At 37.7% G+C, this 115343-nt stretch carries 110 protein-coding genes and 7 tRNA genes (2 of these 117 running past the window's edge); 40 read left to right on the forward strand and 77 right to left on the reverse strand.

Annotated features, from left to right (window positions below; genetic code table 11):
- On the reverse strand, positions 1–17 hold the 5' portion of the coding sequence (locus tag FNN08_RS05820; protein WP_143583779.1) for a DEAD/DEAH box helicase. Its footprint begins 1327 nt before the window's first position; only the first 17 of its 1344 coding nucleotides appear in the window; its start codon is at positions 15–17; its stop codon lies off the left edge, out of view.
- 98 nt (positions 18–115) lie between these two features.
- Positions 116–1528: a glutamate--tRNA ligase gene (gene gltX, locus FNN08_RS05825; protein WP_143583780.1), complete on the reverse strand. Its 1413-nt coding sequence runs from the start codon at positions 1526–1528 to the stop codon at positions 116–118.
- A gap of 257 nt (positions 1529–1785) precedes the next feature.
- Here gltX and FNN08_RS05830 point away from each other — a divergent pair, with 257 nt between their 5' ends.
- Positions 1786–2769: a Gfo/Idh/MocA family protein gene (locus tag FNN08_RS05830; RefSeq protein ID WP_143583781.1), complete on the forward strand. Its 984-nt coding sequence runs from the start codon at positions 1786–1788 to the stop codon at positions 2767–2769.
- A gap of 59 nt (positions 2770–2828) precedes the next feature.
- Here FNN08_RS05830 and ggt read toward each other — a convergent pair whose 3' ends face one another.
- The 8 genes from ggt to FNN08_RS05870 form a co-directional block, all read right to left on the reverse strand.
- Complete coding sequence (gene ggt / locus FNN08_RS05835; RefSeq protein WP_260679295.1) at positions 2829–4460, reverse strand: gamma-glutamyltransferase; 1632 nt, start codon at positions 4458–4460, stop codon at positions 2829–2831.
- 94 nt (positions 4461–4554) lie between these two features.
- Positions 4555–4902 (reverse strand): hypothetical protein, encoded by a 348-nt coding sequence (locus FNN08_RS05840; protein ID WP_260679273.1) that lies wholly within the window; start codon positions 4900–4902, stop codon positions 4555–4557.
- 18 nt (positions 4903–4920) lie between these two features.
- On the reverse strand, positions 4921–5172 hold the full coding sequence (locus tag FNN08_RS05845) for a hypothetical protein (RefSeq protein ID WP_143583782.1): 252 nt from the start codon (positions 5170–5172) through the stop codon (positions 4921–4923).
- A 199-nt stretch (positions 5173–5371) separates the two neighbouring features.
- Positions 5372–5447, reverse strand: a tRNA-Val gene (locus FNN08_RS05850).
- Positions 5448–5531: 84 nt separating this feature from the next.
- Positions 5532–5607: transfer RNA gene (locus FNN08_RS05855), tRNA-Val, on the reverse strand.
- A 34-nt stretch (positions 5608–5641) separates the two neighbouring features.
- Positions 5642–5717, reverse strand: a tRNA-Val gene (locus FNN08_RS05860).
- 29 nt (positions 5718–5746) lie between these two features.
- Positions 5747–5822: transfer RNA gene (locus tag FNN08_RS05865), tRNA-Val, on the reverse strand.
- Positions 5823–5888: 66 nt separating this feature from the next.
- Positions 5889–5964: transfer RNA gene (locus FNN08_RS05870), tRNA-Val, on the reverse strand.
- Positions 5965–6376: 412 nt separating this feature from the next.
- On the opposite strand from FNN08_RS05870, the gene FNN08_RS05875 reads away from it, so the two are divergent.
- Positions 6377–6736 carry a DUF3718 domain-containing protein gene (locus tag FNN08_RS05875; protein WP_143583783.1) on the forward strand — a complete coding sequence of 120 codons (360 nt, stop codon included), beginning with the start codon at positions 6377–6379 and terminating at the stop codon, positions 6734–6736.
- A 164-nt stretch (positions 6737–6900) separates the two neighbouring features.
- Positions 6901–7356 (forward strand): RNA-binding S4 domain-containing protein, encoded by a 456-nt coding sequence (locus tag FNN08_RS05880; RefSeq protein ID WP_143583784.1) that lies wholly within the window; start codon positions 6901–6903, stop codon positions 7354–7356.
- Between the two features lie 69 nt (positions 7357–7425).
- Here FNN08_RS05880 and FNN08_RS05885 read toward each other — a convergent pair whose 3' ends face one another.
- Together FNN08_RS05885 and FNN08_RS05890 are read right to left on the reverse strand one after the other, a co-directional pair.
- On the reverse strand, positions 7426–7908 hold the full coding sequence (locus FNN08_RS05885) for a GNAT family N-acetyltransferase (protein WP_143583785.1): 483 nt from the start codon (positions 7906–7908) through the stop codon (positions 7426–7428).
- A gap of 126 nt (positions 7909–8034) precedes the next feature.
- Entirely contained in the window at positions 8035–9183 is a 1149-nt protein-coding gene (locus FNN08_RS05890; RefSeq protein ID WP_143583786.1) for an acyl-CoA dehydrogenase family protein, read from the reverse strand.
- A 390-nt stretch (positions 9184–9573) separates the two neighbouring features.
- Between FNN08_RS05890 and FNN08_RS05895 the strand changes: the two genes are divergently transcribed.
- The 4 genes from FNN08_RS05895 to FNN08_RS05910 all read left to right on the forward strand — a co-directional run bounded on the left by FNN08_RS05895 (position 9574) and on the right by FNN08_RS05910 (position 13420).
- The gene (locus tag FNN08_RS05895; RefSeq protein WP_143583787.1) at positions 9574–10275 is read left to right on the forward strand and encodes a CoA transferase subunit A; all 702 of its coding nucleotides are present in this window, start codon (positions 9574–9576) and stop codon (positions 10273–10275) included.
- A gap of 12 nt (positions 10276–10287) precedes the next feature.
- Positions 10288–10947: a 3-oxoacid CoA-transferase subunit B gene (locus tag FNN08_RS05900; RefSeq protein WP_143583788.1), complete on the forward strand. Its 660-nt coding sequence runs from the start codon at positions 10288–10290 to the stop codon at positions 10945–10947.
- Positions 10948–11077: 130 nt separating this feature from the next.
- Positions 11078–12262, forward strand: a complete 1185-nt coding sequence (locus FNN08_RS05905) for an acetyl-CoA C-acyltransferase family protein (protein ID WP_143583789.1) — start codon at positions 11078–11080, stop codon at positions 12260–12262.
- A gap of 168 nt (positions 12263–12430) precedes the next feature.
- Positions 12431–13420 carry an ion channel gene (locus tag FNN08_RS05910; RefSeq protein ID WP_143583790.1) on the forward strand — a complete coding sequence of 330 codons (990 nt, stop codon included), beginning with the start codon at positions 12431–12433 and terminating at the stop codon, positions 13418–13420.
- Between the two features lie 82 nt (positions 13421–13502).
- On the opposite strand, the gene FNN08_RS05915 is transcribed toward FNN08_RS05910, so the two are convergent.
- The 3 genes from FNN08_RS05915 to FNN08_RS05925 all read right to left on the reverse strand — a co-directional run bounded on the left by FNN08_RS05915 (position 13503) and on the right by FNN08_RS05925 (position 16064).
- Positions 13503–14537, reverse strand: a complete 1035-nt coding sequence (locus FNN08_RS05915) for a phospholipase A (protein WP_143583791.1) — start codon at positions 14535–14537, stop codon at positions 13503–13505.
- A 241-nt stretch (positions 14538–14778) separates the two neighbouring features.
- Positions 14779–15723: a glucosaminidase domain-containing protein gene (locus tag FNN08_RS05920; RefSeq protein WP_143583792.1), complete on the reverse strand. Its 945-nt coding sequence runs from the start codon at positions 15721–15723 to the stop codon at positions 14779–14781.
- Positions 15724–15782: 59 nt separating this feature from the next.
- On the reverse strand, positions 15783–16064 hold the full coding sequence (locus FNN08_RS05925; RefSeq protein WP_143583793.1) for a hypothetical protein: 282 nt from the start codon (positions 16062–16064) through the stop codon (positions 15783–15785).
- A gap of 263 nt (positions 16065–16327) precedes the next feature.
- Here FNN08_RS05925 and FNN08_RS05930 point away from each other — a divergent pair, with 263 nt between their 5' ends.
- From FNN08_RS05930 to FNN08_RS05950, 5 genes are all read left to right on the forward strand, one after another.
- The gene (locus FNN08_RS05930) at positions 16328–16651 is read left to right on the forward strand and encodes a VF530 family DNA-binding protein (protein WP_143583794.1); all 324 of its coding nucleotides are present in this window, start codon (positions 16328–16330) and stop codon (positions 16649–16651) included.
- A 149-nt stretch (positions 16652–16800) separates the two neighbouring features.
- The gene (locus FNN08_RS05935) at positions 16801–17937 is read left to right on the forward strand and encodes an efflux RND transporter periplasmic adaptor subunit (RefSeq protein ID WP_143583795.1); all 1137 of its coding nucleotides are present in this window, start codon (positions 16801–16803) and stop codon (positions 17935–17937) included.
- Positions 17938–17946: 9 nt separating this feature from the next.
- Positions 17947–18648, forward strand: a complete 702-nt coding sequence (locus tag FNN08_RS05940) for an ABC transporter ATP-binding protein (RefSeq protein WP_143583796.1) — start codon at positions 17947–17949, stop codon at positions 18646–18648.
- Positions 18632–19837: an ABC transporter permease gene (locus FNN08_RS05945; RefSeq protein WP_143583797.1), complete on the forward strand. Its 1206-nt coding sequence runs from the start codon at positions 18632–18634 to the stop codon at positions 19835–19837. The genes FNN08_RS05940 and FNN08_RS05945 overlap by 17 nt, the downstream gene beginning before the upstream one ends.
- Positions 19838–19839: 2 nt before the next feature.
- Positions 19840–21036 carry an ABC transporter permease gene (locus tag FNN08_RS05950; protein WP_143583798.1) on the forward strand — a complete coding sequence of 399 codons (1197 nt, stop codon included), beginning with the start codon at positions 19840–19842 and terminating at the stop codon, positions 21034–21036.
- A gap of 35 nt (positions 21037–21071) precedes the next feature.
- Here FNN08_RS05950 and FNN08_RS05955 read toward each other — a convergent pair whose 3' ends face one another.
- Positions 21072–21644 carry a tRNA-(ms[2]io[6]A)-hydroxylase gene (locus FNN08_RS05955; RefSeq protein ID WP_143583799.1) on the reverse strand — a complete coding sequence of 191 codons (573 nt, stop codon included), beginning with the start codon at positions 21642–21644 and terminating at the stop codon, positions 21072–21074.
- 122 nt (positions 21645–21766) lie between these two features.
- Here FNN08_RS05955 and FNN08_RS05960 point away from each other — a divergent pair, with 122 nt between their 5' ends.
- A complete protein-coding gene (locus tag FNN08_RS05960; protein WP_143583800.1) occupies positions 21767–22492 on the forward strand; it encodes an SIR2 family NAD-dependent protein deacylase in 726 nt (241 codons plus the stop codon).
- A gap of 105 nt (positions 22493–22597) precedes the next feature.
- Here the strand turns inward: FNN08_RS05960 and FNN08_RS05965 are convergent, their stop codons facing one another.
- Both FNN08_RS05965 and FNN08_RS05970 read right to left on the reverse strand, forming a co-directional pair.
- Complete coding sequence (locus FNN08_RS05965; protein ID WP_143583801.1) at positions 22598–23887, reverse strand: ammonium transporter; 1290 nt, start codon at positions 23885–23887, stop codon at positions 22598–22600.
- A 331-nt stretch (positions 23888–24218) separates the two neighbouring features.
- A complete protein-coding gene (locus FNN08_RS05970) occupies positions 24219–25442 on the reverse strand; it encodes a glycosyltransferase (protein ID WP_143583802.1) in 1224 nt (407 codons plus the stop codon).
- A 257-nt stretch (positions 25443–25699) separates the two neighbouring features.
- Between FNN08_RS05970 and FNN08_RS05975 the strand changes: the two genes are divergently transcribed.
- On the forward strand, positions 25700–26230 hold the full coding sequence (locus FNN08_RS05975; protein ID WP_143583803.1) for an LA_2272 family surface repeat-containing protein: 531 nt from the start codon (positions 25700–25702) through the stop codon (positions 26228–26230).
- A 51-nt stretch (positions 26231–26281) separates the two neighbouring features.
- On the opposite strand, the gene FNN08_RS05980 is transcribed toward FNN08_RS05975, so the two are convergent.
- The 4 genes from FNN08_RS05980 to FNN08_RS05995 are packed head-to-tail and all read right to left on the reverse strand — an operon-like array spanning position 26282 to position 32686.
- Positions 26282–27145, reverse strand: coding sequence for a hypothetical protein (locus tag FNN08_RS05980; protein WP_143583804.1), 864 nt, complete (start codon positions 27143–27145; stop codon positions 26282–26284).
- The gene (locus tag FNN08_RS05985; protein WP_143583805.1) at positions 27145–28362 is read right to left on the reverse strand and encodes a phosphoenolpyruvate carboxylase; all 1218 of its coding nucleotides are present in this window, start codon (positions 28360–28362) and stop codon (positions 27145–27147) included. Before FNN08_RS05985 ends, FNN08_RS05980 begins: the two co-directional genes overlap by 1 nt.
- On the reverse strand, positions 28359–28994 hold the full coding sequence (locus tag FNN08_RS05990; RefSeq protein WP_143583806.1) for a hypothetical protein: 636 nt from the start codon (positions 28992–28994) through the stop codon (positions 28359–28361). The genes FNN08_RS05985 and FNN08_RS05990 overlap by 4 nt, the downstream gene beginning before the upstream one ends.
- The gene (locus tag FNN08_RS05995; protein ID WP_143583807.1) at positions 28991–32686 is read right to left on the reverse strand and encodes an ATP-binding protein; all 3696 of its coding nucleotides are present in this window, start codon (positions 32684–32686) and stop codon (positions 28991–28993) included. Before FNN08_RS05995 ends, FNN08_RS05990 begins: the two co-directional genes overlap by 4 nt.
- 287 nt (positions 32687–32973) lie before the next feature.
- Between FNN08_RS05995 and FNN08_RS06000 the strand changes: the two genes are divergently transcribed.
- Entirely contained in the window at positions 32974–33621 is a 648-nt protein-coding gene (locus FNN08_RS06000) for an HAD-IA family hydrolase (protein WP_143583808.1), read from the forward strand.
- A 4-nt stretch (positions 33622–33625) separates the two neighbouring features.
- On the opposite strand, the gene FNN08_RS06005 is transcribed toward FNN08_RS06000, so the two are convergent.
- Genes FNN08_RS06005 through FNN08_RS06015 form a run of 3 tightly spaced genes read right to left on the reverse strand, consistent with a single transcriptional unit; the run spans position 33626 to position 38552 of the window.
- Positions 33626–34282 (reverse strand): PolC-type DNA polymerase III, encoded by a 657-nt coding sequence (locus FNN08_RS06005; protein ID WP_143583809.1) that lies wholly within the window; start codon positions 34280–34282, stop codon positions 33626–33628.
- A gap of 20 nt (positions 34283–34302) precedes the next feature.
- Positions 34303–37371, reverse strand: a complete 3069-nt coding sequence (locus tag FNN08_RS06010) for an AAA family ATPase (RefSeq protein WP_143583810.1) — start codon at positions 37369–37371, stop codon at positions 34303–34305.
- Positions 37371–38552: an exonuclease SbcCD subunit D gene (locus tag FNN08_RS06015; protein ID WP_143583811.1), complete on the reverse strand. Its 1182-nt coding sequence runs from the start codon at positions 38550–38552 to the stop codon at positions 37371–37373. The genes FNN08_RS06010 and FNN08_RS06015 overlap by 1 nt, the downstream gene beginning before the upstream one ends.
- Positions 38553–38888: 336 nt before the next feature.
- Between FNN08_RS06015 and nrdG the strand changes: the two genes are divergently transcribed.
- The 4 genes from nrdG (at position 38889) to FNN08_RS06035 (ending at position 42633) form a co-directional block, all read left to right on the forward strand.
- Positions 38889–39365 carry an anaerobic ribonucleoside-triphosphate reductase activating protein gene (gene nrdG / locus FNN08_RS06020; protein WP_143583812.1) on the forward strand — a complete coding sequence of 159 codons (477 nt, stop codon included), beginning with the start codon at positions 38889–38891 and terminating at the stop codon, positions 39363–39365.
- On the forward strand, positions 39352–41136 hold the full coding sequence (gene nrdD, locus FNN08_RS06025; RefSeq protein ID WP_143583813.1) for an anaerobic ribonucleoside-triphosphate reductase: 1785 nt from the start codon (positions 39352–39354) through the stop codon (positions 41134–41136). Before nrdG ends, nrdD begins: the two co-directional genes overlap by 14 nt.
- Positions 41137–41276: 140 nt before the next feature.
- Positions 41277–42092, forward strand: coding sequence for a hypothetical protein (locus tag FNN08_RS06030; RefSeq protein ID WP_143583814.1), 816 nt, complete (start codon positions 41277–41279; stop codon positions 42090–42092).
- An 85-nt stretch (positions 42093–42177) separates the two neighbouring features.
- A complete protein-coding gene (locus tag FNN08_RS06035; RefSeq protein ID WP_143583815.1) occupies positions 42178–42633 on the forward strand; it encodes a methylglyoxal synthase in 456 nt (151 codons plus the stop codon).
- Positions 42634–42731: 98 nt separating this feature from the next.
- On the opposite strand, the gene trmB is transcribed toward FNN08_RS06035, so the two are convergent.
- Positions 42732–43484 (reverse strand): tRNA (guanosine(46)-N7)-methyltransferase TrmB, encoded by a 753-nt coding sequence (gene trmB, locus FNN08_RS06040; RefSeq protein ID WP_143583816.1) that lies wholly within the window; start codon positions 43482–43484, stop codon positions 42732–42734.
- 196 nt (positions 43485–43680) lie between these two features.
- Entirely contained in the window at positions 43681–44025 is a 345-nt protein-coding gene (locus FNN08_RS06045; protein WP_143583817.1) for a YggL family protein, read from the reverse strand.
- 164 nt (positions 44026–44189) lie between these two features.
- Here FNN08_RS06045 and mutY point away from each other — a divergent pair, with 164 nt between their 5' ends.
- The 4 genes from mutY (at position 44190) to FNN08_RS06065 (ending at position 45995) form a co-directional block, all read left to right on the forward strand.
- Positions 44190–45233 carry an A/G-specific adenine glycosylase gene (gene mutY / locus FNN08_RS06050; RefSeq protein WP_143583818.1) on the forward strand — a complete coding sequence of 348 codons (1044 nt, stop codon included), beginning with the start codon at positions 44190–44192 and terminating at the stop codon, positions 45231–45233.
- A gap of 27 nt (positions 45234–45260) precedes the next feature.
- Positions 45261–45533: an oxidative damage protection protein gene (locus FNN08_RS06055; protein WP_143583819.1), complete on the forward strand. Its 273-nt coding sequence runs from the start codon at positions 45261–45263 to the stop codon at positions 45531–45533.
- Between the two features lie 217 nt (positions 45534–45750).
- Positions 45751–45826, forward strand: a tRNA-Phe gene (locus tag FNN08_RS06060).
- 93 nt (positions 45827–45919) lie between these two features.
- Positions 45920–45995, forward strand: a tRNA-Thr gene (locus FNN08_RS06065).
- A 214-nt stretch (positions 45996–46209) separates the two neighbouring features.
- On the opposite strand, the gene FNN08_RS06070 is transcribed toward FNN08_RS06065, so the two are convergent.
- The 4 genes from FNN08_RS06070 to FNN08_RS06085 form a co-directional block, all read right to left on the reverse strand.
- The gene (locus tag FNN08_RS06070) at positions 46210–46707 is read right to left on the reverse strand and encodes a hypothetical protein (RefSeq protein WP_143583820.1); all 498 of its coding nucleotides are present in this window, start codon (positions 46705–46707) and stop codon (positions 46210–46212) included.
- Positions 46708–47300: 593 nt separating this feature from the next.
- The gene (locus FNN08_RS06075; RefSeq protein WP_143583821.1) at positions 47301–47606 is read right to left on the reverse strand and encodes a DUF962 domain-containing protein; all 306 of its coding nucleotides are present in this window, start codon (positions 47604–47606) and stop codon (positions 47301–47303) included.
- Positions 47607–47620: 14 nt separating this feature from the next.
- Positions 47621–48259, reverse strand: a complete 639-nt coding sequence (locus FNN08_RS06080) for a GNAT family N-acetyltransferase (RefSeq protein WP_143583822.1) — start codon at positions 48257–48259, stop codon at positions 47621–47623.
- A gap of 275 nt (positions 48260–48534) precedes the next feature.
- Positions 48535–48903 (reverse strand): DUF3192 domain-containing protein, encoded by a 369-nt coding sequence (locus FNN08_RS06085; RefSeq protein WP_143583823.1) that lies wholly within the window; start codon positions 48901–48903, stop codon positions 48535–48537.
- Positions 48904–49097: 194 nt separating this feature from the next.
- On the opposite strand from FNN08_RS06085, the gene FNN08_RS06090 reads away from it, so the two are divergent.
- Positions 49098–49397 carry a hypothetical protein gene (locus tag FNN08_RS06090; RefSeq protein ID WP_143583824.1) on the forward strand — a complete coding sequence of 100 codons (300 nt, stop codon included), beginning with the start codon at positions 49098–49100 and terminating at the stop codon, positions 49395–49397.
- A 1-nt stretch (position 49398) separates the two neighbouring features.
- On the opposite strand, the gene syd is transcribed toward FNN08_RS06090, so the two are convergent.
- On the reverse strand, positions 49399–49965 hold the full coding sequence (syd, locus tag FNN08_RS06095) for a SecY-interacting protein (protein ID WP_143583825.1): 567 nt from the start codon (positions 49963–49965) through the stop codon (positions 49399–49401).
- Positions 49966–50039: 74 nt separating this feature from the next.
- Here syd and queF point away from each other — a divergent pair, with 74 nt between their 5' ends.
- From queF to FNN08_RS06120, 5 genes are all read left to right on the forward strand, one after another.
- Entirely contained in the window at positions 50040–50888 is an 849-nt protein-coding gene (gene queF / locus FNN08_RS06100) for an NADPH-dependent 7-cyano-7-deazaguanine reductase QueF (RefSeq protein ID WP_143583826.1), read from the forward strand.
- Between the two features lie 244 nt (positions 50889–51132).
- Positions 51133–52485: a nucleotide 5'-monophosphate nucleosidase PpnN gene (ppnN, locus tag FNN08_RS06105; RefSeq protein WP_143583827.1), complete on the forward strand. Its 1353-nt coding sequence runs from the start codon at positions 51133–51135 to the stop codon at positions 52483–52485.
- Positions 52486–52490: 5 nt separating this feature from the next.
- The gene (gene xni / locus FNN08_RS06110) at positions 52491–53309 is read left to right on the forward strand and encodes a flap endonuclease Xni (protein WP_143583828.1); all 819 of its coding nucleotides are present in this window, start codon (positions 52491–52493) and stop codon (positions 53307–53309) included.
- 10 nt (positions 53310–53319) lie between these two features.
- The gene (locus tag FNN08_RS06115) at positions 53320–53706 is read left to right on the forward strand and encodes a DUF3192 domain-containing protein (protein WP_143583829.1); all 387 of its coding nucleotides are present in this window, start codon (positions 53320–53322) and stop codon (positions 53704–53706) included.
- A 207-nt stretch (positions 53707–53913) separates the two neighbouring features.
- The gene (locus tag FNN08_RS06120; protein WP_143583830.1) at positions 53914–54921 is read left to right on the forward strand and encodes an isocitrate dehydrogenase; all 1008 of its coding nucleotides are present in this window, start codon (positions 53914–53916) and stop codon (positions 54919–54921) included.
- A gap of 46 nt (positions 54922–54967) precedes the next feature.
- On the opposite strand, the gene rlmM is transcribed toward FNN08_RS06120, so the two are convergent.
- From rlmM to FNN08_RS06140, 4 genes are read right to left on the reverse strand one after another with little or no spacing between them, the layout of a single operon-like run.
- On the reverse strand, positions 54968–56056 hold the full coding sequence (rlmM, locus tag FNN08_RS06125; protein ID WP_143583831.1) for a 23S rRNA (cytidine(2498)-2'-O)-methyltransferase RlmM: 1089 nt from the start codon (positions 56054–56056) through the stop codon (positions 54968–54970).
- A gap of 12 nt (positions 56057–56068) precedes the next feature.
- Complete coding sequence (locus FNN08_RS06130; protein ID WP_143583832.1) at positions 56069–56452, reverse strand: DUF423 domain-containing protein; 384 nt, start codon at positions 56450–56452, stop codon at positions 56069–56071.
- Entirely contained in the window at positions 56439–57077 is a 639-nt protein-coding gene (locus FNN08_RS06135; RefSeq protein WP_143583833.1) for an alpha/beta family hydrolase, read from the reverse strand. The genes FNN08_RS06130 and FNN08_RS06135 overlap by 14 nt, the downstream gene beginning before the upstream one ends.
- Positions 57078–57110: 33 nt before the next feature.
- Complete coding sequence (locus FNN08_RS06140) at positions 57111–58022, reverse strand: transcriptional regulator GcvA (RefSeq protein WP_143583834.1); 912 nt, start codon at positions 58020–58022, stop codon at positions 57111–57113.
- A gap of 230 nt (positions 58023–58252) precedes the next feature.
- Between FNN08_RS06140 and FNN08_RS06145 the strand changes: the two genes are divergently transcribed.
- Positions 58253–58537 carry a hypothetical protein gene (locus tag FNN08_RS06145; RefSeq protein WP_143583835.1) on the forward strand — a complete coding sequence of 95 codons (285 nt, stop codon included), beginning with the start codon at positions 58253–58255 and terminating at the stop codon, positions 58535–58537.
- Positions 58538–58671: 134 nt separating this feature from the next.
- Here the strand turns inward: FNN08_RS06145 and kdsA are convergent, their stop codons facing one another.
- The 23 genes from kdsA to rpsB form a co-directional block, all read right to left on the reverse strand.
- Positions 58672–59514 (reverse strand): 3-deoxy-8-phosphooctulonate synthase, encoded by an 843-nt coding sequence (kdsA, locus tag FNN08_RS06150; RefSeq protein WP_143583836.1) that lies wholly within the window; start codon positions 59512–59514, stop codon positions 58672–58674.
- Positions 59515–59526: 12 nt separating this feature from the next.
- Positions 59527–60771: a DUF819 domain-containing protein gene (locus tag FNN08_RS06155; protein WP_143583837.1), complete on the reverse strand. Its 1245-nt coding sequence runs from the start codon at positions 60769–60771 to the stop codon at positions 59527–59529.
- 50 nt (positions 60772–60821) lie between these two features.
- Positions 60822–61634: a tetratricopeptide repeat protein gene (locus tag FNN08_RS06160; protein ID WP_143583838.1), complete on the reverse strand. Its 813-nt coding sequence runs from the start codon at positions 61632–61634 to the stop codon at positions 60822–60824.
- An 83-nt stretch (positions 61635–61717) separates the two neighbouring features.
- Positions 61718–62080, reverse strand: coding sequence for a SirB2 family protein (locus FNN08_RS06165; RefSeq protein WP_143583839.1), 363 nt, complete (start codon positions 62078–62080; stop codon positions 61718–61720).
- Positions 62081–62510: 430 nt separating this feature from the next.
- Positions 62511–63734, reverse strand: coding sequence for a serine/threonine transporter SstT (sstT, locus tag FNN08_RS06170; RefSeq protein ID WP_185962571.1), 1224 nt, complete (start codon positions 63732–63734; stop codon positions 62511–62513).
- Between the two features lie 49 nt (positions 63735–63783).
- Positions 63784–65253, reverse strand: coding sequence for a tRNA lysidine(34) synthetase TilS (gene tilS / locus FNN08_RS06175; RefSeq protein WP_143583841.1), 1470 nt, complete (start codon positions 65251–65253; stop codon positions 63784–63786).
- A gap of 81 nt (positions 65254–65334) precedes the next feature.
- Positions 65335–66291, reverse strand: coding sequence for an acetyl-CoA carboxylase carboxyl transferase subunit alpha (accA, locus tag FNN08_RS06180; protein WP_143583842.1), 957 nt, complete (start codon positions 66289–66291; stop codon positions 65335–65337).
- Between the two features lie 164 nt (positions 66292–66455).
- Positions 66456–69941: a DNA polymerase III subunit alpha gene (dnaE, locus tag FNN08_RS06185; RefSeq protein WP_143583843.1), complete on the reverse strand. Its 3486-nt coding sequence runs from the start codon at positions 69939–69941 to the stop codon at positions 66456–66458.
- On the reverse strand, positions 69941–70546 hold the full coding sequence (rnhB, locus tag FNN08_RS06190) for a ribonuclease HII (protein WP_143583844.1): 606 nt from the start codon (positions 70544–70546) through the stop codon (positions 69941–69943). Before rnhB ends, dnaE begins: the two co-directional genes overlap by 1 nt.
- 114 nt (positions 70547–70660) lie before the next feature.
- Complete coding sequence (lpxB, locus tag FNN08_RS06195; RefSeq protein WP_143583845.1) at positions 70661–71812, reverse strand: lipid-A-disaccharide synthase; 1152 nt, start codon at positions 71810–71812, stop codon at positions 70661–70663.
- 2 nt (positions 71813–71814) lie between these two features.
- The gene (lpxA, locus tag FNN08_RS06200; protein WP_143583846.1) at positions 71815–72585 is read right to left on the reverse strand and encodes an acyl-ACP--UDP-N-acetylglucosamine O-acyltransferase; all 771 of its coding nucleotides are present in this window, start codon (positions 72583–72585) and stop codon (positions 71815–71817) included.
- A gap of 4 nt (positions 72586–72589) precedes the next feature.
- Entirely contained in the window at positions 72590–73036 is a 447-nt protein-coding gene (gene fabZ, locus FNN08_RS06205) for a 3-hydroxyacyl-ACP dehydratase FabZ (RefSeq protein WP_143583847.1), read from the reverse strand.
- Positions 73037–73089: 53 nt separating this feature from the next.
- Positions 73090–74118 (reverse strand): UDP-3-O-(3-hydroxymyristoyl)glucosamine N-acyltransferase, encoded by a 1029-nt coding sequence (gene lpxD / locus FNN08_RS06210; protein WP_143583848.1) that lies wholly within the window; start codon positions 74116–74118, stop codon positions 73090–73092.
- 8 nt (positions 74119–74126) lie between these two features.
- Positions 74127–74645 (reverse strand): OmpH family outer membrane protein, encoded by a 519-nt coding sequence (locus FNN08_RS06215; protein WP_260679274.1) that lies wholly within the window; start codon positions 74643–74645, stop codon positions 74127–74129.
- A gap of 112 nt (positions 74646–74757) precedes the next feature.
- Positions 74758–77220 carry an outer membrane protein assembly factor BamA gene (bamA, locus tag FNN08_RS06220; protein WP_143583849.1) on the reverse strand — a complete coding sequence of 821 codons (2463 nt, stop codon included), beginning with the start codon at positions 77218–77220 and terminating at the stop codon, positions 74758–74760.
- A 51-nt stretch (positions 77221–77271) separates the two neighbouring features.
- Entirely contained in the window at positions 77272–78633 is a 1362-nt protein-coding gene (gene rseP, locus FNN08_RS06225) for a sigma E protease regulator RseP (RefSeq protein WP_143583850.1), read from the reverse strand.
- Position 78634: 1 nt separating this feature from the next.
- Positions 78635–79837, reverse strand: a complete 1203-nt coding sequence (ispC, locus tag FNN08_RS06230; RefSeq protein WP_143583851.1) for a 1-deoxy-D-xylulose-5-phosphate reductoisomerase — start codon at positions 79835–79837, stop codon at positions 78635–78637.
- Positions 79838–79843: 6 nt separating this feature from the next.
- Positions 79844–80707, reverse strand: coding sequence for a phosphatidate cytidylyltransferase (locus FNN08_RS06235; protein ID WP_143583852.1), 864 nt, complete (start codon positions 80705–80707; stop codon positions 79844–79846).
- A gap of 3 nt (positions 80708–80710) precedes the next feature.
- A complete protein-coding gene (gene uppS, locus FNN08_RS06240; RefSeq protein ID WP_260679275.1) occupies positions 80711–81475 on the reverse strand; it encodes a polyprenyl diphosphate synthase in 765 nt (254 codons plus the stop codon).
- Between the two features lie 97 nt (positions 81476–81572).
- Positions 81573–82130 carry a ribosome recycling factor gene (frr, locus tag FNN08_RS06245; protein WP_143583853.1) on the reverse strand — a complete coding sequence of 186 codons (558 nt, stop codon included), beginning with the start codon at positions 82128–82130 and terminating at the stop codon, positions 81573–81575.
- Between the two features lie 91 nt (positions 82131–82221).
- Positions 82222–82962 carry a UMP kinase gene (gene pyrH, locus FNN08_RS06250; RefSeq protein ID WP_143583854.1) on the reverse strand — a complete coding sequence of 247 codons (741 nt, stop codon included), beginning with the start codon at positions 82960–82962 and terminating at the stop codon, positions 82222–82224.
- Positions 82963–83278: 316 nt separating this feature from the next.
- Entirely contained in the window at positions 83279–84127 is an 849-nt protein-coding gene (gene tsf, locus FNN08_RS06255; RefSeq protein WP_143583855.1) for a translation elongation factor Ts, read from the reverse strand.
- An 86-nt stretch (positions 84128–84213) separates the two neighbouring features.
- The gene (rpsB, locus tag FNN08_RS06260; RefSeq protein ID WP_143583856.1) at positions 84214–84942 is read right to left on the reverse strand and encodes a 30S ribosomal protein S2; all 729 of its coding nucleotides are present in this window, start codon (positions 84940–84942) and stop codon (positions 84214–84216) included.
- Between the two features lie 371 nt (positions 84943–85313).
- On the opposite strand from rpsB, the gene map reads away from it, so the two are divergent.
- The 3 genes from map to dapD all read left to right on the forward strand — a co-directional run bounded on the left by map (position 85314) and on the right by dapD (position 89847).
- Positions 85314–86159 (forward strand): type I methionyl aminopeptidase, encoded by an 846-nt coding sequence (gene map / locus FNN08_RS06265; protein ID WP_143583857.1) that lies wholly within the window; start codon positions 85314–85316, stop codon positions 86157–86159.
- Between the two features lie 186 nt (positions 86160–86345).
- Positions 86346–88985 (forward strand): [protein-PII] uridylyltransferase, encoded by a 2640-nt coding sequence (gene glnD, locus FNN08_RS06270; protein WP_260679276.1) that lies wholly within the window; start codon positions 86346–86348, stop codon positions 88983–88985.
- 37 nt (positions 88986–89022) lie between these two features.
- Complete coding sequence (dapD, locus tag FNN08_RS06275) at positions 89023–89847, forward strand: 2,3,4,5-tetrahydropyridine-2,6-dicarboxylate N-succinyltransferase (protein ID WP_143583858.1); 825 nt, start codon at positions 89023–89025, stop codon at positions 89845–89847.
- Between the two features lie 98 nt (positions 89848–89945).
- Here dapD and kdsB read toward each other — a convergent pair whose 3' ends face one another.
- The 5 genes from kdsB to FNN08_RS06300 form a co-directional block, all read right to left on the reverse strand.
- A complete protein-coding gene (gene kdsB, locus FNN08_RS06280) occupies positions 89946–90710 on the reverse strand; it encodes a 3-deoxy-manno-octulosonate cytidylyltransferase (protein WP_143583859.1) in 765 nt (254 codons plus the stop codon).
- Positions 90710–90895, reverse strand: a complete 186-nt coding sequence (locus FNN08_RS06285) for a Trm112 family protein (protein WP_143583860.1) — start codon at positions 90893–90895, stop codon at positions 90710–90712. The genes kdsB and FNN08_RS06285 overlap by 1 nt, the downstream gene beginning before the upstream one ends.
- Positions 90885–91892: a tetraacyldisaccharide 4'-kinase gene (gene lpxK / locus FNN08_RS06290; protein ID WP_143583861.1), complete on the reverse strand. Its 1008-nt coding sequence runs from the start codon at positions 91890–91892 to the stop codon at positions 90885–90887. The genes FNN08_RS06285 and lpxK overlap by 11 nt, the downstream gene beginning before the upstream one ends.
- A 54-nt stretch (positions 91893–91946) precedes the next feature.
- Entirely contained in the window at positions 91947–93695 is a 1749-nt protein-coding gene (gene msbA, locus FNN08_RS06295) for a lipid A export permease/ATP-binding protein MsbA (RefSeq protein WP_143583862.1), read from the reverse strand.
- A 102-nt stretch (positions 93696–93797) separates the two neighbouring features.
- A complete protein-coding gene (locus tag FNN08_RS06300; protein WP_143583863.1) occupies positions 93798–96110 on the reverse strand; it encodes a DNA internalization-related competence protein ComEC/Rec2 in 2313 nt (770 codons plus the stop codon).
- Positions 96111–96202: 92 nt separating this feature from the next.
- Between FNN08_RS06300 and FNN08_RS06305 the strand changes: the two genes are divergently transcribed.
- Both FNN08_RS06305 and FNN08_RS06310 read left to right on the forward strand, forming a co-directional pair.
- Entirely contained in the window at positions 96203–96712 is a 510-nt protein-coding gene (locus FNN08_RS06305) for a DUF2062 domain-containing protein (RefSeq protein ID WP_143583864.1), read from the forward strand.
- A 250-nt stretch (positions 96713–96962) separates the two neighbouring features.
- Positions 96963–97760, forward strand: a complete 798-nt coding sequence (locus tag FNN08_RS06310) for a hypothetical protein (protein ID WP_143583865.1) — start codon at positions 96963–96965, stop codon at positions 97758–97760.
- Between the two features lie 87 nt (positions 97761–97847).
- On the opposite strand, the gene lolE is transcribed toward FNN08_RS06310, so the two are convergent.
- The 3 genes from lolE to FNN08_RS06325 are packed head-to-tail and all read right to left on the reverse strand — an operon-like array spanning position 97848 to position 101015.
- Positions 97848–99095, reverse strand: coding sequence for a lipoprotein-releasing ABC transporter permease subunit LolE (gene lolE, locus FNN08_RS06315; RefSeq protein ID WP_143583866.1), 1248 nt, complete (start codon positions 99093–99095; stop codon positions 97848–97850).
- On the reverse strand, positions 99095–99784 hold the full coding sequence (gene lolD / locus FNN08_RS06320; protein ID WP_143583867.1) for a lipoprotein-releasing ABC transporter ATP-binding protein LolD: 690 nt from the start codon (positions 99782–99784) through the stop codon (positions 99095–99097). Before lolD ends, lolE begins: the two co-directional genes overlap by 1 nt.
- Positions 99777–101015: a lipoprotein-releasing ABC transporter permease subunit gene (locus tag FNN08_RS06325; RefSeq protein WP_143583868.1), complete on the reverse strand. Its 1239-nt coding sequence runs from the start codon at positions 101013–101015 to the stop codon at positions 99777–99779. Before FNN08_RS06325 ends, lolD begins: the two co-directional genes overlap by 8 nt.
- Before the next feature lie 203 nt (positions 101016–101218).
- Between FNN08_RS06325 and mfd the strand changes: the two genes are divergently transcribed.
- The 4 genes from mfd to FNN08_RS06345 all read left to right on the forward strand — a co-directional run bounded on the left by mfd (position 101219) and on the right by FNN08_RS06345 (position 107228).
- Entirely contained in the window at positions 101219–104701 is a 3483-nt protein-coding gene (mfd, locus tag FNN08_RS06330; RefSeq protein ID WP_143583869.1) for a transcription-repair coupling factor, read from the forward strand.
- Between the two features lie 123 nt (positions 104702–104824).
- Positions 104825–106180, forward strand: a complete 1356-nt coding sequence (locus FNN08_RS06335; protein WP_143583870.1) for a CsiV family protein — start codon at positions 104825–104827, stop codon at positions 106178–106180.
- A gap of 36 nt (positions 106181–106216) precedes the next feature.
- A complete protein-coding gene (locus FNN08_RS06340; protein WP_143583871.1) occupies positions 106217–106510 on the forward strand; it encodes a DUF1244 domain-containing protein in 294 nt (97 codons plus the stop codon).
- A 178-nt stretch (positions 106511–106688) separates the two neighbouring features.
- On the forward strand, positions 106689–107228 hold the full coding sequence (locus tag FNN08_RS06345) for a hydrolase (RefSeq protein WP_143583872.1): 540 nt from the start codon (positions 106689–106691) through the stop codon (positions 107226–107228).
- Between the two features lie 131 nt (positions 107229–107359).
- On the opposite strand, the gene rsuA is transcribed toward FNN08_RS06345, so the two are convergent.
- From rsuA to FNN08_RS06365, 4 genes are all read right to left on the reverse strand, one after another.
- On the reverse strand, positions 107360–108052 hold the full coding sequence (gene rsuA / locus FNN08_RS06350; RefSeq protein ID WP_143583873.1) for a 16S rRNA pseudouridine(516) synthase RsuA: 693 nt from the start codon (positions 108050–108052) through the stop codon (positions 107360–107362).
- 137 nt (positions 108053–108189) lie between these two features.
- Positions 108190–108552: a ribbon-helix-helix domain-containing protein gene (locus FNN08_RS06355; RefSeq protein WP_143583874.1), complete on the reverse strand. Its 363-nt coding sequence runs from the start codon at positions 108550–108552 to the stop codon at positions 108190–108192.
- Positions 108539–109207, reverse strand: a complete 669-nt coding sequence (locus tag FNN08_RS06360) for an AAA family ATPase (RefSeq protein WP_143583875.1) — start codon at positions 109205–109207, stop codon at positions 108539–108541. Before FNN08_RS06360 ends, FNN08_RS06355 begins: the two co-directional genes overlap by 14 nt.
- Before the next feature lie 52 nt (positions 109208–109259).
- Positions 109260–109562, reverse strand: a complete 303-nt coding sequence (locus FNN08_RS06365; RefSeq protein WP_143583876.1) for a PilZ domain-containing protein — start codon at positions 109560–109562, stop codon at positions 109260–109262.
- 86 nt (positions 109563–109648) lie between these two features.
- On the opposite strand from FNN08_RS06365, the gene FNN08_RS06370 reads away from it, so the two are divergent.
- Entirely contained in the window at positions 109649–110173 is a 525-nt protein-coding gene (locus FNN08_RS06370; protein ID WP_143583877.1) for a gamma carbonic anhydrase family protein, read from the forward strand.
- Here the strand turns inward: FNN08_RS06370 and FNN08_RS06375 are convergent.
- The 6 genes from FNN08_RS06375 to rnd all read right to left on the reverse strand — a co-directional run.
- The gene (locus FNN08_RS06375; RefSeq protein ID WP_143583878.1) at positions 110170–111081 is read right to left on the reverse strand and encodes a TolB family protein; all 912 of its coding nucleotides are present in this window, start codon (positions 111079–111081) and stop codon (positions 110170–110172) included. The two genes, FNN08_RS06370 and FNN08_RS06375, sit on opposite strands and share 4 nt — an antisense overlap.
- A 100-nt stretch (positions 111082–111181) precedes the next feature.
- The gene (locus FNN08_RS06380) at positions 111182–112006 is read right to left on the reverse strand and encodes a tRNA-uridine aminocarboxypropyltransferase (protein ID WP_143583879.1); all 825 of its coding nucleotides are present in this window, start codon (positions 112004–112006) and stop codon (positions 111182–111184) included.
- A 39-nt stretch (positions 112007–112045) separates the two neighbouring features.
- Entirely contained in the window at positions 112046–112546 is a 501-nt protein-coding gene (locus FNN08_RS06385; RefSeq protein WP_409574601.1) for a YcgN family cysteine cluster protein, read from the reverse strand.
- Positions 112547–112736: 190 nt separating this feature from the next.
- Positions 112737–113792, reverse strand: a complete 1056-nt coding sequence (locus tag FNN08_RS06390; RefSeq protein WP_409574596.1) for a lytic transglycosylase domain-containing protein — start codon at positions 113790–113792, stop codon at positions 112737–112739.
- Between the two features lie 172 nt (positions 113793–113964).
- Positions 113965–114246 (reverse strand): YcgL domain-containing protein, encoded by a 282-nt coding sequence (locus FNN08_RS06395; RefSeq protein WP_143583881.1) that lies wholly within the window; start codon positions 114244–114246, stop codon positions 113965–113967.
- 219 nt (positions 114247–114465) lie between these two features.
- Positions 114466–115343 carry the 3' portion of a ribonuclease D gene (gene rnd / locus FNN08_RS06400; RefSeq protein ID WP_143583882.1) on the reverse strand. 262 nt of this gene lie beyond the right edge of the window, so only the last 878 of its 1140 coding nucleotides appear in the window; the start codon falls outside the window, past its right edge; the stop codon is at positions 114466–114468.

The following is a 115343-nucleotide window of genomic DNA, read 5'->3' on the forward strand; positions in this document are numbered from 1 at the left end:
AACTGTGTAAATGCCAAAAATATTTCTCCAAATTCTTTAAATAAAAAGCTACACCGATAAGTGTAGCTTATTGTTGCTTTATATCATTGATTATAGTCAGTATTACAAACAAATATTAAGCGTTAGCTGTGCGTTCATCAATGAATGCAATCGCTTTATCAATACGAACAATAACTTGGTCTTGCTCTAATAACGCCAGTGTTTCATCTAGTGAAGGAGAGTTACCGCCACCGGTTGCAGCAACACGTAATGGCATACCAACTTTACCCATACCAACTTCTAACTCTTCTGCTGTCGCATTAATTACGTCATGAATTGCTGGAGCAGTCCAATCAGTTAGTGCCGCAAGTTTTGTTTGTACAAGTTCAAGTGGTGCTTTGGCTACGCCGCGTAAATGTTTCTTCGCTGCTTTCTCGTCAAACTCGGTATATTCTTGATAAAAGTAGCTAGAGATCTCAGCCATTTCTTTCAATGTTTTCACACGATCTGCTTGAATTTTAACAATCTCAGCAAGAGCTGGACCGTTTTCAGTATTAATGCCTTGATTCTCCATGTGCCAAGCTAAATGCTCTGCTACATATTCAGGATCAAGAGTTTTCATGTAATGTTGGTTTACCCAAATTAGCTTTTCGGTATTAAAAGCACTTGGCGCACGGTTACAACCAGATAAATCAAATAACTCGATCATTTCATCACGAGAGAAGATTTCTTGATCGCCGTGTGACCAGCCTAAACGAACTAAATAATTTAATAGCGCTTCAGGTAAATAACCGTCATCGCGATACTGCATAACACCAACTGCGCCATGGCGTTTAGATAAACGCTTGCCATCATCACCAAGGATCATTGGGATGTGTGCATACTTAGGTAATGGCGCACCTAGTGCTTTTAAAATATTGATTTGACGAGGTGTGTTATTAACGTGATCATCACCGCGAACAACGTGAGTTATTTTCATATCCCAATCATCAACAACAACTGTTAAATTGTAGGTAGGAGAACCATCAGAGCGGGCAATAATTAAATCATCTAACTCTTCGTTAGAGATCTCAATATCACCTTTAACCATATCTTCAATAACTACTGAGCCAGTAAGCGGATTTTTAAAACGAATAACGTATGGTTTATCTTCAGGGTAGTCAGTACGGTCACGCCATAAACCGTTATAACGAGGCTTTTCACCTTTTGCTTTAAGCTCTTCACGCATTGCGTCGACTTCTTCAGGAGTACAGTAACAACGGTAAGCATGGCCAGTATCAAGTAAGGTTTGAATCACTTCTTTGTAACGATCAAAACAATGTGTTTGAAAGAATGGACCACGGTTCCAATCAAGTTGTAGCCAATTCATACCATCCATAATGGCATCAACAGATTCTTGAGTTGAACGCTCTAAGTCAGTATCTTCGATACGTAAAACAAAATCGCCGCCATTTTTCTTGGCATATAACCAGCTGTAAAGGGCTGTACGTGCGCCACCTACGTGTAGGTAACCAGTTGGACTCGGTGCAAAACGGGTCGTTAAAGTCATAGTGTTCTCGCTATAAAATCCCCTGCTTTTACAGGAAATATAAACATATAAAAAATTGCCGACATTTTAACAGGCGTACAGCCTTAATGCTATACGTTTAACTGATGCTAATTGATTTAATCACGATGCAAGATCGCATAATTTACCTAAATAAAACTTTGAACATTAAATTTATTATTATTAATTATTTTATTGATAAATTAATCGGTTACTCTTATTAAATAAAATAATTAGTTAACATCTTTTGTGAGCAGTTGATGAATTCAATAAATAACCGAAGTATACGTTGGGGCATAATTGGCTTGGGTAATATCGCTAATAAATTTGCGAGTGATTTACTTAAGGTAGACGGTGGCGAGCTTTACGCTGTGGCATCAAGAAGTCAGCAAAAATCTGATGATTTTGCCAATAAATATTTAGCATCAATTGCCTATAACAATTACCAATCCATGGTGAAAGATCCTAACGTAGATGCTGTGTATATTGCGACACCTCACGCATTACATAAAGAACATACCCTATTATGTTTAGAGCATGATAAAGCGGTATTATGTGAAAAACCTTTCGCAATGAATAAATCCGAAGTAGATTTAATGACCACGACAGCAAAAGAAAAAAATGTATTGTTGATGGAAGCGTTATGGACATACTTTTTGCCCCATTATCGCTTTCTGTTAGATAAAATACAGAACCAAACTTATGGTGAGTTACTGAGCTTAGAAGCGGACTTTGGCTTTAGTAGAGCCTTTGATAATAACTCTCGTTTATTTAATAAATCACTTGGAGGTGGCAGCTTACTTGATATTGGTATTTACCCTATTTTCGCTGCCCTTTCGTCAATAGGGAAACCTGATGATATTAAAGCACAAGCGACATTTTTTGATAATGACGTTGACTCATCTTGTACGATGGAATTTAGCTATAAATATAAAGTTAAAGCAAAGCTTCGCAGTACACTATTAGAAAATACCCCAACGCAAGCGACATTTATTTGTGAACGAGCAACAATTAAGCTCAACGGCCCTTTTCATGCGCCAACAAATATTACTATCATTAGCGATGATAAATCAGAAGTGTTCGATTTTAACTATAAAACTCACGGTTATAATTATGAAATTGAGCATTTTAATGAGCTACTTAGGAAAGGGAAAAAAGAAAGTGACATCATGAGCTTTGAGTTCAGTAACGCCCTTATTAATACCTTAGATGATGTTCGTGAAGTTATTGGCTTAGATTATTAGCAAATCATTGAGTTTCCGCAAATATGCTTATTTGCGGAAACTAAAATATTAAAGAACTATTAATTTATTACTACCGACTTACCTCTTCCCGAACTTTGCGATGCAGCATCTAAGCCTTTATCATTTCGCAAAATCAAATGTAAATCACCAAAGTTTCTTTCCTTTAAATGATAGCCCATTGTTTCGAGTGCTTGTTTTTGCTGTTCAGTTAAGCCTTGATGATGCTTGATCTCATTAATAGGCAATAATTGATGATGAAAACGTGGACTATCAACAGCTTTCTGGGCTGGCATATTAAAAACTAAAGCATTTAAAATAGACTGATATACCGAGGTAATTATGGTTGTTCCACCAGGAGAGCCAGTTACAAAGGTAACCTTGCCATCTTTAAGAATAATCGTTGGTGACATAGACGAGAGCATGCGTTTCTTCGGTTGAATTTCGTTTGCTTGACCACCCACAGCACCAAACACATTAGGTACTCCAGGCTTAATGCTAAAATCATCCATTTCATCATTTAATAAAAAGCCAGCACCTTCAACAACCATACCACTGCCAAAGCCTAAATTGATGGTTGTGGTATTTGAAACCGCGTTGCCCCACTGATCAAGTATTGAAAAATGGGTTGTATCTTCACTTTCTTTTAAACCGGGTTTTATATTTTCTGTGCTAGAAATTTTATTTAATTTAATACCTTTAGAGCGTTTAACAAGATAATTGTTCGCAATTAACTCATTTACTGGAACTTTAATAAAATCGGGGTCACCTAAATACTCGGCTCTGTCAGCAAAAACTCGTTTGCCTATTTCTGATAATAAATGGATATATTCAACTGAGTTATGTTCAAGCTTAGGATCTGCTAGCAACTCATACATTGTTAACCACTGTAAAATAGCTATACCACCAGAGCTTGGCGGCGGCGCAGTAATAACTTGGTAACCTGACCACTTTTTTTGTATCGGTGTACGCCATTTAGCCTGATAGTCTGTTAGGTCTTTATGAGTGATTAACCCTTGATTTTCTTGCATAAAACCAACAATAATCTCGGCTGTTTTACCTTGATAAAACCCAGCTTTTCCTTGATCGCGAATACGCGTTAATGTTGCAGCTAATTCAGGCTGTTTAAATACTTTACCGGCCTTGGCCGCTAAAAAATAATCATCAAAATTAACCTTAATATTATTTTGTTTATAGTCATTAGAAACATATTTAATTTCATCAGCTAATTGCGGATGAACTATAAAACCATTTTTAGCTAAATCAACCGCCGGCTGTAATAGTGTCTTCCAAGGTAAAGTGCCGTATTTTTTGTGGGCTTGCCACATACCATCAACAGTTCCTGGTGTACCGGCAGCTAAAATGCCAAATAACGATAAGTTTTCAATTACCTCACCGTTTTTATCTAAATACATATCACGATGAGCGGCATAAGGAGCTAACTCTCGATAATCTAAGAAATCAGATTTTCCATCTTGGTAGATTGCCATAAAACCACCACCACCAAGGTTGCCAGCTTCAGGTAAAGTAACGGCCAACACAAATTGTGCAGCAATTGCAGCATCAACAGCATTACCACCAGAATTTAAAATATTAACGGCAACATCAGCACTATAGCTATCGGGCATAGCAACTGCCGCCTGCTCTTTGGCAAAGACAGGATTAATAAAAAGTATAATGCCAACTAAAGACAGTAATTGGGATTTTGTCACTAGAATTTCCTTATTATTTTTTGAAATTCCAATGTAGCAGATAATATCGAATAGAACTAATTCGAATAGAGGTAAGTTATAAAGAAGAATTGAGCATTTTTAGCATTTTATCTATATTAGCTTTACTGATTTCCCCCATCTGTTCAGGATTAGCCAACGCATAAACAAATCCTTCAATGGCTGTAAATTCAAGATCATCTCTACACTCAATAAAGTTAGCCCATTCTTCAAGGTCGTCTGCAGAGATAACGTCTGATAAATATTTAGTGAGCACTTCAGATAAGATTAAGTTTGAAACTTCTAGCGAACTGACATCATTACCATAACTAAATTTAACGAGTTGTGAAAAAGCGTGTTCACGTAACTCGCCAAAAGTAATTATTTGAGTTAACGCATCGATTCGGCTCATCTTAATCGCAGTCATAATAATGCTAATATTTTATCAATTATTTACAGCGCAAACTTCATAAGCATCACTACCATCATCTAACCAATAGTAGATAGTACAAATTTCATCAGTTTTAATAACGACACGTTTATCAATATCCATAGATTGTGTAGCCTCTTCTACAGATATAATTCCTGAGTTATCTCTGTCGATAACTTCAAACGGTAATGGTGACTGATAAATGGTGTAACCATAAAACAAAGCCATAAAAGCTAATAAGGTTAAACTCACTCTAAATTTTTTCATGGATATCCTACTTACTTGCAACTATGAATATTTGTTCAGTAAAAACTGCATTATAAAGAATATCAAAAATTAAAGAAGTGATTGATTGTAGTTTTAAATAATTAAAAAGAAGAAATAAATGGTGGACGCCAATCTGTGTTAACGGCTCGAACCAGTGACCTTCGTTTACTTATATTAGGGGTGATGCTTCTGAATTAAATGGTGGACGATACTGGGCTCGAACCAGTGACCCTCGCCTTGTAAGGGCGATGCTCTCCCAACTGAGCTAATCGTCCGGGGATATCTTGACTGATTATTTCACTTAAAGATAAGTACTAAACAGAGTTAGTAAATTACACTATTAAATATTTTAAGAGAAATGGTGGACGATACTGGGCTCGAACCAGTGACCCTCGCCTTGTAAGGGCGATGCTCTCCCAACTGAGCTAATCGTCCGGGGATCTTGATTTATAAATTTATTTTCACTTGATGGTGGACGATACTGGGCTCGAACCAGTGACCCTCGCCTTGTAAGGGCGATGCTCTCCCAACTGAGCTAATCGTCCAACAAGTAGAAAATAGATTAGAAATTGAATGGTGGACGATACTGGGCTCGAACCAGTGACCCTCGCCTTGTAAGGGCGATGCTCTCCCAACTGAGCTAATCGTCCAAACAATTTCAAATCAACAAAGACTAAATATTTTAAAGTTACTTACATAACTAATAAAACAAAGAATGGTGGACGATACTGGGCTCGAACCAGTGACCCTCGCCTTGTAAGGGCGATGCTCTCCCAACTGAGCTAATCGTCCAGTCTTTGTGGTTGCGTATTATAGGGATCATGGAAAAACTGTCAACACTAAGTTGGCATTATTTTGTGATTATTTGTTTGTATGCTGTTTTTTAATACAAATAGCCTATCTGTTCATCAATTTTTAAGAAAATCACACAAATATTTGCTTTATCTATTAATGAAATATGTATTTTTAAAGCCGAATGTAAACATTTATTCAGCAACATCATTAACCCGCACCTAATAAAACAAGGTTAACTTCATAAAATCAATAACTTAAAGAAAACCAAAAGTTAATTTTATGTTAACAACCGCAATACTTTGTTACATCCACGATTAAATAATTCCAACCTTTTAGGGCTATTCTTCATCTATACAGTTATACAAACAAATTTACTAAAACTTTATATTAATAAAACAGGAAGAAAACTATGAAAACTTTAACTCAAATCACTACAACTATGTTATTCGCTGGCGCTTCTCTTATTAGCTTTAATAGCAGCGCTGAAGGTATGAGCTCTTATATGGAAGGTGCATTAGTTGATACATGTAAAGCAGCTATGAGCGATAGCACTCAAAAACTAACTAAAACATTAAAAGAATATCGTTTAAAAGAGAAAACGGTTGCTTTAGGTGTTGTATGTAATGGTGAAGACATTATTACTTTTGCTCAAAATCACGGCGCGAATAAAACAGCTGAGCATATGAGCAATACACTTGGCGAATCAAGTATTACTGATTTAGCCGCAGAAACTGTAACTTACTCTGTAAGCTTTACTGTAGCTCCTTAGTAAAAAAGAATTACTCCCTTAGGTTTGATCTGATCTGTCAATTAGTTTAATTCCTATAAAGTAAGTTTAAAACACCCAATGTATATAAATACCTTGGGTGTTTTTTTATTGAAGTGATAAACTAGCAATATAAACTCTTTAAAATATAAGTACTGGAAAATACCTTGGAAGAAATTGAAGTTTTAGTGATAGATGTAGATGCCGAGCCTATTGAACTTTGCAAATTATTAAAAATAGCAAACTTAGTTGGCGGTGGCGGTGAAGCTAAAATGGTTATTAGTGAAGGTTACGTATATTTAAATGGCGAAGTTGAATATCAAAAGCGTAAGAAAGTTTACTTTGAAGATATAGTGCAATTTAACGGCGAAGCTATTATGCCGATGCTAAGAGAAGCTTCTGAAGATGAGCGGTTAGCTGCTGAGCAAGCACCATCATTTAATGAGGCTGTGGCAAATAACCAAAAAGATAACAGTGAACCTTTTAAGCCGAAAAATAAAGCTAAAGCTAATAACAAGAAAAAACCAAAATCTAACTCTAATAAAGGCAAGTCAGCGGTAAAAGATAAAAACCCAGCTGCTGAGAAAAATAGTAGAACGGGTAGAAAATCAATTTCTTTTTAAATGCTAAAACGTAGATAAAATTAATACACCTTATCTACGTATAATTTAAAATCTTCCATTATTTTGCCATTATAACGTTTTTTCCCAAAACATTGCTTTGCCCATTTCAGGATCTAATTCATAGCCGGTAAAGCCAAATTTAATATAACTATTTTTAGCCACTTCATTACCTTCTAATACTTCTAAAGTAACTTTACAGCAATCTTTTGCTCGAGCTATTTGTTCAACTTTATCCATCAACAACTGACTCAAGCCTTTGCCTCTAAACTCGCTAACCACCCCCATATCATGAATATTTAAAAGTGGCTTGGCTTTAAAGGTAGAAAAACCTTCTACGCAATTACAAATAGCCGCAGGTTTACCATCTACATAACAAAGCAATGTGAATACGTTAGTTTGTTTAGCCAATTTGGCACATAAATTACTTTGTGAATAATCACTTAATGGCGCCCCGCCCCCCATAGGATCTTTAGCGTATTCATTAAGCAAATAAATTAAATCAGCGCAATGTTGAGAATTTTGATAATCGGCAATCAGAATTTCTGTAGACATGTTTTATTTCTTATCATGAGAATATTAAAGGGCTACTATAGCAAGTTCATTAATTAGCTGCTAAAAAAATTAAAAAAGCCACTTGTTTTAAAACAAAGTGGCTTCGACTTGTAAGATTAACGGTAATTACGCTAGAACGTCTCGAGCTATGATTACTTTTTGGATCTCACTCGTACCTTCATAGATTGATGTAATGCGAATATCACGAGCCATACGCTCTAGCGGGTATTCTTTTATGTACCCTGCACCACCAAGTAGTTGTAATGCATCGTAACAAGCCTGATTACCTTTTTCAGAGGCGTATAGCTTTGCCATTGACGCTTGCGTACCAAACGGTAAACCTTGCTCTTTAGTACTTGCCGCGCTCATAAGTAATAAACGTGCAGCTTCCATATCAGTGTAACGCTCGGCAAGCATCCACTGCAAACCTTGGAAATTACTTAATGGTTGGCCAAATTGCTTGCGCTCTTTAATGTAATCACGAGCATAATCAAGTGCAGCTAAACCAACACCTAAAGCTAAAGAGCCAATGCCAATACGGCCACCTGCTAATTCACCAACGGCAATAGCAAAGCCTTTATTTTCTTGACCCATCATAGCCGATGCTGGCACGCGACAATTTTCAAAATGAACTTCATTTGTTGGTGACGCTTTTTGCCCCATTTTATCTTCATTTTTACCAATGGTCATGCCGGGCGTACCTGCTTCAACTAAGAAACATGAAATGCCCTTGCCTTTACGAGCTTCAGTGTCAGTAACAGCCCAAACCACAAATACACCAGCGATTGTGCCACTAGTAATATAAATTTTGCTGCCATTTAAAATATAGTCATCACCGTCTTTAGTTGCAGTAGTTTTCATACCTGCAGGATCAGAGCCAGCGCTTGGTTCAGTTAAGCAAAAGCCACCAGCTAAATATTCACCAGAACAAATTTTTGGTAAATAGTTTTGTTTTTGCTCTTCATTACCAACGGCTTGTATAACCTCTGCCACCATATTAGTTACAGAAGTTGTTACAGCGGTAGAAGCACAAGCTTTAGCAATTTCAGTAATTGCTAAAGAAAAAGCAACGGTGCCAGCTTCAACACCACCATACTCGGCTTTAATATTTAAGCCCATAAAGCCTAATTCGGCTAAACTTGCCAAATTTGTTTGAAATAATTGCTGATCGCCAGTTTCATCTAATTTGGCAGCAACAGGTGCTAATTCTGACTCGGCGAATTTTTTCGCCATGTCTTGGATCATTTGTTGTTCTTCAGTTAACGCTAAATTCATTTTTTCACTCCGCTCATTGCACTTTCGTACAATTAAGTCATTTTATTGACGTTAAAATATCATAAAACCGAATAAAAAAATAAATATTTCTTTATAAATATATACTCAGTGAAATGTTTTATATCCCTGTGCCATAGGTATATGTAGATACAGCTCACTTCGTAACTGTTATTTTATTGGCATTGATAGCGAATATTTTATTATGTTATTTGTAACCTGCTCTGAAAGTGTCCAACATTATTTCCACCTAATTGATAAATGCGCACTAATTTATGCTTAAAATTATTGTTTATAGTGTGGAATTTGTTAGAGTATCGGCACAAATAAAGTATTAACTCTAAAATTATAAACACAAGGGTTTATCTAAAACCTTTGTATAAAGGAGCTTAAATGGCTGGTTTTAATAAAGTAGTTCACACCTACGAAGAAGCAATGGCAGGTCTTGAAGATAACATGACTATTATTGCTGGTGGCTTTGGCTTATCAGGTAACCCTGAAGGCTTAATCAAAGAAATTAAGCGTAAAGGTACTAAAGGTATCACCTTAGTATCAAATAACTGTGGTACCACTGAACACGGTTTAGGCATTTTACTTTTTGACAAACAAATCAAAAAAATGGTTGCCTCTTATGTTGGCGAAAACGCTAACTTTGAAGCTCAGATGATGAGTGGCGAACTCGAAGTTGAATTAACTCCGCAAGGCACTTTAGCTGAAAAAATGCGTGCTGGTGGAGCTGGGATCCCTGCGTTCTTTACCGCAACAGGTTATGGTACACCAGTTGCAGAAGGTAAAGAGGTACGTGAGTTTGACGGTCGTAACTATATATTAGAAGAATCTATTACAGGTGACTTTGCCATTGTTAAAGCTTGGAAAGCTGATACTTACGGTAATTTAGTATTTCGTAAAACGGCACGTAATTTTAATCCTCTAGCTGCAACAGCAGGTAAAATTACGGTTGTAGAAGTTGAAGAAATTGTAGAGCCTGGTGAACTTGACCCAGATGAGATCCACACTCCTGGTATTTATGTTAACCGCCTTATTAAAGGCACTTTCGAAAAAATCATTGAACAACGCACTGTGCGTTCTGAATAAGGAAAATAGATCATGTCTTTATCTCGTGAACAATTAGCACAACGTGTTGCCCAAGAACTACAAGATGGTTACTACGTAAACTTAGGTATTGGTATTCCAACATTAGTTGCAAACTACGTACCTGAAGGTATTGAAGTAATGCTGCAATCTGAAAACGGCTTACTTGGTATGGGACAATTCCCGACTGAAGAAGAAGTTGACGCTGACTTAATCAATGCCGGCAAACAAACCGTTACTATGGCTACAGGCGCATCATTATTTGATAGTGCCGAATCATTTGCCATGATCCGTGGCGGTCATGTTGATTTAACCGTACTTGGTGCATTTGAAGTAGACGTTAATGGCAACATTGCTTCTTATATGATCCCTGGTAAGTTAATCAAAGGTATGGGTGGAGCGATGGATTTAGTTGCTGGTGCCGACAATATTATCGTTACTATGACCCATGCATCTAAACATGGCGTATCTAAATTATTATCTAATTGTACCCTACCGCTTACCGGTAAAGGTTGTATTAAAAAGGTATTAACCGATTTAGCCTTTATTGAAATCAAAGATGGTAAGTTCCATTTACTTGAACGAGCACCGGGTGTGAGTGTTGAAGAAATAATTAAACTTACCGAAGGTGAACTGGTAGTTCCAGAACACGTTCCAGAAATGACATTCTCTTAAAGTTTATCAAAGCCTCTTAAATTCATTAAGAGGCTAACTTAATATCAAAGTAAAAAATAAAAAGTAGTTTTAGCTACTAACCAAGCTAAAAATTGCACCTAAAACCAATTAAATAAATATAGGAAAAATTATGAGTAAACGTGAAGTAGTATTTTTAAGTGGTGTACGTAGCCCTATCGCTGACTTTGGTGGTTCGCTAAAAAACATCGCGCCAACAGACTTAGCAGGAAAAATGGTAGCAGAAGCTTTATCTCGATCGAACGTTAATAAAGATGATGTTGGTCATTGTGTTATTGGTAACGTTACTCATTCTGATCGCCGTGACATGTACATGAGTCGTGTAGCTGCACTTAAAGGTGGCCTACCAGAATCAACTCCTGCACTTACGGTAAACCGCTTATGTGGTTCTGGTTTACAAGCTGTTGTTTCAGCAGCACAACTACTGCTATTAGATGACTGTGATGTTGCCGTTGCAGGTGGCGCAGAATCTATGTCTCGTGTACCTTATTGGTCACCATCTACTCGTTTTGGTACAAAAATGGGTGATGCCCAACTTGTTGATCCTATGGTAGGAGCTTTAACTTGTCCTATCAATGACACTCACATGGGCATAACGGCTGAAAACGTAGCTGAGCAATGGAACATTAGCCGTGAAGAGCAAGACGAAGCCGCTGCAGAATCTCACCGCCGCGCACAAAAAGCCATTGAAGAAAATCGTTTTGATAGCCAGTTAGTCCCTGTTGAATTAAAAACACGTAAAGGTGTAGTTGAATACAAAACAGACGAACATGTTCGTTTTGACTGTACAGCTGCAGATATGACTAAACTTCGCCCTGTATTTAAAAAAGACGGTACAGTAACAGCTGGTAACGCATCAGGCATTAACGATGCGGCTGCGGCATTAGTTATGGCTGATAGTGAATACGCTAAAGCAAATGGCTTAAAGCCGCTTGCTAAATTAGTTGGCTATTCGTTTGCTGGTGTTGCTCCAGAAATTATGGGTATTGGTCCAGTTCCTGCGGTAAACAAGTTATTAGAAAAAACCGGCATTAATAAAGATGACATTGATGTATGGGAGATTAATGAAGCATTTGCAGCGCAAGCTCTAGCGGTATGTAAAGACCTAGAACTTGATATGGCTAAAGTTAATCCAAACGGATCTGGCATATCACTAGGCCACCCTATTGGTGCAACTGGTGCTTTAATCACAGTTAAAGCAATTCACGAGCTTGTACGTGTACAAGGTAAATACGCAGTGATCACTATGTGTATTGGTGGTGGTCAAGGTATCGCTGCTCTGATTGAAAGAGTTTAAAAATTAATTTTCTCTTCAATCTCATAATTCAGGTGGCTTAGGCCACCTTTTTTATTTTCAATATTACACCGCTATTAGCAAAATTCATTATTCACACCTACACTAATTACCTCTTTAATTAAATTTATATTAATTATTTTTTAGTGGATTAATTACTTAAAAACAATAATGACTGCTGCCAATCATGACAATTGTTGCCGATATGCTGATGAACAAGGTTTTACCTGTTCAGGCATTGCTAGTGATTCTGGCTGGTGTTATTGGCACGATCCAAACATAACTAAAGACCATCCGCAGGACAAAGAAAACCTACAAGAATATGCTCGTAGCGGAGGTATGACTCGTGGCTTGAGCTTAAATAATGCAAAATTAAGCGGCATCGATTTAGTTAACCATCATCACAAAAATGGTTTTGACTTTAGTCACTGTGACTTTTATAGAGCCGACCTAACTAATGCCCATCTTTTCAATATAAATTTAAAACACGCAAGTTTAATGAAAGCCGAGCTTTGCAGCGCCAATATGCATAATGCCAATTTACATTATTGCAATTTATTAGGCGCACACTGGCACGATACAAAAATAAAAAACTTTGATATTGGCGATGAATTAATACAAGAAGTTCAGGCAGCTAAGGCTATTGAAGATTTTGATTTAGTACTAGCTCAAGACTTATTCGAACAGTCAGAAGAAATATACAGAGATTTACGTAAGCACTCCGAAAGAGAAGGTATCTTTACCTTATCAGGACGATTTATCCAGAAAGAATTGACCATGCGTCGTTATCAAATGCCGAAACGCTCACTTGCAAGAGGGATGTCTAAGGTTGTTGATTTATTTTGCGGTTATGGTGAAGAGCCAATAAGAGTAGTTAACTTCTCAATCATCTTAATTTTGATTTGCTCAATGCTTTATTTTTTTACTGGAATTCAATTTGAAGGTAATACCTACTCTTATAACTCAACGCAAAGCTTTGAAGAGAATATCATGCTGTTTTTGCATTGTATTTACTACTCGATAGTTACCTTTACCACATTAGGTTATGGCGACATAACTCCGGTGGGCATATCACGAGCTATTGCCGCGACCGAAGCTTTTACCGGAAGCTTCACAATTGCTTTATTCGTGGTGGTTTTTGTCAAGAAAATGACCCGCTAAAAATCAAGAGGGTCAGAACAACTTGATTCATACCTTACGATAAGTTCAAGTTGTTCTGACCCTCTTGATAATTTCTGTTTTGTTAAAGGATATCTGTAATCGCGATACCTATACCAAAGGTTTGTTGGTTATGATTGTAATCAATTAAACTTTCACCATAACCGGTAAAGTATTGCGCATAACCACGTAAACGGCCCCAAAGCGGAAATGTCATACCTAACTCTAAAGCACCTTTGTGAGTGGCAAAGTTTTGGCGAATGCCCATGCTAAACTCTAAGTTTTCATATTGATAAGCTGCGCCAAATTGAAAGTAGCCCATGTAGTCCATGATATCTGGGTTGTCATCGCCATCAGGATCTAGCGTACCATCTTCTAAAACTTCTTTTTCATCTTCAGATAAACGATACCAAGGCTTTAGTGATAATAATAAATTCTCTTTTTCCCAAAGTAAGTTTAAGTAAACACGGTTCCAACTTCTTGAAAATGCATTAGAGCGACCATTTGACTGATGCTCAACACCCATAATTAAACCTGTGTTACCTCCCATTGGATGCCAGTCTAAACCGGTAATGTAGAAAACTTCAGGTAAGTAGTTAGTTTCACGAAACGGCTTAGAGATGTTCTCTGAGTAAACTTGCCACCATGAATTTAATGTCATACCAAAGTACAATCCATCACCTTCAGTAAATAAGTCGCCACCATTTAAAGGCACTTTTAGACTTAATTGATACTTAGATTCATGATCTTCAATATTATCAGACCACTGTGGCGCTGCATCACGGTAAACTTCAGTATTGCGATTATCGGTAATTGAAACTGGTAAAATATAATTCATTCTATGTGGGGTGATCACATGCGAGTTATATTTACTGGCATTCTCGCTAATAATACGTTGCGAGAAAGCACCTTGAGTTGGATCATTTTGAGGTTGTTTTACTTCAATCTTACACTCTGCGCGGATTTGTGAAACAAGTGTATTAGCATTTACTTCTTTAAGCTTTTCAATAACACATTGCTCAACATCGGCGTCAGTAGCAGCGGCTTGAACTAAAGCTGTAGGAGCTATCAATAAAGCGGCTAACGAAGCTTTAAGGGTGAGTTGTTTAAAACTAGGCATATATTACTACTCTGAAATGTCCTGCCCTTGAAAAAGGGAAGGAATGGTTTGTTATTATTATCTGCATATTAACAAAAACCAACAAAGTTTAAAGCTTTAGCTACAACATATTTACCATAATTTAGTTTTTAGAGACTTAAATATAAAATTCACCAATTAATTTAGATTTTTTATCAGGAAAAGTCAGCGTAATAAAAAGACCACATAAATGTGGCCTTAATAAAGTCAAATTGTAAGCTGTTTATTTTCTTACTAAATGAATCAATTTTTCTTCTGATAAATACGCTTCATCAACATCTTGTAATTTATTGTATGAAATCATTTCATGCAAACCATCTATATAAGCCTGACCACGCTCTGAATACTTATCAAGCGTATTCGCTAGCTCCATACCCGTAATTTTTTTGTTGCTATTACGCAAATCAGCTCTTAGTACTCGTAGTTTTTCATAAGCACCAGTGGTGTTGATGTTCTTCATGTAGCCTTCAACTGACGCTAATGGACTGTCAAAACGAGCTAAACCATAATCACCAAGCTCTTTACGCTGTTGTTTTGGTGTCATGCCATTTCCTGAAAAATCCCATTGACCAAAAAAGGCATTGCCCTCAGAAGTAAATCTTGAAGTACCCCAACCGCTCTCTTCTGCAGCTTGTGCAAGTGCTAATGATGGTGGAATAATATCTACCTGTATTAATAAACGAGCACGTTTTTCTTCATCCATAACGTCTTTTTCATCAGATATAACACCATATTTAAGGCCAAGCTCTTTCAAATTTTGACTATCAAGAGCCGCTGTTTTTATTTCTTCGCGTTCTAACAAGATTCTTTCGTTAGAAATTAAAATAAGTGGCGCCATTAATCTAAAGAAAACTTGTTTCTTGGTTTTAACCGGCATATGACTTGATGTTTCTTTCCAGCTTTCACTAAACTCATCAAACGATAAACGAGGCACTTCACGGTTACCTTTAGCCCAACTTTCACTCGTATAATCGTGTTCTTTAAATAAAGCTTCTAAATCGTTTAACGACCCAATTTCTACTACCGTTGGGTTTTTCATTGCAGTAATGGCAATGTTATCTTTATCACTTGTAATCGGATCTTCAATTTCAGGCGCTTCTGAACAAGCGGCAAGTACTAGTGCAGTTGATATTAAAGTTAAACGAAGTATTTTTTTTGTATTTGTCATGAGTGCTGTTTCCTTTTACATTATAGAAAAAGTATAACAGCAATTTTCAATTTAACTGTTTAAGATATAAAGCCTTTTGTAAATTTCTTATAGAGTTCATTGGCCATAATATAATCACCTTCTATTTCTTGCTCCTCGGCTCTTCTAATAAGCTCAATAATAAAGTCTTTATTACCTGCGCATGCTTGCTGGCAGATTTGTTCAACAGTGAAGATTGAAAGGTCTAAGCTTGGGAACTTGTCATTTACAGAAATTTTGCAATGCACATTGTTAATTTCAGACTTTGTTTGACTACCGTTTATTTTTTCTAACTGGATACGCATTTTATTTACATTAGTCATCAGTAATTCCTTTATTTAATGGAGAAATATTATCAACTTGATTGACGCTAAATAATCATAGCGAAAGTTGATAAAGTAAGAATGAAAAGCTGATGAACAAATATGATGAAATATGACAATATGCAAATTAGTTAAAATTAAATAAAGGGTTTTAAAGTGCTATTAACCACTATAAATGCAAATAAAACTTAATAACAACATGAACGTATGCTTAGTTTCTTGGTACAATGTGGTATTAATTCAAAAAAATACTAGGTACTCAAATGAGTCAAGATCCTCTTCACGGTGTAAAATTAGAAGACATTTTAGTCAAACTCGAGAAAGAGTTCGGCTGGCAAAAGATGGGCGAGACCCTAAACATAAAGTGTTTTGTTAATAACCCAAGACTAAAATCTAGTTTAACCTTTTTACGAAAAACCCCTTGGGCACGTAAAAAAGTTGAGATAATGTACCTAAAAACATTCTGTAAAGATCACCCAGCAACTAAGGGATTGATCCAAAAATTCATTGAGCAAAAAAATAGTACAGGTGCAGCAGCGCCTAAAAAGTCTGGCGGATTTGTGTGGCCAACATCATTTGACAAATAGTTAGCCTGAGCAATTTCAGCAACTTTGTAGATTCAAGAATATCGACTTTATTACTATTTTCTTATCCTAGATCATCAAGTTAACTTAAAATTAACATTACAATAGCTATAATCTATTTCAGATTGGTTATTTTGACTAGGGATAAGGAAATGTCTAAATTATTTAAGTGGTTCGCTCTCATATTCGCATTTATTTGCGTATTTTGGTGGTTATCAACAGAAAAGCCAATAGCTGTTGATGTTGTATACGCAGACAAAGGTATTGTCGAAGCAACTGTAGCTAATACTCGCGCAGGTACTATCACCGCCTGTTATCGTGCACGAATGTCCCTACCTATCGGTGGTCAAATAGCCGAAATCCCAGTTAAAGAAGGTCAAATTGTAGAGCAAGGACAATTGCTTTTATCTTTATGGAATAAAGACAAACAAGCAAAGCTCAACGAAGCAAAAGCAATTTTATTGACCAGTCAAAAATATCAGCAACGAGCCTGTATCGTTGCCGAAAACTCATTAAAAGATGCACAACGTCAAAAAACCTTATTAAAACAAAAGCTTACCTCGCAAGAAGTACTGGATTCGGCGATAGCGACATCGCAGGCTAACCAAGCAAGTTGTGAAGCCGCAATCGCAGATGTTGAAGGCAAACATGCCATGGTCAATACCGTTATTGCTACTATCGAACAAACTTACTTGCATGCACCGTTTAAAGGAACGATTGCTGAAATTACAGGCGAAGTTGGCGAATATACCATGCCGTCACCACCTGGCGTACCAACTCCCCCTGCAGTCGATTTGCTTACTCATGATTGCCATTATGTCCAAGCTCCTATAGACGAGGTTGATGCGGCAGATTTAGTTATTGGCCAACCGGTTCGTATTAGCTTAGATGCGTTTCGAGGTGATGAAATAGCTGGCACCCTCAGACGTATTGCACCCTATGTGCAAGATTATGAAAAACAAGCAAGAACGGTCACTATCGAAGTGGATTTAAATGAACATCGCGATCCACATTTTCTTGCCGGTTACAGTGCTGATGTAGAAGTAATATTAGATCGTAAAGAAAATGTTTTACGCTTACCGACTGATTTAATTATTAACGATGAATACGTGCTTATCCTTAATGACAATGACACCATTGAGCAACGGCCAGTAACATTGGGCATTAGTAATTGGCAATACAGTGAAATACTCTCTGGTATTAGTGCCACTGAAAGAGTGATTAGCTCTGTTGGCTTAAGCGGCGTTACTGCTGGTGTGTTAGCACAAGATAGTAACTCGATAGATTAAGGATTAATAATGACAGGTCCCTTAATCGAGCTTACCGATTTGAATAAAACTTATTTAGTTGGAGAGCAACCTTTACAAGTATTAAATCAAGTTAATCTAATCATAAATCAGGGTGATTATGTGTCTATTATGGGCCCTTCTGGCTCAGGTAAATCCACCCTATTAAATATGATCGGTATGTTAGACAGAGCAGATACTGGCGAATATTATTTAAACTCAACCCCTACCGTAAACATAGCTGAAGAGTTACGAGCAAAATATAGACGTGAGCATATAGGTTTTATTTTCCAAAACTTCCATTTGATCCCAAGATTAAGTGCCAGAGAAAATGCAGAGCTACCTTTAATGTTAGCTGGTATTGGTGCAAAGCAAAGAAAGCAAAAAGTTCAGAATGTATTTACAAAATTAGGGATTTTAGAACGCAGCGAGCATTTACCTAAACAACTCTCTGGAGGGCAAATGCAGCGCGTAGCCATTGCTCGAGCTATGGTAATGGAACCACAAATATTACTTGCTGATGAGCCAACCGGTAATCTCGACCAAAAATCAGGCCTTGAGGTAATTAATTTATTGGAAGCATTAAACAAGCAAGGCGTAACATTAATTGTCGTTACTCATGACAGTGATCTCGGTAAACGAGCCAAGCGCCAACTTACTATGGTTGATGGCAAAATAACTCAGGATATCATTAACAATGCTTCTTCAGGATAACTGGTTATATAGCTGGCAAGCGTTAATTCGCCATAAATTAAGAACCGGTTTATTGCTACTGGCTGTAGCGATAGGTGTTACATCGGTTTTACTATTAACCAGTTTAGGTGAAGGTGCGAGACTATTTATAGAAAAAGAGTTTTCGGCATTAGGCAACGAAGTAATGATAATCTTGCCAGGTCGCAAGGAAACTACTGGTGGCTCTGTACCTATTTATGGCAGCACACCAAGAGATCTTACTATTGAAGATGCTGTTGCTATGGAAAAGATCTCTACAGTTAAAGCTATTGCACCGATAATCGCCGGAACTTCACTGTTAAGTTACCAAGGAAAAAGCCGTGAGGTTATAACCCTTGGCAGTAGCACAGAAATATTTTCAGTTCGCAAGCTAAGCTTACAAACAGGACGAATGTTTACCAGTAAAGCTAAAGATCCTGCGCAAGCTGTTTGTGTATTAGGCTCAACTATAAAACAAGAATTATTTGGCAATAAGAAAGCTATTGGCGAATGGGTTCGATTTTCAGGCCAACGTTTTCGAGTGATAGGGGTATTGCAAGAGCGTGGTGAATCTATGGGCTTAGATATGCGTCAAATGGCGATAATACCAATTAGGTCCGCTGAAACCTTATTTAACTCCCCTGCTTTATTTCGAATTTTAATCGAACTTAAACAATCAGGGAGTGAGTTATACACTGAAAATAAATTAATGGCATTAATTAAAAAACGCCATGAAGGTGAAGCGGATATTACCGTATTAACACAAAACTCATTAATGAGTTCTTTTAATAATATTCTCACTTTAGTCACCGCAAGTATCGGTGCCATAGCGGCAATTAGTTTAGTCGTTGCTGGTTTTTTAATTATGAATGTTAGCTACGTTTCCGTTTCAAGGCGTAAACAAGAGATCGGCTTATTAAAAGCTTTAGGAGCCACGGCACAAGAAGTTAAAGTTTTATTTTTAACTGAGGCTCTACTACTGGTTAGTTTAGGCGTAATTATTGGCTTATTCTTTGGCTATGCGGGCACTAGTTTTGCGGCTTTGTTATGGCCAGAATTTCCTCTAAGTATTCCGCTTTGGGCAACCTTTGCAAGCATTGTAATTGCTCTTGGTGTTGGTTTGTTATTTTCCTGGTTACCGGCTTCACACGCAGCCAAACATGATCCTGTCTTAGCTCTGAGAGGTTTATAACAATGGGCTTTAAAGATTTGATCATTTGGGTCGAAAAATCACTATCCGCTCAAAAGCTAAGAGCAGGTTTAACCATTGCCGGATTTGCCACTGGCATGGCCGCGGTAGTTTTAATGAATTCAATTGGTGAAAGCTTACGTATGTATGTGCTACAAGAGTTTACTCAATTTGGCTCCAATATAGTGGCTATAACTCCAGGTAAAACCGAAACATTTGGCATGGGAGGTATCCTTAAGACTGTGCGCCCATTAACCCTCAGCGATGGCGAATATTTAGCAAGACAAAAGCATATAGAATTTGCTGTCCCAGTTGTTGCCGGAACAGCAAAGATTAAAGCCGAAAACCGCTCTCGATATACAGATGTTTTAGGCGTTAATGCATTTGCCAATAAAGCTTGGAAATTGGAAATATCACAAGGTAAATTTTTACCAAACGATGATATAAAATCACCACGAAGTTTTGCAGTATTAGGTGCAAAGTTGAAAAAAGAGTTATTTGCAAACTCTTCTGCGCTGGGAAAATACGTTCACGTGGGCAGTCAGCGCTTTAAAGTGGTCGGTGTATTAGCCGAAAAAGGACAGTTTATGGGGCAAGATTTAGATGACTTAATTTACATCCCAGCCGCTAAAGCGATGCAACTGTTTAACCGTAATAGTTTGATGGAGCTTGATTTATTTTATCAACCTGGCTTGAGTGCTAATGAAATAGTTAACCAAATAAAGCCAAAGTTAATTAATCGTCACGGCCTTGAAGACTTTACCGTTATTACTCAAGATGACATGTTAAAAAGTTTAGACAACATACTCTTTATAATAAAAATGGCTGGCGCAGCTTTAGGCTTGATCTCATTACTCGTTGGCGCAGTTGGCATAGCGACAATAATGACCATAACCGTAAGTGAGCGTACTTGGGAAATCGGCTTATTAAGAGCCCTAGGATTTTCTGAGCAACAAGTAAAAAATTTATTTTTAGCTGAAGCTATTTTCTTAGCAGTAGTAAGTGGCTTAGTTGGTTACTTCATCGTACTCATAATGCTAATCATAGCTAAACTAGCCCTTCCTGGAGTACCGATAGATATAAATATCTATGTGTTAATTACAACAATATTGATATCGGCAATCATAGGTTTATTGGCCGGTATTTATCCCGCGAAAAACGCAGCTAATCTAACCCCGATAGATGCCCTGCGTACAGAGTAAATTAACAGGGTCAGATCAACTTGATCCTTAAAACTCTAGTGTAGTGCTGCTCTAAACGGTAATTCAGAGCAAATACGACCTTCTTCCACTAAGATTTCTTCAAGTCGTTTATACACAACATCTTCTGGGAAATACTCAAGCGCCAACTCTACAAATAAGTTTTTATGCTTTTCTTCAGAGCGAGCAATATCATCGTAAAAAGTTTTATCTTTACCTTCAGGTAAGGCTTGTGAAATTAAAGAAAAACGCTCATGACCACGAGCTTCAATAACACCAGCAACTAACATTCGATCTAAAAACTTTTCTTCACGAGTGTGGCGAAACATCTTACGTATTTCGTTAACGTACGGGTCTTTTTCATCATTCGCTAACATCACACCACGGCGCGTCATTAACTTTAATACTTGCTTAAAATGGATCATTTCCTCAAGGGCTAAGTCAGTCATCGCTTTAACTAGCTTAATACGGTCTTGATAATGAGATAGCATGGTCATCGCCATACTCGCTGCTTTTTTCTCTGCTGAGGCATGGTCTTGTAAAAAACTATCAAAGTCGGCAACGGCAATATGTGCCCATTCAATTGGCGTATGGTATTTTAATTCAAACATTAAACTTTTCTTAAAACTAGGTAAATAATTGCGCGCTATTTTACACCGCTTTTTTGCAAGGTTATAGTAAAATCATCATCTAACATTTCAATCTTGTAACTAGATCAAAATAAGTTAATAAAATGAATAATACTTTATATATAACTGGTGCAGGGGTATCAAGTGAAAGCGGTATTCCAACCTTTCGTGGTGAGGATGGTTTTTGGACTATAGGCAGTAAAAATTATACGCCAATGGAGATGGCTACTAGGGCTATGTATGAAAATAATCCTGAGCAATTTTTGAGTTGGTATTATCACCGTTTTGCCACTTATAGAAATCATGGACCAAACGCAGTGCACCACTGGCTTAGTGATAAAAATTTAATAACGCAAAACATTGACGGGCTTGATGGCAAAGCAGGTAATAAAAACTATATAGCTATTCATGGCAGATTAGATCAAATGACTTTATTTCATCATCAAGGCGATGATGTAGATATTATGCAAACACCTTGGGATGATGTCGATGAAGACAACTTGACCGCTTCATTATTAAATATTTTTAATATTGATAGTAGCAATTTACGCCCTACTCTCAATGAATCCTTCAAACCTTATGTTTTATTATTCGATGAGTTTTATACCGAGTCATATCGGATCAATGAGGCACAACAAAGAATGCAACGTGCTGATAAAATAGTATTTATGGGTACTTCGTTTAGTGTAAATATTACTCAAATGGCATTACGTACAGCGATAAATAATGGCATTGCTATTGAAGTTGTCGACCCTGATCCAATAGAACTACCTTATTCAAATGTCAGCTACCATAAAATGAAAGCATCTGAATACATTGAGCACAATTAAATACGCTAAATAGCTTTCGATAAAACCTAGGCTCTAGAAACTAAAAAAGCTAGGCTATTTTAAAATAGCCTAGCTTTAAAATTTAAGTAAATTTTAGATTAACGACTATAGATTATAGCCAGACTCTTCATGTTCAACTAAATCTAAACCTGAAATCTCTTGCTCTTCTGATACGCGTAAGCCACCCGTTATAAGCCCAACAAGTTTCAGTAACACGTAACTAACAATCGCGGTGTAAACAATAGTTGATACAATACCAACTAACTGCACATATACTTGCTCGCCCATTGTCGAGATCCCCTCAGCAAAGCCAAAGCCACTAAATACACCTAAACTTGTTGCTGACAGTACACCTGCTAACAAAGTACCTAAGATACCACCTACACCATGCACAGGAAATACATCAAGAGAGTCATCTATTTTAAGTGTTTGTTTAATATAAACGGTTGCATAGAAACAAACAAAACCAGCACTAACACCAATAATTAATGCGCCACCTGGGCCAACAAAACCAGAAGCAGGAGTAATCGTACCAAGACCGGCAACCATACCTGTTACTGCGCCTAATACTGATGCTTTACCAAACTTCTTCCACTCAATTGCGGCCCAAGTTAACGCACCGCAAGAGGCAGAAATATGAGTAACCAACATTGCCATTGATGCATCGCCAGTAGCAGCTAATGCACTACCGCCATTAAAGCCAAACCAACCTACCCATAACATACCGGCGCCGGTAACTGTCATAGTTAAGTTGTGTGGCATCATAGATGTTTTAGGGAAACCTCTACGTGGCCCTAACACCATTGCAGCAACTAAGGCTGCAACACCTGCAGTAATATGAACAACGATACCACCAGCAAAATCAAATACGCCCATTTGACCTAACCAGCCGCCGCCCCATACCCAGTGAGTGACAGGTGCGTAAACAGCAAGTAACCATAAACCGCTGAAAAGTAAAACAGCAGAAAACTTCATTCGTTCAGCAAAACCACCAATAATAAGTGCTGGCGTTATAATCGCAAACGTCATTTGGAACAGCATAAATAAGCTCTCTGGTATATCGCCAGAAAGAGCATCTTTACCAATGCCATGCATCATGACTTTAGAAAAGTCGCCGATAAACGCATTACCTTCGCCAAAAGCTAATGAGTAGCCAACAACAAGCCATAAAATAGAAGAAATACCCGCAATGGCAAAACATTGCATTAAAATGGACAAAACATTTTTAGAGCGAACTAAGCCGCCATAAAACAGAGCTAAGCCTGGTAATGTCATAAGTAACACTAATGCGGTAGATGTTAAGATCCATGAAGTGTTTGCACCATTGAGCTCGCCTTCAGCTGCAAATGCAAGATTGGGTAATAATAAAAATATTAACGATAGTAGTTTAGTCATGATAGATATTCGGTTATTTACTCTGCTGAGTTTATTATTAGAATAAGAGCTGGTATTAATTTTTATTATGGCCAGCGCTCGAGCAATCATCCTAAATCGCTAATTTATATTAGCTTATGTCAATCTTACAAATAACTATGTTACTTTCCATTTTAGCCATAAGACGGCTAAATTAATGAGCTTGGCATTGATTTAAGACCGAACCATTTCAACATGCGTTAACATTTGCTTCAAGTTTTTTTAATAAAAATTCACAAATAAAAGATAACAAATCAATCTAAGCTTCAAGGTATAAGCTCCCCCCCTAGCAAAACAAGATAAATTAGTTACTTTATTTAGAGTTCTTTGCTGCAATCCATTGTGACATATACTTAGTGCTTGCCATGCTGTGGTGTTTCAGCATTGCTCCGGTAAAGTTATTTAACCTATGCCGTATTATGTCATTGGTTACACAGTTAATTTTATTAATAAGTTCAGGGCCTAATAGGTTGGCGTTATATCTGTTTGATATTATTTGTTCACAACGCTGTTGTGCTTGCAGCCATTGATTTTCATCACTATATAAGCTTATAGCAGCATCAACAAAATCAGTGATATCATCTTTAATAGCACCTGGCCACTCTTCTTGATTAATCATACCTTCACTGCCAACAGATGTCGTCACGCTAGGTGTTTTCATGATCATTGCATCTAATAATTTGCCTTTAATGCCAGCACCAAAACGAATTGGCGCAAGGCAAACTCGTGCTTGCTCCATAACCGAGTAAGCGTCTTCTGCCCAACCTTTAATGTGAAAGCCAGTTTTAGGATTATTTAATGCGGTTGCTTTAGGTGGTGGATAAGAGCCATAAATATGCAATTGCGCTTCAGGTAATTTAGCTCTTATTAACGGCCATATTTTTTGCAAATACAGTACAGCATCCCAGTTAGGAGCGTGCCTAAAATTGCCTATCGTCATAAAGTTTTGTCGCTGTGCAAAGCTTTTTTCAGCCTTAGGATAGTTTTCAATATTCACCATAAAAGGTAAATAATGTAGCAGACTAGCGTCTACTTTGAAGGTTTGCGTTAACAACTCCATTTCAAAACTAGAGATTATCAAGGAGATATCACAACGTAATATTGCTGCTATTTCACGTTTTGCCATATCACTATATAAATCAGCTTGGGTTAACTCTCTATCAGCTTTATGGGCTTGATGACGTGCATTTCGTAAACATTGTAAGTCTTCAGTATCAAGAACCTTTAATGCATCAGGACAGTTTTTTCCAACTCGCCAACCAAATTGCTCTTCCATCATAAATCGATCGAATAATACTAAATCCGGTTGATACTCACAGATATAATCATCAAAGCTATCGCAGTTTAATTGAATATTTTTACTGCTGATCCCTTCACTTGCTAAGTCAATCATGTGATCAGTTGGTTGTGAAGGCGTACTAAATTCAACCTGCCAGCCCTGCTTTACGAATAAGCGTAAAATTGACATCATATGGCTGCCTGCCGCTGATGAGTTTGGTTCAGGCCAAACATAACCAATCACGAGTATCTTTTTCATATAGAATTTTTAGTAATTTTATGGGAATAATTGACATGGATTATACCTAACAGGCTTTAACACTGCACTAAGCAAATTTAAAACTTCACATCTGGTCAAACATTAACCACAACTACTTGTTTAAATTACATTTTTATTACAAAGTATGAACGTTTTTATATTAAATTGTTTTAAAGTTTTACCCTCTATTGTAGCCTTAATAATTACTCTCTAAAATCCTAAGCAATTAATTTAACAACAATAATTTGGATTTAATGATGAAAAAGCTAGTATCAACAATTGCACTTCTTGGCGCTTTAAGTACTCCGGTAATGGCGGCTGAATTTATTCAACTATCTGTACCAAACAACAACTTCCCTCCAGGTGATGTTGAAGGTGTACGTTTCTCTCTTTTATACGGTCAAACGAACTCAGTAAAGGGTGTTGATATTAGTATTTTAGGTTTAGCTGAAAGTAATAATTTCACTGGTTTAGGTTTAGACTTCCTTGGTGCTCAACGTGTTAAAAACCATTTTACCGGTGCTTCATTAAGCTGGGCAAACTGGCATGACAATACCGGTGTTGGTGGCGTGATTGGTGCGGTTAACTACACTGAAAACAACTTCACAGGTTTACAACTTGGTTTTGCTAACTATGCAGGTACGTTAAACGGTGTTCAATTTGGTTTTGTTAATGCCACGCAGCGTATTAATAAAGGTGTTCAAATTGGTTTAATTAACTACGATGCATCTGGTACTTTTGTGAGTAAAGACTTCCCTGTATTTCCAATTATCAATGGCCGTTTCTAAAGCTAAAATTTTAGATAAAGGTTAATAAAACCAAGCTAATGCTTGGTTTTTTTATTTGTTTGGTTCGATTTTTACTAGAGAAAGAGGCGAATGAGTAACTAGGATATGTTCTTGTTTAATTGATAACCTCTTGCTTTCAATACTTTTAATGTATTCACGCAAGTGTTTGTTATTAACTTTATTTAAATACACCATACTCGAGTATTGTTTTTCATAGTCAGGTTCATGGCTAGTAGCAATTAACTCGCGGCTTAATTCTGGCAACAGACAAGCGCTCACCTTTGCTATAGTCAAAGCTATTTCTAAGCCCTTAGGATCAAAGTCTGTAAATGCAATTATTTGGCATGCTTGGGGGAGTTTGTTTAATAAATTAAGACAACCTTTAGCATTATATTTCTCATGACCTCTATAAATAAATACCGCCGACATTAGCTGAGGTGGCAATATGGCTTTATCAATATGATCAAATGCGGTTAAATTTTCTATAACGACTAAGTGCTTAATTGCTGATACACCAATATCATCAATTGATACGCGCATAGCAAGATTGCTAGGTATTTGCTTGTGGCCGTTAATAGATAGAGCGTTTTCAGATAAGACTTTAACTAATACGTAGTTATCATTTGGTTTAACGCCAGCAAGTTTTTCTTGCTTAGAAACATTAGCACTTTGTAAATAAGTTAACTCATTAAAATTAACTGTGAGTAATGTTTGCCCATACGTTTGTTCAAGCTCAGCTCTTAAGTTCTTTTTTTGGCTGACATCGAAACTAAGCAATTTTGATGTTTGATTAATCTTACCAAGGTCCTGATAATCAGATAAAAACTTACCAAGTTTCGAGTTGAGCTTAACCTGTTTAGTGGCAGAGTTAAAAAACTTTTGTAATTCATTTACCACACCTTTGGTTAAAGCCATTAACGCAATCCTAGTTCAACATCTTCAATAATATAATTACCATCAAATAATGGATGGGGATGACCTAAAGGACCTATTTGAAAGAAGTCTTGCTCTTCAATGCTTAAACCATAAAACCCATTAATTACACCGTATATCCATTCTTCTTGATCAAGTTCTAAATTTTGTTGTTGGTAGAACTCAAGTGCAGATAAGCGATTACCGGTATCAATAACTTGGCAAAAGTATTGTTCAACGGCTTGCTTAAGCTCATCACTCTCAATATTGATTTCTTCAATATCATTAAGATTAAACGATTGCGAACCACGCTCGTTTTTATTCGTTTTACTATGCCTAACTTGCTTAAGATGACTTACTATCTCGCCAAATAAACGTTCGTGCTCAATGTTGTTAACATCAATACTGGCCGGCTTTAAAATAGCCTCTGCTTGATTAAATAGTGGCGGAACTGTATTTAGTTCGGCATAGTTTTTGATATGGTAATCAGGCTTTTGCTGACAATGTAAGACATAGCCCTTGAGTAATTGTGAACGGTGTAAATACTCTCTAAATTTACCAAGTAAATCGATAAGCTTAGATTGAGCAATACTTAGCTCTTGGCTAATTTCGCTATGACAGCGCTGCAAATGCACCACTAACAATCGTCTTAATTCTCGTGAGCTGCCAGCGATATCAGCAAGTTCGTCAAACTGAAACATTGCTAATTGTTTACGCATATCAGTTAGTTGACTTTGCGCTAATTCATTTTCACGAATTTTAGCGTTGATAGAGCCAACATAACCAAACTCATTATGAATTCGGCGCCAAAGGTTACGAACATTAGATTTTAAACTATCGACTAAACCGTATACTTGCTCGGTTAAATCTTCCATATACACTTCAGATTCAACATAGTTTTGATGATGCAAAGCTTCTTTGTAGTGTGAGGTTATGGTTTTTATTGCAGCGAGTTTAGAGCCGATATTAGCATCAAGTTGGCGGTTGCGTTCATCTCTTAGGTTATTCTCGAGTAAGCTGCGAATAGAGCTTCTTAAACGTAAATCTTCACTTGGCTCAGGCCGCCACAGCACACCTAAGCCAATCAACTTATCTAATACCTTAGCATCATGTTCAAGTTCATTTACCCGGCCAGACAAATAGGCTTGCATAATAATATCAGAATGCTTAGCTAAGGCTTTTAAAAACTTTACGCCGGCAATGTGCAAGGGCTGACTCACAGTAAGTCTCCTTGCTTTATTGCCTCTTCAGCTTGCTCAGCTAGTTGTAAGTTTTCGCTGTCATCGATAAAGCGGATCACTTCAAATAAATAATCGACCTTACCAGTAGCTAAATAAATTTGATTATCAGGATTCGGTCTTAATAAGTAACCTAAATCAACTAAGCGTTTAAACACTAATTTAAGCTGGGCATCAACCGCACTACTACTTGAGTTAAACAAACTGTAGCGTGCTATTTTACTTAGTTGCTCGCTAAAAGCAGGTGTATCTTCAATAACCGATTGCAGCTCATTTAAGCGTACAACTTTACCTTCACTTAATGGCGAGTTATCACCTTTTGCTTCTTGTACTAGCACCAGCCATTCAACCAGTGGTAATAACGAGCTACTCACATCTCTAAATTGCTGTGCAACGCTACGCCTTTCACTATCACCAATAACTTGATAAGCACAAAAGTAGACTTGATCATCGCTCGTTGACGTTATAGTACGATTCATTAAATTAAGTTGTTGCTCAACGTCGGCAAAGTTTTCAGTATTTTGCAAAAACTGATAAGACAGCTCATCCGTGGTTTTACAAATAAAGCCACCACTTAATAAGGTTTCTAATACCTGCCCTTTTAAACTGTTCATAATGCTTCCTCAGTTTGCTTTAACTGTTTTATACGTTCACTTATTGGATTAATTTTAGGTTGCACCATGCGCAGTTTTTGCTCTGGCGCATCTTTGTCAATTAAGTAACGATTTTCAAAGAAATGTAAAACATCTGACTCTGGATTTGGAAATGCGCCAAGTACAGTAATTTGATTCGCTTTACAGGCATCAAAAATTTTCTTTACGTTTTTATTGGCAAGCGTACCTATTTCATCTATTGGCCAATGCACAACGGCTTTTGAGTGGCCTCGAAGTAAACGCGTAAATGCTAATAAGAACTTACACAAGATTAAATACGCCATACCATGACTAGATGATTCATTTAGCTGACGGTCAGTACGAATAATAAGCTCTGAGTGGCCTTCTTTTAAATGCAATTCAATATCAAGTAACTGACTTATACCGCCTGATACGGTTGCTCTACCGAGCACATCCAGTACTTCACGAATGGTTTGCATATATTCTTCGTCAGGTAGTGCTGCTTGTTGGTCATTTAACCAGGCTTGATGCAGTTTATTAAAGCGTATTAATTTAGGCCAAAAATCAAACTCGCTAATTTTTGATCTAATTTTCACTTTTGAATCAGACACACCATCAAGAAAAAGCTCTTGGTCAACTTCTTTCGAAATGCGCTTAGATTGCGAGACAATGCGTTTATCAATATCAGCAAGTACGTTGTAATACTGAGTTAAATCGTTACCAAAGTTTAAACCGTTATTGCGTACACCTTCTAAGTGTTGCGGCACTAAAACCGTAAGTAAACGTTCAAGCTCGACCACCATTTTACGAGAATTAAGTACTTGTAGGCCTTGCGGGTTTTCGGTTAAACACTCCCTACGAGAATGTTCCCAAGTCTCAGTTAAACTAATACCTGATTTTTGCCCAATGGCGTTGTCAAAATAGGCAACGTAATCATCTATATCTTTACTGGCCCTGCGTTGCTGTTCAAACAACTCTTTAGTTTCAACAAGCCTAGCATTAGCGGTTGAATTTTCATTAACAAGTTCAGTTTTAGGTAAAGTGAGTAAAGCAAACTGAGGTTTTAAACCATTTATACCATTAGCTAATTCTCGCTGCTCAGTTAATGCTTTTTCTAACTTGGCAAGTTGTTGCTGTAATTGCTTTTTCTGTTGATGATAAATACTAGATTTTTCATCTAACGTACGTTCAGCCTTGGCTTTAAGCTCTTTCGCTTTTGACAAAGTAGTTTGATGAGTAGCTTTTTGTTTAGTAAAGACTAAATCATACCAACGCTTATAATCAGCTACGCTATCTCGATGCTTGTTAGTTACATCAATGTCATCTTTTAATTTACCAATACTTTGTTTTAAATTAGCGATTTGCTCAACATCGACTTCCCTGCTTGCTAACTCGTCTTTGTACCATTTTTTACAGGTCTTAAGGTCGTCTTTATGGTCTTGCTTGGCTTGTTGTAATTGCGCTTTTATTTGCTCAAGCTTTTGTTCAATATCACCAATTAATTGTTGCCAATGCAGCTCATGCTCCATTTTTTCTTCATGGCATTGTTCTTTATGGTCATCGCTCGCTTGTTGTTTATTAAGTACTAATTTATCTAACGACTTTTGTAATTGTATTAGCTCTTGCTCGCGCTGTTTTTTTCGCTCAATCAAGGCTTGTTTGTGCTCGGCCTTAAGCTGCGCACGTTCGTCTTGAACACGTTTACGCGTTTGCTCTTTAAATTGACACTGCGAACTAAGGGCGGTGAGCTTTTGCTCAAACTCTTGAACTTGTTTGTTAATTTTCTCAAGCTCAGTTTCACGCTCAACTTGTACATTTTTAGCCGCAACAAGCTCTTGCTCGGCAACATTAAACTGCTGTTGTAACTGGGTTTGGGTTTGAACTTGCTCACTCTCGCTAATAACATCAGTATCGACTAATACGCCATAAAGAGTGGTTTTACTGGCATCATCAAGATTAAATGAGTCGCTTAGTGCTGGTGCTAAATCTGTGCGAGATAAAAGCTCTGGATTAATTACTTTACCAAGTTGGTTTTCCCAGCCGGGGTAATCTTTGCGTAAAAACTCCAGTAAGGTGTTATCACCTGGGTACAACCAAGCTTCTACTTGCGCTAATCTTTGCTTAGCTGTGTTTACTACATTACGAGCTTTGGTGAGCTTTTCATGACTAGCCATTTGTTGATATTTGGCTTGTTGTAGCTCATCTTGTAACGAATTAAGTTCACTACGTGCATGATCTTCACTCGCCTGTGCTTCATCGACAGCAGCTTCTTGCAAGTTCATCGCTTGCTGTTCTTGGCTTGTTGGCCCGCTTAAATCAATTTCTGTTTGCAGTTTTTGTAAGTTCAACTTACTGGTATTAATTTGTCTATCAAAATCAGCAGAGCTTTCTAACCAACGCTCATTTTGCTCTGCTTTAATATTTTGCGCTATGCTTGCTTCTTCAACTTGTTTACTGCGTAGCTCGGTTGAAACAATATCCTTTTGCTCGTTAAGTTGCGCTAGCTCTTTACTTTGTTTCTTTTCAATATCAGCTAAACGTTTATGATAGGCCGCTTCAACATCTTGGTGCTCTGCGGTGAGTAAAGTATGTTGCTCATTAAGCGATTGCAGTTGTGACTGCCAAGATGGAATATTGTCGATATTGGCTTGGTGGGTTTCAATGTCTTTGTCTTGCCAATCATTAAAATCTTGTTCAATTTTATCTAAATTTTGCTCAGCATTTTGCACATCACCTTTTGCAGCTGAAACATCACGATTTAATGCGTCCCTTTGTTGCTCAAAGTTAGTGGTTAAATCACTAAATTGCTGTTTATATACGCTATGGTCATTTTCAGCTTTTATAATAGCTTCACTTAAAAAGGATAAATCATTAGATATCTGCTGTTTTAATTGGCTTAAACGGATTTCAGTTTGATCCAGTTTAGCATCAACATTTTTCAGCTTTTTATATGTTGGCATTAATGAATCAAATTCTTTAATTAACTGACACTCTTTGATCCACTCATCAACATGATTCTTTGATATTTTATTACTCGGTGTTTCTACGCCATCTTCTTCTAAGATGGCCGCTATCATCGCCTTGATGGTTTCCATCTTGCCTTCTTTGGAATGCACGGCTTTGATTAACTTTTCAATATGACGTAAACGAGCGTCCGATTCACATAAACTAAAGTTGCGAGCTGCATTAAGTAAATCACGTTTATTAGAATTAAGCGCAATAACTGGCCTATCGTTTTGGATAACCGCGCGGAACTCCTTGGTATTTAACGCTTTAGTGGTAACAATGCTGTCACGCTTAAGATTACGGACGATCTCGGTAATAGCAATACTGCGCGAGCCAGCAATGTCGTTACCGATAAAATCAGTGACTTCAAAGCCTTTATCAATAAAACGGTATACAACACCTGTAGTTGATGAAGTAAGCACAGCCATACACACTTTGCCATCAAGGCGTTGATATTCATAAATAATGAAACTCGACTCTCTTGGTAAATACCAAGTTTGGAAGTTATCACGAGTAGCTGGAACTACTTTATTAGGAGATTCGCCATAAAAAACTGGGATAAGGCGTTGTAAAGTAGTTTTACCTGAAGCATTTGTACCACAGATATTAGTGTGTCCATCAACCTTAAGCTCGACTAAACCAGGTAAATGAGTATCAATTAATACGATCCGTTTTAAACCAGACATAATTAAATTAATCGTCCTTATATTATTATTTATCCATAAATTAGCTACCGACAAAACGATAGAAATAATGGCTATATTGCCAGTCTATGTTTACTCAGGGGAAGTGTAAATACTAGAGCGTAAAAAACTCTTTTTTTTGCGCCGTTCGCCTTTAAAAGCAACGAAACCTGCTTATTAAATATCAAGGGGGTCAGATCAACTTGAAATATCACGCTAGCTAAAATCAAGTTGATCTGACCCCCTTGATTTTGCTACTTTAGCTTCTTTATCAATTAAGCTCCCCAACAATGAATCATTACAAACTTTATATCTTTGACTGGGATGGCACTTTAATGAACTCAATTGATAAAATTGTGCACTCATTACAAGCTGCCGCAATAAAGTCAGACTTGTCTATGCCCACAGATGCACAGGCTAAAAGTATTATCGGTGCGAGTTTAACAGCTGCGGCGCAAATGCTATGGCCAGGAGTAACTCAAGATAAAGTTGATTTGATGATCAAACATTACAAACTTGAATACCTTAGCCTCAATAATACGCCTTCGCCGCTCTATAATAATTCGTTAAGTTTGCTTAACACCTTAAATACTCAAGACAAGTTACTTGCGGTAGCTACAGGTAAAGGCAGACAAGGCTTAGATCACGTTTTAGATGTTTCCAATACACGGCATTTATTTCACAGTACGCGTAGCTCTGATGATGCGCAATCTAAGCCACACCCAGATATGCTGCAGCAAATTTTAACTGAGCTAAATATTGATGCCAGTGATGCATTGATGATTGGCGACAGTCATTATGATTTACACATGGCCAAAAATGCTAATATCGCCAGTATCGGAATTACTCATGGTGCGGGCAATATGGACTCGTTTGCAATTCATCAACCAAAAGCAATTGTGCATTCCATTGATGAATTAGCTCAACTTATTGTTTAAACACTTAGCCTCTATTTTTAGCATATTCCAATAACAGCTTAGGCACTGCATTTTTAGGAGTCTTTGCCAGCTTGGTAATAAAAGCAAATGGGATATCATACAACTGATATTGCTCGCCTAAATCTTCGAGTATTTTTAGCCATAATTTGGCGGTCATTTGCGAGTCGAATAAAGCTCTATGGAAATTACCTTCACTGCTTAAATTTTTATAATCAACAAGAGTGCCGAGCCTGTGATTTGGTGCATCTTGATATACTCTTCTTGATACCAATAAAGAGCAGGCAAAGCTGCCTTTATAGCTACGGTTTATGCGCGTAAATTCAGCATCTAAAAACTTTTTATCAAATGATGCATTGTGGGCTAATAAGTTATCATCGCCAATGTAGTCAGCAAAACGTGACATTACATCAGCGCAAGGTTTTGCTTTAGACAGCATAGGGTTAGTAATACCTGTATATTGCTCAATAAATGAGTTAATACGTCGCCCAGGGTTCATTAATTCTTGAAAGCTATCGATAACCTCGCCGTTACGAATACGCACGGCACCAATTTCAATTGCACGATCACCTTGCTCAGGTGATAAACCTGTGGTTTCAAAATCCAGTACAACAATAGTATCTGCTGCTATGTTATTTGACTGTTTTACACTTGTGTTATTCATTAACTATTAATCTTATTGGGTTAATTATTGGCTATGGTTGAAATGCTACTACCTGAGCGCTCACTTTTGACATCGATACGCAGTGCCATTTGCTCTTTTAATTCTGATACATGCGAGATCACGCCGATTGTTCGACCACTGGCTTGTAAGTCCATTAATGTTTCTATTGCTAGCTGCAATGACTCTTGATCTAAACTACCAAAGCCTTCATCAATAAATAGTGTATCAAGTTGAATGCCGCCTGAACGTTGCTGTACAACATCACTCAAGCCAAGTGCTAATGCAAGCGATGCAATAAAAGACTCACCTCCTGATAACGTTGCCACCGGGCGAGTTTTTCCTGTGTAAGCATCATCAATCGCTAAATCTAATCCTGCGGTAACGTTCTTCTTTTGTAAGCCTTCATCTTGTCTAACTAAACGGTATTGGCCTTTACTCATTATATGCAAGCGTTTACTCGCTATTGCCAATACAGAATCAAGTAAATCACCTAATACAAAGCGCTCTAAGGAAACACGTACTTTGCCTCGACCTGATGCGGCTGATGACAGAGTACCTATTACTTGATACTGCTTCTTGTTTTCAACTTGCTCGGCTTCTATGCGTGTGATTTTATTTTGCGTGTCGGTTAAGCGAGATAACTGCGTTTGCGCACTCGCCCACTCTTGTTCAATTTGCTTAAAAGCAGCTTCATCAGCATTATTTTGTACCTGCAACTCTTCCATATTCGGCACCTGCTTATCTTTGAGCTGCTCATTTAACAAGGCAAGCTGCGAGCTAAGTGTATCTCTAGTTTGTTCAAACTCTTTCACTTGTTTAACTAAGGTTTCAATTGCTGATTGCTCAATTAACGCGTGTTGAAACTCATCATCGCTTTTAAATTCACTGCTACTTAATGCGTGTTGCCAAAGTTGCTGCTGCTCTGTTAATCGCGCGCTTAACTCAGTCTGAACTTTACTTAGCTGCTCGGTAGTTGCTTGCCCTGCACTAATGATATTTTGCTGTTGCTGATAATTTGCCTGCGCTGTGTGTAAGTTATCATCAAGTTGCTTAATGTTTGCTTGAATTTGCGCTATCTCATTATTTAAAGCTTGCGGCTGTCGATATTGCTCAGGCAGTGTATTTATTGCATTATCAAGCTTAGCTTTAGCCTCGCCATAAGCGCTGCTTAACCTAGGTAAATTATCGGAGATCTCATTAATAACTTGCTCTCGATTTGCCACATCTTGTTGCATCAATGCTAATTTATTTTGTGCAGGCGCTATTTGCTGCTCAGCTTGCAATATAATATTTAGCTCATTGTTAAGGTTATTTAGTTTTTGCTGTAATTGCTCAACAGGCACAGCGGCTAATTCACCTAGTTCAACTTTTATTTTATTACTTTGTTCGACAAACTGATTAAGAACCTCTGTTGCTTTTAACAAGTTTTTATCGGCATTTATTTGCTGATTTAAAGCAACTTGTTGTTCACTCCTCGCATGCTCTACTCTATCTTTGCTAACACCTTGCATCTCACTACTAATTACTGCTGGGGCTGGGTGCTCGATTGACCCACACACAGGGCAAGGTGCATCTTGTTGTAAATTCTTAGCTAAAATAGCGGCTTGATTTGAATGCCATAACATTTCTAATTTATCCGCGCTATTTATGGCGTTGCTAAGTGCTTTAACAGCCTTTGCTAAATTTTGTTCAAAGCCTTGAACTTGTTGCTGTTGCTTCGCTGTATTTTGCTCGCTAGCTACAAGTTGCTGGGCAAGAGTGAGCTGAGTTTGCATAGTGTTTTGAGCTATTTGCATATTCGCTTTATTAACAACTTGTTGTTGCAACTGCGCGATTAATGCCTCACCGTTTTTACATCGCTGTTGATACTCAGATAATTTTTCAATATGAGTATCACGCTCTTGCTTGGCTTTTTGCTCAACCGATTGAGCTTGTTTAGCATTGGCCTCAATTATCGCAAAATCAGCTAATACTTTACTGTAAGTTTGCAACTGATTATATTGATTAACCAAACCGTCGCGACCAGCACTTTGCTGCTGGGCTAGTTCAAATTGAGCTTGAAAATCGGTAAGTTTAAGCTGCGCTTGTTTATGCTGATTTAGGCTTAGCTCAAGTTGCTCTTTATTATTGGCTGCATCAACATTTAACTGTTGGGTATTTTGCCAAATAGGCGCAATTTTTAAAGCTGATTGCGCCAGTGCAATTTGTTTTGTTTGTACTAGGTATTGCTCTTGGTTGGCTAAATGCAGGGTTAAGTTTTGCTGCTTCTGCTCTTTTGCTTTAAAGGCTTGTTCAAGCTCGATAGCTGATTTTAACTTGTCATGACTTAACCGGCTTTTTTCACCGGCAGCAATTTTTTGCTGTTCAAGCTCTGTTTTCACCTTTTGTGCTTCATCTATACTTTGTTTTAATGAATCGACATTGTCTTGGAAAACTTCACTTAGAGCTTCATCTATTTGCTCTTTAAAGCGCTTGTATTCACGTTCAATATTAGCCGCTTTATCTTTAAGTAATTGCTCAATTCGTTTATAGATTTCTGTTTGAAATAAAGTTGATAATATCGCCTGCCTTGCATCAGATTTTGCTAACAGTAACTCCCTAAACTTGCCTTGCGGCAGTACCATTACCTGTCTAAACTGTTCTGCGGACAAGCCTATAACTTGTTTTATTTGCTCATCGGCATCTTTTTTCTTTTTAGCAACTAAGGTTTGTTCACTGCCATCATCTAAAATTTTACGCAGATGTGCTGATGCTTTTTGCTCAGTTTGTCCGTCCCCTCGTTTATTTTGACGCATTTGAGTTGGTATGCGGCTAATAATGTAATGTTGCTTTCTAATTGAAAACTCTAAGGTTAACTCGGTAAGTAAATCACTGGCAGCGTTATCACAACGCACGCCAACATCTTTACGTGCTTCATCCGTTGTTTCACCGTAAAGTGCATAACAAATTGCGTGTAAAATTGATGATTTACCTGCCCCCGTTGGGCCATCAATTAAAAATAATGGATTATCACCAAGCTTACTAAAGTCAATAGTTTCAGTTTGTGCGAAAGGACCAAAAGCTTGTATGGTTAACTTATGAAGTTTCATTATTTATCCTCCATAACATTCTGCGCTTCGCTTATGGTTTGTTGCAGTAATTCAAGTTGCTGCGGGGATAATTCAACATCCATTACTTGCTTAAAAAAGTCGGTGAATACTTCACTTTCGCTACGCTCATTACTCTGCCCAGTCGATGTGTTATTGCTAAGACGAGAATTGCTCGTATGGTCAAAGTTAGTGCGCTCAATTTGTAATACATTAGGATATACCTGGCGTAAACGGCCAATGGGGTCGAGTATCACTTGGCTATCATTTATCTTAGCCAGAATATAATCATCACTGCGCTCATCTATTTTGCCCGCATTTATGATCTCTTCTAGCGAGCCTTCAACAATTCTTAAATCATGCTTTACGTTAATAGTTAAATGCTCTTGTTTAACTAAGCCCTTGGAGTTAATTTCAACTAGAGTTACCCCTTTTTTTTGTTTATGTTCTGAAAAAGAGTATTTCATTAAACTGCCCGAGTAACGGATATGCTCAGCGCCTTTATACTGCGGCCCATGTAAATGACCAAGAGCAACATAATCAAAATCGGTTAGTGGCTGCCATGAAACTCTATCAGCCCCGCCTATTGATAACGGCCTCTCTGAATCAGACTCACTTGCGCCATCAATAAAACAATGGCTAAGTAATACCGCAGGTATGTCTTTATGATGTTGCTTTTTATGCTCTAATACTTTGTTTGCTAAAAATGTATGGGCATCGTCATAGGTTTTAATCGCTGTAGTTTGTTCTTCAGTTGCAAATGCTTCGCGAACTTCAACAGGATCATGATAAGGAATACCATAAAAAGCAACACTTTCATCTTTACAGGTCACAATCACCGGCTCGGTAACGCTATTGATATCGGCTAATATATGCAAACCTGATTTTTGCATTTGTTTAGCGCCAAAGCGTAATCGTTTAGCGCTGTCATGATTACCCGAGATCATAATAATCGGTATATTTAATTCATCTTCTACTTGCTGGAAAAAGTTATTTAGCGCATCAACAGCTTCTGCTGGGGGTACTGAGCGGTCAAATATATCGCCGGCAACAATCAAAGCATCTACCGTAAAATCTTTGGCATATTGTTTAATTTGTTTAAGTACATAAAGCTGATCGTCTAATAAAGAGATATTTTGAAAAAGACGGCCAATATGCCAGTCAGAAGTATGAATAAAGCGCATGAATTTCCTTGCATCGATGCATAATCAATTTGATAAAATAGCTATTAATATAACTTTATATAGACACGTTAAGGCATAGTTGAGTGTTTCACAATAGCCTTAACGAATATTAATTGATATCAATAAAAATAAAATTTAAGCGCTCAAATAAGCGCCAACTTTTAACCAAAAATAACACTTAATTTGTTGCCCTGTTTTTTATTTAACCAGCATTAAGTTAAAAAAACAGCAGTTAAAATCCAATGCAAAAACAGTTGATTTATATCAACTAACCCAAGTGATAAAAACCTATATATTGCGCTCACCAAAACAACGTACCACTACATATAGACATAAATGTTATTTAATAGCCTAGCACCAACAGTTGTATTTCAAGAGCTACCAAATGAAATCAGCTTATGTTTTAGCATTACAGGCTGCAACATTGGCTGTAAAGGTTGTCATAGCACAGAGCTGTGGGATGAAACTTTTGGTGAAGAGTTATCAGATGACGCATTTAGCGCTTATTTAACTCAATACCAAGGTTTAATATCAGCCGTTGTATTCTTTGGTGGTGAATGGCAACAACAAGCGTTAATTAACAAACTTAAATTAGCTCAACAGCAAGGTTTAAAAACCTGTTTGTATACAGGGCTTAGCCAAGTTAGTTCGCAGTTGATGGCACATTTAGATTTTCTTAAAACGGGAAAATGGCAAGCAAAGCTTGGCGGTTTAGATAACCCTAATAGCAATCAAAAATTTATCAATGTAAATACTGGCGAACAACTTAATTACTTATTTAGAAAAACAGGAAACTCACATGTTACGTCTTAGCGAAGCACAAATTAACAACAAAACAGAATTTATTAAACAATACTTCGCTGCCCAAAACGCTGCTGATGGTTCAAAAATGGATGCCAACGCAAACGTAACGCAAAAGAATATTGCTACTTTAGAGGCAGAGCTTTTAAAGGATTGTTTTGTACAAATTAACCGCTCACTAGTTAAAGATAAAATTAGTGAAATCTTTGACAGCAATTTAGCCGCCGAGTACGAACGCCAAATTGAAAATCATGAAATTTACGTGCACGATGAAACCAGTATCAAGCCATACTGTACCTCAATTAGTATGTATCCATTTTTATTAGATGGGCTAACTAAACTTGGTGGCGAGTCAAAAGCACCTAAACATTTAGAATCTTTTTGTGGCTCATTTGTAAACTTAATTTTTGCTATCTCTGCACAATTTGCAGGTGCTGTTGCAACCGTTGAGTTCTTAACTTATTTTGACCATTTCGCGCGCATTGAATTTGGTGACAACTATTTAGAAAATCACAGCAAAGCAATAGAAAATCACTTACAACATGTAGTTTACGCATTAAACCAACCGGCAGCTGCTCGTGGTTACCAAAGTGTATTCTGGAACATCTCTATTTTTGACCAATACTACTTTGAATCTATGTTTGCTGATTTTGTCTTCCCTGACTTTAGTAAACCACAATGGAGTAGTGTTGATAAACTGCAAAACTTCTTTATGTCTTGGATTAATAAAGAGCGTGAAAAAGCAGTATTAACCTTCCCTGTTATTACTGCAGCAATGTTAACTGAAAATGGAAAATGTAAAGATAACGACTTTGCCTACAACCTTGCTAAAGAAAAGGCAGAAGGTAATTCATTCTTTATCTATTTATCTGATAGCGCCGACTCACTTGCATCTTGTTGTCGTTTACGTAACGAGATCACCGATAACACCTTCTCTTTTACCTTAGGTGCTGGTGGTGTTGCTACAGGCTCGATTAATGTTATTACCATGAACATGAACCGCTTAGTTCAAGATGGTCGTAACCTAAATACTGAAATTGAAAAAATTCAAAAGTATCAAGTTGCTTATCGCCGTTTAATGGAAGACTATTTAGCGCAAGGCGCTTTAAGTGTTTACGATGCAGGTTTTATTACTTTAGATAAGCAGTTCTTAACCATTGGTATTAACGGTATGGCAGAGGCAGCAGAATACAAAGGCTTTACTGTCGGTAACAACCAAGAATATAAAGACTTTGTTAGTGACAACTTGCAGGTTATTTTTAATGCGAACAAGCGCGCTAAACAAGAATTTGGTTACATGTTTAACACTGAGTTTGTACCAGCTGAAAACTTAGGCGTTAAAAATGCTAAATGGGATGCTAAAGATGGGTATGTTACCAAGCGAGACTGTTACAACTCATACTTTTATTTAGTTGAAGATGACAGCTGTAATCACCTAGATAAGTTTGTACTGCATGGCCGTGAAATAAACCAATATTTAGATGGTGGCTCTGCCCTACACTTAAATTTAGATGAAAGTTTAACTGCAGATGCTTACATGAAGTTATTTAATGTTGCCGCACAAACCGGCTGTAACTACTTCTGCGTGAATGTAAAAATTACTATTTGTAATGCGTGTGAACATATAGATAAGCGTACGCTTAGCTCATGTAGTAAGTGTAGTAGTGAAGATGTTGATCACGGCACTCGTGTTATTGGTTACTTAAAACGCGTGACATCGTTTAGTAACGAGCGTCAAAAAGAGCACAGCTTGCGTCATTACCATCGTGAAAATGCAGCATAGTTAGTAATTAAATTGTTTATAGACTAACTAATCTTAATAAAACGGCTAAGTATTTTACTTCAGCCGTTTTTTTACGTCTAAAAAACAGGTATGTTAAGGGCACATTAATGATCCTGATTATAATCCCCTAAAGAAAGCCTATGTTATCATCTCTATTAAATCGCTTACCGTTAGGCAATAGTGCCCCTTTACTTGACGAATCAACTCGTAACTGGATTTTAGATACTTACCAGTGGGCGGTTAACGAATTCGATTTAGCGGTTTTCAAACAAGATACGCAATTAATTTTACCAATTAATAAATTTTATCCTGGTACTGTTTCAAGCATTGAAGAAATGGCGCAATCAGTTTTTGATAACACATTAACCTACGCTGGTATGTCCAACTGGCCAATTCGTTTAGTAAGCCCGAGTCAATTTGTACAAAAACAAATGCCAAAACTAGAGTTTGTTAACGGCATGCGCGGCAATGAAGCCAAAGTAATTAACAATGATTTTAGCCAAAACAACTCAGGTGAAATACTCGTTAGCTACAATCCGCAGCAAATTAATCAACCGCAAGATTTAGTTGCCTCATTTGCGCAAGTTTTTTCCTCTATACTTATAGCTCAGCGTGGCGTTTTACCTCCTGGCGGGGAAAAGTTTATACCGCAAGCTATCGACTTACTCGCTTGTTTTATGGGGTTTGGCGTTATGTTCGCCAATACCGCGTACCAATTTAAAGGTGGTTGTGGCAGCTGTTATAACAAACATGCCAATAGAGAAGTTGCTTTACCAGAACAAGAAATGGTTTATTGCTTAGCAGTATTTAGTGTATTAAAAACTATTCCTAAAAAAGAAGTAAGCTATTACTTAAAATCTCACCTTCGCAGTGACTTTAATAAAGCTTATAAGGAATTAACAAAATCAAGTGGGTCAGATCAACTTGAAAACATTAAACGCCTAACTACACACTGATCTTGAAAACTGTTGCAACAGCTTAGTCACTGCAATAAATTAAAGTATCAAGTAAGTCTTTGGCATACAAAAACAAGAGTAAATAATGCAATATAAACAAGTAATTTCAGCGCAACATAAAAACATATCATTAGTTGCCCACGATAATATGAAACCCGCGTTAATAGCTTGGTGTATTAAGCATAAAGATAAACTCAACAAGCATAACTTATACGGTACGGGTACTACAGGTACTTTACTTAAGAACAAAGCCGGACTTGATGTAAATGCCCTAATTAGTGGCCCACTTGGTGGTGACCAACAAATTGGCGCACTAATCACCGAGCAAAAAATAGATATGATGATATTTTTCTGGGATCCTCTAGAAGCTCAGCCTCATGACCCAGATGTAAAAGCATTATTGCGTTTAGCTGCCGTGTGGAATATACCGGTTGCCTGTAATCAATCAACCGCTGATTTTTTAATTAACTCCAGCTTATTTGACCAAGAATATCCTAAATCAATCCCTGATTACGAAAGCTATATTGGTGCCCGAACTTAACCACTAGATAAAATCAAGGTGTCAGAGTTGTTGAAATTACATGAGTAAAGTTCAACAACTCTGACACCTTGAAAGTAATTTTATCGACTTAGTTAAAGTTAATCTATTTTATTAAACTGTAGATCCCACACACCGTGACCAAGTTTTTGACCACGATTTTCAAATTTAGTTAGTGGGCGAGAATCAGGGCGAGGTACGTAATCGTTATTTTCTGATAAGTTGCCAAATCCAGGAGCGCCAGTCATGTCTTCTAACATACACTCTGCGTAATTTTCCCAGTCGGTTGCCATATGGAAAACTCCGCCAACTTTTAATACGCCACGAATACTTTCAATAAATTCAGGCTTAACGATACGACGTTTATGATGCTTAGCTTTATGCCAAGGATCAGGGAAGAATAATTGTACAGTATCAATTGAACTTGCCGGGATGCAATCAGCTAAAATTTCAATCGCATCATGCTCGTATACTTTTAAGTTGTTAACACCTTGTGCTTCTGCTTCAGCTAAACAAGCTCCAACACCAGGGCGATGTACTTCGATGCCAATAAAATTAATTTCAGGAGCTGCTTTAGCCATAGCAACTAATGACTTACCCATACCAAAACCAATTTCTAGTGTTATTGGATTGTCATTACCAAATAAGGCTTTTGCATCTATCATACCGTCAGTATGATTTAAGCCCATAGTATCCCAAAGAGTTTCTAGAGCACGACCTTGAGCTTTAGTTAAACGCCCTTCACGCTTTACAAAACTACGTACTTGGCGAATGTATTTACCTTCCGCTTGTGCTTGCTCAATTGTTTTGTGTTGTTGCTTAGGTTGGTTGTCGTTTGGCGTATCGTTGCTCATAGAGTTACTCATAAAATCGTTTAGTGGGATCGAATTAGCTAGTTGCTTTATTCGGTGCCTAATATCTGGTCGCGGATAATACCACGTTCATTAATTGCATAGCAATTATAGCTATATTTCTATGTTGTTATAATTGCTAATTAATAGAGGAAAAAAAAGGACTTATAAAAGTCCTTTGATTCAATGCGTAATAAACCTAAGCCCACCACACATCATAAAGGTCAGAAACAGCAACTGATTGTGCACCGTTATCGGTTAACCATTTTTCGACTGTTTTACGGTTTTCTTCAGTACACTTGCCTAGTTTTTGCGTACATACTAAGCCGTGCCAAATTAAGTCACCTTCACCACCAAAACCTAAACCTTGTGGTTCAATTGCTTCGGCAAAAAACTTATCTAGAAAAGCATCAATCTGATCATTTGTAGTACCTTCTTCAAATTTCCACGCTAAGTCAAAACCTAACTCTTGAAATTCATCTACGCGCATTTTTTTACGAATACGACGACTACGGTTTTTAGCTGTTCTAAGTTGTTCAGTCATGTTGACCCTTTGTATTTAATTACTAATTGCGCGAAGAATAGTGCTAAATACGCAAAAAGCCAAGTTTTATTGATTTTAAATGCATGATAGTTGGCGTAGATCAAAGACTCGAAAAACGCTACACTCGCGCAATAGCAAATAATAAAACAATAAAGAAGTAGTAAATGAAATTTAGTGATGCAGTCCTTACTTGGTTTAATAAACAAGGTAGAAAGCACTTCCCTTGGCAGCAAGATAAAACCCCTTATCGAGTTTGGATTTCTGAGATCATGTTACAGCAAACCCAAGTAACAACGGTTATTCCATTTTATTTACGTTTTATGGAAAGTTTTCCTACCGTCATTGATTTAGCTAATGCCGATGAAGATTTAGTGCTGCATCACTGGACCGGACTTGGTTATTACGCAAGAGCACACAACTTACAAAAAGCAGCAAAGATTATACGCGATCAATACAACGGCGAGTTTCCAACAAATATTGACGAGGTGATCGCCCTACCCGGAATTGGGCGTTCAACTGCAGGAGCTATTTTATCCCTGTCCTTAAACCAGCATCACCCTATACTCGATGGCAATGTAAAACGAGTACTAGCAAGATGCTTTATGACACCTGGGTATCCAGGACAAGCAAGCTTTGATAAAGCCTTATGGCAACATTCTGAGCAATTAACACCGATGTTTGGCGTAGCTAACTTTAACCAAGCGATGATGGATTTAGGCGCCACTGTTTGTACAAGAACAAAACCTAAATGCGTGGACTGCCCTTTAGCTGATTTGTGTGCCGCTCATAAAAACCAAGTACAAACCGACTTCCCTGGTAAAAAGCCTAAAAAAGTTAAGCCAATTAAACAAACCATCATGGTCATGTTTACCAATAAAGACTCGGTATTTATGTATAAGCGCCCTGCTTCAGGGATTTGGGGTGGTTTATGGAGCTTTTATGAAATAAGCTCGATAGATGAACTCAACCAGCTTGCCGAAAAGCTAGGTTTTGTAATTAACAATAAGCAGAAACTTGCAGGCTTTAGACATACTTTTAGTCACTTTCATTTAGATATTACGCCATTACAGGTTGAAATTAGCCAATCAAACACAATTATTAATGATAATGAACAACAGCTTTGGTACCATCTTGAGCACGGTGCTAATATTGGTTTAGCCGCTTCAAGTAAAACCTTACTTACCCTTTTGGCAAAGCAAGCTGTTTAGCAACACTATATAACGAGAGATTTAATTATGAGCCGCAAAGTAATGTGCCAACACTTTAAAAAAGAAGATGATGGTTTAGATTTTCAATTTTACCCAGGTGAAATAGGTAAACGTATTTTTGATAACATAGGCAAAGAAGCTTGGGGAATTTGGCAAAAGAAACAAACCATGCTTATTAACGAACATAAATTGTCAATGATGAACGCCGAAGACAGAAAGTTTTTAGAAAAAAACATGGTTGCGTTTTTATTTGAAGGTAAAGAGCCAAAAATTGAAGGTTATACACCACAAACTAAATAACCTGGATTAAAGTCTTTTTCATTTGGTAAAACAGAAAATGTTAAGAAAAAGCTAATGGCGGCTTTTATTTTGAACAACAATCAAGCAAGTTGAACTAAAAACAAGCAAACGATAAAAAAAATCAAAATAAATGAAAAAAGAGGTTGACGGCGCAAGCGAAAAACAGTTTAATAGCGCCCGTCTTCAAGGCAAAGCTGAAAAGCCTAGCAAGTGAAGCGCCCCGATAGCTCAGTTGGTAGAGCAGCGGATTGAAAATCCGCGTGTCCCTGGTTCAAATCCGGGTCGGGGCACCATTAATTTTAGAGACAATGATTAAGTAATTACTTGTTGTTTCGGTGCCAAGATATGATAGCCACAAGGTTTGATTATCGCACACAGTTTTGTGTGCCGACTTAGCTCAGTTGGTAGAGCAACTGACTTGTAATCAGTAGGTCGCCAGTTCGACTCCGGCAGTCGGCACCATTCATATCAAAGCCCTAACATTTGTTAGGGCTTTTTTATTTGTTTAAAATTAAATAGATGAACTGCCCTACTGATTGAATCAGTAGCAGTATAAGAGCAGCAGTTCAACTCCGGCAGTCGGCACCATTCATATTAAAGCCTCGATAGAAATATCGAGGCTTTTTTATTTGTCATAAATTAAATAGATGAACTGCCCTACTGATTGAATCAGTAGCTAAGAGTATTCGTGAATACCAACACGCTCAATATTTGGATGATCTGACATTACACTACCAAGTTGTATATCTTGCGACTCACTCATTTCAACGAGTAATACATGCCGGCCAATTTCTATTTGCTCTTTAATACTGCTTTGATCAAATTCATTCGTTTCTAATTCAAGTAAGCTTTTACTTATAAAACTGAAAAATGCTAAGAAGCAAAGAAATGCTAATATGGATAAAATAATTAGATCATCAAAGTTAACTTGTAGAAAATAACCAGTAATGAATATCGACACTGTTGCGATAAGTGACAGGATAACAATAATTTCATCTTTAAATAATGTATGTATGAAACTATGGTTGAAGGGAGTTATAGAGTCTAAATAGCGCTTGCCTTTGGAGCGGTTGATCAAGTGAATCTGAGGTTTAGCAAAGCCCACACTCTGTAATTCGACAGAGATAGTCTTAAGCTCGTCAATATTATCACCAATGTAAAAATACCTTTTCATCAAAATCCCTCTAACCCCACTTCCCATAGTGGATAATAAATTATGGTCAATGATCTAAGTTTATTCAAATTTTGAAGATAAATTTAAAACAAAAAAAACGCATACCTAAGTATGCGTTTGTAAATTATGCTAAGCATCCTACTTTAATAAGCGAACAATACATCCCGTATCCTACACTTTAGCTTAATAAATCCTTTTAATAGTTTCTTAAGTTTAATCCGTAAAACTTAACTATTGAAACTAGCTAATATTTCTTTAAACAATAGGGTATATAACATTTTAGCGAGCTTTAAAAAAACTGTGCTTCCGTGCTTGTTCATCCTGAACTACATGTCTCCTTGACGAATTTAATAATAGCAAAGCAAGAAAACATTTTAACACTTGATTTACATACAAACAGACAATCGTAAGTTGCAACAAAACCTTATAATGACCTTTAACAAGCACTGCATATAGCTTGTAGAGATTTCATCGATTTTATTGCTGACAAAATATAAGAAATAACCCTAGCCGTTGTAAGACATGTCTCACAATTAAAATGAGAAATAATACCAGTCTCATTAATTATGTAATTAATGAGACGGGTATAATACCTAGACTTTAGTTTTTCTTTTAAATAAAAACTGATAAAGCATCACCCAATCCCCAAGAAAGCTATACCAAGGATAAGTGAAAGTAGCCGGTTTATTTTTCTCATAAAAGAAATGGCCAACCCATGCAAAGCCGTAACCAATCACAGGCATGAATAGCAACAAGGTATAATGGGAGGTGGCAATACTATAAAAAAGCAAAAGTAACACTAGTAGACTGCCAACGTAGTGCAATCGTCTACAAGTGTCATTTTGGTGCTGTGATAAATAAAAAGGATAGAACTCTTTAAATGTTCGATATTTTTTCATATCAGAAAGACTAGTTAAGTTTCTCGATAATGTACCATTAAAGGCCCTGTTACATTGCCAACGGTTACTTCTTTAACCATAGTGTAATCGCACTCATCGAAGAATTGCTTGTATTTGTCAGTAGTAACATAAATAGCGACCCCTTCACTACTTGTATCTTCTTCAAGAACCGTATTAACCGCCGCCACTAAATAGTGTCCAAACCCGTGATGCTGGTGTAGAGGGTGGATTGCAATAAAAGACAGCATATGAAATCGTTCCATAGGAACAGAGCTCATGATCAATTCTTCTTTTTGGATCATTTGTTTCGTACTGACATATCCTGCGCTAAGGAGCATTTTAAGGCGCCAATGCCAAAAACGTTCAGAGCCAAAGCCAGAATCAGGACCATGTAAACAAGCGACACCAACTAAGGCCTCACCATGGTATAAGCCTAGTATTGGTTGCTTAGCTTGCCAAAAAGCAGCTAGCTCTTCACGAATAGAAGCTCGTAATCTTTGTTCGTAATCACCGCTGCCCGAGCCAAAAATATCCACGAATACAGGATCGTCATGATAAGCTTGGTATAATAATGAAGCTGCTAATTTAAGCTCTGGTGCTGTTAAGTAAGCCGCTCTTATCTCTGTTTCTGTTGCAAGTTTGACATCGTTCATAAATCGCCCTTTCCATAAGAATTTATACGCTCTTAATTTTTGTTTTTTAATTGAGCGAATTTCCACCATATCAATTTATTTTATTGTGAGTCAAATTTGTTCAATTTTTATGAAACTACAATTTTGTAAAAATTAAGGATATAAATAAAAAATTTCGTCAAAGATTATATAAAGAGGTGAAAACAGGAGGAAGGTAAGGAATAACTAGAATTAAAGTGGTACAGAGCTATACCCAAAAACTAGAAGAGCGACATCAGTCGCTCTTCTTTAGGCTATTAAAGCTGTTGGTAAGCTGAATCGCCCCAACTAACTAACTTCTTTGCTTTAAATACAAGCGGTGTACATTCATCTTTCGTTGTCATGCTATCGGCATGTTTACGATTCGTACGGTAATAAAGTACTTGAATAGTTTCACCGTTTTTCTCATAGACTTCATTAAAATCTGCAACACCTAAATAATCTTGAACTTCTAAGTAACCCATATCTAACTCTAAACGAGAGATTTTTTTACGGTTTTCGTACTCTCGATCTTCATGGTCAGCCATTATGTGACCATTACCGTCAGTGTCAGCAACGATAATACAACCAGTTAAACCTAAAGATAATGGTGCGATAAGTAATAAAGTAGCTAATGTTTTTTTCATGTTTCTCTCTCTTTTTTATTTTGAGTAATTAAAATTTAACTAATTAACTTACAAGCAATTAACAAACCAACTTTACAAGTGATTGATATTATTACATTTAAAAATTAAAGGTTAGATTAAAAAGTGATTTGATTGGTAAAATCCGCTACTATTTGATTAATTTAACAAAAACAAAACAAACAAGGTCTTAAGTTTTGAACGCTAACCAAGAAATTCACCGCATAGCCTGCCAGCTAGCTGCAGAAAATAAAACGCCAAGCGTGGCTTTAATTAAAGCTAAATTGTCTAATAACACCCCTTTAGCGGCTATTATTAAAGGTTTGCAATATTGGCAAAATAACCCGGAGCCTCAAAAAATAGATACGCCTAAGGAAAAACCAGTAGTAGAAGATAAAAGTGGTTTTGTAACAGTTGCCCAAATGGAATTGGCAATAAAAAATGCTATCTCACCTTTACAGGCAGAAATAGCATCATTAAAACAGCAACTAAAATAAATTAGTCAGAATAATTGATACTAAGTGTGCCAATAAATTCTTGTAAGCTAGCCGCTATAAGTGTTTTTGGCTCACAACCAACGGGTTCAACCCACACTTCACCTGAGTCATTCTTAATAACTAAGTTAATATCATCTTCGTCGGTTACAGCAAAAAACAAGGTAGGCTCTTGTTTTAATCTTTGTTTCATTAATAAGTGACCAATAATATTTTGCTGTAAACGCTCAAAGTCATCTTTATTCCAAGTAAACAATAATTCTAATTCACCATGCTCGCATTTAGCAGGAATAACATCGCTGTAGAAACTCGTGAAGAATGTCTTGATGTCATTATGAATCGTGTAACCGATTGCCTTTTCAACATTTTCAAAGCCTAGCTCATCATCAACTGCGACAGGCTGCCATGCAATAATACCTTCAGCGTTAATTTGCCCTTGTTCGCAAGGGGAAATCCATTCACTATCTTGTTCAACTTCAGGAAGGGCGCCTTTAGTTGCTTGCACCGTATCGATGAATTGTTGTAATAATTGCTCAATACTATTACTAAGACTTTGCTGTGATGTGTTCATCAGGTAAAATACACCTATTAATTAAATTTGCTTATCTTTATTATACTCATAAGCACCTGAAAAAATAACTTAAAATGACTAAATATCAAAACGCTGATGAATTAAAATCGTTAACTCTTGGCAAGAGTACAGAATACGCAAGTAAGTATTCTCCGCAACTGTTACAAGGTGTACCTAGAGCTTTAAACCGCGATGATTTAAATCTTAAGGCAGATGCCCTGCCATTTTTTGGCGAAGATGTATGGTATGGCTATGAGTTATCTTGGTTAGAGCCAAACGGTAAACCCGTTGTCGCAGTTGCTGAGTTTAGATTTTGTTGTAGCAGTGTAAATTTAATTGAGTCGAAATCATTTAAGCTTTATTTAAATAGTTTTAATCAAAGTCACTTTTCTAATATGGATGAAGTGTCTGCCATTTTATCTAAAGATCTTGAACAAGTATCAGGTAAGCCAGTTCAGGTTACTTTATATAAAGTTGATCAGTGCCCTGCTCTTGCTATTGCACCTATTACTGCACAATGTATAGACGATATAGATTTAACTATCGATAGCTATCAGTTTGATCGCTCGATATTAGAAAACAGCACCAGTAACGATGAAATTGTCACACAATATCTAGTTAGCCATTTATTAAAATCAAATTGCTTAATTACTAACCAGCCTGACTGGGGAAGTGTATATATTAACTATACTGGGCCTAAGATTAACCAAGAAAAGCTTTTAAGGTATTTAATTTCTTTTCGCCAGCACAATGAATTTCATGAACAATGTGTTGAAAGAATATACACCGACTTACTTGAGTTTTGTCATTGTAGCTCCCTATCCGTTTTTGCTCGTTATACTCGTCGAGGTGGCTTAGACATTAACCCATTTAGATCGTCACAAGCTGAATCAGCACCGCAAAGCCGAACTCTACGCCAATAAAATTAATAGAAAATCACCCTAAACTATTTGTATCTAGGGTGATTTCTCAGTATTTAAAAATAAATACTCATTTTCTTACAATCAAATCTACAGTTCTTGCTACGAATGAACTAAACTTGTTATTAATAAGTTAAATCGCATTTTTGTATAAAAATCACCCAGTTATACTGGTTTTATGCATATAAATACTTTCAGCGATAAAAGATAAAAATATTCAGTGAAGCGTTAGAAGCAAGGGTAAGCAATGCAAGTAGAACTAAATCCTGTCGGTAATATGTGCCTATTGTCACCACTGGAAGTGGATCTACTGCAACACTCAGCCAATAGTGAACTGTATCAGCTATACCGCAATTGCTCACTTGCAGTTCTTAATGTCGGTAGTAACACCGATGATGCCGAGGCAATTTATCAGCAATATAAAGATTTTGATATACAAGTGCTCAAGCGCGAGCGCGGAGTTAAATTAAGACTTATTAATCCACCAAGTCATGCTTTTGTCGATGGTAAAATAATTAAAGGTATTCAAGAGCAACTCTCAGCTGTACTCAGAGACATCCTGTTTATCAGTAATCGCTACTTAAGTATTCCACCACCAAGACCAAGCAATATAATTACTCATATAGTGTTTGATATTATTCGTAATGCCAACGTAATAAAACTCGACAGAGAGCCTAACTTGGTAACCTGTTGGGGTGGACACTCAATTGGCCATGAAGAATACAAATATACCAAAGAAGTTGGTTATCAACTGGGTTTACGAGGCATGAATATATGCACAGGTTGCGGCCCTGGCGCCATGAAGGGACCAATGAAAGGTGCTACTTTTGGTCATGCTAAACAACGTAATTATGATGGCCGTTATATTGGCTTAACCGAACCTAGTATCATTGCCGCAGAGCCACCAAATACAATTGTAAATGAACTTGTCATTATGCCCGATATTGAAAAACGTTTAGAAGCGTTTGTGCGCATGAGTCATAGCTTGATCATTTTCCCAGGGGGTGCAGGTACAGCAGAAGAGTTGCTGTTTGTTTTAGGCATCCTTTTACATCCAGAGAATAAATTACAAAAGTTACCTATTGTGCTTACCGGACCAAAAGAAACTGCTGACTACTTCAATAATCTAGATAACTTTATTGGCGCCACTTTAGGCAAAGAAGCACAGCAACTTTATACTATAATCATTGATGATGAAACCGAAGTAGCTCACTACTTGAGTAACCAAATAAACTCGGTGATCAATTACCGCAAAGCCGTAGGTGATGCCTATCATTATAATTGGACGCTAGAAATAGAAGAACATTTTCAGCGCCCTTTTGAGCCAAGTCATGCTAATATGGCTGCAATAAGCTTAAGTAGAGAGTTACCAGTTAATGAACTGGCTGCCAATTTACGAAAAGTATTTTCTGGTATAGTTGCCGGTAACGTAAAGCCAGAGTGGGTTAAGAGTATTCGTTTAAATGGACCTTATAAAATATCAGGAGATGAAGAAATTATGACACTCATGGATAAGCTGTTATCATCATTTGTTAGCCAGCAAAGAATGAAATTGCCGGGCAGTAAATACACGCCTTGTTATGAAATAGTTTCTGAATAATACTAATGCAAGCCCATTTAATACTTATCGACGCAATGAACTTGATCCGCCGTATATATGCGGTACAAGAGCGCCCTTTCCTGTTGCTTGATGAATTATCAGAAAAAACCAAACAGCAAATAATCCACAACACCAAAGTTGCAGCTACAAGTGCAATTGCAAAAATGCTTAAAGAGCTAAACCCTACTCATGCTTTAGCTGTTTTCGATTCAAAATTACCCTGCTGGCGCTACCAACTATACCCTGATTATAAAAAAGGCAGAAAACAAATGCCTGAACATTTAGCCAATAGCCTCGCGGATATACAAGACAGTTTTTTAGAGATAGGCATTGATTCATTAGAGTCAGAGCAAGATGAAGCGGATGACTTAATTGCGACACTGGCAATTAAAGTTGCCTTGCATGGCCAGCAAACAACCATAGTGTCCACTGATAAAGGGTTTCTCTCGCTTTTAAGTCCACATGTACAAGTATATGATTATTTTAAAAAGAGCTATTTAGATGAGGCCTACGTGCAGAAAAAGTTTGATGTAAAATCATCTCAACTTACTGACTTTTGGACATTAACTGGCGATACTACTAATAAAATACCTGGGGTAACAGGTATAGGGCCAGTTACAGCATCAGAATTATTAAAACAATATGGCTCTTTAACGGCTATTTTAGCGGCAACTGATTTGAAAAAAACAATTGCAAATAAATTTAAAGATATGGAATTACAAATTCAATTAAGCCAACAACTGCTTACCTTGAAAAAAGATATTCCACTTGGTTTTAACCTTAAAGATATTCGCATTCATGTCGAATCTGAACACATAAATTAATAGGTCAAAAATGAACAAAAAAGTTACCTTTCGAATTTTAATTGCAGTGGTATTGTACGGCATATTTGCTGCTGGTATTTGGCAGTACTATAAAGACACACCACAAGATGTAAAAAATATGGATTGGGATGAGCGTGAAGGCTACAACCGCCAATACATAGCTAAATTAAAACTTGATAAAGTTAATATAGATTTAGTATTTAAAGATTTAGGCAACCCAGATATAACTGAGGCAAAAAAATCTGCTGACGCTAACTACCAAGTATTATTTTATCGTACACAACATAGAAGCTCTGACGGCATCACCACTCAAGATGAGTGTACTGCGCTTTTATTTGAAAACGATATATTAATTGGTATCGGTGAAAGTGCTTACAACGATTATAAAAGCAAATAACTCATTATTTTATAATTAAGCTAAAGCATTGCTCATAAAAGTATAATAAAAGCATAAAACTTTAGTCTAAAATGCAGCTAAAATTACTGAAAAAGCTAAAACCAGAGCTATTCACACTAGCTTTTGTATAAGTAAAAATGGTATAAATCCGCCCATAGTGTTGGCGGATTTTTTATTTTTACAACTAATGGACTTGATGGTAACTTCATGACTAAACAAACAATCACAGTGATACCCGGGGATGGGATCGGCCCAAGCATTATCGATGCTTGTATAAAAGTATTAGACAAAGCAGGTTGTAATTTTAATTATGATTTTGCCGATGCAGGCTTAACCGCTTACGACAAGTATGGTGAGTTAGTTCCTGAGGAAACTATTCAGTTAATTGAGAAAAATAAAGTGGCACTAAAAGGCCCGCTTACAACCCCTGTTGGCGATGGCTTTACTTCTATCAACGTAACCTTACGCAAGAAATTTCAATTATATGCCAACCTACGCCCTGTAATGTCTTTTAAAGGCACCCGTGCACGTTATGAAAATATTGATATATTAACGGTTCGCGAAAATACCGAAGGCATGTACTCAGGTTTAGGTCAAACCTTATCAGAAGACGGTGAATACGCTGAAGCAAGAAGTTTAATTACTCGTGAAGGTGCCGAGCGTATTGTTGAGTTTGCTTATCAAACAGCCCGTAAAGAAGGTCGTAAGAAAGTCACCGCTGTGCATAAGGCAAACATCCTAAAATCGACTTCTGGTTTATTTTTAAAGGTAGCTCGAGAAGTAGCCGAGCGCTATCCAGATATTGAATCAAACGAGATGATCGTTGATAACTGTTGTATGCAATTAGTTATGAACCCTGAGCAATTTGACGTTATCGTAACCACCAATTTATTTGGCGATATACTATCCGATTTATGTGCGGGCCTGGTTGGTGGCTTAGGTATGGCGCCAGGTGCAAATATAGGTGAAGATTGCGCTATTTTTGAAGCCGTACATGGCAGTGCACCTGATATTGCAGGTAAAAACTTAGCCAACCCAACATCGGTAATTTTAGCTGCGATTCAAATGCTTGAATATTTAGAAATGAATGACAAAGCGGAAAAAATTCGTAATGCGATAAAAGATGTTATTGAATCAGGTGACAGAACAACTCGTGACTTAGGGGGTAACTTCGGTACAACCGACTTTACCGATGCATTATTAGAGCGATTATAAATTAAACTATTAATAAAAAAGGACCTTTCGGTCCTTTGTTATTTTATTAAGAGCGGTTTAACCGGCGTAGGTGTACGGTAACTTCTTCACGGTCATAATATAAATGTTTGGCATACATTTCGTACCAAACTTCATTTTTACCAAGAATATCTTTGATCGTTTGTAAATCTTTCATCACTTGCTGATAACGACCTTTAACCGGTAGCTTTAAATTAAACATAGCTTCTTGGCAGTCACCATCAACAATCCATTGAGCCATTAAGTTAGCTACTCGTGTTGGGCGCTCAATCATGTCACATACTAACCAGTAGTTGTTCTTTTTAAATGGGCGGTATTTAAAACCATCTTCTTCATAATGCTTAACTTGACCAGTATCCATCAAAGATTGTGCCATAGGGCCATTATCAATAGATTTAACCATCATACCACGGCGTACTAATTGATATGTCCAACCGCCTGGCGCTGCACCTAAGTCCACAGCATTTAAACCAGAGCATAAACGTTCACTCCATTCTTCTTTTGGAATAAAGTGAATAAACGCTTCATCAAGCTTCAAGGTTGAACGACTCGGCGACGCACTTGGAAATTTTAAACGAGGGATGCCCATAACATATGGTGAAGTATTATGAGCAAACGAATAGCCTAATAGCGCTTGCTGGCCCGATAAAAATAAAATATGTAAGATTGCACCACGGTCACTACCTTCACCTTTTTGTTGCGGCGCTAATGTACCTGATTTACGTAAACTTTGACGCAGTGGTACAGATAATTTACGGGCAAATTTTGACAGCTCTTTACCTTCATTAGTATCGAGTAATTCAACTCGCATATCGTTATAATGAAATTCTTCACCTAAGGCTTCTGCTATTGCCTCTACTCGATTATATTCAGGTAACTCAACAGGTTCATCTGTTACAGTGGCAAACCATTGACGAGCAAAAATAAGACGTTTTAATGGTAACTTACTCATTAGCTTTTCAGCTTGGCTAGCATCGTTTAAATGAAAATAAACTAAGCCTTCATTTTTAGTTAATTTTAAATAACCAAAAACTTCACTATACGCGGCCTTTTCTTGAATTTCAGCACCACATTCTTTTTCAAAACCTGGGCGACAATAAAGTACTATTGTTGTCATAAATCTTTTTACCTACTCTTTTAGCTGCACAAAAGCGAGAATTAACCAGCCCAGTACGAATGCCATGCCGCCAATAGGTGTTAACTTTGATAACGCACCTACAGCCACAAAAACTTTTAATATTAATACGCCACTAAAGGCGATGATGCCGAACAGAAATAAATAACCACAGTTAACTAATACTGCCCTTTGACTCTGGTTATATGCAATTACGACAATAAAAATAGCAAGCACATGAATGAATGCAAATAACAATGCGGTTTCAATGTTATTTTGGCTTACTAATGGTAGCTCTTTACCGGCATGACTTAACCAAGCGGACAATAATACAGCAATTGCAGCAAATATACCTGCAAAAGCTTGTAAAATTCTGATCCTAGTATTAATTGTTATCATTATCAGCCTTTATTGCGCCTTGCACAAACTCTGCTATCGCGTTTACCGCGCTATTTTTATGTTGCTGATGAGTAAAGCCAGATTTAACTCTTGGCTTTAAATCATGGTCGCCATCTTCTAAGAAGTGCACATTGAGATTAGCTGCTAAATCATAGCTAGCAATATCTTCTTTAGAGCCAAGTGCATCTCGCGTACCCTGCACTATTAATATCGGTTTGGTAGTTGCTTGTAATGGCTCAAGTCTTAACTTTTCAGGCTGTTTTTGTGGATGAAATGGGTAACCAATACAAAATACACCTAATACTTTATCTTCGTTTGCTAATGTAGCGGCCACGCGACTGCCCATAGACTTACCGCCAATAAATAAAGGCAAAGCCCCTGTATATTGGTTTATATGGTTTAAATACGTCTCTAGTAATATCGGCATGCGATTTGGCGGTCTGCGCTTACCATCAAGTTTACGTTGCTGCATATAAGGAAAGTTAAAACGTATTACGTTTATTTTTTTATCGACTAAAGCGAGAGTCATTTGCTCAATATAATCGCTATCCATATCCGCTCCAGCGCCATGAGCGAATATTAAGGTGGCTATAGCATCTGTAGCTAAGTTTACTTTACTGTCCATGGATTACTCTTTGTTAAGGTTAATGATAATGTTCTACTGAGCATCTAAAATATCATCACCTTCATTTTTAACGGTTTCTAATACCCAGTTTCTAAAAGGTGCAATACGCGCCATATCTAATTGATTATCACGACAAACTAGATAAAAACCATCTTGGTTTACCAGCACTTTATTAAAAGGAGCGATTAATCGGCCTGCATCGATCTCTGGTTTAGCTAATATATTATTAACTAAGGCAACACCTTGGCCATGTACTGCAGCTTGCAGCACGATTGCGCTATGGCTAAAAAGAGGCCCTTGATCGACTTTACTGCTTTTGATACCAACAAGTTTAAACCACCTTTTCCAATCATTACGTGAGGTGTCATGTAGTAACGTATGTTGCTGTAAACTTGCTATATCGGTAACTGCATTTTCTGAGCTGAGTAATATTGGCGAGCATACAGGTTGTAGATATTCGGCAATCACTTTATCAGCGATAATTCCTGGCCAATGACCATGGCCATAGTAAAAAGCAATATCAACATCGTCAGCTAAGGTGCCATCATTTCGATCATCGGCTTTAATGCGAACTTCTATATCGGGATTAAGTTTATTAAACTCATTTAACCTAGGCACCAACCATTGGATCGCTAAACTCGGTTGTATACATACTGTAATGGTGCCTTTGGCTCTTTTAGCCAATAACCTTTGCGTTGATTCTTGCAATGAATTAAAGATATCTTTGATATCTAAATAATAAGACTGACCTTCTTCGGTTAATAGTAAGGTGCGGTTTTTACGCATAAACAGCTTTAAGCCTAAGTGATTTTCTAAAAGCTTAATTTGATGAGAAACGGCTGCCTGGGTAACAAATAATTCATCAGCGGCTTTGGTAAAACTCAGTAATCTGGCAGAGACTTCAAAGGCTTTAAGTGAGTTTAATGGGGGTAACCGTTTAGACACTATTGATGATCTTTTAACTAAAATATTTTTATATGCCCAACATTATAAAGCATGCCTTTACATTAAGCTAACACTACTATTTTTTAACATTCCAAAAGCCAACCTAAGAATCTGTTTTTATTAGTAAAAAACAGCAATTACAAAACTTTACACTCGAGAACAATCCGTTACTTGTTAATCTAATGTTGCACTGGTTTAATAGCACCATATTAATTACGAGGTACACACTTATGACAACTATTAAAAAAACATTATCAAGCGCAGTTTTAGCATTAGCAACAGCTTCTTTATTTTCATTTGGTGCTGTAGCTGAAGAATCGGCAGTAACTGTAGCACAAGCTCAACAAATTCGTGTTGCAGCAGTTTCTTTTGAAAACGAATTAGCTGTAATGATGGATTCAATGGATGAGCAAAACGAAATTGAAATTGCAGCCTTAACTCAAGATAGCATTGAGCAAATGGATGTAGAAGCTGATATGAGCGTTGAAAGCAGCGAAACTATGGTTGCTGAGTAATTTAATAATTACCAAATAAAATTCATAAAAAAAGCTGCAATGTTGCAGCTTTTTTTTCGTCTTTTAATTTATGCTAAGTTCATTAATTAAATGCTCATTGGGCAAGTAATTAATGGCAATGGTATAAGTAAAAGCTAATCAGTTACTAGTGGCGTAAACGATTTAACTAAATCATCAACCGCTTTCATTTGGGTTAAGTAGCCTTCTAAAGCATGTAAAGGTAATGCACAAGGACCATCACACTTGGCTTCATCAGGGTTTGGATGCGCTTCAATAAATAATCCTGCAATGCCAAGAGCCATACCACTTCGAGCTAACTGCGCAGCTTGGGCGCGGCGTCCATCGGCTGAGTCACTGCGACCACCTGGTTTTTGTAATGCATGAGTTGCATCAAAAATAACCGGAGCCATTTTGGTCATTTCATCCATCGCTAACATATCTACAACTAAGTTATTGTAGCCATAACAACTACCACGTTCACATAAGATAATTTTATCGTTACCCGCTTCACCAAACTTAGTAATGATGTGACGCATTTCATGTGCAGCTAAAAATTGTGGTTTCTTAACATTAATTACAGCGCCAGTTTTAGCCATGGCTACAACTAAATCAGTTTGACGAGCTAAAAATGCCGGTAACTGGATAACATCAACAACATCGGCAACGGGTTGAGCTTGATATGTTTCATGAACATCGGTAATGATTGGCACGTTAAAGGTTGATTTAATCTCTTCAAATATCTTTAAACCAGCATCCATTCCAGGGCCTCTATACGAGTTGACTGATGAACGATTGGCTTTATCAAAAGATGCTTTAAATACATATGGAATACCGAGTTTTTGCGTTACTTCAACATAATGCTCAGTAATTCGCATTGCTAAGTCTCGAGATTCTAATACATTCATTCCACCAAACAGTACAAATGGTTGATCATTTGCGACCGTTAAGTTTGCAACATTAACACTTTGTAAATTCATAATAATCCTTGTTTAAGCAACAACTTGTAAAATTTGACCACAGAACCATGCCATCACAGTTCCCACGGTATAACCTAATACAGCTAATAAAACACCAACTGGCGCTAATGAAGGATGAAAAGCTGAGGCAACAATTGGTGCAGATGCTGCGCCGCCAACATTAGCTTGTGAACCAACCGCCATATAAAATAAAGGAGCTTTGATAAGTTTAGCAACAAATAACATTAAGCCTGCATGGAAAAGCATCCAGATCATACCAATGACAAAATAAATTGGTGCATCAAAAATCATGGTTATATCCATCTTCATGCCGATAGATACAATTAAAATATATAACATTGCCGAGCCAACTCTAGATGCGCCCACACCTTCGAGTTTGCGCAGAGGCGTAAACGATAAAGCAATACCAACTGAAGTTGAAAATATTATCATCCAGAAAAATTTACTGTGAAAACTTAATCTGTCTAGATTAGGGAAGTTTTCCACCATATATGGGGTAATATTATCAGCAAATATATGAGCAAAACCGGTTACTCCTAAACCTACAGCTAAGATGATCATTAAATCATTCAATACCGGAATACGAGCATGCTCAGTTTGAAATGTTTCAACTTTTTCTTTTAAGCGAGTGATGGCTGATGTGTCAGCCCCCGATTTAGCGTCTATTTGTTTAGCATTAGACGCCATAATTAATAATACCGCCATCCAAAGGTTAGCTACAATAACGTCGACGGTGATCATAGCTGAGAATATTTTATCACCAGCTCCATAGATCTCTTTCATCGCCGCTTGGTTAGCACCGCCGCCAATCCAACTACCGGCAACCGTTGTTAATCCTCGCCATACAGCTTCTGGCCCTTCAACGCCTAATAGATCAGGTCTAAAGCTCGACACGATTAACAAGGCAAGAGGCCCACCAATGACGATACCTGCAGTACCAGTAAAAAACAGAATGATGGCTTTCGGGCCCAAACCTGAAATAGATTTTAAATCAACGCTTAAGGTTAATAAAACTAAACAAGTTGGTAGTAAATATCTGGAGGCGACAAAGTATAAGTTTGATTCTTCGCCATTGATGATGCCAAAGGTATTTAGCAATGAAGGTAAAAAATAGCAAAGCAATACCGCCGGAACAATGGAGTAAAACTTTTGCCAATTTGCGTTGCTACTATTGGCAGTATAAAAGACTAAACCAAGTAAAATTGCTAATAAACCAAGGACGGAAGCGTCATTGGTGATTAGTGCTTGATGTTGCATACGTTCTCCACTGAATTATATTTTTATCAGTATTAAAATATCTTAGTTTGTTAATGAAGCTTAGTTTCTATATGGCTGATCATATCTAACTGCTGCTGTAATAATTTTGCAGCCGGATCTTTTGGACAACGTTCAACAAAATATCGAAAATCATCAAAAGCTACTTTATAACAATCAAGCTGTTGTAGCAAAAATCCACGATCTCGACGGTGATAAGGGTCGTCAGGATTTAAAGCTAAAATAAAATCAACGCACTTTAGCGCTAAGTTAAACTGCTTTTCTCTGATCAATGATGTTTTTAAAGAAACAAAGTACTGTACTATAAGTTTCTTGTCATCAATTGCAGCAAGATTTTGCTCTTCTTCACTGCCTTCTAAATTATTAATACGTTGATCAAGTTCTAACCAGTTTATCGGGCAACCTGTTTGTACATCAAAGATTATAGCGTAATCATCATCACAAATAATGCGTAGCATAACTTCGTCAGGCACATAAACGGCGTTTATCTCAAAGCCACAGCAACGAACAATATGAATAATAAGTAAGGTTTTAAGTGCTGGTGCAAAACAGCGAAAATTTAATGCATGTTCTAAACAATGGCTATTAACAGGCCAAGTATTTCTAGTGATATCAATAAAAAGATTATCAATAAATAATAGCTCGATTAATCTTTCTGCGCGCTCAAGTGCATCATCTATGCCCTCTATTTCTAGCTGACAAAAACTAATTAGCTCGTTAACTGCTGATAAGTCTATTGGGGTTTTATTTTCTTCTTGAGAAAATAATTCCTGCTCTATTAGACTGATCATTTGCAAAAGGTCAATACGTTCAGAGTTTATCTCTGACAATAATAATTCGTTCATCTAACGTTAAAATTCTCTTTCTCTAGTAAACATTACTAGGACTACAACTAGATTTTAATTTGTTATTTAACAATAGGTTATTGTTAAAATAAATATGTTTGTTTATTTACGGCGATAGTAACGATCAAAGTAATACATACCATAGCAAAGATAAAACCTACTAATTGGCTTATCCTATTGGGTGCTAGCTTTAAGGTGTAATAACCCGCAGCAATATAAGCAAGTACCATAAACAGCTTTTCATTTATCCAGTCTACATACCAAGGATATAACGACAGTTTAATCACCATAATAATACCTAAAGTAAATAGCACAGTATCGATAACATGAGGAGTGATTTTGAGCCATTTACGCTTACGTAATTCATCATCTTTTAGCAATAAAATAAAACGAAAGATAAATAAAATAACAGAGCATGCGGCAACGAGCATATGCGCGTGTTTCATTAACAATGCTGACCTAACCGACCATAAAAACAGCTGCGCATTCTAACATAGATAATGCTATTAAGTAAGTTAAGCGTCTATTGATAAACACCTGCTATTAGAGTCGTTATTTAACGACGACAAGATCTTTAAATCAGATAGGATCTACTTACAAGATCTTAATATCTGTGCAAAAAAAATACGATAGTTGGCCACAGCTTTAAATTGGTTATAAATTAAGCGCAGGGGTTAAGATCAAGCTATATCATGGATGCGATCACTTGCTCCAAGTTAACACACAAACTTATCCACAGGTTGAGTGAATAACTTATTTGAATGTGAATAATTAAGCTAGATCAAACGATCTTATCAACTAAAAACGCCATTAATAAAAATTAATGGCGTTTCTATGTGAATAACTTAACTTGTTTTTAATAACAAGACAGAGTTATTAACTATCCGATTGCAGCGATTTTTCAATATGGTGAGACGCCGCTGCAGAAAACACTACATCCGTAGAGCTATTTAATGCCGTTTCAGCTGAATCTTGAATAACACCAATAATAAAGCCAATAGCAACTACTTGCATGGCGATATCATTATTGATACCAAATAAGCCACAAGCGAGTGGAATTAACAATAATGAGCCACCAGCAACACCTGAAGCGCCACAGGCTGACACAGAAGCAATAACGCTTAATAATATCGCCGAGCCAATGTCTATATTGATATTTAACGTATGGGCGGCTGCTAAAGTAAGAACTGTGATGGTAATCGCTGCGCCGGCCATATTAATAGTAGCGCCTAATGGAATAGATACTGAATAAGTATCTTCATGCAAATCTAACTTTTTACACAATGCCATATTTACCGGAATATTGGCAGCTGAACTGCGGGTAAAGAATGCCGTTATACCTGACTCGCGTAAACAAGTGAATACTAGCGGGTATGGGTTAGTGCGCGTTACTAGATAAACGATAATAGGGTTAATTATCAAGGCAATAATAAGCATTGATGCCACCAGTACTAATACCAATTGGCTGTATTCAGCTAAAGCAGTAAATCCGGTAGTCGCAATAGTATTAGCAACTAAACCAAAGATACCAATTGGTGCTAGTTTAATTACAAAACGTACTAACGCAGAAATTGAGTCTGCAATGTCATGAACCGTTGTTTTAGTTGTTTCGTTTGCATGTTTTAACGCAAAACCTAAACCTAAGCCCCAAGCTAAAATACCAATAAAGTTACCTGTAGCAAGAGCATTGATCGGGTTATCAACAATTTTAAATATTAATGTGGTCAGAACTTGCTGTAAGCCTTGTGGAGGAGTCGCAGTTGCACCAGCTAAATCTAATGTTAACGACGTAGGAAACATAAAACTCATCATAACAGCAACAAGCGCGGCACTTAATGTACCGATAAGATACAAACCTACTATCGGCTTTAACTTAGCATCACTATTTAGCTTTTGGTTAGCAATGGAAGACACCACTAAAACAAATACTAATATAGGTGCTACCGCTTTTAAACCACGAACAAATAGATCGCCTAAAATTGAAACTGATTTAGCCATATCAGGTGCAATAACAGCAATGATACAACCTAAAAAAATACCTATTACAATTTGACTTACTAAGCCTAATGATTTTACTTTTGTCAATAATGAGTTACTCATTATTATTCCTCTTATTGTGTTGCTAATAATAATTATTATGTTGTTGTGGTTAAACGTTTAGCCAAGTAATTTTTAGATAAAGCGTTTGCTCTTGCTCAATTAACTGCTTATTGGCAAGCTTGTTGTCTTTAGATTCACTACTGGTGAATTCTTTACAGATAAACTCTCTACAAGTAAACAAGGGTAACACAGCAGCAAGTTCATTATCGATAAAGATAAATGGCAGGCGGTTACGTAGCCATGTTGCCACCCCATGCTCTTGTAAAAGCTTTTTTAACGGTCTGCGTTTATCACGATAAGTTGGCCAACACTTAGGGTTATCGTGCTTAAATCCAATACTTAGCTGCTCACTACTTCTAGGTATCGCGATGATAGTACTGAACTTATCCGTATCTGATGTACCCAAATCTGTATTATTTATAACTCGTTGCAGCGTTAACTGACCTAAGCCATCTGGTAGTTCAATCACCTCATTAACTAGCGGGGCTAACGATAATGTTAATTGCCACTGACTAATATCTGCGTAATTGGGCGTAAAATATAGCGCGTCAGCAAATCGGCGCAGTGAATACTGGTGTAAACTAATGTGCGGATTTTTATCATCTGCGGCCTCAAAGCAAGCATTATAAACTTGTGCAACTTGTTGCTTTGATGGCATCAAACCACCATTTACCCGAATAAAATGACGCAGTAGATTATTAAACCTGTCTGTAGATAAGCTAGCCATTTTTGCAATAGATAAACTATCAGAGCTGAGCTGACAGTTTTGTAAATCAACTATGGCGAGCTGTTCAAGTAAATGTTGGGCTTGTTCACAATGCTGTGCACTGCGTGCTATGGTCTGATTGATCGCCGGCCACCGCTGCTTTAGTAATGGCAGTATTTGCGCTCGAATAAAATTGCGATCAAAGCGAACATCACTATTTGAGTCGTCTTCAACCCACTGTAAATCATGTTCTCTAGCGTATTGTTCAATATCTTCACGGTTAATATTGAGCAAAGGTCGGGCTAATTGTATATTTTTCTCTGGCTCACTATTAGCTAAAGGACGAATAGTCTGCATCGCAGATAAGCCCTGCACACCTGCACCACGCTTTAATGCGAGTAAGAAAGTTTCCACCTGATCGTCTAAATGATGGCCAGTAAAAATTACGCTATCATTGCTACAAGCTTGATTTAAGGCTTTATACCTAGCATCACGAGCTAAGGCTTCGAGGCTTTGCTGGCTTTGCTTGTTGATATCAACAGTAATGCTGGTATAAGAAATGCTTAACTGCTTAGCTTGTTGTTGGCAAAAGCTAGCCCATTTAGAGGCATTAACGCTTAATCCATGGTTGATATGAACCGCATTAATCTTATTAGTTAACAATTCGGCTTTTCTTAACTGCGCTACAGCGTGTAATAAAACTTGCGAATCTACCCCGCCACTATAAGCAAGGGTTAAGTTTTTATTGCCTAGATGTTGCTGGCAAAAGTTTAATATTTGCTGACAAATAGGATGCAAAACGTCTTCAGTCATTAATTAACCAATAATCAATACAAATGATAAATACAAAAAAGGAGAGTAACCTCTCCTTTTATTTTAAACGATACTTTAAGCTTAGCAGTAACCGTAAGTCATTAAACGCTGGTAACGCTCTTCAATAAGATCAGCGCTTTCTTTGCCTTCAAGTTTAGCTAAGTCAGCTTTAATTGACTGCTTTAACGTATTAGCCATCAAATCGAAATCGCGATGCGCACCGCCTAATGGTTCATCGATAATGTTATCGATTAATCCTAGCTCTTTAATTCGAGGTGCTGTAACACCCATAGCTTCAGCTGCAGTTGATGCTTTTTCGGCTGTTTTCCATAAGATTGACGCACAACCTTCTGGAGATATAACTGAATAAGTTGAATATTCAAGCATATTAACTTTATCACCAACACCGATAGCTAATGCACCACCAGAGCCACCTTCACCAATTACTGTACAAACGATAGGTACAGTCAGGCGAGACATAACTTTTAAGTTACGCGCGATAGCTTCAGATTGACCACGCTCTTCGGCGCCAATACCTGGATAAGCACCAGGAGTATCGATAAAAGTAATGATAGGCATTTTAAAACGCTCTGCCATTTCCATTAAACGCAATGCTTTACGATACCCTTCAGGGCGTGGCATAGCAAAGTTACGACGAACTTTTTCAGTAGTACCGCGGCCTTTTTGATGACCTATAACCATAACAGGCACGCCATCTAAACGGGCTGTACCAGCAATAATAGCTTCATCATTAGCATAGGCACGATCACCTGCTAACTCATCAAAATCTGTAAAAATTCTATCAATATAGTCTTGCGTGTATGGACGTCCTGGGTGACGAGCTACACGACATACTTGCCAAGGTTCAAGATCAGCAAAAACTTTCTTCGTTAGTTCTTCACTTTTTTGGTTTAACTGGGCGATCTCTGCTTCAAGATCAAGATCTAAGTCTTGTCCTTGGTTTACCAATTGAAGTTCTTCTATTTTTGCTTGTAATTCTGCAATTGGTTGCTCAAAATCTAAAAAATTGAGTGACATATAAAATTTACCTAATTAATTGTACTACTACATAAAACTAATATTATGTTTTAACAGTATAAACATTGTTTACAACACTGCTCAAAAAAGCAATGTTACTATATATAATGGCTAGCTTAAAGTTTTGCTAACTAATTTTATCTAAAGGTTAAAGCAACTTAACCTTATGCGCTAAAATTTAACGCTACGCTATCTTCACCAAGTAACAGCTTTAATTCATGTATTAAAGTATCTGACGGTGTAACTCGCCACTGTGTGCCTAGTTCGAGACTCGCTTTGGCTTCATCTCGCTGATAATGAAGTTTTACCGGACAACTACCTTCTTTATATTCAGACAATACTTGCGTAAAGCCTGCAACAAAGTTTTGGTTTACTTGTTTACTATCTACCTGAATATCGATAGATTTAATAAAACTTTCCCGAGCTTGTGATACTGTCATGATATCTCGGGCGGTCATTGTAATACCTCCAGAGTAATCATCAAAGCTGACCTGTCCTTTACAGACTAAAATAGCGTCTTTTTGCAGTATTTCTTCGAATCGATCGTAGTCATCAGGGAACAATCGCACATCTATACGAGCACTTTTATCATCAAGTGTAACCAAGGCCCAGCGGCGATTGCGCTTATTTACTAAAACTCTAACGCCTAGTACTAAGCCAACAGCGGTTGATATTTGATCTTTATTACCAGGTTGTAAGTTAACTAATCGATTGCCGCCGTATTGTTTAATTTCTTTTAAATAACGATCAATTGGGTGACCTGTTAAATATAAACCTAAGGTTTCACGCTCACCTTCAAGCCACACTTCTTCTTGCCATGGCGGTACGTCTTTAAACGACTGTCGCTCTTCTTCTTCGTCTATATTAATAAGACCAAATAAGTCATCTTGCCCTAGTGCTTGAGCTTTAGCGTGTTGGTCAGCAGCTTTAATCGCTTCAGGCAGTGTCGCAAAAAGTGCTGCTCGGTGCGGACCTAAATTATCCATAGCACCAGATTTAATTAATTTTTCTAAAATACGTTTATTGATTTTCTTTAAATCAACACGCGCACAAAAATCAAAAAAGTCTTTAAATGGACCGCCACTCTCACGAGCTGCAATGATGGCATCAATTGGCCCTTCACCAACCCCTTTAACCGCGCCAATACCGTAAACAATTTGATTGTCATCATTTACCGCAAACTTATATAAACCGGCATTAACATCAGGAGGTAATAAATCGATTCCCATGTTGGCACATTCATCTACTAAGGTAACAATCTTTTCAGTGTTATCCATATCAGCAGACATAACCGCAGCCATAAATGGCGCAGGGAAATGAGTTTTCATCCACAAAGTTTGATAAGAAACTAAAGCATACGCAGCCGAGTGTGATTTGTTAAAACCGTAACCCGCGAATTTTTCAACCAAGTCAAAAATTTTCATCGCGAGTTCGCCATCAACACCGCGGTTTATTGCGCCCTGTTCAAAACCGGCTCGTTGTTTGGCCATTTCTTCAGGCTTTTTCTTACCCATAGCGCGACGTAACATATCGGCGCCACCGAGTGAGTAACCCGCTAAAACCTGAGCAATTTGCATTACTTGCTCTTGGTATAAAATGATACCGTAGGTAGGGTCTAGGATAGGTTTTAAATCAATATGTTGCCAGCGTTCATCGGGATAGCTTATTGCCTCACGGCCAAGCTTACGGTCGATAAAGTTATCTACCATGCCTGATTGCAATGGACCTGGGCGGAATAAAGCAACTAAGGCGATCATATCTTCAAAACAATCGGGCTTAAGCTTTTTAACCAGTGATTTCATACCGCTAGATTCTAGCTGGAATACTGCTGTTGTTTCAGCGCGCAGTAGTAAATCAAAACTTGGTTGATCGTCTAGTGGAATTGCGGTGATATCAATCGGCTCTTTACCGGCTTTAAGCAGCTTTTCATCGGCAATTTCAATGGCCCACTGTAAAATGGTAAGTGTTCTTAAACCTAAGAAATCGAATTTAACTAAGCCAGCTTCCTCAACATCATTTTTATCAAATTGAGTTACCGGGTTAAGGCCTTCATCATCACAATATAAAGGCGCAAAATCAGTTATTGTGGTTGGCGATATAACAACACCACCAGCATGTTTACCCGCATTACGTGTTGTCCCTTCAAGGATACGACACATATCAATAAGGTCTTTAACGTCATTATCTTGCTGGTAAGCTTCGTGCAGTTTAGGTTCAACTTCAAAAGCTTTTGCTAATGTCATGCCCGGATCGCCAGGAATAAGTTTAGATATACGATCAACAAAGCCATAAGGATGACCAAGTACGCGCCCTACATCACGTATTACCGCTTTTGCGGCCATAGTACCAAAGGTGATGATTTGTGATACCGCATCACGCCCATAGAGCTCAGCAACATGGTCAATTACCTCATCACGTCTATCCATACAGAAATCGACATCGAAATCAGGCATGGAAACACGTTCTGGGTTTAAGAATCGCTCAAAGAGTAAATCAAATTCTAGAGGATCAAGGTCGGTGATTTTAAGCGCGTAGGCAACTAATGAGCCGGCACCTGAACCACGTCCTGGTCCAACGGGAATATTATTATCCTTAGACCACTGGATAAATTCCATCACGATCAAGAAATAACCGGGAAAGCCCATGTTATTAATTACGTTTAATTCTACCTCTAAACGATCATCGTATTCTTTACGGATCTCGGCAAAATCATCGGCATCTTTATCAAATAAAAACTCAAGGCGCTCTTGTAAGCCTTCCTCAGAAACTTTAACTAAATAGTCTTTAATGTCTAAATCGCCGGTAGGAAAATCAGGTAGGAAATACTCCCCTAACCTTACCGTAACATTACAACGTTTCGCTATTTCAACGCTGTTCGCTAATGCTTCGGGGATATCGGCGAATAATTCGCACATTTCTTCTTCGCTGCGCAAATACTGTTGATTAGAGTATTTTTTAGGACGACGTTTGTCATCTAATGTAAAGCCATCATGAATTGCTACACGGATCTCATGCGCTTCAAAGCCTTCAGGTTTAATAAACATGACTTCGTTGGTAGCAACTACAGGTAAGTTTTTACTGGCGGCTAATTCAACGGCCATGTGTAAATAATCTTCTTCTTGCGCTCGGCCAGTACGAATAAGTTCAAGGAAGTATCGGCCTTGGAAATGTTCCTGGTAAAAACTTACCATAGCTTCAACTAGAGCCGCATTACCTTTAAGTAAAGCTTTACCAATATCACCTTCGCGGGCACCAGATAATAAAATAATACCTTTACTGTGTTCGATCAGCCATAATTTATCGATAACTGGTTTATCGTCAATAGAACCACGCAAATACGCTTTAGAGATTAATTCGGTTAAATTTTTATAGCCATCATTATCACTGGCAAGCACAACAATTCTTGATAACTCATCGCCAAGTTCGTCACTTTTAACCCAAAAATCAGAGCCGATAATAGGCTTAACGCCTGCACCATGAGCGGCGCCATAAAATTTAACTAAGCCACAAAGGTTGGTTTGATCGGTTAAGGCAATGGCAGGAAGTTTCATCTCACTACATTTTGCTACGATAGGTTTTACTTTGTTTAAACCGTCGCACATCGAGAAGTCACTGTGCACACGTAAATGTACAAATTTAGGATCTGTCATTAACCTTGCTCTCTTTCTGCAATTATCTTAGCAACAGGTTTAAAGCTTTTACGATAACAATCTAACACACCTAATTCGGCAATTTTTTCAAAATGAAATTTAGTTGGGTAGCCTTTATGTTTCGCAAAACCATATTCTGGATAAAGCTTATCTAGAGCTAACATTTCATCATCACGAGCGACTTTAGCTATGATTGAAGCAGCACTAATTTCGGCAACCTTTAAGTCGCCTTTAACAACTGACTCGCACGGTAAGCCAAAATCAGGGCAGCGATTACCATCAACCAAAACATAATCAGGAGTTACATTTAAACATGCAACAGCTCGCTGCATAGCCACCATAGTCGCTTGTAGAATATTGATTTGGTCAATTTCTTCAGGTTCGCTTCGACCTAAACTCCAAGCCAATGCTTTTTCTTTAATTTCAGCAGACAGAGCTTGACGCTTTTTATCTGATAGTTTTTTGGAGTCAGTTAAACCTGAGATGGGATTGTTTGGGTCTAATATAACCGCGGCAGTGACAACGGCACCAACAAGTGGTCCTCGACCAACTTCATCAACACCAGCAATAAATTGCGCATTGGGACGAATAAAATCATCACTCATTAGGTTGTTACTCCACAAACAGTACTACACGTAAATTATTATTATTTTTTTAAAGCTTACTAATTATTGCCTCTAGCTTCTAGGCGCTAATTTCTAGTTTCTAGTTTCAAGTTTCTAGTTTTTAGTTTCTAACAACTCTACCACTGCATCAGCAGCTTTAACACTGGCATTTTGCTTAAGCGTTTTGTGAATATTGGTAAATTCGTTAATTAACTCAGTTTGATCTTGGTAAAGTAAAGGCTCGACCGTCTTTGCTAAATTTTCAGGGGTAACTTGCTCTTGTAATAATTCAGGGATCAAACTTTTACTCACTAACAAGTTTGGCAATGAAAACCATTTTAACTTAACCATAATGCGGCCAATTATCGCGGTTAGCCAGTTAAATTTATAAGCGACAACCATAGGCCTTTTTATTAATGCGGCTTCAAGTGTCACAGTCCCTGAGGCTGTTAACAAGCAATCGGCACTAGCCATAACTTGCTGGGCATTATTATTAACTAAAAAGATATCTAGCTCTGGCGCAACTTGCTGCTTAATTTCATTAAACTGTTGTTCACGAATATCATTAATAACCGGGGTGATAAACTTAATGTCAGGATGGTTGTTTTTAATTATTTTGGCTGCATTTAAAAAATCAGGTAATAAAATAGCAAGTTCACTGCCTCTTGAACCAGGCATTATAGCTAAATACTTTTCATCTAAATTTAAGCCTAAAGCTTGTCTAGCTTCTGCTTTATCGCTGTGCATTGGAATATCATCAGCTAATGGATGGCCAACAAAAGTACAAGCGACTTGATGCTTATCATAAAACGCCTTTTCAAAAGGTAGTAAAGACAACACCATATCGGTTGCTTTATCTATTTTAAAAATACGTTTTTCTCGCCATGCCCACACCGACGGACTGACATAATGAACGGTTTTAATGCCTTGTTGCTTTAACTTAGCTTCTAAGCCTAAATTAAAATCAGGAGCGTCGATACCAATAAATACATCCGGCTGGTTTTCAACAAAGTAATTGAATAATGATTTGCGAACGTGCATTAAACGGCGCAGGCGCCCTAACACTTCGACGATGCCCATAACAGCAAGCTCTTCCATTGAAAATAGGCTGTTAAAGCCAAGCTTATCCATTTTAGGACCGCCGATACCAACAAAGTTAGCATCAGGGAAACGTTGTTTTAGTTCTTTAACTAAACCAGCACCCAAGGTATCTCCTGAGTGCTCGCCAACAACAATTGCAAAGGTAGGTTGTTTACTCACAGTTATCCTTAACGGATTATGCCACGACTTGAATTTTCGATGAATGATAAGAAAGATTCAACCGCAGGGAAGCCTTCAGATAAAGCAGATATAGCAGTTTTCGCTTCAGTTAACGTTAAACCTTTGCGATAGACTTCTTTGTAAGCACGTCGAACTTGCAACACTTCGGCTTTATCAAAACCTCGGCGCTTAAGGCCTTCAGAATTTAAGCCAAATGGCGTTGCCGGATGGCCTGACGCCATAACATAAGGAGGTATATCTTTTAATACGATGGCGCCACCAGCAACGAAAGCATGAGAGCCAATATGACAAAATTGATGTGCGCCTGACATACCGCCCATAATAACGTAATCGCCAATATGAACATGCCCAGCTAAAGTAACATTATTAGCATAAATACCATGGCTACCAATGACGCAGTCATGTGCAACATGGGCGCCTGCCATAAATAAGTTATCATCACCAATAATGGTAACGCTATCATCTTGTACTGTGCCGCGGTGGATAGTACAGTTTTCACGAAAAACATTATCGTTACCAATCTCTAAACGAGTCGGTTCGCCTGCGTATTTTTTATCTTGGCAATCTTCACCTACAGACGCATATTGGAAAATAGTATTGTTTGAACCTATGGTAGTAGGCCCTTTGATAACTACATGAGAGTGGATAACACAGTCATCACCAATAACAACATCATTTCCAATATAAGTCCAAGGACCTATTTTTACATTTTTTCCAATGCTTGCACCGGGCTCTATTATCGCTTGAGGATGAATCACTAATTTATTGTCCTTTTCTTGCACACATTAAATCAGCACTACAGACAACTTTGCCATCAACTCGTGCTTCACCGTAAAACTTCCACATGCCACGACGCTCTTTAACGAAATCTAAGTGCAAATGTACCGTGTCACCTGGGTGCACTGGACGTTTAAACTTAGCGTTATCAATAGAAGCAAATAGAAACATTTCACCTTCTGATTTATCTTCTACTGATTTAAAGCCTAAAATGCCACTTGCTTGGGCGAGCGCTTCAAGTAGAAGTACACCTGGAAAAATTGAGTAACCAGGGAAATGCCCCATAAATGCAGGCTCATTAACAGTAACGTTTTTAATTGCGTGAATACTTTTACCTGGTACGAAGTCTAATACTCGATCAACCAGTAAAAATGGGTAACGATGAGGGATTAAAGTTTTAATCTCTTCAATATCTATAACGTTTTTGTCCATGTGCAAATACGATCCTTACAACAATTTATATTTATATCTATGTTAATAGTAGACTATTTTGAATTTTGTAATTGTGCAACAGTCTGTTCTAACTCTGCAATTTTACGAAACATTGTATCTAAATGTTTGTATCTTGAAGCATTTTTTCGCCATTCTTTATTCGGTAAACTAGGCATACCAGAAGAGTAGACACCTGCTTCAGTCGTTGCTTTTGTTACCATTGTCATACCAGTAAATACGCTGCCGTCAGCTATGTTGATATGACCATTAATGCCAACTAATCCGGCAATAGTACAATTTTTACCAATTGTGGTACTACCAGCAATAACACTACAAGCGGCCATTGCGGTACCTGAACCAATAACTACATTATGAGCAATTTGTAATTGATTATCTAAAATACAATTATCTTCAATAATAGTATTTTCTAAAGCGCCACGGTCAATTGTAGTACATGCGCCAATTTCGACACGGTTACCGATAATAACAGAGCCTAATTGCGGGATTTTCACCCAAGTACCTTTATCGTTTGCATAGCCAAAGCCATCACTACCGATCGCGGTATTAGCTTGTACTAAACAGTCTTCACCTATCTCAACTCGATGATATATGCTTACATTCGACCATAACTTAGTACGAGCGCCTATTTTAGCTTGTTTGCCAATAAAACAATTGGCACCAATTGAAACGCCATCAGCAAGTATTACACCTGACTCAATAACTACATTGGCACCAATATTAACATCAGCGCCTATAACAGCATCATCCGCAATCACCGCACTATCGGCAATACCTTCGGCAGAGTTTGGTGTTGTATCAAGTAGTTGTGCGACAAGGGCAAAACCTAAGTAGGGGTTTGGCAAAACTAATGCATTCGTTTGACAATACTTAGCACTAGCTTCAGCAAGTATTACCGCTGAAGCTTTTGTCAACTCAAGGTGAGGACGGTATTTAGCGTTTGCTAAAAAAGCAATCTGCCCTGCTTTAGCATCCATTAATGTCGCTAAAGAAGATATCTGGCAATGTTCATCACCAATAACATAACCACCTAGCTTTTGTGCTAGTTCACCTAAAGTTACCATAAATAGTCTTACTTAGTTTTCGCTGCTTGCTCAGCAACTTTTAAAGAAATATCAGCATCTGGTTTAGCAAAAGCTACTGCTGATTGTTGTAATACTAGGTCATAGCCTTCTTTTTTAGCAACACTGTCAACAGCTTGTTTAACGATAAGAAGGATTTTTTGTTGCTCTTCTTGTTCACGACGTTTAAGAGATTGCTGTAATGGCTGAGCTTTAGCAGCGTATTCTTGGCGTAAACCATTGATAGTCGCTTCTAATGCTTCAATCTCTTTTTTGCTCATGATGGCTTCGTCACGTTGACGTTTTTCCATGTTGTATTTAATATCACCTTCCATTTTTTTAAGAGCGTCAATTTGCTCTTTAAACTCATTGGTAATATTCGCTTGGATATCAGCCATTTGTGGAAGTTGAGAAATTACTTGCTGTACGTTAACCGTCGCAATTTTTTGATCAGCTGCTAATGAATTTCCTGCAAATAACATGCTCGTTGCTGCTGCAGTAAACGCAATAGACTTAATTAATTTTTTCAACTTACTTCTCCTAAATAATAGTAATTTTATATTATACGCCAATCTTTGCTGGCTATTAATGTTAAATATGTACTGAGCAATAATATTATGTAGTGCTCAGTACATTATGAAATTAGAATGTTTTACCGATATTGAAACTAAAGAATTCAGTGTCATCACCTTGTTCACTTTCAAGGCGCTTAGCAAAGTTAAACACCATAGGTCCCATCGGTGATAACCATTGAATCGATAATCCCGTAGAAACACGAATACGACCAGGATCTGAGAAATCTTCCAACTTAGCAAATTCTTTCGGCTCTAATGACTCGTAATCTTCTAACTGAAATTCAGTATCCCATACGTTACCAGCATCAACAAAGAAACTAGTACGAACGCTATTAGTATAACCTTCATCTAAAAATGGCGTAGGTACAATTAACTCAACACCAGCAATAGCGATGGCATTACCACCAACACTTCGATCAGAAACATCAATCGCATCTTGACTTGGTGGTAATACTTCCCCGCCCTCACCAGGCACACCAGGTGCTTGTGTTGGGAAGCGGTAAATAGCTCGAGGACCAACGGTATTATTTTCAAAACCACGTAATGTATCTGAGCCACCTGCTCTATAGTTTTCCCAGAATGGTAATAACTGGTCATTACCTTCTATTGTACTATAACCATTACCGTACCCTGCTTCAAATCGGGCTAAGAAAGTCCAGCGGTGATCACGAGAAATCGGGAAGTAATACTTTGAGTTATATTTTAATTTAAAGTATTGAACATCTGAGCCAGGAGTCGTTATCTTACCATTAAGTACTTGCGATGAACCTGCCGTAGGGAATGTACCACGGTTTAACGTTACTCGAGATAAGGTTGCGTTAATATCAAATGTTTCAAAGTTTAATTTCGCATCAGGATTGTTTGGATCTTGATACACTTCATAGAAATCTTTAATTTGCTCATAGGTTTGCAGATTCGAAATATCACTACTCTTATAGCCAACACCTAAATTTAAACGTACATATTCATTAATTGGGAAACCAAAATTAACGCCAACACCATAAGTAGTATTGTTGTAGTTTACAAGGTTGGCTTGACCAGCATCGAATTCACTGTAGAAAATATTACCACCTAAAGATATCGCGTCGATGGTAAAGTATGGATTGGTATAAGATAAGTTTATACTTTGTGAATACTTCATTGTATTCAACTGTAGTGCTAAACGATTACCAGTTCCTAAAAAGTTATTTTGTTGTACACCAGCATTTAAGCTTAAGCCTGAATAAGAACCATAACCAACACCTGCGGTAAATGAGCCTGAAGGCTGTTCTTTCACGGTAAAGTCAACGTCAACTAAATCTTCTTCACCAGGTACTTGCGTAGTTTCAAACTCAACGGTTTCAAAATAAGGTAAACGTTGAACACGCATTTTAGAGGCTTCAACCCAGTTATTTGACAACCAAGCACCTTCCATTTGTCGCATTTCTCGGCGTAATACTTGCTCTGATGTAACATCGTTACCAGTAAAGCTTATGCGGTTAACATATACTCGTTTACCTGGGTCAACAGATACAATTAACTTAACGGTTTTATCGTCATCATTAATTTCAGGCATAGTGCGAACTTCAGGGTAAGCATAACCAAATCGACCTAAAAACTTACTAATTAAATCTTCCGTGTAAGTAACTTCAGCGCCATTATATAGCTCATTAATACGCAATGGACTAATGGCTTCAATAGTTTTGTCGTAACCGGCCATATCACCAACAAACTCAACTTCACTAACGGTGTATTGTTCACCCTCAGTTACGTTCATCGTAATATAAACACCTTCTTTATTTGGTGTCATTGAAACCTGAGTAGAGTCTATAGCAAATCGCAAGTAACCACGGTCAAGATAATAGCTCTCGATAGTTTCCATATCACCTTGCAAAGTTTGCTTTTGATATCTATCTTGCGCCATGAAATCCCACCAAGGAGAATCATAGGTTAATTCAATTCTTTCTAATAACTGTTCATTAGTGAAGACTTCATTACCAACAACGTTAATTTGTTCTATGGCAGCAGCATCACCTTCCTCGAATTCAAATTCAAGGTTAATGCGGTTACGAGGTAAGTGAGTGATTTTAGTACTTACATTAGCATTGTATTTACCAACACTGTGGTAAAAGTCTTCTAAACCACTTTCAATACCAGTTAGTACTGAACGGTCTAAGGTTTCACCAACACGAATGTTACTACCATCGAGGCTTTCTTGCAGCTGCTCGTCTTTAATATCATCATTACCTTCAAAGGTAATACTGGAAATGGTTTCACGCTCTTTCACTTTAAAAATGAGGCGATTACCATCTCGAAATACTTCGATATTATAAAAATGACCTGACTTATATAAAGACTTAATCGATTGTGAAATACGAAAGTCACTTAATTGATCACCAACGCTCACAGGGATGTGAGTTAATGCTGCACCTAAAGCAACACGCTGTAGTCCTTTAACTTGTATATCTTCAACCACAAAATCATTGGCTGCTTGGGCATTGCAACCAATGCTGCCTAGTAATACTGCTAAGGCGAGTTTTCTTCTTATCATATGAATAGTCAACTTTTCTAATTCTTATTTATAATATTGGCATTACCAATATTATTGGAGCCGGGAAAAATCGTTAAAAATAGCTATGCTCATTAACGATAGTAAAATCAATGCTCCTATTTTAAATCCTACTTCCTGAAATTTTTCGGGTACGGGTTTACCGCTTATAAGTTCTATAAAGTAATAAAGTAAGTGTCCACCATCAAGTATTGGTAGTGGTAGTAAATTTATAATGCCCAAGTTTATACTTATTAACGCTAAAAAGCTTAAGAAATATACCAGGCCGTAACCTGCGCTATTTCCTGCGCCTTGCGCTATTGATATAGGTCCACTTAAATTATCTACACTCACATGACCGGTAATTAGCTTACCAACCATGTCAAAACTTAGCGTGATTAAATTCCATGTACTCGCGCCGGCTTTGCTTATTGCCTCTATAGGACCGTATGAAATCTCGATACGATGTTCATCAGGCCAAGGCTCAACAATTGGTGAAACACCAATATACCCTGTCTTGTGACCATCAGTTTGTTCACGAGTTCCCACAAATATTTCAATAGTCAGTTTTTCGCTACCCCTGAGTAGCTCAACTGGTATTAATGTGTTCGGATTTTGTTGAATAATATCAACAAAGCCCTGCCAATTACCATATATATTATCGCCATTTACCGAGATAATTTCATCGCCAACTTTTAAGCCTGCTTTATCCCCTGCACCGCCGTCCTCAATACGAGCAACTTTTGTCAAAGTCTTTGGTATAAATGGCTCTATACCCAGACTATCCATAGCCGACTCTTTACTCGGTTCAAACTGCCAATCACTCGTATTAAGTTGTTGTTTATTCACATAAGTTGAATCGAGTTGCTTAGTTGATATAGAAATATTTGGCTCACCAATTTGAGCAACTAACGCCATTTGAACTGCATTCCAGTCTTGGGTTTGCTTATCGTTAATGGCAACAATCTGGGTATTACTTTGTAGTTGCGCTTGGCTAGCAATTGAATCCGGAGCAACACTGCCGATTACTGGTTTAACGCTACTCATGCCAATAATAAACATTAAATAGAAGGCCACAATAGCAAATAAGAAGTTAGCAATAGGACCAGCAGCAACAATCGCAATGCGTTGATATACCGATTTATGGTTAAAGGCAAATTGCTTTTCGCTATCAGAAATGTCATCAACACGACCATCAAGCATTTTCACAAAGCCGCCTAAAGGCAGTAACGCGATTACAAACTCAGTACCGTGTTTATCATGGGTACGCCAAAGTGTTTTACCAAAACCAATAGAGAAACGTTCAACCTTAACGCCGCATTTTCTCGCTACCCAAAAGTGGCCGTACTCGTGCACGGTAACAAGTAAGCCAAGGGCAACAATAAAAGAACCCAAATTCCATAGTAAGTCAAACATGCTAAGTTACATCCAATGTTTTTATTGTGTCATGAGCCAATGCTCTTGCTTGCGAGTCAAGGTCAACAACCTCATCAATAGTGGTCACATTAAAGTGGGAAAAATGTTTCATCACAACTTCATTAACCACACTTATTTCGGTAAATTTTATTTCTTCATTTAAAAAGGCAGCGACAGAAATTTCATTGGCAGCATTTAAAGCCGTACAGGCAGCTTGCCCCTGACGGCAAGCATCAATAGCAAGTTTAAGGTTTGGGTAACGTTTAAAATCAGCTGCACAGAATTCAAAGTTTTTGCAGTTAAAGAAGTCAAAAGGCTCGACACCAGAATCAATACGCTGTGGATATGCTAAAGCATGAGCGATAGGCGTGCGCATGTCTGGGTTACCCATTTGTGCAATAACAGAGCCATCAACATACTGAACCATAGAGTGAATGGTACTTTGCGGATGAAGTACCACTTGAATATCATCAACATCTAAATTAAACAACCACTTCGCTTCAATTAGCTCAAGGCCTTTATTCATCATAGTTGCTGAATCAACTGAAATTTTACGGCCCATATCCCAGTTAGGATGTGCACAAGCTTGCTCTGGGGTAATATTAGCAAAATCAGCTAATGGCGTTTCTCGAAAAGGACCACCTGAGCCGGTTAATAATATTTTGCTAATACCATAATCGGCTATTTTCCCATGCCCTACTCTAGTTTGCATATCTAAAGGCAGACTTTGAAAAATGGCATTGTGTTCAGAATCTATTGGCAGTAATTCGGCTTTAGAAGCAGCTAAGGCATCGATGAATATTTGCCCTGAAGTAACTAATGATTCTTTGTTAGCAAGCAGAACACGTTTATCTGCTTTTATAGCTGCAAGTGTCGGTAGTAAACCTGATGCACCAACAATAGCAGCCATAACAGAATCAACTTTGCTGCTACTAGCTAGTTTAATAAGTGCTTGCGCACCAGCTAAAACTTCAATTTGGTGGTAGTCATCGGCAATTAATTTTAATTTAAGTTGCTCAGCGCTGTACTCGTCAACCATCACGACGGTTTCAGGAGAGAATTCAACACACAAATCAAACATGGTATCAACCCTAGAGTGGGCCGATAAACTTACAACGTTATACTTTTGAGGATGGCGCCTAACTACGTCTAACGTGTTCAGGCCTATAGAGCCAGTAGCGCCAAGCACACATAAATTTTGCATTATTTATTACCAGCCAAACAAGGCAAAACAAAGAGCAAATACCGGCGCTGTTGCGGTTAAACTATCGATTCTATCTAATATACCGCCATGACCAGGTAAAATAGAGCCACTGTCTTTAACACCAGCTTGGCGCTTAAGCATACTCTCGGTTAAATCACCAACAACGGAAACTGAGCTTATAAGCAAGGCTAAAGCTACCGTCATAAACAACTGTTCGATGCTCCAAGAGAAATAAAGTGCAGTAATGATTGCAACAGCAGCTGCGGCGATATTACCACCAATAAAACCTTCTATTGTTTTACCCGGACTTACGTTAGGCATTAATTTATTTTTACCAAAACGTTTGCCTGCAAAATAAGCGCCGACATCAGCACTCCAAACAAAAGCAAACAGAAGCATTAATAAGTACGCACCATCAAATTCGGCGAAAACAATATTATTTGAACGTAGTACAAGAAAGGCAACCCACATAGGCGCTAAAGTGATTAAACCAAATAAACCACGTATTGAACGGTGTCCAGTCCAAAAGCTGCTGTATCTAGGGTATTTAAAGATCATAAAAATACATAAAGCCCACCATACAGATGCAGCAATAAGTATATTTTCAGCAAGTGGGTTTAAACCACCGAGTTGCCAAATTTGTTCTGGTGGTAAAACATACCATAAGCCAGCAATAGCAAGTGCAATAAAAGTAACAAAGCCAATACGACGCTTAGTAGTATCAAACCCCATCAAAGGTCCCCACTCCCACGCGCCAATCGCGATAATGGCTAAGACAACCCCTGCAAAGGCTTGCAGAGATAAAAAGAAAATGGCGGCAATAGCAAGAGGCGCTAATATCAATGCCGTTAAAATACGTTGTTTTAACAAACGTTAATCCTTTTTAGTGCTCAAATTTACCTGTTCACCAGTTTTACCAAAACGTCGCTCTCGTGCTGAAAACGAGGCTAAGGCTTGCTTAAACGATTCTGCTTTAAAGTCAGGCCAAAGTTTATCGGTAAAATAAAACTCAGCATAAGCGGCTTGCCATAGTAAAAAATTACTAATGCGGAAGTCACCACCGGTTCTGATCAATAAATCTAATTCAGGTAAATTCGATAAATTTATATGATTATTGAGCATATGCTCATCTATATCACTAACGTTTATCTCGCCAGCTACGGCAAGTTGAGCAATTTTTTTAGATGCTTGTGCTATATCCCAACGGCCACCGTAATTGGCGGCGACAGATAGTACCATTGCATCATTATTTTTAGTTAGCTGCTCGGCATCAGTGATCTTTTGTTGTAACTTTGTTGAAAAGCGAGATTTATCGCCAATCACTTGAAAACGAATATTATTTTTATGTAAGCGTTTAACTTCTCGAGTTAACACAAACATAAATAAATCCATTAAAACACTAACTTCTGCGGCAGGTCTTTGCCAGTTTTCACTACTAAAAGCAAAAAGAGTTAGCGCTTTTACGCCCATTTCTCGTGCTGTACTTACACAATCCCTCACTGACTCAACGCCAGCTTTATGCCCAACTACACGGCCTTTACCCTGTAACTGTGCCCAACGTCCATTACCATCCATAATAATAGCCACATGCTGTGGTAACGCTGTAGGTTCACTATTTAAGGTATCAATAGTTGTCACGAAACATCCATCTTATAAAAAAGCCGTAAACTATGCGAATAAATTAATTAAATAAAATTACGTGTTAGTTTACGGCGATTAGCCTAAAAATCTAAAATTAGATTTCCATTAATTCTTTTTCTTTCGCTGAAGCAATTTCATCAGCTTGTTTGATAAATTCATCAGTGATCTTTTGAATTGCATCTTCTGCATTTCGAGCTTCATCATCACTAATTTCTTTTTCTTTATTCAAAGATTTAATATCAGAGTTAGCATCACGACGAATATTGCGAATTGCAACTTTACCAGCTTCAATTTCACCGCCAACTACTTTAACTAATTCACGACGACGCTCTTCAGTTAATGGTGGTAATGGAATACGAATTAACGTGCCTTGTGACGAAGGGTTTAAACCTAAGTCTGATTTCATAATTGCTTTTTCAACTAAACCAACCATAGATTTATCGAATACAGAAATTGAAATAGTACGTGCATCTGGTGTTGAAACGTTACCAATTTGCGCTAGAGGTGAATCTACGCCGTAATACTCTACAGTGATGTTATCTAATAAAGAAACGTGAGCACGGCCAGTTCTAATTTTATTTAATTGACCTTTTAATGATTCAATACTTTTGCCCATTCGGCTTCTGGCATCTTGTTGAATTTCGTTAATCAAAACCTTGATCCTTTTTGCTAAAATTTAAATTATATTCTGAAATAAATAATACGAGTGATAACTAAATAACTCGTAAGCAGACAGTTAGTATTTATTTAACGTCCGCATCATGATTAATTGTAGTACCTTCACTACCACCCATAACAATTGACTTTAATGCGCCTTCTTTATTCATGTTAAACACACGAATAGGCATTGAATGGTCACGAGCTAAAGTAAAGGCCGCTAAGTCCATTACTTTTAATTCTTTCTCAAGCACAGTTTCATAAGATAAGTTGCTATAAAGTTCTGCGTCAGGGTTTGTTACCGGATCAGCTGAGTAAATACCGTCAACTTTTGTACCTTTAAAAACAGCGTCAGCTTCAATTTCAATACCACGTAAACAAGCAGCTGAATCGGTAGTAAAGAATGGGTTACCTGTACCAGCACTGAAAATAACTACGCGACCAGATTTTAATAAGCTAATCGCTTCTGCCCAGTTATAACTGTCACAAACACCAGTTAAATCAATTGCCGACATTAAACGAGCATTTACAAAGGCACGATGCAGCGCATCACGCATTGCTAAACCGTTCATTACAGTTGCTAACATCCCCATTTGGTCACCAACAACTCGGTTCATACCAGCTTGTGCTAAACCAGCACCACGGAATAAATTACCACCGCCAATAACTAAGCCTACTTGTACGCCCATCTCAATCAATTCTTTAATTTCTTGAGCCATACGATCTAGTACTTTAGGATCAATTCCAAAGCCTTCATCTCCCATTAGGGCTTCGCCACTAAGTTTTAATAATATGCGACGATACGTTGGTTTAGGGTTAGTGCTCATAAAGTAAACAATCCTGTAATAAATGTGAAAATACTAATCTTAATATTATTAGAGTGTAAAATAACATTAAGATTAGTATAGAAAATAATTTGATTTAAATACAAAATCTAAACCGCAGCTATTTTAATACCAATTACATTTTTTATCTACCAACTGAGCTATATTAATGATAATTAATGCGAAGTTGCTTAATTAACAAACAAACTTATATGTAAAAGTGTGTGCCAAACAATAGTTCTTGCATGTTAGCGCCAATATAAATAAAAAAGCCCTGTTATCAAAGATAACAGGGCTTTTTTTAAAGCTTTAAAAGCTATTAGTTAGCTTTTGCAGCAGCGATTTGTGCTTCAACTTCAGCAGCAAAATCTTCTTCTTTCTTCTCGATACCTTCACCTACTTCTAGGCGAACGAATGAAGAAACTGTTAAACCTTTCTCTTTTAAGATAGCGCCAACAGTTTTCTTAGGTTCCATGATGAAAGCTTGACCAGTTAAAGAAACTTCACCAGTAAACTTAGCCATACGACCATTAACCATTTTTTCAGCGATTTCAGCAGGCTTGCCTTCGTTCATCGCGATTTCGATTTGGATAGCTTTTTCTTTCTCAACAACTTCAGCTGGAACATCAGCTGGAGTTACGTAGTCAGGCTTAGAAGCAGCAACGTGCATTGCAATGTGCTTTAATGACTCAGCGTCACCTTCACCTGCAACAACAACACCAATGTTACCACCGTGAATGTAAGATGCAGCAGCACCTTCAACATAAGATACACGACGAACGTTGATGTTTTCACCGATTTTAGCAACAAGAGCAACACGCTTTTCTTCGAATTGAGCTTGTAACTCTTCGATAGCAACGTTGTTTGCAGCAGCAGCTTCAGCTACTTCGTTAGCGAATGCTAAGAAGTTACCATCTTTAGCTACGAAGTCAGTTTGACAGTTAACTTCAACTAATGCAGCAACACCATTGTTTTCTTTAATGATGATTGCGCCTTCAGCTGCAATGTTACCTGCTTTTTTAGCAGCTTTTGCTTGACCAGACTTACGCATGTTATCAATTGCAAGTTCGATGTCGCCGTCAGTTTCTTGTAAAGCTTTTTTACAATCCATCATGCCAGCGCCAGTGCGGTCACGAAGTTCTTTAACTTGTTTAGCAGTAATTGCCATGAGTTAATTCCTTAAATATCTGTAATTAATTAGAAAGAGGCTCAAATGAACCTCTTTAGAAGTAAAAATTAAATCGAACGATTTAATTACTCAGCTTCAACAAAACCGTCTTTTTCAGCAGCTACAGCAATGTTTTGCTCGCGACCTTCGATTACAGCGTTTGCAGCTGAATCTAGGTATAGGCTGATTGCACGGATAGCATCATCGTTACCAGGAACGATAAAGTCTACGCCGTCAGGGCTTGAGTTAGTATCTACTACAGAAATTACTGGGATACCTAAGTTGTTAGCTTCTTTGATAGCAATGTGTTCATGGTCAGCATCGATGATGAATAATGCATCAGGAAGACCGCCCATGTTTTTGATACCACCAAGGCTTTTCTCAAGTTTTTCCATTTCACGAGTACGCATTAATGCTTCTTTCTTAGTAAGAGCATCAAAAGTACCGTCTTGGCTTTGAGATTCTAAATCTTTAAGACGTTTGATAGATTGACGAACTGTTTTCCAGTTAGTCAACATACCACCTAACCAGCGGTGGTTAACGTAGAATTGATCAGATTTAAGAGCAGCTTCTTTAACTGCATCGCTAGCAGCACGCTTAGTACCAACGAATAATACTTTACCTTTCTTAGTAGAAACACCTGATAAGAAGTTTAAAGCTTCGTTGAACATTGGAACAGTTTGTTCTAAGTTGATGATATGAACTTTGTCACGTGCACCAAAAATGTAAGATTTCATTTTCGGGTTCCAGTAACGAGTCTTATGACCGAAGTGAACACCTGCTTTTAGCATGTCGCGCATTGATACGTTTGGCATTTTAAATTCCTCTGGGGTTAAGCGTTCATACATTCCATAATTCCGACCTATGGTTACCATCATGCTGGTAACAGGCACCCCGGAATATGTTTGCCGAATGTATGTGAGTTTAATAGTAAATTACTACCCACTATTGAGCAGTAAAGTTTGCTTAAAATTAAGCGTTTCTCATTGCCGGTCAAATGACCTTTTTCAATGAGCGGCGTTTTATACCACTTTCAGGCGTAAAAGGGAAGTTATTTTGTTGTTTATTTGATAAAGCCAAATATAACATTTATGGCATAACATTATATTTTAAGTTATTATTGCGCCCATAAATTATAGTAAGTAATGAAGAATAATTACTTTGTTATCACTCTCTAAGGAAAAGCATGAGTATTGCCATAAAAACTCAAGATGAAATAGAAAAAATGCGTGTTGCTGGCAAATTAGCAGCCAGTGTATTAGATATGATCGCAGAGCACGTTAAAGTTGGCGTAACAACTGCCGAGCTAGATGCTATTTGTGCAAAATTCACCGCTGATCACAACGCTTTATCTGCGCCATTAAATTACGGTGCTGATCAAAACGGTGAAGGCGGTTTTCCTAAGTCAATTTGTACTTCGGTAAATCATGTTGTTTGTCACGGCATTCCATCAGAGCAAGTATTACAAGATGGCGACATCGTTAATATTGATATCACTTGTAAGATTTGTCTTGACCCTGAAGACACGCCAGAAGCAGATAAAAAGTATTACCACGGTGATACTTCTAAAATGTTTTTATTAGGTAATGTGTCTCCTGAGAACCGCCGTTTATGTCGTGTTACCCAAGAAAGCTTGTATGCCGCTATTCGTAAAGTAAAGCCTGGCACTAAATTTTCTGAGCTTGGTGGCACAATTCAAAAGCACATTAAAAAAGCCGGTCGTTATGGCATAGTTAAAGACTTCTGCGGTCATGGTATTGGTTATGTTTTCCATGAAGAGCCACAAATTTTACATTACAAAAATGGCGATGATCGCAAAATGGCTGAAGGAATGATCTTTACCATTGAACCGATGATTAACTTAGGTAAAGGTGGTACTAAATTAGATAAAGATGATGGTTGGACAGCCTATACAATCGATGGTAAAAACTCAGCACAATGGGAGCATACCATTTTAGTAACCAAAACAGGTTGTGAAATTCTAACTCATCGCAGTGAAGAAAAAGAAATAGCTAAGCTATTGAATAACTAAACAGTTAGCCGTTTTATAGATTCCTCAAGCTCTGCCTTGAGGAATTTCTCCATTTAAAAATAGTTAATGTCGTTTAATATAAAATATATCCAACAAATATAGCTTCTAGAGCTAAAACACTAGAAAAGACTGCCCTATTAATGTTAACTTTCTAAAGATAATAACTCTAAAGGAAGTATCAACGTCGTGTTATCAAATCCTATCTTGCCACAATCTTTAACGAATAAATTGGCTACGGCTGCAGCTCCTCTTGCCACCAAAGAAATAGTACAGCTTGGTGAAGAGTTTAATGTTTGGTTAAAACAGAGTTTTAACCAATACGAAGTTGACCAATTAGTGAGTGCCAGAGCTGACTACGTAGATCAGGTTTTACAAAAAATTTGGTGCCAGCATCATTTGGATGAACATCAAATTTCCTTACTTGCAGTTGGCGGTTATGGCCGAGGTCAATTACATCCGCAATCTGACGTTGATATTCTAATACTTACTCAAGATAAAATTAGCAAAGAGCTTGAGCAATACATCAGTAGCTTTATTACGGAATTGTGGGATGTACGCTTTGACATTGGTCACAGCGTGCGCAGTGTTAAGGAATGTGTAAAGCAAGCAGTTAAAGACGTAACGATTGCCACTAACTTACTTGAATCAAGGTTAATTTGTGGTAATCAACTACTTGCTGAACAACTACAGCCGCATATTGAACACAAAGATTTTTGGCCACCAGAAAAATTCTTTATTGCTAAGCGTGATGAGCAAACTAAACGACACCAGCAATACAAAGGCGCGGCATATACACTAGAGCCAAATTTAAAAGCCAACCCTGGCGGCCTGCGTGATATTCAAAATATTAGTTGGGTGGCGCTACGTTATTTTAATGCCAATAACTTAGAAGAATTGGTTGCCCATAATTATCTTACTCAAAATGAATATTTCGAGCTTATAGAGTGTCAAGATTATTTATGGCGTATGCGCTTTGCTCTGCATGTCGTTGCGGGTCGAAGTGAAAATAGATTGCTGTTTGATCATCAAGGCAAAGTAGCTGAAATGATGGGTTTTGGTGATGAAGGTAAAGCTGCCATTGAACGTATGATGAAACGTTTCTTTAGGATAATTAACTACGTTAGTGAACTTAATGAAATGTTATTACAGTACTTTGATCAAGCCATTTTAAACGATCCTAAAAAGCAGCTGCAAACCGATATAGACAAAGATTTCATGCTAGTTGGTAAATTGATTCAGGTTAAAAGTGACCGCGCATTTACTCGTCCTGAAACTATGATGAAGTTGTTTTTAGTGATCGCTCAAAACCCTAAGATAAGAGGGATCCACTCCAATACCATACGTTTATTACGTAACTCTCGCCGTCGCTTAATTTCTGGATTAAATGATTACGCCGAATGTCGTCGTATTTTTATTGACATAATGAAACACCCTAATGGTTTAGGGCGAGCATTTAATTTAATGCATAAGCATGAGGTTTTAGGTAGTTATCTACCAGAGTGGCGTAACATTGTTGGTCAAATGCAATTTGACTTATTTCATGCTTACTCAGTTGATGAGCATAGCTATCGTTTGATCAAAAATTTATACCGTTTTAGTTTACCTGAGCACAATCATGAGTTTCCTTTAGCCAGTAAAATCATGCAAAAATTGCGTAAACCAGAACTGCTTTATTTAGGCGGGATTTTTCATGATATTGCCAAAGGGCGTGGCGGTAGCCATAGTGAATTAGGCGCTGTAGATGCTCTTGAGTTTGGTAAGATGCATAATTTACCAGCGCCAGATACCCGCATTATATCTTGGCTTGTTAAGTGGCATTTATTAATGTCGGTAACTGCCCAGCGTAAAGATATTTCCGATCCGGCGGTAATTCAAAAATTTGGTGAAATCGTTCGCGATGAAACCCATTTAGATTACTTATATTGTTTAACCGTTGCCGATATGCGAGCCACAAACGAAAGTCTTTGGAATAGCTGGAAAGCGAACTTATTAAACGACTTATACTTTGCTACCAAAAAAGCATTCCGCCATGGGCTCGAAAAGCCAGTTGAATTAAGAGCAAAAATCCGTGAAAACAAAGCTAAGGCACTAGAAGTTCTGGCATCAAAGGATATAGCCGCAGAAAGTGTGCAATCATTGTGGAAAAGACATAAGTTAGATTATTTTTTACGCTACACGCCTGAGCAAATATCTTGGCACAGTCGTCATATTATTTGCCATGATAAAAGTAAATCTTTAGTACTGGTTAGCGATAAACCATATCGTGGTGGTACTGAGGTGTTTGTATATACCAAAGAAAGAGCTAATATTTTTGCTACCACAGTAGCCTTTTTAGGTATGCGTAGATTATCGATACATGACGCTAAAATTCTTACCTCAAAAGATGGTTACACATTAAATACCTTTGTCGTCTTAGATGCTAAAAGTCAGCCGATCAAAGATCTTTATGTAATGGATGACATCAAGCAGCAATTATCAGCAGTACTCGATCAAAAAGAGTGTATTGAAACCATCATTAAACCGGTGCCACAAAAGCTTAAACAGTTTAGCTTCCCAACTAAGGTGAGCTTTATTAAGCACAGTAATAAAAAGGTTACCGCTCTTGAAATTGAAGCGATTGATCGACCTGGTTTACTGGCTGAGTTTAGCTCGGTATTCCAACAACAAGAATTAAATGTACATATGGCAAAAATCACCACCTTTGGCGAGCGCGCGGAAGATGTATTTATTATCTCAAATAAAAACAATTTACCGCTATCCAAAGATGAGCAAGATCAGTTAGAATCTCTGCTATGTAGCCATAGTGCCACCGAAGAATCACAATAAATAAAAATCTAAATTTGAATCATTACAGGAAATTTAAATGAACGCGTTACAAGAAATTATTGAATCAGCATTTGAAAATAGAGCAAACATCTCACCTTCAAGTGTTGAACCGGCAATAAAAGAAGCTGTTTTAACTGCTTTAGATCTTCTAAATAAAGGCGAAGCTCGTGTTGCTGAAAAAGTAAATGGCGAATGGGTAGTAAATCAGTGGCTTAAAAAAGCCGTGTTATTATCATTCCGTATTTACGACAATGCAGTAATTGACGGCGCAGAAAGTACTTTCTTCGATAAAGTACCATTAAAATACACAGGCTACGATCAAGCTAAGTTTGAAGCTGACGGTGTACGAGTTGTACCAGGCGCTTCAGTAAGAACTGGTTCATTCATCGGTAAGAACGTTGTAGTAATGCCTTCTTTTGTTAACATTGGCGCATTCGTTGATGAAGGCTGTATGGTTGATACATGGGCGACTGTTGGTTCTTGTGCACAAATTGGTAAAAATGTTCACTTATCTGGTGGCGTTGGCATTGGTGGTGTTCTTGAGCCACTTCAAGCTGGCCCAACAATTATCGAAGATAACTGTTTCATTGGTGCTCGTTCAGAGATTGTTGAAGGTGTAGTTGTTGAAGAAGGTTCAGTAATTTCAATGGGTGTTTACATTGGTCAATCGACTAAGATTTTTGACCGTGAAACTGGTGAAGTACATTACGGTCGAGTACCTGCTGGCTCTGTAGTTGTACCAGGTAATTTACCTTCTAAATGTGGTACTTGTAGCTTATACGCAGCAATCATCGTGAAAAAAGTAGACGCTAAAACATTAGCAAAAACAGGTATCAATGAGTTACTTCGCTCTGTTGAATAATTACACTTCATAGTGAACTGTGAATAACAAAAAAGGAGCTTACGCTCCTTTTTTAATGATTAATATTAGCTTATGACCTGCCCTTCTAGCTTCTACTTTTACAGTGTTTTAGCATATGCCCTAGCTTTTTCTAAATCTTCTGGCGTATCAACACCTTCTACCGGCAAATGCGACTCGGCAACTTCCACATGGATGCGCTCACCTTGCCAAAGCACTCTTAGCTGCTCTAACGCTTCTATGTGCTCAAGAGCACTGCTTGGCCAGTTGACATAATCTTTGATAAAACCAGCACGATAAGCGTAAATACCAATATGGCGTAAGTAAAAATCCCCTACTTGCTCGATAATGGTTTTATTTAAAAAACGCTCCCTATCATAAGGAATAGTTGCTCTGGAAAAATACAGAGCATAACCGTCTTTATCACACAAAACTTTTACTGCATTTGGATTTAATGCTTCTTCGACACTATCAATATTTACCGCTAAAGTAGCCATGCGAGCTTTGGTTTGCCCTGCTAAGTTTTTTGCTACTTGCGCAATATTGGCGCTAGGAATAAATGGCTCATCGCCTTGCACGTTAACGATGACTTCATCATCTGCAAATTGATAATGCTCTACAACTTCAGCTAAACGTTCGGTACCCGATTGATGGTCAGCTCGAGTTTTACACACTTCGCCGCCAAAGCCAGCTACCACATTAGCTACGTCATCATTATCAGTAGCAACAATAACCCGCTGTGCACCACTGTTTTGTGCTTTTTCAACCACCCATTGGATCATTGGTTTACCATTAATATCGGCAAGTACCTTACCTGGTAAACGTGATGATTGAAAACGCGCTGGTATCACCACTGTAAATTTCATTAGCTACGCTCTTCTTCAGTCAATGCTCGCGCTTCTGTTTCTAGCAGCACGGGAATATCTTTTTCAATTGGATAAACCAAGCGATCAAATTTACAAATTAATTCGTTTTTATCTTTAGAAAATTCAAGCTTACCTTTACATACCGGACACGCAAGAATATCAATTAAGTTTATATCAAAGGCCATAACTTTTACTTCTCGTTATAATTAAATCTATAATTTGCTCACCTTGTTGTAATTCAAAGTGAGCGTCAACTGGTAAATACCATGTATTATCATTTACCAAACCACGGCATTTTACCGCATCTTTCTCTGTCATAAGCAAGGCAATATCTTGCTCAAAATCCGCAAAGTCAAGCTCACTATATTTGTGATGATCAACAAAGCCAACTTTTTTATTTAAGCTAAAACCTAAGTCATTTAAGCTGTTAAAAAAACGCTCAGGATTACCAATACCAGCTAAGGCATTAACTTTATTATTTGCCTGTGACTCTAAAAAGCTATCAACATCAATTCGTTGCTGGCTATTAATGTTAATTAACTCTTTACCTTGTAAGGTCATTAGATCTTCGCCGACTCCAGCTAAACCACCATTGACGATAATTTTATCAACTGTTTTTAAACGCCATAAACCTTCTCTTAAAGGCCCTGCAGGCATTAACCAGCCATTACCAAACCGGCGTTTGCCATCAACAATAACCAATTCAACATCACGTTTAAGTTTATAGTGTTGTAAGCCATCATCACTAATAATGATATTACAGCCCAACGCCATTAATTTTTTTACACTAGTTACCCGATCGCTAGAGACCATCACCGGCACTTTACAGCGTTGATAAATTAATACCGGTTCATCGCCAGCTTGCATCGCTGTAACATCATCGGTTACTAGCAATGGCTCTTGTTGCTTACTACCACCATAGCCGCGACTTATCACCCCAACATTTAAGCCTTTATTGCTAAGCTGCTCAATTAAGTAAATAACCATTGGCGTTTTACCATTACCGCCAACCCCTATGTTACCTACAATAACCACTGGAACGTTTAATGCTTCTTGCTTTAATATTTTCAGTTTAAAAAACAAGCGGCGCAGGCCAGACAACAACCAAAATAAGAAGTTTAATGGCAGTAGTAACCATTTGATCGGGTGGTTTTGATACCATGCGCGTTCAATTAATCGCAAAAGACTCCCCTTTGCTCAACCACACTGCTCTGCCTCATTTGCTTAGCCATACGATTATGACTCTCCAAATTGGAAGTTGTGCAATTGAGCATAAGCGCCATCTTTTGCAAGTAACTCAGTATGAGTACCTAACTCTAATAACTCACCTTGTTCCATTACCGCTATTGCATCAGAGCTTTCAATGGTAGACAGGCGATGAGCAATAACGATACAAGTTCGATTTTTTTGCAGATAGCTTAACGCATCTTGAATATGACGTTCAGATTCAGTATCTAAGGCACTGGTTGCTTCATCTAAAATTAAAATAGGCGCATCACACAGTAAAGCTCTAGCTATCGCTAGGCGCTGGCGTTGACCACCACTAAGCATAGAGCCATTTTCGCCAATTTCGGTATCTAGCCCATCAGGTAAGTTTTTAACAAATTCTAATACATGAGCACATCTGGCCGCTTCTTCAATTTGCTCACGAGTAGCATCAGGTTTGCCATAGGCAATGTTATTAGCAATAGTGTCATTAAATAAAACAACCTGCTGAGATACATAGGCAAATTGTTGACGTAGCTGACTCAGTTTATAATCTCTTATATCTTTACCGTCGATGCAAACGGTGCCTTTACTGGCAATATAAAAACGTAGCAATAATGAACTTATAGTTGATTTACCACTACCTGAGCGCCCAACCAATGCTAGCGATTTACCTGGTGCAACTTTAAAAGATAGCTGCTTAAGCGCAAGGTTTTCACTGCCTTGATAATTAAAGCTAACATTTTTAAATTCAATCTCACCACGTGCATGTTCAATATCAATAGTACCAGTATCTTCTTCAATATCTTGGTCTAATACATGAAAAACACTCGCACAGGCCGCCATACCTTTTTGAAATTCACTATTTACGGTAGTGAGCAGTTTTAACGGACGCAACATCATCACCATAGCGGTAAGCACGGTAGTGAAAGCACCGGGTGATAAATCGCCAACAACATCATCAAGGCTTGAAATATACAAAACGAAGGCTAAACCAAAAGACGCAATAATTTGAATAATAGGTACACTCGATGATTTAGTTGCCACCATCTTCATTAACTGCTGGCGATTTTGATTGTTTATTTTAGAAAAACGTTCAGACTCTCGTTTTTGTCCGCCAAAAGACAGTACCACTTTATGACCGTTAAAAGTTTGTTCTGTAGCACTCGTTACCTTACCCATCATGCCTTGAATGCGCTTGCTTACTTCACGAAAACGTTTCGATACGAATACCACAATAGCGGCAATAATCGGAATAATAAGCAGAAATATCGATGAAAGCTGCCAGCTGTTATAGAACATTAACGCGATCAAGCCGATAACAAATGCGCCTTCTCGGATCAGGGTTAATAATGCTTTTGATACCGCATTAAGTAACTGTTGGGTATCATAGGTAATTTTGGAAATAAGATTACCTGTTGATTCTTTATCGTGAAAAGGCACCGGCATGGCTACAATATGTTCAAACAGTTGCTGTCTTAAACGCATAACCACATGATTACCCATCCAAGCTAAACAATAAGTCGCAACAAAATGAGAAGCACCACGAATAAGAAAAGCACAAATAACAAAGATAGGGGCATACTTCATCACATTAGGATTAGTGTCAGTTAAGCCTTCATCAATTAAAGGCTGCAGCTGTGAGAATACAAGAGTATCAACCGCGGCATAACCTAACATGCCGATAATAGCGAAGAATAACCCAAGCCTTAACCCTCGGGTATAATTGAAAAGTCGTCTAAAATTTTGCCAAGTTGTTGCTTCTGATGATGACTGCATAAAGCTCTCTGATGATAAATTTCGCATGCTAAAATTTCACAAGTATTTTAACGCTAATTCACTGATATACAAAATATAATAGCAAATTGATGAGATATATCGCTAATTATCAACAGAAACTTGACGCCATGGCCAAAAAGGCAGCATATTTTGTCGATAAGTTCGCACCTTAATGCCACTTTTCGTTATATCAAATATTAGCATACCAGTTTCAGCTGTATTAAATTGCTCAGCGTTAATTTGCTTATAGTGACTAACAACATCACTTTTGGGAAACTGCCAACGGTTATAAAAGCCAGTGCTATGAACAACAAACTCAGGTGATAAAACGTTTAAAAACGCAAGCGAAGATGATGTACTTGAGCCATGATGCGGCGAAATAAGTAGGCTTACTTTACTAACGGCTTTCGTCCTCACTAACCGCTCTTCAACAGCACTACTGATGTCCCCAGGTAATAATATGCTGTTATTGCCATCCTTAATCAACAATACACAAGAATCATCATTTTCAGCAAAGCCATCATTATTGGGCCAAATAAATTTAAGCTCAAGCCCCTGCCATGTATGCGTTTTTCCAGCTTGGCACGGCAAGTTATTATTATCATTATAATAATAATAACTTGCTAAATTATTGGCTTTTAATTGTTTAATGCCACCGGCGTGATCGTTATCACTATGACTTATCATGGCAAAGTCTAATTGCTTAATAAACTGTTGCTGTAAATAAGGTTGAATTACCGTATCAACCATATTAAACCCAGACGGATAAGCAGCTCCAGTATCATAAAGTATCGCCTTGCCTTGTTTTTGTATTAAAACGGATAGTCCTTGGCCAACATCAAATACCACTAACTGCCAGTGCTCTTGCTCTTTGAAAAAATAATTCAGCAAGTAATGTGCACTCCCTCCTAAACAACTAAAAATAAACAGATAAGCGCTTAGCTGACTAAGGGTAAAAAAGCGAAATGAGCACAGCAATAAAAATACAGGAAATACTAAAACTAAAGCTATGTTTAATGCACTTGGGAGTAAGACAAACTGTTCAAACTGACTTAACCATTGTAAATACTGCCAACTTATATCAAGAAAAAATAAAGCAATTGATAGAATAAACTGGGCAACATCAATTGATATCCAAGAAATGATTGCTGCAACTAATGACAATGGTATGGCAGTAAAGCTTAATAACGGCACGACAACAATATTCGCTAAAGGGCTTAATAACGAAACTTGGCCAAATAAAAGTACCGTCAAAGGTAACAACAGTAAATTTATAGCCAACTGAATAAGTAATAAACTACATAAGAAACGACTTATTCTATTTAAGTTGCTAAAAAGATAACCATATCGCCAAATAACAAACAAAATACAAATGAGCGCAGTAACGGATAAATAAAAACTAGCATCAAGAATAGCAAAGGGCTGAATGACGATAATGAGGCTAATAGAGAGTAATAACCAGCGGATATAACTCACCTTCTGCTGACTTACTCTTAACCCCCAATAAACGAGTAGCATAATTAAAGCCCGTACTGTCGGAGTGGCAAATCCGGCAAGATAAGCATAGAAACAAGCTAACGATAAACTAAAGACAATCGGTAAATAAAATGAGTTACGCTGTGATAATAAACTCGCGGGTACAAGGTAGATAAAACCACGAGCAAAGTACAAGCCAAACAAAGCTATAAGGCCTAAATGTAAACCTGAAATAGCAATTAAATGCTGTGTTCCTGTCGCACTAAGCACTTGCCATTGTTGCTGACTTATTGCCGTTTTATCACCTATAGCAAGAGCAATAAATAAAGGCTTTAACGGGCTATCCTGTAATAACTGCAAGCGCTGATACATTTTTTGACGTACGCTGTTATGCTCTGAAATAATATTATTTTGTGTAGCTTGTTTAACATAACCACTGGCAACAATTCGTTTTTGTAACAACCAGCGCTGATATGAAAATGCCCCACTATTAGCTAAACCATGGGCTGGTTTTAGTTTTACCTTTAATTGCAGTAAGTTGCCTTGCTTTGGCTTAATGTGAGGTTTTTGCCAGGTTAAGCGCACTAAAAACGGTTGTGCTAAGGATTGCTCAGCTATTTTTTCAACCAAAAAATTAAAACGCAGTGTTTTTTGCTCATCAACAATTAAGCTATCAACTGTGCCGGTAATGATCATAGCTTTTGAATTTATTTGATTTTCTGTTAGCCCATTAGTAGCGGTCCATGAGAAATGCAGGTGTGCACAGAGCAATAAGTAGCAAAGCCCGAGCAAAAAGCAAAATAATTTAGTTGTTGGTACAAAAAATAGCAGATAAAAACAAGACAAGCCTAAAAACAAAATATAGAATAATGGCGGTACTATTGGTAAAAATAGTGACGCCAGAGTTCCAACAATAAAAAAAAGCAAGCACCGATCCATAGTGTTTATCCTTTATTCCCTTTTAGTGGGAGTATTTAGTATACTGAATTTATTCAGCGTGACTTAAGTGACTCATATAATAAGCTTTATTTATGCCCAAAAAATTAATTAAACGATGGTTGCCTGATCAGCACACCATCAAGTCAAATAAACATCTGCAAATCTTTGGCGATGTTTTACATGATGCCAACCTATGGCACCTTAACCGTCGCTCAGCATCGAAAGCCTTTGCGATAGGGTTATTTTTTGCTTTTATTCCAGTTCCATTTCAAATGATGCTAGCCGCGGGCTCAGCTATACTTTTTAGAGCAAATTTACCATTATCAGTAGCATTAGTTTGGATCAGTAACCCTATCACAATACCACCAATATTTTATGCATGTTATAAGCTTGGCACATTATTGCTCGGCGTGCCTGAACAAGAGTTTGTTTTTGAATTAACTTGGGAATGGGTGGTATCAAGTTTAGGTACTGTCAGCGGACCATTCTTATTTGGCTCTGGTGTTTGCGCAGTGTTTTTCTCAACAATAGGTTATTTTGGCATTAATATTTTATGGCGTTTATCTGTTTCACGTAGTTGGAAAAAACGCGAACACCGTTAAAAATCGACAATTAAATATTGTGAAGATCTCGTCTTCACAATATTTCCTTCCCCATTAAAACTTTATACTTTCAGTTTTTTATATTATCGATTTAATCCTTTAGCCCACCAAAGTCGCATTAAATAATACCTTTGGTAGCAATAGACTTAACTTTAATCATTTCAATTAGCATTGCCAGCCTTTCTTGTTAACTTATTTTTAACACTTTATCCAAATGAACAGACAAGTGTAAATTATAGGGAATAAAACAATGAAAAATTTAATTTCAACTTTGTTGTTAATGGTGACAATAACTGGTTGCCAGGCAGGCGATACAAACTCTGAAAATGTAAATCATAGCGACTCGATTAAACTACATATTGATATGGACAGCTATATTGATGATTTTTCTCAATCACAACCAACTAGAACAATACAATTTAACATAAGGATATTTGCCGATGATGGTGTTTCAAAAAGCCAAATCATTGTTAACCCTAACGATGAATTTGAAATAACCATTGATGGATTTACTTATGACTTAAACCAACAGTTTGATCAAACATCAAGTTTAACCGGTTTTAGCCGCTACAGCGCTAAACTAAACAATGTCGATAAGGACATAAAGAAAGTTTCTGTGCGATTAAAAATCCATACCGGTGTATATCAAGCTACCTATACCATTCCAAAAAGTTTAAAAGTTAACAATTACTCTAAACGTTCTATGATGTTTAATCCTATGTATGATGCGATTGATTTATCCTGGATAGCAGAATCACACCCGAGTAAAGTAAGGGTTGTACACGAACTTTATGCTAAAAGCTCAAGCAGTAAGTGTTCAACTTTAGATAATGAGTATTTAGTGCAATACCATGAAAACTCAGTCTTTATTAATCCTGGTTTTACTCAAGCAAGCTGTGCACAAGCTGATAATATTGAAAAGGTTAAAACCGAAGTTACATTAAGCACTGATAACGAAAGTTTACATTGGGATTATCGCTCATTTGATAAGAGTTCGTTTAGTTACCAAGAGACTTACACTTGGAAAAATGAATGGACCGCACCTTAATTGAAGCAGTTAGGAAAAGCTAAAAAATTAAGATAGAAGGTGTATAAACTCACTATACACCTTCTATATCGCAAACTTTTAACTTACCTAGCCACCTTGTCCTAATACCTGTGCAGGATCGATCTTGGTTGCTCGCCAAGCTGGATATAAAGTAGCGAGTAGACTTAAAATAAAAGCAGCAAAAACAGTAAAAACCACATCGCGCATATCTAATTGAGTTGGCAAGAAATCGATAAAGTAAATATCACCAGATAAAAACTTAACATTAAAAAAATCTTCAATATTACGAATAATCGACGTTAAATAATTAGATAAATATACGCCTAACAGCGCGCCAGAAACACAGCCTAAAACACCGTTGACTATACCTTGATAAACAAAGCTCATCATGATGGTAGATGACTTTGCCCCCATAGTTTTCAAAATAGCAATATCACTTTTTTTATCATTAACCGCCATAAATAAGCTCGAAACAATATTAAAGCTTGCCACGGCAATTACCAATAACATCACCACAAACATCACAGTTCGCACTAGTTGGATGTCGTTAAACAAATGGCCTTGGCTGCGAGTCCAGTCATTCATATATACATAAGCGTCGAGTTCAAGACCTATATCGCGAACAATACTGCGCGCTTGATATACATCTCTAACTTGTAAGCGTAAACCATGCACACTATCTTCGATGCCAGCGAGTTTAGCTCCTTGCTGCATTGACATAAAGGCTGATGTTTGATCTATAGCACCACCAAATTTAAAGATACCGCCAATGATCATATTGCGTTTAATTGGCGCGGCAAATTGCAAGCTATTACCACTCGTTTTGCGAGGTAATAACAGCTGTACCGTGTCACCAACTTGCAATTTGAGTTTTTTGGCTATGCCATCGCCAACAACCAATGAATTCTCGTTTAGTGACTGCCAGCTGCCTTGATGGACATAATCAGCTATCGCTGAAACCTTCATTTCAAGACTTGGCTCTACAGCGCGTACTTCTAAGCCTTTAACATTGTCGCCTTTTTGTAATAAGGCATCGAGTTTAATTAAAGGTGCTGCGGCAACTACATTGGGGTGTTGTTCTATTTGAGCAACGTGTTTTTGCCAGTTATCAATTGGTTTACTTACCGCAATAAACTCACCATGAGGTACTACCGAAAGCAGTCTTGAGGTTAACTCGCGCTCAAAACCATTCATTGCTGATAACACTAAAATAAGCACCATTACCCCTAAGCCGATGCCTAAAGTAGAAGATGCCGAAATAAACGAAGCAAAGCCATTACCTTGGCGAGCTCGCACATAACGAAGACCTAAAAAGATGCTTAATGGGCGAAACATTAAATAGCCACCAACTTACCGTGATCTAACTTAAGCTGCCTATCCATGCGCGCCGCTAAAGTTAAATCGTGGGTAACCACAACAAAACTGGTGCCTTCAGATTGGTTAAGCTCTTTTAATAATTGAAATATTTGCTCGGCAGTATCAAAGTCTAAATTACCCGTTGGTTCATCAGCTAATACTAATGACGGCTTGCTCACCAGTGCCCTTGCAATAGCGACACGTTGACGTTCCCCGCCAGATAGCTCACTTGGTCGATGATGCATACGATGCTCTAAGCCAACTTTAATTAACATAGCTTTAGCTGCTTTTGCCGCATCGCTTGGTTTATCACCACGAATCAATAATGGCATAGCGACATTTTCTTCGGCGCTAAACTCCATCATTAAATGATGAAATTGATAAATAAAACCTAAATGCTTGTTGCGAAACTTAGCCCGCTCATTATCTGATAATGCATAAATATCGATACCATCAATTGCGACTTGACCACTTGATGGCGTATCAAGTGCTCCAGCTAAGTGCAAAAATGTACTCTTACCACAACCAGAGCTACCAACGATGGCTAACAATTCACCCGATTTAACTTCTAAATCTAAGCCAGTAAGCACCGATGTTAACTGTGGTCCTTGTTGATACTCTTTAACCAATTGTTGGCAGACTAATACACTCTTTCCATTACTACTCATTTCTTAACACCTGTGCCGGTTGCGTTTTTGACGCGCGATATGCTGGATACAACGTTGCCGTAAAGCTCATGACTAACGCCGAACCAATAATAATAAATACTTGCGATATTTGTAGATCAATCGGCAGGGTTTGCATAACAAAACCAGATCCTAAAATATTAACCCCAAAAAGAGATAGCAGTGAGTTGATATTTAACGTAAAGATAACACCAACTATAGCGCCTAAAAACGTGCCCCACAAACCATTAACCATACCTTGGGTGATAAATATTTTTAACACCCCAAATGGACTCATTCCTAACGTTTGTAAAATACCTATTTCGCCTTGTTTATCAATCACCACCATAACTAGGGCAGAAACAATATTAAATGCTGCTACAGCGATAATTAAACTTAGCATCAACCACATCATATTTTTTTCAATTTGTACGGCTTGAAACAAACTGCCTTGGCTAGTATTCCAAGTGTGCATACTAAGGCCATGAAAGTTTGATTTTAAAGACAAGCCTGTTGCAACCGCTTGAGCATTAAACGCATCATCAAGATAAAGGCGGATTTTATCCACACCATCACCTTTACGGCGCAGTAATTTAGCTGCATCTTGGCCGTGAATAAGGATCATTTGATCGTCAACTTGCGACCCCATATCAAACACACCAGCTAAGGTAAAGGTTCTCTGCACTGGCACCCTACCCATTGGCGTAAATATAGTTTTAGTTGGTAAAACTAATCTTACTTTAGAGCCTATTCTAATACCCATATCACGAGCTAATTTAACCCCCATGATCATTTGATACTTGCCAGCAACTAGAGAATTGAAGTCACCAGATTGCATATTTTGTGCTATCGATGAAACCTGTTGTTCATATTCAGGATATACACCTTGCATCAAGACCCCACGCAGCTGCGTTGCCGATTGCACTAAAGCATCACTTTCAATGTAAGGGGTGGCTGATTGAATGTGCTTAATATCTTTAAGCTCGGTTAATAATTGCGGCCAGTTACCAATATGCTGCTGCTCGGTTTCAATAACAACATGTGGTACCAAGCCTAAAATTCGTTGTTTTAATTGACCTTCAAAGCCATTCATTACTGAAACAACCGTGATTAATGAAGCTACACCTAATAAAATTCCGGCGATCGAAAAGAAGGTAATAAAAGAGACAAAACCTGAGCGTTTTTGACTACGACTATAGCGTAAACCAATGAAGAGACTAACCGGTTGAAACATTTATAATTATAATTTAATAGAGAAAGTATGTTGATGATAAAAGCTTGCTTAGACAAGTACAAGTTAGATAGTGATAAATTAACATTTAAATTGTAACTATTTTATCTTCAACAGCGCTTGCATGCTATCTAAACTTATCAAAAATGGCTATTATAGCTAGCTTAAAATAATTTAAATTTCAGCGTCTGGGAACTGTCTTAATAATGAGTCAAACTAGCAATATTTTTTCGCCCGTTTTAGCCTCTAGTAAAGTTAATGCCAAAACTAAAGATAAAAAACACTGGTCAAGTTTGGCCGGTAGTAGTGCTACATTAGCGATTTATCACGGTGCATTAAACGCCCATTCCCTTACTTTGATAGTAACACCCGATACTGCAAGTGCACTGCATTTAGAGCATGAGTTAAATAGCATTAATGAAGAGCAACTCGACATATGCTTATTTCCTGATTGGGAAACCTTGCCATACGACAGCTTTTCACCGCACCAAGACATAATCTCTCAGCGTTTATCGACCCTGTATCAATTATCCCGTATGCATACCGGTATAGTGATTGTACCAGCGCACACATTAATCCACCGTTTACCGCCAAAAAAGTACTTAGAAGCCAACAGCCTAATAGTAAAAAATGGCGACAAAAAAGACTTACAAGAGTTACGCCGAGAACTTGAATCATCAGGTTATAGAGCCGTTGAGCAAGTAATGGAACATGGTGAGTTTTGTGCTCGTGGCGCTATTTTAGATCTCTTCCCTATGGGCTCTAGCTTACCCTTTCGACTGGACTTTTTTGATGATGAAATAGACTCAATAAGAACCTTTGATGTCGATAACCAACGTTCGACTGATAAAATTAAGGCCATAGAGTTATTGCCTGCGCATGAATTTCCTACCGATAAAGAAGCTATTAATTTATTTCGCAGCCAATATCGTGAAGAGTTTAAAGTAAACCCAGATAAAGAATCTGTTTATCATCGAGTAACGCAAGGAATTATGCCAGCAGGTATTGAATACTATCTACCGCTGTTCTTCGAAGAAACCGCGAGTTTATTCGATTACTTACCTGATGATACCCAAGCAATGATCATAGGAAATATCGATAAAAACTTAGAACAGTTTTGGCTTGATATAAATTATCGCTATGAAGATCGTCGTTACGATCCAAACAGACCATTATTAGCGCCTGATAAACTGTTTATTTCTCGAGAAAATCTATTTGCTAAATTAAAATTACTCGACCGAGTTAATATCGACAAAGAAGCTAGAACAGCAAAAGCCGGGGTTTATAATTACAATACCCAAGCACTGCCTAACATTGCGGTTAACCACCAATTAAAACAGCCGCTATCAGCTGTTTGTGGATTCTTAGCCAATGCTAGCGATAACAAACAAAAAGTTCTGTTTATTGCCGAAAGCCAAGGCCGAAGAGAAACCTTGTTAGAGTTACTGGCACGCGAGTCTATTCGCCCTGAAAATGTTGATAACATTTCCGACTTCCTTGAAAGTAAATGCGACATTGCCATAACAGTCAATGCCCTTACCCACGGCTTTATTGTTAACGATAAAAAAAGCTTCGCCTTTATTACTGAAGACGACTTATTTACCGATAGAGTTAAGCAAGCAAGGCGCAGACATAAAGACCAAGAAAGTAATTCAGAAGCCATATTCAAGAACTTAACCGAGCTCACCATCAATCAGCCAGTAGTTCACATAGAACACGGTGTGGGTCGCTATCAAGGTTTACAAACCATTGAGAATGCAGGCATTAAAACCGAGTTTTTAATGTTAAGTTACGCCAATGACGCCAAGTTATACGTACCAGTTTCCTCATTGCACCTTATCTCAAGATACTCAGGTAATGCTGGAGAAAATGCACCACTAAACAAACTAGGAACCGACTCTTGGAGTAAGGCGAAGAAAAAAGCGGCAGAGAAAATTAAAGACGTTGCCGCCGAGTTATTAGATATATTTGCCAAACGCGAGCAATGTCATGGTTACGCCTTTAAACGAGACAAAGAAGATTACCAAAACTTTGCCGAAAGCTTCGGCTTTGAAGAAACCGAAGATCAACGCAATGCCATAACCAATGTTATCGCCGATATGCTCGACCATAAACCTATGGATAGATTAGTTTGTGGTGATGTTGGCTTTGGTAAAACTGAAGTAGCGATGCGCGCCGCATTTATTGCCGCTAATGATAATAAACAGGTTGTTATCTTAGTGCCAACTACCCTTCTGGCCCAGCAACATTATGAAAACTTTAAAGACCGATTTGCCAATTGGCCAATAAACATTGAAGTATTATCACGTTTTAAAACAGCCAAGCAGCAAAAAGAAATTATTAGTAAAGTAGGTACAGGCCATATCGATATCTTGATCGGTACCCACCGTTTACTTAACGACAGCATAAAATATCATGATCTTGGCTTATTAGTCGTAGATGAAGAGCACCGATTTGGGGTTAAACAAAAAGAGCGCATTAAACAATTGCGCGCCAATGTTGATATCTTAACCCTGACAGCAACGCCTATTCCTCGTACCCTAAATATGGCAATGGGCGGGATGCGCGACTTATCAATTATTGCCACTCCACCGGCAAAACGTCTTGCGGTAAAAACTTTTGTTAGAGAGCGAGAAAACGCATTAATTAGAGAATCAATTTTGCGTGAAATTTTGCGTGGCGGGCAAGTTTACTTTTTACATAACAATGTCCAAACCATAGAAAAAACCGCGCAAGAATTACAAGAATTAGTACCTGAAGCAAAAATAATTACTGCGCATGGACAAATGGGTGAGCGCGATCTTGAACGCATAATGAGTGATTTTTATCATCAGCGTTACAACGTATTACTGTGTACTACCATTATTGAAAACGGTATCGATGTACCAAGTGCAAACACCATTATTATGGACAGAGCCGATCACTTAGGTTTAGCACAATTACATCAACTTAGAGGCCGAGTTGGACGTTCACATCACCAAGCCTACGCATACTTATTAACGCCACATCCAAAACGCATGACCAAAGATGCAGCAAAACGCCTAGATGCCATCGCGCAATTAGAAGACTTAGGCGCTGGTTTTGCCCTTGCTACTCACGATTTAGAAATTCGTGGCGCTGGTGAATTACTTGGTGAAGACCAGTCAGGTCAAATGGCCAGTATCGGCTTTAGCTTGTATATGGAAATGCTTGATCAAGCCGTAGCAGCTCTAAAAGAAGGTAAACAACCAAGTTTAGAAGACTTAAACAATAAACACACCGAGGTTGATTTAAAAGTACCTGCCTTGTTACCTGATGATTATATCTTTGATGTCAGTATGCGATTATCATTTTACAAACGCATCGCAAGTTGCGACACTGATAATCAATTAGATGATATTCAAGTAGAGTTAATCGACCGATTTGGCCTGTTACCTGCTGCTACTAAAAATATATTCCATATGGCAAAACTGCGTATCCAAGCAGAAATTTTGGGTATCACCCGTATCGATGTTAATGAAAAAGGCGGCATGTTTGAATTTAGTAATGACACTAAAATCAACCCTATGGTGATTATTGGTTTAATGCAGCAACAGCCAAGAATATTTAAAATGGATGGCGCGAGTAAGCTTAAATTTGCGATCCCTAGCCCAGATCACAAAGCGCGATTTACTTTGGTTAAGCAGATGATGAAAGATTTAACCGCTTAACGCCTTAACTAAAAATGAAATAAAATAAGCTCAGGCTATTCAGTATATTATAAAATAATGAGTAGCCTAAACTTCGACGTAGTGAGCAAACTACAACGTAAGAATTTAATTAAAGAGTAAACTATGGTTCAACAGCTTTATAAAAATAAAATGGCAAAGCGCAATAAGCAAAGAAAAAATCACCTTGCTTTAATAAGTTTAGCTTTGTCTTCAACACTTTCTTTTAGCGCCTTTAGTTTTGAGCAAGAACAAGAGCAACAAGAAACTAAACCGGCAGAGCGCTGGTTTGAAATTGAAGTTATTTTAATTGAGCAATTAATGAATAAAGACCGTTACAACGAAGATTTCTCTGTTGAAACAGGTGTAAAAACTAACCGCAATGCTATCGATTTGATCAATCGAGAGCTTAAAAATATTGTTACCTATAAACAACAATTAAAAAGTTGTGATAGTTCGGCCTTAGATAACGTTAGCGAAGCAGAGCAAGGTGCAGAGATTTCTAGTGAAGATTTACAGCAACAAGTTGCAAATATAGAACAAAACATTACTTGTACTCCTTATCAGCAAAGTGATTTTATTGACCCGGTAAGTGAGCAAGTAAATGCAATACCAAGAACATTAAGCGGTAATGAAGATTTATACTCGAATAGCCCGTACTTAATTGCCGAAGAACATTTACAGCTAAGTCATATTGTAAAATCGCTGAAGCGCTCAAAACAGTTCCGCCCGCTACTGCATCTTGCTTGGCGACAAGCGGTTGTGGCACGCCCGCAAGCGGTTCCGGTTAAACTTATTGCCGGTGAAAACTTAGCGTTAGCGCAAAATAAAATGCTTAAAACAGAGCAAATCGTAACAGAATTAGTACCAGAACAAGACTCAGATACGTCTTTAATTGTCGACGAATCAGGTAATATAGAATTAACCCAAGCTCAACAAGAAGATATTTTAATCAAGCAACATCTCGATTCAATAATTGCCACTGTGCAACAAGCTGAGCAAGAATCTACTGATATAGCAACAAGCGAAATAACAACAGCTATTGGCGGTTCATCTAATATCGACAGCGCAACTATCGATACCAGCAGCATAATTGCCGAGATCAAACGTGGTGACAACCAGCCAATAATAGCGCAAGTAGAATCGGCCGAAATTGTTGATGAAGAAACAATCACACCGGGCTGGTTTATCGATGGTTTATTTAAAGTTCACCTAGATCATTACTTATATATTAATAGTGAATTTAATGTACATAGCCAAATAAGCGGTGATTCTGCCAACCAGCAAAAATCAGTACTTATTCCATTTAAGCAAAATCGCCGCGTGATCAGTGGTGAAGTTCACTACTTTGACCATCCATATATGGGCATGATAGTACAAATTAGGCGTCATGAACGTCCTGAGCCTGAAGTAGAAGCCGAAACAGAACTCGAAGATAACGTTTTAGAAGAAGTCACAGCAACTGAAAATACTACGTTTTAACACGCAATTAATACCATAAATAACAAAGAGATTATTATGAGCACAGATAAACAAACAGAAATAGAAGCCGCAGTGTTTCGTCGCCTGTTAAAACATTTAGATGCACGCAAAGACGTACAGAACATCGAACTGATGAATTTAGCTGGTTTTTGTCGCAATTGTTTTTCAAAATGGACCGTAGCCGAAGCCGAAAAACTAGGCGTTAACATTGATATTGCTAGCGCGCAGGAGCAAGTTTACGGCATGCCTTATAGCCAGTGGAAAGAAAAACACCAGTTGCCGGCAACCGAAGAGCAACTTGCAAAGTTTGCACAATTGAATAAAAAATAAGACTTCACCTTATCGTCGGTTAGCGATAAGGTGATAGCTGTAATTTAAAATAAAAAGGTTAAACGTTAAAAACAATACCAAGCCCACTAATTAGATAATTATGTGGTCGGTATAAATGACCAAGCATCATTCTTTGTTAAAGAAATAGAGTCGTAAAATAATTATAAAAGAGACATCTATGCTAGACAGAAATAATACCGCCTTAGTACTCGTTGATATACAAGGCAACCTCGCCGGATTAATGCATGACAAGCACAATTTATATTGTAATGTGCAAAAGCTGATCCGCTCACTAAAAGTGCTTAATATTCCCATTATCTGGTTAGAGCAAAACCCAGAGGGAATAGGCCCTACGGTTCCGGTAATTGCTAATTTACTTGAGGGACAAAGCCCTATTAGTAAAATGACCTTCAGTGCCTATACTAATAAAGAATTCAAACAAGCGCTAACTGCTAGCAAGTGTAAACAAATATTGGTTGCTGGTATCGAATCCCACGTCTGTGTATACCAAACAGTAATGGATTTACATCAAGCAGGCTTTGAAGTTGAAGTAATTAGTGATGCTGTGTCATCAAGAACTCAGTCAAATAAGCAGTTAGCCTTATTAAAAATGCAAAGTCAGGGTGTACAACTTACAAGTACCGAAATGGCTTTATTTGAGCTGCTAGGCACAAGTGAAGGACAAGACTTTAAAGAGATCATTAAAATAATTAAGTAAATGGATCCCCGCCTTCGCGGGGACGACGAGTGTAGTTCTAGTTTCCTAGATACGAGATACGAGATACGAGATACGAGATACGAAATTCTAGATTCTAAATTCTAGATCCATAACTTATAGGATCTATTTCACTACCCTATTGAGTTCACCTCTTCCTCGGTTAAATAACGCCATTGGCCTAAATCTAACTCTTGATCAAGTTCAATGTCACCAATTTGTTCACGATGCAAGCCAACCACTCGATTACCGATAGCAGCAAACATACGCTTAACTTGATGATACTTGCCCTCAGAAATGGTCAATAATACTTCTTGCTCTGATAGCACTTCAAGCTTAGCTGGACGGGTTAGTTTAGGCTCATTTTGTAATTGTACACCTTGTTCAAATAACTGCGCAGCGTCTTCTCTTATCGGTTTAGATAATTGCACGCGGTAGCGTTTATTACAGGCTTTCTTTGGTGAGGTGATCTTGTGTGACCATTGACCGTCATCGGTAATTAATACTAAACCTGTGGTATCAGCATCAAGTCTACCGGCAATATGCAAATCAAACGCCCTATCAACCTCAACTAAATGTAAAACGGATGGATAAAGCTCATCAACGTTAGAGCAAATACAATCAGCGGGTTTGTGCAGCATAATATAACGCGCACTCGCAAAACTTAATAAGTTACCGGCAAGAGTGACTTTTGATTCTTCATACACTTGATGACCAGGGTCTTTGATCAATTCATCGTTAACCAAAACAGCACCACGCTTAAGATACTTTTTGGCATCACTTCGGGTTAACTCAGTACAACGACATATATATTTATCTAAACGCATAAAGGTTTAATCTCACTAGCCATAAATTTTGCTCATAAAAAAAGACATTTTATACCAATTGATTAAATTGATACACAATGTCTTTTGTAATCACTATTATTTTAAATGAAGACAGAGTTACAGTTATGCTAACCCTTTCACTTTACCTTAGAGTTTTGCAAGGTAGATGGATTTTCTTCATAATAAAAATCATTAACCAATATACGTAACAAGCGAGATTTTGGTATTGATGTTTTAAGCGATAACTCATTTAACTGCTCAATTACTTCGGTGCTTAAAGTAAATGTCGCATGCTTAAAAGGCTTGTCATCATCGGGTTGCACATGCTGAACCGATTTAGCGATTTTTTGAGTTAATTTTTTAGTCTGAGCTTTTAAATCTGCACTGACAATTTCAGGTCGACCAGCTGCATAATTGGTAGCATCATCGATAAACTCATCAACAGTAAAATTACGCTTTATATCATTATAATTTTGCTTCTTAAGATCAGCCAAACTCATAACTTAGTTCCTGTTTTATTGCTAACATCTCATCGGCAATAGCGCGGATTTCATTAGCTGCTTTGCCGTCCGGTTCAGTTTCCATAACAGATGCACCTTTTTCTTCACTATCATCGTAAATATTACGAGCATAAGTGATTGAATCAAGTACATTAATACCAAATGATGCACATACTTCTTTAGCTTCAATAATTCGACCAGCTTGGTTTGGTAAAGACGGACATTGAGTGATCACAAAAGATGCGATCATTTTAGGGTTTACCATCTTACAAGTACTCAACATATCTTCCATATGAGGCGCAGTTTTTATATCTCGGCGCTTAGGACGCATAGGAATAAGTACATGGTCAGCAACAGACATTGAAGCACGTAGAGCTAAATTATCTTGACCACCACAATCAACAATAACGTAATCGTAGTGCTCGTTTAAGCTTAATAAGTCATTACGGATTTTACCGTATAATTGAATACAATTAATGGTCACTAATTTAGGATCATTATTTCTAGCTTGTATCCAGTCAGAGGTTGTACGCTGCGGATCACAATCAGCAATAAGTACAGTTGCATGCTTTTCATTTGCAAAATACACGGCTATATTTTGGGCTAAGCAACTTTTACCGCTACCACCTTTTTCACCACCAACTAACAATATCATCTTTACTTCCTTTCATTATTCTTTTGAACTACAACAACCTAACCAGTCCGGTTTAGATCATTTTGAATCCGATAGAGAACTTACCTGTAGGTAATTCTACACAACGGACTACTTTAGCAGTTAATGGCTTACTATCTGGATGTTCGGCTTGGAATCTAAAATTAACTTGAGTGTCGACAGCAATGGCAAACTCGTGTTCAATACGTAAACCGCCACGGGAAAAGTCTGCACAAATACTAGTAACTTTATGAGATTGACCTTCATTATCACGCCAAAGCAAATCAACGGCTTCGTTTTCCATATCTATACGGAAGTTTTGGCGACGATCAATTATTTCTTGTTCTGGGCTCGACATTATTATTCCTTTTATCTTGAACCTGTTTAAGTCAATATAACAGCAAACGCTATTAATTTACAAATTTCTAACCACTTGGATTATTTATGATTTATCAAATAGACAATAAACGCCCTACTTTTCACCAAGACACCTTCGTAGCACCTAATGCGACACTCATCGGCGATGTGCAAATTCATCAACATGCCAGCATTTGGTTTAATGTGGTTATTCGTGCAGATAATGACACCATAACGATTGGCGAAGGCTCTAATATCCAAGACGGTAGCATTCTACACGTTGATGCAGGAAAGCCAATATTGGTTGGTAAAAACGTTACCATTGGCCACAAGGTTATGTTGCATGGTTGTACTATTGGAGATGGCAGTTTAGTCGGGATGAATGCGGTGATATTAAATGGCGCCACCATAGGTAAAGGCTGTTTAATTGGTGCTAACAGCCTTATACCTGAAAACGTTAATATACCTGATGGTTCAATGGTGCTGGGCTCACCAGGTAAAGTGGTTAAGCAGTTAACCGATGAGCACCAAGCACTTCTTGCTAAAGGCGCAAATCATTACGTTGAAAACGGTAAAAAGTATCGCGCCAGCGGTAAAGTTATCACTGATTAAGGCTTATCAGTGGTATTACAAACAAAAGCAATATACTCACTGTTAGACGACATAGTTAAACGGGTAATACTACCATTACAATAAGCGGAAAAGTCATGCCAGTCCTGCCATTTAGCATTACCCATTTGTAATGTATTAACCACTAACTTAGCACCCGTAGCTGATATAAGACGGCCATCAGTGTGCCAAGCGTAATACATATTTTCTTGTGGCAGGGTCACACTCGCTTGGCTTTTATTGGTAATCGGGTCAAATAACTGCATTTGCCATTGCTGGGCATTGGCTTTGTTATAACTAAACAGGTTTTTATTTGGCACTTTACGCAGTGTTCGACCAATATCAGTATCAATAATTTCAGCTTTACCAGATGCTAAGTTCACTCTTTGTAATTGCATCGGCTGCGCTAAAACAAACATTAAAAGTTCACTCTTATTAAGCCAAATATGATAGCCAATATCGGCAAAGTTTTTATCAAGCTTTGCCACTAACGACTTAGCTTTACCACCACTAAGTGGGTAGCTAGAAAACCTCTGACGTCCATCACCACCAACATAAATAACAGAAAACTCTTTACCATTTGGCATCACAGTAGGCGAATATTCACTGGCCGCTGACTGGGTTAAGTTAATCGTTTTACCAGTAGCTATTTCAAAGCGCATACTATCCGTTTGCGCCTTATCACCGTCAACAAACATGGCGCTATAAAGCAGGCTTTTATTATCAGGTGTAAAGTGAGGCTGATTATCATAGCCCTCGCGGTTAGTGATATTAACAACTTGCACTACTTTATCTTGCTCTAATGTAGCAAGGAAGATTTCATCTTCAGCAATACTGGCCGCACTTTGTCCGAGTAAAAATGCCGAGCTAATTAGTTTAAGGCTAGTTTTAATTTTTGAGCTAAATATCATGGAAAACCTATAAAATTATTATTATCGGTATACTTTGACCAATAACTAACTGCAGGGCAAGTGATATTTAATATCGAGGTGTCAGACACCTTGATATGGGTTAGGATTTAGCGATAAACTTTTTATATAAATTTATTGCACCGGAGTTGGCTTGATTCTTTTGAGATTTTGACTGTTGGTAGCGATAACTAAACACATCAAACCATAAATCTAGATGCATAGCGCTATCGCTATCACCAAACATATCTAGGACTTTGGCAGCGACTTCCGCGGTGGCTAACTGCCCTTCTTTCTCAGCTTTGCGCATTTGATAACGAGAATCAAAGTTATAAATTAACTCACTGTGTCGATCATCTGTATTTTGTGGCTCTACACTTTCTTTATACTCGGGCGCTTTAACCTTGCTATTTTCCAGCTTAGTTTGCTCAAGGGCAGGAATAGTGACTATAGGTAGTTTGGCTAAGTAGTCACTTTTACGAAATATTTTTTTAGCTTGTCGCCAGGTAGCATCAATTAAAATAAACAGAGGGATTTTAGAGTTGTCAAAATCAACCGGCTTGCGTTCATACACTTGTTGCTCGGCATGTGCATACTCACCAGGGAAAATCAAAAACGCTTGGTAGTTAGGATCAGCAATTAATTGTTGTAATTCTGTATTAGGCTCGGTTCTGTGCCATAAAAAAGCATGGGTATCGGGTATAACATCAGCAATTAAGCGGCCAGTATTACTCGGTTTTAATACTTCATTATCATACATCAATAAAGCAAATGCGCAGTGACTATTGGCTTGTTGGCGCAAGTTACAAATGCAATTATCGACACCAAGTCGGCACACTTCACAGCGAATGATTTTATAACCACGGGCCCGAAATTCAGTAGTACTTAAACTCTGTCGGTACAAGAATAATCGCTGAACTGCGTGCATATTTTAATATTAACCTAGTGTTTGATGTGAAGTTGTTAGTTAATCTAAATCGGCTAACGGCCAACTAACAATATGGTTTTCGTAGTCGTTAGTATCCACTTCGTTATCTTTAACTACTTTACCTCGAACTGACATACCCGCTTTGTGCATAGCTGATTTTTTACCTTTGTTTAGCAATGGATGCCAACTTGGCACACCACGACCTTCCTGCAAACGACGATAAGTACAGCTTTCTGGCATAAAGAAGATATCATCTAAGTTATCTTGGGTAAGTTTAACACAGTCAGGTACGTATTTTGTGCGCTGTGCGTACTTAGTACAATTACAGGTTTTATCATTAAGTAAATGGCAAACAATATTGGTATAAAGCAGCTCTTCACCTTCTCGAATAAAGTCCGTTGGGGCATGTTGTAATAAGGCTAATTCTTCATCACTAATATCGTCATCGACTTCCTCTTCATCATCCGCGTCGTCGATAAATTTATGCAAACAACATTTACCACAGCCATCACATAGCGATTCCCATTCGGCTTCACTCATTTGCGATAATGTTTTAGTTTGCCAAAATGGCGCTACGGATTTCTGAGTCAATTTAATATTACCTTTTAAACAACAAGCAACTCGCTCGCTAAAAACAACAACACCTTGTATGACATTACATACAAGGTGTTATCCATAACTCTAGTTTAACAGCTTTACGCGTAAACGTGTTATCTCTAGATTAAATTGCCTAGTTTACTTGCGAAAATTTAATCTTGTCAGCTAAGTGACCAACACTAGTGACAAAGTAATAAGATAAGTTCCAGTGCATAAGTGACTTGTAGTTATCGTATGCTAAATAAGCACGGCCTTCTTCGCCATCAGGAAAAACCAGCGCTGCAGTAATGTCGACTTTCGGTAAGTCACTACCGTCATACTTACGCACGCCCGCTTTTTGCCAGTCGCTAAGTTTCATTTCTGTTTTTGACCACTGTTTTAACCAAGGCGAACGACCGCCGGTATTTTGTGGAATTGCTAATTTATAATCAAAATTTTCTGGTAATTTAACTTGTCTAGCCCAAGTGATATCGTCATTCCAACCTACTTTCTTTAAGTAATTTGCAATCGATGCAAATACATCAGAAGTATTATTCCAAATATCTTTTTTACCATCGCCATCGCCATCAGCAGCGTAGGCTAAAAATGAACTTGGCATAAATTGGTTATGACCCATTGCGCCAGCCCAAGAGCCTTTCATATCTTCATTTGAGATATGGCCTTGTTCTAAGATTGTTAATGCGTCCCAAAGTTGCTTTTTGAAAAACGCTTCACGGCGGCCATCATAAGCTAAAGTAGTTAACGCCGAAACAACATTAAAGTTACCCGTGATTTTACCAAAGTTAGACTCAAGCGCCCATAAAGCAACGATAAACCTTGGTTGAACACCAAATTGCTTACCAACGCTAACTAACTCATCATGATACTTATCCATCATGTCCTGCGCTCGTTCTACTTTCCAGTCAGGTACACGTTTAGGTAAATAGGTTTCTAGGGTTTCAATTGTTTCAGGCTGGTTTCTATCGGCTTTAACCGCCTTTTTATGATAACTCACTTTAGAGAAGCTATCTTCGATTAAGGCTTTTGAAAAACCTTTAGCAAGCGCTTCGGCTTTTAAATTTTCTACATAATCGGCAAAGCTAATTTCAGTTTCTTGGTGAGGCTGCGCTGCAACTTGTGCAGAAACAGAAAGGGAAAACATTGCTGAACTGGCCAGTAATACCGCGGCCAAGCTTTTCTTTAATAACATTTTAACTCCAGTTATTAATCATTTGACTATTCACAGCTCAGTATTGCTGTGATGTGATTTAAATAAATTTTATCTAGTTTATGGCTCCTAGCCATGAATTTTTTAAACTTAGCTCTTTAAAAATAGTTCCTTAAAGCTTTAATCCCTTAAATTTAACTTCCTACCTCTGACTTTACTCTTCTTCAACTTTATTCGCGCGGCGATGAGTTTTTAACATATCTTCTCGAGGCGGAGGAAGCTGCAAATAATAACCTTGCTCTAATAGCATCTTCTTAACTTTATCTATGTCCGCAAGCGCTAATTTATCGCGCTTTGCTAAACTGATCACAGTTACTAACATTGGCGTACCAAAAGTGGTTAACAACCCTTCAGGAATGGCCGAAAAGTCATCTCTTTTGATCACATAAAGATAAGTTTCTGCCTTTTTAGGACTTTTATATACTGCACACAACATTTGCTTTAATCACTAACTAGATTTCATTGATTAAAATATATCACGCACGTCCGGTCACGCATAGGCTTACTAGAAGATAAGACAAATAAAATTGGCAGAGGTTGCAACTTAATTAATATTTATCAAATTAAGTTAAAAAGATTTAAATTGCTGGTAAACGCTAACGGTGATTAGCTCATATGAGTACTCACCATTAACCCTTAGTTTAAAAAAGAAAGGTTAAGCAAAGCCGTTTTCGGCAAACGCTTTTAATTTATCGGCAAATAATTCGCCGCGCCAGCCATTGAGTAATTCAACCGAATGCGTGCGATTGTGTTGATCGTTTAATTGCCAAAACCAAGATAAAAATTGATTCAGTTGCTTTTTACCGGCAACTACTGACATATCAAGTTGTTGCTCGCTAGCAAGTGTTGCGACATAATTTTTAAACGTTTTAAAAATTTGTTTATAACCAGGATAATTATCTAAACGAGTGATATGAGCAGGATATTGCTGCTCTGGTAATTTATTTGCTTCACGTACAACCGCCAGCATTGCCTTACCTTTATGGCGAATATCTAAAATATCAATACCATCGTAATGTGCCATAGCCCCGACATTATTTGGATTACGCTGTGCAATTAAAAATAAAGTATGATCTTTAGCAACAAAGCTAAGTGGTAGATTACGTTTAACCGCCTGTTGGTAACGCCAAATAAGTAACTGTTGTAATATAAGCAACTGCGCGGGGGTGAGTTTCCATGCTTGTTTAAAGTCTAAATACAGCGCTTCTAAATCAACTTTTTTAAACTTTTTATCTATTTGCTGCTCGGTTTCAATTTTAGCTTGTTTTAACCAACCAGCCTGCTCTATTTGCGTTAGTAAGGTTTGGCTTATTTGATGCAAATAAAGTACGTCAGCGGCAGCATAATCGAGTTGCTTACTTGATAACGGCCTTTTCATCCAGTCAGTTCTTGATTCACTTTTATCAACATCAATATCAAGAAAGTGTTTGATCATTGCGGCATAGCCCATAGACAATCCATGGCCTAAAAATGACATAATAATTTGTGAATCTATCATGTTTTTTGGTTTGCAATTACCACTATGCATGAACA

This window comes from Thalassomonas sp. M1454, from assembly GCF_007097525.1.
In the GTDB taxonomy this organism is placed as follows: domain Bacteria; phylum Pseudomonadota; class Gammaproteobacteria; order Enterobacterales; family Alteromonadaceae; genus Thalassotalea_A.

What these genes read in the sequence shown, in the direction of transcription:
- FNN08_RS05940 (WP_143583796.1), top strand. Translation starts at nt 17,947, where the DNA reads ATGACAGGTCCCTTAATCGAGCTTACCGATTTGAATAAAACTTATTTA.
- FNN08_RS06340 (WP_143583871.1), top strand. Translation starts at nt 106,217, where the DNA reads ATGAGCACAGATAAACAAACAGAAATAGAAGCCGCAGTGTTTCGTCGC.
- FNN08_RS06160 (WP_143583838.1), bottom strand. Translation starts at nt 61,634, where the DNA reads ATGAACGAATTATTATTGTCAGAGATAAACTCTGAACGTATTGACCTT.
- accA (WP_143583842.1), bottom strand. Translation starts at nt 66,291, where the DNA reads ATGTCACTCAATTTTTTAGATTTTGAGCAACCAATTGCAGAATTACAA.
- FNN08_RS05920 (WP_143583792.1), bottom strand. Translation starts at nt 15,723, where the DNA reads ATGACAAATACAAAAAAAATACTTCGTTTAACTTTAATATCAACTGCA.
- xni (WP_143583828.1), top strand. Translation starts at nt 52,491, where the DNA reads ATGCAAGCCCATTTAATACTTATCGACGCAATGAACTTGATCCGCCGT.
- FNN08_RS06075 (WP_143583821.1), bottom strand. Translation starts at nt 47,606, where the DNA reads ATGAAAAAATATCGAACATTTAAAGAGTTCTATCCTTTTTATTTATCA.
- FNN08_RS06165 (WP_143583839.1), bottom strand. Translation starts at nt 62,080, where the DNA reads ATGAAACACGCGCATATGCTCGTTGCCGCATGCTCTGTTATTTTATTT.
- ispC (WP_143583851.1), bottom strand. Translation starts at nt 79,837, where the DNA reads ATGCAAAATTTATGTGTGCTTGGCGCTACTGGCTCTATAGGCCTGAAC.
- lolD (WP_143583867.1), bottom strand. Translation starts at nt 99,784, where the DNA reads ATGAGTAGTAATGGAAAGAGTGTATTAGTCTGCCAACAATTGGTTAAA.
- FNN08_RS05960 (WP_143583800.1), top strand. Translation starts at nt 21,767, where the DNA reads ATGAATAATACTTTATATATAACTGGTGCAGGGGTATCAAGTGAAAGC.
- FNN08_RS05890 (WP_143583786.1), bottom strand. Translation starts at nt 9,183, where the DNA reads ATGAATTTAGCGTTAACTGAAGAACAACAAATGATCCAAGACATGGCG.
- FNN08_RS05930 (WP_143583794.1), top strand. Translation starts at nt 16,328, where the DNA reads ATGAGTCAAGATCCTCTTCACGGTGTAAAATTAGAAGACATTTTAGTC.
- FNN08_RS05905 (WP_143583789.1), top strand. Translation starts at nt 11,078, where the DNA reads ATGAGTAAACGTGAAGTAGTATTTTTAAGTGGTGTACGTAGCCCTATC.
- sstT (WP_185962571.1), bottom strand. Translation starts at nt 63,734, where the DNA reads ATGAGTAACTCATTATTGACAAAAGTAAAATCATTAGGCTTAGTAAGT.
- FNN08_RS06000 (WP_143583808.1), top strand. Translation starts at nt 32,974, where the DNA reads ATGAATCATTACAAACTTTATATCTTTGACTGGGATGGCACTTTAATG.
- FNN08_RS06380 (WP_143583879.1), bottom strand. Translation starts at nt 112,006, where the DNA reads ATGCACGCAGTTCAGCGATTATTCTTGTACCGACAGAGTTTAAGTACT.
- FNN08_RS06155 (WP_143583837.1), bottom strand. Translation starts at nt 60,771, where the DNA reads ATGCAACATCAAGCACTAATCACCAATGACGCTTCCGTCCTTGGTTTA.
- mfd (WP_143583869.1), top strand. Translation starts at nt 101,219, where the DNA reads ATGAGTCAAACTAGCAATATTTTTTCGCCCGTTTTAGCCTCTAGTAAA.
- rpsB (WP_143583856.1), bottom strand. Translation starts at nt 84,942, where the DNA reads ATGCCAAACGTATCAATGCGCGACATGCTAAAAGCAGGTGTTCACTTC.
- FNN08_RS06345 (WP_143583872.1), top strand. Translation starts at nt 106,689, where the DNA reads ATGCTAGACAGAAATAATACCGCCTTAGTACTCGTTGATATACAAGGC.
- FNN08_RS06145 (WP_143583835.1), top strand. Translation starts at nt 58,253, where the DNA reads ATGACAACTATTAAAAAAACATTATCAAGCGCAGTTTTAGCATTAGCA.
- FNN08_RS06080 (WP_143583822.1), bottom strand. Translation starts at nt 48,259, where the DNA reads ATGAACGATGTCAAACTTGCAACAGAAACAGAGATAAGAGCGGCTTAC.
- tsf (WP_143583855.1), bottom strand. Translation starts at nt 84,127, where the DNA reads ATGGCAATTACTGCTAAACAAGTTAAAGAACTTCGTGACCGCACTGGC.
- mutY (WP_143583818.1), top strand. Translation starts at nt 44,190, where the DNA reads ATGAAATTTAGTGATGCAGTCCTTACTTGGTTTAATAAACAAGGTAGA.
- FNN08_RS06305 (WP_143583864.1), top strand. Translation starts at nt 96,203, where the DNA reads ATGCCCAAAAAATTAATTAAACGATGGTTGCCTGATCAGCACACCATC.
- FNN08_RS06325 (WP_143583868.1), bottom strand. Translation starts at nt 101,015, where the DNA reads ATGTTTCAACCGGTTAGTCTCTTCATTGGTTTACGCTATAGTCGTAGT.
- FNN08_RS05830 (WP_143583781.1), top strand. Translation starts at nt 1,786, where the DNA reads ATGAATTCAATAAATAACCGAAGTATACGTTGGGGCATAATTGGCTTG.
- dnaE (WP_143583843.1), bottom strand. Translation starts at nt 69,941, where the DNA reads ATGACAGATCCTAAATTTGTACATTTACGTGTGCACAGTGACTTCTCG.
- dapD (WP_143583858.1), top strand. Translation starts at nt 89,023, where the DNA reads ATGAACGCGTTACAAGAAATTATTGAATCAGCATTTGAAAATAGAGCA.
- FNN08_RS06070 (WP_143583820.1), bottom strand. Translation starts at nt 46,707, where the DNA reads ATGAAAAGGTATTTTTACATTGGTGATAATATTGACGAGCTTAAGACT.
- FNN08_RS06360 (WP_143583875.1), bottom strand. Translation starts at nt 109,207, where the DNA reads ATGATATTGTTAGTTGGTGGTGAAAAAGGTGGTAGCGGTAAAAGTTGC.
- FNN08_RS06120 (WP_143583830.1), top strand. Translation starts at nt 53,914, where the DNA reads ATGACTAAACAAACAATCACAGTGATACCCGGGGATGGGATCGGCCCA.
- FNN08_RS05885 (WP_143583785.1), bottom strand. Translation starts at nt 7,908, where the DNA reads ATGTCTACAGAAATTCTGATTGCCGATTATCAAAATTCTCAACATTGC.
- FNN08_RS06285 (WP_143583860.1), bottom strand. Translation starts at nt 90,895, where the DNA reads ATGGCCTTTGATATAAACTTAATTGATATTCTTGCGTGTCCGGTATGT.
- rnhB (WP_143583844.1), bottom strand. Translation starts at nt 70,546, where the DNA reads ATGAGTGATGATTTTATTCGTCCCAATGCGCAATTTATTGCTGGTGTT.
- FNN08_RS05975 (WP_143583803.1), top strand. Translation starts at nt 25,700, where the DNA reads ATGAAAAAGCTAGTATCAACAATTGCACTTCTTGGCGCTTTAAGTACT.
- FNN08_RS05845 (WP_143583782.1), bottom strand. Translation starts at nt 5,172, where the DNA reads ATGAAAAAATTTAGAGTGAGTTTAACCTTATTAGCTTTTATGGCTTTG.
- FNN08_RS06035 (WP_143583815.1), top strand. Translation starts at nt 42,178, where the DNA reads ATGCAATATAAACAAGTAATTTCAGCGCAACATAAAAACATATCATTA.
- bamA (WP_143583849.1), bottom strand. Translation starts at nt 77,220, where the DNA reads ATGATAAGAAGAAAACTCGCCTTAGCAGTATTACTAGGCAGCATTGGT.
- FNN08_RS05875 (WP_143583783.1), top strand. Translation starts at nt 6,377, where the DNA reads ATGAAAACTTTAACTCAAATCACTACAACTATGTTATTCGCTGGCGCT.
- FNN08_RS05955 (WP_143583799.1), bottom strand. Translation starts at nt 21,644, where the DNA reads ATGTTTGAATTAAAATACCATACGCCAATTGAATGGGCACATATTGCC.
- FNN08_RS05990 (WP_143583806.1), bottom strand. Translation starts at nt 28,994, where the DNA reads ATGAACAGTTTAAAAGGGCAGGTATTAGAAACCTTATTAAGTGGTGGC.
- kdsB (WP_143583859.1), bottom strand. Translation starts at nt 90,710, where the DNA reads ATGAAATTTACAGTGGTGATACCAGCGCGTTTTCAATCATCACGTTTA.
- FNN08_RS06310 (WP_143583865.1), top strand. Translation starts at nt 96,963, where the DNA reads ATGAAAAATTTAATTTCAACTTTGTTGTTAATGGTGACAATAACTGGT.
- trmB (WP_143583816.1), bottom strand. Translation starts at nt 43,484, where the DNA reads ATGAGCAACGATACGCCAAACGACAACCAACCTAAGCAACAACACAAA.
- FNN08_RS06030 (WP_143583814.1), top strand. Translation starts at nt 41,277, where the DNA reads ATGTTATCATCTCTATTAAATCGCTTACCGTTAGGCAATAGTGCCCCT.
- nrdG (WP_143583812.1), top strand. Translation starts at nt 38,889, where the DNA reads ATGTTATTTAATAGCCTAGCACCAACAGTTGTATTTCAAGAGCTACCA.
- FNN08_RS06300 (WP_143583863.1), bottom strand. Translation starts at nt 96,110, where the DNA reads ATGGATCGGTGCTTGCTTTTTTTTATTGTTGGAACTCTGGCGTCACTA.
- FNN08_RS05925 (WP_143583793.1), bottom strand. Translation starts at nt 16,064, where the DNA reads ATGACTAATGTAAATAAAATGCGTATCCAGTTAGAAAAAATAAACGGT.
- FNN08_RS06370 (WP_143583877.1), top strand. Translation starts at nt 109,649, where the DNA reads ATGATTTATCAAATAGACAATAAACGCCCTACTTTTCACCAAGACACC.
- FNN08_RS05950 (WP_143583798.1), top strand. Translation starts at nt 19,840, where the DNA reads ATGGGCTTTAAAGATTTGATCATTTGGGTCGAAAAATCACTATCCGCT.
- FNN08_RS06015 (WP_143583811.1), bottom strand. Translation starts at nt 38,552, where the DNA reads ATGCGCTTTATTCATACTTCTGACTGGCATATTGGCCGTCTTTTTCAA.
- FNN08_RS05840 (WP_260679273.1), bottom strand. Translation starts at nt 4,902, where the DNA reads ATGACTGCGATTAAGATGAGCCGAATCGATGCGTTAACTCAAATAATT.
- ppnN (WP_143583827.1), top strand. Translation starts at nt 51,133, where the DNA reads ATGCAAGTAGAACTAAATCCTGTCGGTAATATGTGCCTATTGTCACCA.
- gltX (WP_143583780.1), bottom strand. Translation starts at nt 1,528, where the DNA reads ATGACTTTAACGACCCGTTTTGCACCGAGTCCAACTGGTTACCTACAC.
- FNN08_RS05970 (WP_143583802.1), bottom strand. Translation starts at nt 25,442, where the DNA reads ATGAAAAAGATACTCGTGATTGGTTATGTTTGGCCTGAACCAAACTCA.
- FNN08_RS05915 (WP_143583791.1), bottom strand. Translation starts at nt 14,537, where the DNA reads ATGCCTAGTTTTAAACAACTCACCCTTAAAGCTTCGTTAGCCGCTTTA.
- pyrH (WP_143583854.1), bottom strand. Translation starts at nt 82,962, where the DNA reads ATGAGCACTAACCCTAAACCAACGTATCGTCGCATATTATTAAAACTT.
- FNN08_RS06085 (WP_143583823.1), bottom strand. Translation starts at nt 48,903, where the DNA reads ATGAAAAAAACATTAGCTACTTTATTACTTATCGCACCATTATCTTTA.
- FNN08_RS06115 (WP_143583829.1), top strand. Translation starts at nt 53,320, where the DNA reads ATGAACAAAAAAGTTACCTTTCGAATTTTAATTGCAGTGGTATTGTAC.
- FNN08_RS05980 (WP_143583804.1), bottom strand. Translation starts at nt 27,145, where the DNA reads ATGGCTTTAACCAAAGGTGTGGTAAATGAATTACAAAAGTTTTTTAAC.
- FNN08_RS06010 (WP_143583810.1), bottom strand. Translation starts at nt 37,371, where the DNA reads ATGAAACTTCATAAGTTAACCATACAAGCTTTTGGTCCTTTCGCACAA.
- lolE (WP_143583866.1), bottom strand. Translation starts at nt 99,095, where the DNA reads ATGTTTCGCCCATTAAGCATCTTTTTAGGTCTTCGTTATGTGCGAGCT.
- rsuA (WP_143583873.1), bottom strand. Translation starts at nt 108,052, where the DNA reads ATGCGTTTAGATAAATATATATGTCGTTGTACTGAGTTAACCCGAAGT.
- syd (WP_143583825.1), bottom strand. Translation starts at nt 49,965, where the DNA reads ATGAACACATCACAGCAAAGTCTTAGTAATAGTATTGAGCAATTATTA.
- kdsA (WP_143583836.1), bottom strand. Translation starts at nt 59,514, where the DNA reads ATGAATTTACAAAGTGTTAATGTTGCAAACTTAACGGTCGCAAATGAT.
- rlmM (WP_143583831.1), bottom strand. Translation starts at nt 56,056, where the DNA reads ATGACAACAATAGTACTTTATTGTCGCCCAGGTTTTGAAAAAGAATGT.
- rseP (WP_143583850.1), bottom strand. Translation starts at nt 78,633, where the DNA reads ATGTTTGACTTACTATGGAATTTGGGTTCTTTTATTGTTGCCCTTGGC.
- queF (WP_143583826.1), top strand. Translation starts at nt 50,040, where the DNA reads ATGACTAAATATCAAAACGCTGATGAATTAAAATCGTTAACTCTTGGC.
- FNN08_RS05945 (WP_143583797.1), top strand. Translation starts at nt 18,632, where the DNA reads ATGCTTCTTCAGGATAACTGGTTATATAGCTGGCAAGCGTTAATTCGC.
- FNN08_RS06045 (WP_143583817.1), bottom strand. Translation starts at nt 44,025, where the DNA reads ATGACTGAACAACTTAGAACAGCTAAAAACCGTAGTCGTCGTATTCGT.
- FNN08_RS05935 (WP_143583795.1), top strand. Translation starts at nt 16,801, where the DNA reads ATGTCTAAATTATTTAAGTGGTTCGCTCTCATATTCGCATTTATTTGC.
- lpxD (WP_143583848.1), bottom strand. Translation starts at nt 74,118, where the DNA reads ATGGTAACTTTAGGTGAACTAGCACAAAAGCTAGGTGGTTATGTTATT.
- msbA (WP_143583862.1), bottom strand. Translation starts at nt 93,695, where the DNA reads ATGCAGTCATCATCAGAAGCAACAACTTGGCAAAATTTTAGACGACTT.
- FNN08_RS05910 (WP_143583790.1), top strand. Translation starts at nt 12,431, where the DNA reads ATGACTGCTGCCAATCATGACAATTGTTGCCGATATGCTGATGAACAA.
- FNN08_RS06390 (WP_409574596.1), bottom strand. Translation starts at nt 113,792, where the DNA reads ATGTTATTAAAGAAAAGCTTGGCCGCGGTATTACTGGCCAGTTCAGCA.
- FNN08_RS05895 (WP_143583787.1), top strand. Translation starts at nt 9,574, where the DNA reads ATGGCTGGTTTTAATAAAGTAGTTCACACCTACGAAGAAGCAATGGCA.
- FNN08_RS06335 (WP_143583870.1), top strand. Translation starts at nt 104,825, where the DNA reads ATGGTTCAACAGCTTTATAAAAATAAAATGGCAAAGCGCAATAAGCAA.
- FNN08_RS06130 (WP_143583832.1), bottom strand. Translation starts at nt 56,452, where the DNA reads ATGATAACAATTAATACTAGGATCAGAATTTTACAAGCTTTTGCAGGT.
- tilS (WP_143583841.1), bottom strand. Translation starts at nt 65,253, where the DNA reads ATGACTGAAGACGTTTTGCATCCTATTTGTCAGCAAATATTAAACTTT.
- FNN08_RS06135 (WP_143583833.1), bottom strand. Translation starts at nt 57,077, where the DNA reads ATGGACAGTAAAGTAAACTTAGCTACAGATGCTATAGCCACCTTAATA.
- fabZ (WP_143583847.1), bottom strand. Translation starts at nt 73,036, where the DNA reads ATGGACAAAAACGTTATAGATATTGAAGAGATTAAAACTTTAATCCCT.
- FNN08_RS05995 (WP_143583807.1), bottom strand. Translation starts at nt 32,686, where the DNA reads ATGTCTGGTTTAAAACGGATCGTATTAATTGATACTCATTTACCTGGT.
- FNN08_RS06375 (WP_143583878.1), bottom strand. Translation starts at nt 111,081, where the DNA reads ATGATATTTAGCTCAAAAATTAAAACTAGCCTTAAACTAATTAGCTCG.
- FNN08_RS06395 (WP_143583881.1), bottom strand. Translation starts at nt 114,246, where the DNA reads ATGTTGTGTGCAGTATATAAAAGTCCTAAAAAGGCAGAAACTTATCTT.
- FNN08_RS06385 (WP_409574601.1), bottom strand. Translation starts at nt 112,546, where the DNA reads ATGAGTGAAGCCGAATGGGAATCGCTATGTGATGGCTGTGGTAAATGT.
- FNN08_RS05965 (WP_143583801.1), bottom strand. Translation starts at nt 23,887, where the DNA reads ATGACTAAACTACTATCGTTAATATTTTTATTATTACCCAATCTTGCA.
- FNN08_RS06355 (WP_143583874.1), bottom strand. Translation starts at nt 108,552, where the DNA reads ATGAGTTTGGCTGATCTTAAGAAGCAAAATTATAATGATATAAAGCGT.
- map (WP_143583857.1), top strand. Translation starts at nt 85,314, where the DNA reads ATGAGTATTGCCATAAAAACTCAAGATGAAATAGAAAAAATGCGTGTT.
- FNN08_RS06365 (WP_143583876.1), bottom strand. Translation starts at nt 109,562, where the DNA reads ATGTCGAGCCCAGAACAAGAAATAATTGATCGTCGCCAAAACTTCCGT.
- FNN08_RS05900 (WP_143583788.1), top strand. Translation starts at nt 10,288, where the DNA reads ATGTCTTTATCTCGTGAACAATTAGCACAACGTGTTGCCCAAGAACTA.
- FNN08_RS06005 (WP_143583809.1), bottom strand. Translation starts at nt 34,282, where the DNA reads ATGAATAACACAAGTGTAAAACAGTCAAATAACATAGCAGCAGATACT.
- FNN08_RS06055 (WP_143583819.1), top strand. Translation starts at nt 45,261, where the DNA reads ATGAGCCGCAAAGTAATGTGCCAACACTTTAAAAAAGAAGATGATGGT.
- nrdD (WP_143583813.1), top strand. Translation starts at nt 39,352, where the DNA reads ATGTTACGTCTTAGCGAAGCACAAATTAACAACAAAACAGAATTTATT.